This is a genomic window from Rhodovulum sp. FJ3 (genome assembly GCF_032918305.1).
Taxonomy (GTDB): domain Bacteria; phylum Pseudomonadota; class Alphaproteobacteria; order Rhodobacterales; family Rhodobacteraceae; genus SAT37.
In genome coordinates, this window is record NZ_JAWJUU010000001.1 from 226970 (window position 1) to 340563 (window position 113594).

General features: G+C 62.1%; 112 protein-coding genes, 1 tRNA gene, 1 pseudogene and 1 riboswitch (2 of these 115 running past the window's edge). Of the genes and pseudogenes, 54 read left to right on the forward strand and 60 right to left on the reverse strand.

Translation table 11 applies throughout. From position 1 onward, the window contains the following. The 9 genes in view from R1W00_RS01075 to yajC are tightly spaced (at most 56 nt apart) and all read right to left on the reverse strand, a layout consistent with a single transcriptional unit that may run on beyond the window. Positions 1-415, reverse strand: partial view of a DsbE family thiol:disulfide interchange protein gene (locus tag R1W00_RS01075; protein ID WP_317260865.1) — the 5' portion only. 137 nt of this gene lie to the left of the window's left edge; the window shows 415 of its 552 coding nt (coding positions 1-415); its start codon is at positions 413-415; its stop codon lies off the left edge, out of view. Between the two features lie 7 nt (positions 416-422). Then, positions 423-572, reverse strand: a complete 150-nt coding sequence (gene ccmD / locus R1W00_RS01080) for a heme exporter protein CcmD (protein WP_410901507.1) — start codon at positions 570-572, stop codon at positions 423-425. Next, on the reverse strand, positions 572-1303 hold the full coding sequence (locus tag R1W00_RS01085; RefSeq protein WP_410901508.1) for a heme ABC transporter permease: 732 nt from the start codon (positions 1301-1303) through the stop codon (positions 572-574). Before R1W00_RS01085 ends, ccmD begins: the two co-directional genes overlap by 1 nt. 56 nt (positions 1304-1359) lie before the next feature. After that, on the reverse strand, positions 1360-2016 hold the full coding sequence (gene ccmB / locus R1W00_RS01090; RefSeq protein WP_317260867.1) for a heme exporter protein CcmB: 657 nt from the start codon (positions 2014-2016) through the stop codon (positions 1360-1362). Next, positions 2013-2630 carry a heme ABC exporter ATP-binding protein CcmA gene (gene ccmA, locus R1W00_RS01095; protein WP_317261585.1) on the reverse strand — a complete coding sequence of 206 codons (618 nt, stop codon included), beginning with the start codon at positions 2628-2630 and terminating at the stop codon, positions 2013-2015. Before ccmA ends, ccmB begins: the two co-directional genes overlap by 4 nt. Positions 2631-2670: 40 nt before the next feature. Next, entirely contained in the window at positions 2671-3039 is a 369-nt protein-coding gene (locus R1W00_RS01100) for an Mth938-like domain-containing protein (RefSeq protein WP_317260868.1), read from the reverse strand. A 38-nt stretch (positions 3040-3077) separates the two neighbouring features. Beyond that, positions 3078-4049 carry a protein translocase subunit SecF gene (gene secF / locus R1W00_RS01105; protein WP_317260869.1) on the reverse strand — a complete coding sequence of 324 codons (972 nt, stop codon included), beginning with the start codon at positions 4047-4049 and terminating at the stop codon, positions 3078-3080. Between the two features lie 9 nt (positions 4050-4058). After that, entirely contained in the window at positions 4059-5720 is a 1662-nt protein-coding gene (gene secD / locus R1W00_RS01110) for a protein translocase subunit SecD (protein ID WP_317260870.1), read from the reverse strand. 9 nt (positions 5721-5729) lie between these two features. Next, on the reverse strand, positions 5730-6056 hold the full coding sequence (gene yajC / locus R1W00_RS01115; RefSeq protein WP_317260871.1) for a preprotein translocase subunit YajC: 327 nt from the start codon (positions 6054-6056) through the stop codon (positions 5730-5732). A 211-nt stretch (positions 6057-6267) separates the two neighbouring features. On the opposite strand from yajC, the gene R1W00_RS01120 reads away from it, so the two are divergent. Both R1W00_RS01120 and serS read left to right on the forward strand, forming a co-directional pair. Beyond that, the gene (locus R1W00_RS01120) at positions 6268-7521 is read left to right on the forward strand and encodes a hypothetical protein (protein WP_317260872.1); all 1254 of its coding nucleotides are present in this window, start codon (positions 6268-6270) and stop codon (positions 7519-7521) included. Between the two features lie 36 nt (positions 7522-7557). Then, positions 7558-8850: a serine--tRNA ligase gene (gene serS / locus R1W00_RS01125; protein WP_317260873.1), complete on the forward strand. Its 1293-nt coding sequence runs from the start codon at positions 7558-7560 to the stop codon at positions 8848-8850. 197 nt (positions 8851-9047) lie between these two features. Here the strand turns inward: serS and R1W00_RS01130 are convergent, their stop codons facing one another. Next, positions 9048-9233: a hypothetical protein gene (locus R1W00_RS01130; protein WP_317260874.1), complete on the reverse strand. Its 186-nt coding sequence runs from the start codon at positions 9231-9233 to the stop codon at positions 9048-9050. Positions 9234-9361: 128 nt separating this feature from the next. Here R1W00_RS01130 and R1W00_RS01135 point away from each other — a divergent pair, with 128 nt between their 5' ends. Both R1W00_RS01135 and eda read left to right on the forward strand, forming a co-directional pair. Beyond that, positions 9362-10069: a hypothetical protein gene (locus R1W00_RS01135; RefSeq protein ID WP_317260875.1), complete on the forward strand. Its 708-nt coding sequence runs from the start codon at positions 9362-9364 to the stop codon at positions 10067-10069. A gap of 78 nt (positions 10070-10147) precedes the next feature. Next, on the forward strand, positions 10148-10789 hold the full coding sequence (gene eda / locus R1W00_RS01140) for a bifunctional 4-hydroxy-2-oxoglutarate aldolase/2-dehydro-3-deoxy-phosphogluconate aldolase (RefSeq protein ID WP_317260876.1): 642 nt from the start codon (positions 10148-10150) through the stop codon (positions 10787-10789). Positions 10790-10792: 3 nt separating this feature from the next. Here eda and R1W00_RS01145 read toward each other — a convergent pair whose 3' ends face one another. Next, positions 10793-11053, reverse strand: coding sequence for a hypothetical protein (locus R1W00_RS01145; protein WP_317260877.1), 261 nt, complete (start codon positions 11051-11053; stop codon positions 10793-10795). Continuing rightward, positions 11050-13839: a glutamine-synthetase adenylyltransferase gene (locus R1W00_RS01150; RefSeq protein WP_317260878.1), complete on the reverse strand. Its 2790-nt coding sequence runs from the start codon at positions 13837-13839 to the stop codon at positions 11050-11052. The genes R1W00_RS01145 and R1W00_RS01150 overlap by 4 nt, the downstream gene beginning before the upstream one ends. Positions 13840-14057: 218 nt before the next feature. On the opposite strand from R1W00_RS01150, the gene R1W00_RS01155 reads away from it, so the two are divergent. The 3 genes from R1W00_RS01155 to R1W00_RS01165 all read left to right on the forward strand — a co-directional run bounded on the left by R1W00_RS01155 (position 14058) and on the right by R1W00_RS01165 (position 15873). Further along, positions 14058-14456: a DUF2852 domain-containing protein gene (locus tag R1W00_RS01155; RefSeq protein WP_317260879.1), complete on the forward strand. Its 399-nt coding sequence runs from the start codon at positions 14058-14060 to the stop codon at positions 14454-14456. A gap of 73 nt (positions 14457-14529) precedes the next feature. Beyond that, positions 14530-14973 carry an RDD family protein gene (locus R1W00_RS01160; protein WP_317260880.1) on the forward strand — a complete coding sequence of 148 codons (444 nt, stop codon included), beginning with the start codon at positions 14530-14532 and terminating at the stop codon, positions 14971-14973. 69 nt (positions 14974-15042) lie between these two features. Next, a complete protein-coding gene (locus R1W00_RS01165) occupies positions 15043-15873 on the forward strand; it encodes an arginyltransferase (RefSeq protein ID WP_317260881.1) in 831 nt (276 codons plus the stop codon). A gap of 18 nt (positions 15874-15891) precedes the next feature. On the opposite strand, the gene R1W00_RS01170 is transcribed toward R1W00_RS01165, so the two are convergent. From R1W00_RS01170 to R1W00_RS01185, 4 genes and pseudogenes are all read right to left on the reverse strand, one after another. Further along, the gene (locus R1W00_RS01170; RefSeq protein WP_317260882.1) at positions 15892-16350 is read right to left on the reverse strand and encodes a hypothetical protein; all 459 of its coding nucleotides are present in this window, start codon (positions 16348-16350) and stop codon (positions 15892-15894) included. Positions 16351-16505: 155 nt separating this feature from the next. After that, a complete protein-coding gene (locus R1W00_RS01175) occupies positions 16506-18860 on the reverse strand; it encodes a TRAP transporter large permease subunit (protein ID WP_317260883.1) in 2355 nt (784 codons plus the stop codon). An 18-nt stretch (positions 18861-18878) separates the two neighbouring features. Then, positions 18879-19685, reverse strand: a pseudogene (locus R1W00_RS01180) (TRAP transporter small permease subunit); the annotation flags it as partial. Positions 19686-19794: 109 nt separating this feature from the next. Beyond that, complete coding sequence (locus R1W00_RS01185; RefSeq protein ID WP_317260884.1) at positions 19795-20877, reverse strand: TRAP transporter substrate-binding protein; 1083 nt, start codon at positions 20875-20877, stop codon at positions 19795-19797. 295 nt (positions 20878-21172) lie between these two features. On the opposite strand from R1W00_RS01185, the gene R1W00_RS01190 reads away from it, so the two are divergent. The 7 genes from R1W00_RS01190 to R1W00_RS01220 all read left to right on the forward strand — a co-directional run bounded on the left by R1W00_RS01190 (position 21173) and on the right by R1W00_RS01220 (position 27681). Continuing rightward, a complete protein-coding gene (locus tag R1W00_RS01190; protein WP_317260885.1) occupies positions 21173-22537 on the forward strand; it encodes a cache domain-containing protein in 1365 nt (454 codons plus the stop codon). 9 nt (positions 22538-22546) lie between these two features. Continuing rightward, a complete protein-coding gene (locus R1W00_RS01195) occupies positions 22547-23191 on the forward strand; it encodes a response regulator transcription factor (protein WP_317260886.1) in 645 nt (214 codons plus the stop codon). A gap of 19 nt (positions 23192-23210) precedes the next feature. Then, positions 23211-23561, forward strand: a complete 351-nt coding sequence (locus R1W00_RS01200) for an antibiotic biosynthesis monooxygenase (RefSeq protein ID WP_317260887.1) — start codon at positions 23211-23213, stop codon at positions 23559-23561. A gap of 329 nt (positions 23562-23890) precedes the next feature. After that, positions 23891-25645, forward strand: coding sequence for an acetolactate synthase 3 large subunit (locus R1W00_RS01205; protein ID WP_317260888.1), 1755 nt, complete (start codon positions 23891-23893; stop codon positions 25643-25645). Further along, on the forward strand, positions 25645-26187 hold the full coding sequence (locus tag R1W00_RS01210; RefSeq protein WP_317260889.1) for a hypothetical protein: 543 nt from the start codon (positions 25645-25647) through the stop codon (positions 26185-26187). Before R1W00_RS01205 ends, R1W00_RS01210 begins: the two co-directional genes overlap by 1 nt. Before the next feature lie 3 nt (positions 26188-26190). After that, positions 26191-26751, forward strand: a complete 561-nt coding sequence (gene ilvN / locus R1W00_RS01215; RefSeq protein ID WP_317260890.1) for an acetolactate synthase small subunit — start codon at positions 26191-26193, stop codon at positions 26749-26751. A gap of 123 nt (positions 26752-26874) precedes the next feature. Continuing rightward, entirely contained in the window at positions 26875-27681 is an 807-nt protein-coding gene (locus R1W00_RS01220; RefSeq protein WP_317260891.1) for a type II toxin-antitoxin system death-on-curing family toxin, read from the forward strand. Positions 27682-27759: 78 nt separating this feature from the next. Here the strand turns inward: R1W00_RS01220 and R1W00_RS01225 are convergent, their stop codons facing one another. Then, a complete protein-coding gene (locus tag R1W00_RS01225; RefSeq protein WP_317260892.1) occupies positions 27760-28362 on the reverse strand; it encodes a helix-turn-helix transcriptional regulator in 603 nt (200 codons plus the stop codon). Positions 28363-28480: 118 nt separating this feature from the next. Here R1W00_RS01225 and R1W00_RS01230 point away from each other — a divergent pair, with 118 nt between their 5' ends. Next, the gene (locus R1W00_RS01230) at positions 28481-28984 is read left to right on the forward strand and encodes an autoinducer binding domain-containing protein (protein WP_317260893.1); all 504 of its coding nucleotides are present in this window, start codon (positions 28481-28483) and stop codon (positions 28982-28984) included. Here R1W00_RS01230 and R1W00_RS01235 read toward each other — a convergent pair. From R1W00_RS01235 to cobU, 3 genes are read right to left on the reverse strand one after another with little or no spacing between them, the layout of a single operon-like run. Then, positions 28971-29723, reverse strand: a complete 753-nt coding sequence (locus tag R1W00_RS01235) for an adenosylcobinamide-GDP ribazoletransferase (RefSeq protein WP_317260894.1) — start codon at positions 29721-29723, stop codon at positions 28971-28973. The two genes, R1W00_RS01230 and R1W00_RS01235, sit on opposite strands and share 14 nt — an antisense overlap. Then, positions 29720-30736, reverse strand: coding sequence for a nicotinate-nucleotide--dimethylbenzimidazole phosphoribosyltransferase (gene cobT / locus R1W00_RS01240; RefSeq protein ID WP_317260895.1), 1017 nt, complete (start codon positions 30734-30736; stop codon positions 29720-29722). The genes R1W00_RS01235 and cobT overlap by 4 nt, the downstream gene beginning before the upstream one ends. Continuing rightward, complete coding sequence (cobU, locus tag R1W00_RS01245; protein ID WP_317260896.1) at positions 30720-31244, reverse strand: bifunctional adenosylcobinamide kinase/adenosylcobinamide-phosphate guanylyltransferase; 525 nt, start codon at positions 31242-31244, stop codon at positions 30720-30722. The genes cobT and cobU overlap by 17 nt, the downstream gene beginning before the upstream one ends. A gap of 68 nt (positions 31245-31312) precedes the next feature. On the opposite strand from cobU, the gene R1W00_RS01250 reads away from it, so the two are divergent. Genes R1W00_RS01250 through cobD form a run of 4 tightly spaced genes read left to right on the forward strand, consistent with a single transcriptional unit; the run spans position 31313 to position 34603 of the window. Beyond that, on the forward strand, positions 31313-31870 hold the full coding sequence (locus R1W00_RS01250) for a histidine phosphatase family protein (RefSeq protein WP_317260897.1): 558 nt from the start codon (positions 31313-31315) through the stop codon (positions 31868-31870). Then, positions 31867-32685, forward strand: coding sequence for a propanediol utilization protein (locus R1W00_RS01255; RefSeq protein WP_317260898.1), 819 nt, complete (start codon positions 31867-31869; stop codon positions 32683-32685). The genes R1W00_RS01250 and R1W00_RS01255 overlap by 4 nt, the downstream gene beginning before the upstream one ends. Further along, a complete protein-coding gene (gene cbiB, locus R1W00_RS01260; RefSeq protein ID WP_317260899.1) occupies positions 32682-33626 on the forward strand; it encodes an adenosylcobinamide-phosphate synthase CbiB in 945 nt (314 codons plus the stop codon). The genes R1W00_RS01255 and cbiB overlap by 4 nt, the downstream gene beginning before the upstream one ends. An 8-nt stretch (positions 33627-33634) precedes the next feature. Continuing rightward, the gene (cobD, locus tag R1W00_RS01265; RefSeq protein WP_317260900.1) at positions 33635-34603 is read left to right on the forward strand and encodes a threonine-phosphate decarboxylase CobD; all 969 of its coding nucleotides are present in this window, start codon (positions 33635-33637) and stop codon (positions 34601-34603) included. A gap of 1 nt (position 34604) precedes the next feature. Here the strand turns inward: cobD and R1W00_RS01270 are convergent, their stop codons facing one another. Further along, complete coding sequence (locus R1W00_RS01270; RefSeq protein ID WP_317260901.1) at positions 34605-36047, reverse strand: cobyric acid synthase; 1443 nt, start codon at positions 36045-36047, stop codon at positions 34605-34607. 3 nt (positions 36048-36050) lie between these two features. After that, positions 36051-36659, reverse strand: a complete 609-nt coding sequence (gene cobO / locus R1W00_RS01275) for a cob(I)yrinic acid a,c-diamide adenosyltransferase (protein WP_317260902.1) — start codon at positions 36657-36659, stop codon at positions 36051-36053. A gap of 39 nt (positions 36660-36698) precedes the next feature. Continuing rightward, positions 36699-36907, forward strand: a riboswitch (cobalamin riboswitch). A 78-nt stretch (positions 36908-36985) separates the two neighbouring features. Between cobO and R1W00_RS01280 the strand changes: the two genes are divergently transcribed. The 7 genes from R1W00_RS01280 to cobJ are packed head-to-tail and all read left to right on the forward strand — an operon-like array spanning position 36986 to position 45005. Continuing rightward, positions 36986-37372 (forward strand): DUF1636 domain-containing protein, encoded by a 387-nt coding sequence (locus R1W00_RS01280; RefSeq protein ID WP_317260903.1) that lies wholly within the window; start codon positions 36986-36988, stop codon positions 37370-37372. A gap of 3 nt (positions 37373-37375) precedes the next feature. After that, positions 37376-38434, forward strand: coding sequence for a cobalamin biosynthesis protein CobW (gene cobW, locus R1W00_RS01285; protein ID WP_317260904.1), 1059 nt, complete (start codon positions 37376-37378; stop codon positions 38432-38434). A gap of 27 nt (positions 38435-38461) precedes the next feature. Next, on the forward strand, positions 38462-41767 hold the full coding sequence (cobN, locus tag R1W00_RS01290) for a cobaltochelatase subunit CobN (protein WP_317260905.1): 3306 nt from the start codon (positions 38462-38464) through the stop codon (positions 41765-41767). Continuing rightward, positions 41764-42894 (forward strand): precorrin-3B synthase, encoded by a 1131-nt coding sequence (cobG, locus tag R1W00_RS01295; RefSeq protein WP_317260906.1) that lies wholly within the window; start codon positions 41764-41766, stop codon positions 42892-42894. Before cobN ends, cobG begins: the two co-directional genes overlap by 4 nt. Before the next feature lie 3 nt (positions 42895-42897). After that, positions 42898-43527, forward strand: coding sequence for a precorrin-8X methylmutase (locus tag R1W00_RS01300; RefSeq protein ID WP_317260907.1), 630 nt, complete (start codon positions 42898-42900; stop codon positions 43525-43527). Positions 43528-43530: 3 nt separating this feature from the next. Continuing rightward, positions 43531-44253 (forward strand): precorrin-2 C(20)-methyltransferase, encoded by a 723-nt coding sequence (locus tag R1W00_RS01305; RefSeq protein WP_317260908.1) that lies wholly within the window; start codon positions 43531-43533, stop codon positions 44251-44253. Beyond that, on the forward strand, positions 44250-45005 hold the full coding sequence (gene cobJ / locus R1W00_RS01310) for a precorrin-3B C(17)-methyltransferase (protein WP_317260909.1): 756 nt from the start codon (positions 44250-44252) through the stop codon (positions 45003-45005). The genes R1W00_RS01305 and cobJ overlap by 4 nt, the downstream gene beginning before the upstream one ends. Here cobJ and R1W00_RS01315 read toward each other — a convergent pair. Beyond that, positions 44978-45739 carry a cobalt-precorrin-6A reductase gene (locus R1W00_RS01315; protein ID WP_317260910.1) on the reverse strand — a complete coding sequence of 254 codons (762 nt, stop codon included), beginning with the start codon at positions 45737-45739 and terminating at the stop codon, positions 44978-44980. The two genes, cobJ and R1W00_RS01315, sit on opposite strands and share 28 nt — an antisense overlap. On the opposite strand from R1W00_RS01315, the gene cbiE reads away from it, so the two are divergent. From cbiE to cobF, 6 genes are read left to right on the forward strand one after another with little or no spacing between them, the layout of a single operon-like run. Further along, on the forward strand, positions 45738-46934 hold the full coding sequence (gene cbiE, locus R1W00_RS01320; protein ID WP_317260911.1) for a precorrin-6y C5,15-methyltransferase (decarboxylating) subunit CbiE: 1197 nt from the start codon (positions 45738-45740) through the stop codon (positions 46932-46934). The two genes, R1W00_RS01315 and cbiE, sit on opposite strands and share 2 nt — an antisense overlap. Then, a complete protein-coding gene (locus tag R1W00_RS01325; RefSeq protein WP_317260912.1) occupies positions 46931-47314 on the forward strand; it encodes a cobalamin biosynthesis protein in 384 nt (127 codons plus the stop codon). Before cbiE ends, R1W00_RS01325 begins: the two co-directional genes overlap by 4 nt. Beyond that, entirely contained in the window at positions 47311-48105 is a 795-nt protein-coding gene (cobM, locus tag R1W00_RS01330) for a precorrin-4 C(11)-methyltransferase (RefSeq protein WP_317260913.1), read from the forward strand. The genes R1W00_RS01325 and cobM overlap by 4 nt, the downstream gene beginning before the upstream one ends. Then, complete coding sequence (locus R1W00_RS01335) at positions 48098-49423, forward strand: cobyrinate a,c-diamide synthase (protein ID WP_317260914.1); 1326 nt, start codon at positions 48098-48100, stop codon at positions 49421-49423. Before cobM ends, R1W00_RS01335 begins: the two co-directional genes overlap by 8 nt. After that, entirely contained in the window at positions 49420-50148 is a 729-nt protein-coding gene (gene cobA / locus R1W00_RS01340; RefSeq protein WP_317260915.1) for a uroporphyrinogen-III C-methyltransferase, read from the forward strand. The genes R1W00_RS01335 and cobA overlap by 4 nt, the downstream gene beginning before the upstream one ends. Next, the gene (gene cobF, locus R1W00_RS01345; RefSeq protein ID WP_317260916.1) at positions 50141-50893 is read left to right on the forward strand and encodes a precorrin-6A synthase (deacetylating); all 753 of its coding nucleotides are present in this window, start codon (positions 50141-50143) and stop codon (positions 50891-50893) included. The genes cobA and cobF overlap by 8 nt, the downstream gene beginning before the upstream one ends. Here cobF and R1W00_RS01350 read toward each other — a convergent pair whose 3' ends face one another. The 14 genes from R1W00_RS01350 to pdxH all read right to left on the reverse strand — a co-directional run bounded on the left by R1W00_RS01350 (position 50894) and on the right by pdxH (position 66526). Then, entirely contained in the window at positions 50894-52573 is a 1680-nt protein-coding gene (locus tag R1W00_RS01350) for a hypothetical protein (protein WP_317260917.1), read from the reverse strand. Between the two features lie 36 nt (positions 52574-52609). Beyond that, the gene (locus R1W00_RS01355) at positions 52610-53827 is read right to left on the reverse strand and encodes a protein-glutamate methylesterase/protein-glutamine glutaminase (RefSeq protein ID WP_410901509.1); all 1218 of its coding nucleotides are present in this window, start codon (positions 53825-53827) and stop codon (positions 52610-52612) included. Further along, entirely contained in the window at positions 53827-54651 is an 825-nt protein-coding gene (locus R1W00_RS01360) for a CheR family methyltransferase (protein WP_317260918.1), read from the reverse strand. Before R1W00_RS01360 ends, R1W00_RS01355 begins: the two co-directional genes overlap by 1 nt. Further along, positions 54644-55189: a chemotaxis protein CheW gene (locus R1W00_RS01365; protein ID WP_317260919.1), complete on the reverse strand. Its 546-nt coding sequence runs from the start codon at positions 55187-55189 to the stop codon at positions 54644-54646. Before R1W00_RS01365 ends, R1W00_RS01360 begins: the two co-directional genes overlap by 8 nt. Beyond that, a complete protein-coding gene (locus tag R1W00_RS01370; protein ID WP_317260920.1) occupies positions 55189-55674 on the reverse strand; it encodes a chemotaxis protein CheW in 486 nt (161 codons plus the stop codon). Before R1W00_RS01370 ends, R1W00_RS01365 begins: the two co-directional genes overlap by 1 nt. A gap of 8 nt (positions 55675-55682) precedes the next feature. Beyond that, positions 55683-57647, reverse strand: coding sequence for a chemotaxis protein CheA (locus R1W00_RS01375; protein ID WP_317260921.1), 1965 nt, complete (start codon positions 57645-57647; stop codon positions 55683-55685). Then, positions 57644-58012: a response regulator gene (locus R1W00_RS01380; RefSeq protein WP_317260922.1), complete on the reverse strand. Its 369-nt coding sequence runs from the start codon at positions 58010-58012 to the stop codon at positions 57644-57646. Before R1W00_RS01380 ends, R1W00_RS01375 begins: the two co-directional genes overlap by 4 nt. 24 nt (positions 58013-58036) lie before the next feature. Then, the gene (locus R1W00_RS01385) at positions 58037-58315 is read right to left on the reverse strand and encodes a hypothetical protein (protein ID WP_317260923.1); all 279 of its coding nucleotides are present in this window, start codon (positions 58313-58315) and stop codon (positions 58037-58039) included. Next, positions 58302-59984 (reverse strand): methyl-accepting chemotaxis protein, encoded by a 1683-nt coding sequence (locus R1W00_RS01390; RefSeq protein WP_317260924.1) that lies wholly within the window; start codon positions 59982-59984, stop codon positions 58302-58304. The genes R1W00_RS01385 and R1W00_RS01390 overlap by 14 nt, the downstream gene beginning before the upstream one ends. A 384-nt stretch (positions 59985-60368) precedes the next feature. Next, the gene (locus R1W00_RS01395; protein ID WP_317260925.1) at positions 60369-64058 is read right to left on the reverse strand and encodes a vitamin B12-dependent ribonucleotide reductase; all 3690 of its coding nucleotides are present in this window, start codon (positions 64056-64058) and stop codon (positions 60369-60371) included. Positions 64059-64660: 602 nt separating this feature from the next. After that, positions 64661-64737: transfer RNA gene (locus R1W00_RS01400), tRNA-Pro, on the reverse strand. A gap of 55 nt (positions 64738-64792) precedes the next feature. Further along, positions 64793-65236: a DUF192 domain-containing protein gene (locus tag R1W00_RS01405; protein WP_410901510.1), complete on the reverse strand. Its 444-nt coding sequence runs from the start codon at positions 65234-65236 to the stop codon at positions 64793-64795. A gap of 11 nt (positions 65237-65247) precedes the next feature. Continuing rightward, a complete protein-coding gene (locus R1W00_RS01410; RefSeq protein WP_317260926.1) occupies positions 65248-65808 on the reverse strand; it encodes a cold-shock protein in 561 nt (186 codons plus the stop codon). 112 nt (positions 65809-65920) lie between these two features. Next, positions 65921-66526 (reverse strand): pyridoxamine 5'-phosphate oxidase, encoded by a 606-nt coding sequence (pdxH, locus tag R1W00_RS01415; RefSeq protein ID WP_317260927.1) that lies wholly within the window; start codon positions 66524-66526, stop codon positions 65921-65923. 138 nt (positions 66527-66664) lie between these two features. On the opposite strand from pdxH, the gene fabI reads away from it, so the two are divergent. From fabI to trpE, 6 genes are all read left to right on the forward strand, one after another. Beyond that, complete coding sequence (gene fabI, locus R1W00_RS01420; protein WP_317260928.1) at positions 66665-67483, forward strand: enoyl-ACP reductase FabI; 819 nt, start codon at positions 66665-66667, stop codon at positions 67481-67483. 18 nt (positions 67484-67501) lie between these two features. Then, entirely contained in the window at positions 67502-68125 is a 624-nt protein-coding gene (locus R1W00_RS01425; RefSeq protein ID WP_317260929.1) for a LysE family translocator, read from the forward strand. A gap of 25 nt (positions 68126-68150) precedes the next feature. Beyond that, positions 68151-68654 (forward strand): xanthine phosphoribosyltransferase, encoded by a 504-nt coding sequence (gene gpt, locus R1W00_RS01430; protein WP_317260930.1) that lies wholly within the window; start codon positions 68151-68153, stop codon positions 68652-68654. A gap of 27 nt (positions 68655-68681) precedes the next feature. Then, the gene (locus R1W00_RS01435) at positions 68682-69860 is read left to right on the forward strand and encodes an aminotransferase (protein WP_317260931.1); all 1179 of its coding nucleotides are present in this window, start codon (positions 68682-68684) and stop codon (positions 69858-69860) included. A gap of 69 nt (positions 69861-69929) precedes the next feature. Further along, positions 69930-71759: a peptidyl-prolyl cis-trans isomerase gene (locus tag R1W00_RS01440; RefSeq protein ID WP_317260932.1), complete on the forward strand. Its 1830-nt coding sequence runs from the start codon at positions 69930-69932 to the stop codon at positions 71757-71759. Positions 71760-71772: 13 nt separating this feature from the next. Beyond that, a complete protein-coding gene (gene trpE, locus R1W00_RS01445; protein WP_317261588.1) occupies positions 71773-73284 on the forward strand; it encodes an anthranilate synthase component I in 1512 nt (503 codons plus the stop codon). Between the two features lie 3 nt (positions 73285-73287). Here the strand turns inward: trpE and R1W00_RS01450 are convergent, their stop codons facing one another. Genes R1W00_RS01450 through R1W00_RS01460 form a run of 3 tightly spaced genes read right to left on the reverse strand, consistent with a single transcriptional unit; the run spans position 73288 to position 75748 of the window. After that, positions 73288-73827 (reverse strand): RSP_2648 family PIN domain-containing protein, encoded by a 540-nt coding sequence (locus tag R1W00_RS01450; protein WP_317260933.1) that lies wholly within the window; start codon positions 73825-73827, stop codon positions 73288-73290. 4 nt (positions 73828-73831) lie between these two features. Further along, complete coding sequence (locus R1W00_RS01455; protein ID WP_317260934.1) at positions 73832-75031, reverse strand: RSP_2647 family RNA methyltransferase; 1200 nt, start codon at positions 75029-75031, stop codon at positions 73832-73834. Between the two features lie 42 nt (positions 75032-75073). Further along, complete coding sequence (locus R1W00_RS01460) at positions 75074-75748, reverse strand: DUF6778 family protein (protein WP_317260935.1); 675 nt, start codon at positions 75746-75748, stop codon at positions 75074-75076. Between the two features lie 250 nt (positions 75749-75998). Between R1W00_RS01460 and edd the strand changes: the two genes are divergently transcribed. Further along, the gene (edd, locus tag R1W00_RS01465; RefSeq protein WP_317260936.1) at positions 75999-77804 is read left to right on the forward strand and encodes a phosphogluconate dehydratase; all 1806 of its coding nucleotides are present in this window, start codon (positions 75999-76001) and stop codon (positions 77802-77804) included. Positions 77805-77902: 98 nt separating this feature from the next. Here the strand turns inward: edd and der are convergent, their stop codons facing one another. From der to R1W00_RS01480, 3 genes are all read right to left on the reverse strand, one after another. Continuing rightward, positions 77903-79402, reverse strand: coding sequence for a ribosome biogenesis GTPase Der (der, locus tag R1W00_RS01470; RefSeq protein WP_317260937.1), 1500 nt, complete (start codon positions 79400-79402; stop codon positions 77903-77905). Between the two features lie 48 nt (positions 79403-79450). After that, positions 79451-80815, reverse strand: a complete 1365-nt coding sequence (locus R1W00_RS01475) for a PQQ-like beta-propeller repeat protein (RefSeq protein ID WP_317260938.1) — start codon at positions 80813-80815, stop codon at positions 79451-79453. Between the two features lie 77 nt (positions 80816-80892). Continuing rightward, positions 80893-81543, reverse strand: coding sequence for a tetratricopeptide repeat protein (locus tag R1W00_RS01480; RefSeq protein ID WP_317260939.1), 651 nt, complete (start codon positions 81541-81543; stop codon positions 80893-80895). A gap of 215 nt (positions 81544-81758) precedes the next feature. Here R1W00_RS01480 and R1W00_RS01485 point away from each other — a divergent pair, with 215 nt between their 5' ends. Both R1W00_RS01485 and R1W00_RS01490 read left to right on the forward strand, forming a co-directional pair. Continuing rightward, positions 81759-82994: an efflux RND transporter periplasmic adaptor subunit gene (locus R1W00_RS01485; RefSeq protein ID WP_317260940.1), complete on the forward strand. Its 1236-nt coding sequence runs from the start codon at positions 81759-81761 to the stop codon at positions 82992-82994. Then, a complete protein-coding gene (locus R1W00_RS01490; RefSeq protein WP_317260941.1) occupies positions 82991-86587 on the forward strand; it encodes an efflux RND transporter permease subunit in 3597 nt (1198 codons plus the stop codon). Before R1W00_RS01485 ends, R1W00_RS01490 begins: the two co-directional genes overlap by 4 nt. 85 nt (positions 86588-86672) lie before the next feature. Here R1W00_RS01490 and R1W00_RS01495 read toward each other — a convergent pair whose 3' ends face one another. Continuing rightward, complete coding sequence (locus tag R1W00_RS01495; protein WP_317260942.1) at positions 86673-88502, reverse strand: ABC transporter ATP-binding protein/permease; 1830 nt, start codon at positions 88500-88502, stop codon at positions 86673-86675. Positions 88503-88591: 89 nt separating this feature from the next. Further along, positions 88592-90106 (reverse strand): LysM peptidoglycan-binding domain-containing protein, encoded by a 1515-nt coding sequence (locus R1W00_RS01500; protein WP_317260943.1) that lies wholly within the window; start codon positions 90104-90106, stop codon positions 88592-88594. 97 nt (positions 90107-90203) lie between these two features. Between R1W00_RS01500 and R1W00_RS01505 the strand changes: the two genes are divergently transcribed. Beyond that, the gene (locus tag R1W00_RS01505) at positions 90204-90761 is read left to right on the forward strand and encodes a TIGR00730 family Rossman fold protein (RefSeq protein ID WP_317260944.1); all 558 of its coding nucleotides are present in this window, start codon (positions 90204-90206) and stop codon (positions 90759-90761) included. A gap of 3 nt (positions 90762-90764) precedes the next feature. On the opposite strand, the gene R1W00_RS01510 is transcribed toward R1W00_RS01505, so the two are convergent. From R1W00_RS01510 to R1W00_RS01520, 3 genes are all read right to left on the reverse strand, one after another. Then, entirely contained in the window at positions 90765-91955 is a 1191-nt protein-coding gene (locus R1W00_RS01510; RefSeq protein ID WP_317260945.1) for an acetyl-CoA C-acyltransferase, read from the reverse strand. Between the two features lie 247 nt (positions 91956-92202). Next, positions 92203-92805, reverse strand: a complete 603-nt coding sequence (locus tag R1W00_RS01515; RefSeq protein ID WP_317260946.1) for a superoxide dismutase — start codon at positions 92803-92805, stop codon at positions 92203-92205. A gap of 208 nt (positions 92806-93013) precedes the next feature. Further along, entirely contained in the window at positions 93014-93193 is a 180-nt protein-coding gene (locus R1W00_RS01520; protein ID WP_317260947.1) for a hypothetical protein, read from the reverse strand. Positions 93194-93382: 189 nt separating this feature from the next. Here R1W00_RS01520 and ccmI point away from each other — a divergent pair, with 189 nt between their 5' ends. From ccmI to R1W00_RS01535, 3 genes are read left to right on the forward strand one after another with little or no spacing between them, the layout of a single operon-like run. Next, entirely contained in the window at positions 93383-94621 is a 1239-nt protein-coding gene (ccmI, locus tag R1W00_RS01525; RefSeq protein WP_317260948.1) for a c-type cytochrome biogenesis protein CcmI, read from the forward strand. Continuing rightward, entirely contained in the window at positions 94618-95094 is a 477-nt protein-coding gene (gene ruvX / locus R1W00_RS01530; protein ID WP_317260949.1) for a Holliday junction resolvase RuvX, read from the forward strand. The genes ccmI and ruvX overlap by 4 nt, the downstream gene beginning before the upstream one ends. Then, positions 95095-95343 carry a DUF1289 domain-containing protein gene (locus tag R1W00_RS01535; RefSeq protein WP_317260950.1) on the forward strand — a complete coding sequence of 83 codons (249 nt, stop codon included), beginning with the start codon at positions 95095-95097 and terminating at the stop codon, positions 95341-95343. It abuts the gene before it with no gap. On the opposite strand, the gene R1W00_RS01540 is transcribed toward R1W00_RS01535, so the two are convergent. The 4 genes from R1W00_RS01540 to R1W00_RS01555 form a co-directional block, all read right to left on the reverse strand. Continuing rightward, the gene (locus R1W00_RS01540) at positions 95344-95511 is read right to left on the reverse strand and encodes a hypothetical protein (RefSeq protein ID WP_317260951.1); all 168 of its coding nucleotides are present in this window, start codon (positions 95509-95511) and stop codon (positions 95344-95346) included. Between the two features lie 68 nt (positions 95512-95579). Further along, positions 95580-96404 (reverse strand): sulfite exporter TauE/SafE family protein, encoded by an 825-nt coding sequence (locus R1W00_RS01545; protein ID WP_303963611.1) that lies wholly within the window; start codon positions 96402-96404, stop codon positions 95580-95582. A 63-nt stretch (positions 96405-96467) separates the two neighbouring features. Beyond that, the gene (dusA, locus tag R1W00_RS01550) at positions 96468-97421 is read right to left on the reverse strand and encodes a tRNA dihydrouridine(20/20a) synthase DusA (RefSeq protein ID WP_317261589.1); all 954 of its coding nucleotides are present in this window, start codon (positions 97419-97421) and stop codon (positions 96468-96470) included. 34 nt (positions 97422-97455) lie between these two features. Further along, positions 97456-97890, reverse strand: coding sequence for a hypothetical protein (locus R1W00_RS01555; protein WP_317260952.1), 435 nt, complete (start codon positions 97888-97890; stop codon positions 97456-97458). A gap of 217 nt (positions 97891-98107) precedes the next feature. Here R1W00_RS01555 and R1W00_RS01560 point away from each other — a divergent pair, with 217 nt between their 5' ends. From R1W00_RS01560 to R1W00_RS01570, 3 genes are read left to right on the forward strand one after another with little or no spacing between them, the layout of a single operon-like run. Further along, on the forward strand, positions 98108-99415 hold the full coding sequence (locus R1W00_RS01560; protein ID WP_317260953.1) for a lipopolysaccharide biosynthesis protein: 1308 nt from the start codon (positions 98108-98110) through the stop codon (positions 99413-99415). Continuing rightward, complete coding sequence (locus tag R1W00_RS01565; RefSeq protein ID WP_317260954.1) at positions 99416-100336, forward strand: sulfotransferase domain-containing protein; 921 nt, start codon at positions 99416-99418, stop codon at positions 100334-100336. 4 nt (positions 100337-100340) lie between these two features. Beyond that, positions 100341-101459, forward strand: a complete 1119-nt coding sequence (locus R1W00_RS01570; protein WP_317260955.1) for a glycosyltransferase — start codon at positions 100341-100343, stop codon at positions 101457-101459. Between the two features lie 15 nt (positions 101460-101474). Here R1W00_RS01570 and R1W00_RS01575 read toward each other — a convergent pair whose 3' ends face one another. Next, positions 101475-102296, reverse strand: coding sequence for a capsular polysaccharide synthesis protein (locus tag R1W00_RS01575; RefSeq protein ID WP_317260956.1), 822 nt, complete (start codon positions 102294-102296; stop codon positions 101475-101477). A gap of 195 nt (positions 102297-102491) precedes the next feature. Between R1W00_RS01575 and R1W00_RS01580 the strand changes: the two genes are divergently transcribed. Beyond that, on the forward strand, positions 102492-103571 hold the full coding sequence (locus R1W00_RS01580; RefSeq protein ID WP_317260957.1) for a hypothetical protein: 1080 nt from the start codon (positions 102492-102494) through the stop codon (positions 103569-103571). Here R1W00_RS01580 and R1W00_RS01585 read toward each other — a convergent pair. The 4 genes from R1W00_RS01585 to R1W00_RS01600 all read right to left on the reverse strand — a co-directional run bounded on the left by R1W00_RS01585 (position 103568) and on the right by R1W00_RS01600 (position 106921). After that, positions 103568-104572, reverse strand: a complete 1005-nt coding sequence (locus tag R1W00_RS01585) for an acyltransferase (protein WP_317260958.1) — start codon at positions 104570-104572, stop codon at positions 103568-103570. The two genes, R1W00_RS01580 and R1W00_RS01585, sit on opposite strands and share 4 nt — an antisense overlap. A gap of 52 nt (positions 104573-104624) precedes the next feature. Further along, on the reverse strand, positions 104625-105695 hold the full coding sequence (locus R1W00_RS01590) for a glycosyltransferase family 4 protein (protein ID WP_317260959.1): 1071 nt from the start codon (positions 105693-105695) through the stop codon (positions 104625-104627). A 189-nt stretch (positions 105696-105884) separates the two neighbouring features. Then, positions 105885-106655: a hypothetical protein gene (locus tag R1W00_RS01595; RefSeq protein ID WP_317260960.1), complete on the reverse strand. Its 771-nt coding sequence runs from the start codon at positions 106653-106655 to the stop codon at positions 105885-105887. Then, a complete protein-coding gene (locus R1W00_RS01600; RefSeq protein WP_317260961.1) occupies positions 106655-106921 on the reverse strand; it encodes a hypothetical protein in 267 nt (88 codons plus the stop codon). Before R1W00_RS01600 ends, R1W00_RS01595 begins: the two co-directional genes overlap by 1 nt. Before the next feature lie 274 nt (positions 106922-107195). Between R1W00_RS01600 and R1W00_RS01605 the strand changes: the two genes are divergently transcribed. After that, the gene (locus tag R1W00_RS01605; protein WP_317260962.1) at positions 107196-107465 is read left to right on the forward strand and encodes a glutaredoxin family protein; all 270 of its coding nucleotides are present in this window, start codon (positions 107196-107198) and stop codon (positions 107463-107465) included. 112 nt (positions 107466-107577) lie between these two features. Here R1W00_RS01605 and R1W00_RS01610 read toward each other — a convergent pair whose 3' ends face one another. After that, entirely contained in the window at positions 107578-108711 is a 1134-nt protein-coding gene (locus R1W00_RS01610; RefSeq protein WP_317260963.1) for an NAD(P)/FAD-dependent oxidoreductase, read from the reverse strand. A 102-nt stretch (positions 108712-108813) separates the two neighbouring features. Here R1W00_RS01610 and R1W00_RS01615 point away from each other — a divergent pair, with 102 nt between their 5' ends. Beyond that, positions 108814-109668: a LysR family transcriptional regulator gene (locus R1W00_RS01615; RefSeq protein WP_317260964.1), complete on the forward strand. Its 855-nt coding sequence runs from the start codon at positions 108814-108816 to the stop codon at positions 109666-109668. A gap of 44 nt (positions 109669-109712) precedes the next feature. On the opposite strand, the gene maiA is transcribed toward R1W00_RS01615, so the two are convergent. Next, entirely contained in the window at positions 109713-110339 is a 627-nt protein-coding gene (maiA, locus tag R1W00_RS01620; RefSeq protein WP_317260965.1) for a maleylacetoacetate isomerase, read from the reverse strand. After that, positions 110332-110787 carry a MarR family winged helix-turn-helix transcriptional regulator gene (locus R1W00_RS01625; RefSeq protein WP_317260966.1) on the reverse strand — a complete coding sequence of 152 codons (456 nt, stop codon included), beginning with the start codon at positions 110785-110787 and terminating at the stop codon, positions 110332-110334. Before R1W00_RS01625 ends, maiA begins: the two co-directional genes overlap by 8 nt. Positions 110788-110923: 136 nt before the next feature. On the opposite strand from R1W00_RS01625, the gene hmgA reads away from it, so the two are divergent. The 3 genes in view from hmgA to R1W00_RS01640 are tightly spaced (at most 17 nt apart) and all read left to right on the forward strand, a layout consistent with a single transcriptional unit that may run on beyond the window. Further along, positions 110924-112288 carry a homogentisate 1,2-dioxygenase gene (gene hmgA, locus R1W00_RS01630; RefSeq protein ID WP_317261590.1) on the forward strand — a complete coding sequence of 455 codons (1365 nt, stop codon included), beginning with the start codon at positions 110924-110926 and terminating at the stop codon, positions 112286-112288. 5 nt (positions 112289-112293) lie between these two features. Then, positions 112294-113520: a fumarylacetoacetase gene (fahA, locus tag R1W00_RS01635; protein ID WP_410901511.1), complete on the forward strand. Its 1227-nt coding sequence runs from the start codon at positions 112294-112296 to the stop codon at positions 113518-113520. A gap of 17 nt (positions 113521-113537) precedes the next feature. Continuing rightward, on the forward strand, positions 113538-113594 hold the 5' portion of the coding sequence (locus R1W00_RS01640; protein WP_317260968.1) for an MBL fold metallo-hydrolase. Its footprint extends 894 nt past the window's final position; 57 of the gene's 951 nt are visible here — the first part of the coding sequence; its start codon is at positions 113538-113540; its stop codon lies beyond the right edge, outside the window.

Genomic DNA, 113594 nt, shown 5'->3' on the forward strand with positions numbered 1-113594 from the left:
CGCCCCATTCCAACGCCGTGCGCCCCGTGTCATCGGCGGCAATACCGGTGTAGGGATCGCCAAGTTCGGCCAAGAACCCCATCGCGTTCGCGGGCTTGTCCTTATAGTTGATGCCGTAAATCGGGATACCGGCCTCGGCCAGACGTTCCAGATTGGGATGCTCGGCGCGGCAGGGCGCGCACCAACTGGCCCAAAAGTTCACCAGCTTGACCCCCTCACCACGCAGCGTCGCATCGTCAATCCCCGGCCCTGTGCCAAGCTCGGTCAACACCAGCGCAGGCACGGTGCCCCCGACCCGCGTCGACGGCAGCCCGTCTGGATCGTCACGGAACATACCGGAGAGAAACAGCCCCGCCAGCAACGCGAAAATCGCGGGCGGCACAAAGACCAGAGGCGAGATTTTGGAGTTCGACATGGTTCACCTATTTCCCGTTACGCGCCTGAATTTCGGCCAGTTGGCGGCGCACCCGACGCCCCCGCCATACCGAATGACCGATTAGAGCCACAAGCAAAACAATCGTGACTGCATAAGACCCCAAAACCGCGTCGGCGTATTTCCCCAGATCAGGCATCAGGCCATCCTTTCGCGTGCTTCCAGCGCCTTAAGCTGACGCTGACGGATTTCGGTTTGAGTGCGCAAGAGGACCAGAGCGACGAACAACAGAATGAACCCCGCGATGCACACCAACAGCGGCAGATAGAACACGTCGGACACGTTTTCCTCTTTATCAAGGGACAGCGACGCCCCCTGATGCAGACCTTGGTTCCAGAAGTTCACCGCATAGCGGCTGAGGATCGCAAAGACCGACCCGACCATGCACAGAACACTGGTCAGATCGGCGGCGGCATCGGGGCTCTCGATCGCTTGCCACAGGGCGCTATAGCCCAGATAGAACAGAAACAGGATCAGAAACGAGGTCAGGCGCGGGTCCCACGCCCAATAGGTGCCCCACATGGGTTCACCCCAGATCGCACCGGTCACCAGCGCAATCAACGTCATGGTGATCCCGATCGGGGCCGCCGCCTTGGCCGCAAGGGCCGACACATGATGACGGCGCACCAACCAGATCAGCGAGGCCACAAGCATCATCAGCCACGCGTTAATCGCCATCAATGCCGCAGGCACATGCAGATAGATGATCTTGACGGTCGAACCCTGTTTGTAATCGTCCGGCGTGAAAAAGAACCCCCAGACCAGACCGACCACCAAACAGATCGCCGCGCCCCCCGCCACAAACGGCAGAACCGCGCGCGATACGGCCAGAAACTTTTGCGGGTTCGCATATTGCCACAGGCTTGCCATCGTCATTCCTTTGCTGGCGTGTGTTTCTGGGACCGGACCATGACAATCCCGCCCCCCTAGCGCAAGTTGATCCGCAGCGCGGCTGCGGCGGCGAATGGAAGCAGGGCCCAAACCGCCAAAGTAATCGCAGTGAGGATCAGGATTACGCCCTGAACCTCCATCCCGAGGGCACCGCGTTTCACGACCTCCGCCCCGAAAATCAGGGTCGGTACGTAAAGGGGCAGAACCAACAGCGACATCAACAACCCGCCGCGTTTCAACCCCACGGTCAAGCCCGCGCCAAAGGCCCCGATCATCGACAGGGCCGGCGTCCCAATGATCAGACCCAGGATCAGCCACCGAACCGCCCCGCCCTCAAGATGCAACAGCACCCCCAGAACAGGCGCGGCAATCACCAAGGGCAAACCGGTCGTCACCCAATGGGCGGCGGCCTTCATCGCCACAACGCCCTCCAAAGGGATCGGCGCCGTCGCCAAAAGGTCCAGCGACCCGTCCTCGAAATCCAGCGCGAAAATCCGGTCCAGCGACAAGAGACAGGCTAACAAGGCCCCGACCCACAGGATCCCCGGCGCAATCACCGACAGGATCTCGCTCTGCGGCCCAACCCCGAACGGCACCAACACCGTCAGGATCAGGAAAAACGACAGACCAAGGCCAAAGCCACCCCCGGCCCGCATCGCCAACCGCATATCCCGCCAAAACAACGCAATCACAGAAAGGCCTCGTCGAATTCATCCTGCACCGCCGCAGGTTTGGCGCGAAAGGCCGAGACGTCCAACGCGCGCGCCTCAAACCCCAGATCAATATGGGTCGCAATCACGGCCATCCCGCCCTGTTCCAGATGCCGCCGCACCGCATCCGCAAACAATCCAACCGACGCCACATCCAAAGACACCGTCGGCTCATCCAAGACCCAGATCGGGCGCCCTGTGACCAACATCCGCGCAAGGCCAAGACGCCGCTTCTGCCCCGCGCTCAACGCCTGCGCATAACGACGGCGCAAGGGCTGCAATTCAAACGCATCCAGTGCCGCCTCGATCTCGCCCTGCCCGAACACCTTGGCCCAGAACGACAGGTTCTCTTCAACGCTCAACGTCGCCTTCAACCCATCCGAATGCGCGCCATAGGCAATGCTATCGGGCGCCGCATGAACCTCACCGGCCAAGGGCGGTTGCAACCCCGCCAAACACCGCAACAGGGTCGTCTTGCCAATCCCGTTCGGCCCGCGCAGGAACAGGGCCTCGCCCGCCGCGACCTCGAACGACACCCCTCCAAGCACCGCCAAACCGCCGCGTTCCACCGTCAGATTGTCCACCCGCAACCCCATGGTCCGGCTCACGCCCCTGTTTTCATCTTGGCAAAAATACTCACGATCCGACAGCACCCACAGGCAGCATCGCCACCGCAACGCGCCGACCCTCGCCAAGCAACACGTTGAACGTCCGCGCGGCGGTGGGGCTGGCCATTAATTCAACCCCCATCCCCGCCTGTTCCAGACCGCTTTGCAAAGCAGGATCAATCGGGCGCAACGCGTCACCGGTGCCGATGAACAAGACGTCCACATCCCCGATCAGCGCGCGCAGCGGCTCTATATCCTCAAGACCCACCCACGGCTTGCGCCCCGTCGCCGTCAGCAACACAGGCCCCTCGACCACCTCGCCGCCCACACGGAAAAACCCGGGACCATAGCCGTCGACCGGCACCGCACCAGTGTATTCAACCTCGCTTACACGCATCGCGCTCTCCTCGATTGGACCTGCTGCGGCGCGGGGCCTCAGGCTTTGACGTTGCCGAAATTGGTCCCTGCACCGCCGCCGTCCGATTTGCTCCAGTCCCGCTTGACCCCAAGGAACAGCAAGACATTAGACGCCACGAACACCGACGAATAGGTCCCGACCAGAATGCCGAAAATCATCGCGAACACAAACCCGCGGATCACATCCCCGCCCAGAACAAACAACGCAATCAGCGCCACAAGGGTCGTGACCGAGGTCATCAGGGTCCGGCTCAGGGTTTCGTTGATCGACTGGTTCAGAACCTCAACCAGTTGCAGCTTTTTGTACCGGCGCAGGTTTTCACGCACGCGGTCAAACACCACCACCGTATCGTTCAGAGAATAGCCCACAATGGTCAACAGCGCCGCGATAGTCGCAAGATCGAACCGGATTTGCAGAACCGAGAAAATCCCGATGGTCAGCATCACGTCATGCACCAAGGCCGCCACGGCGCCCAGTGCGAACTGCCATTCAAACCGCAGCCAGATGTAAAACAGAACCGCGCCAATCGCCAGAACAACGGCCAGAACGGCGGTCTTGATCAACTCGCCCGACACCTTGGGCCCCACGCTCTCGACGCTGGGGAAGGTGATCGCGGGATCGATGGTTTGCAGCGCGCTCTCGACGGCGGCGATGGTTTCGGGCGTGATGCTCTCGACCTCATCCTGCGCCTGAATGCGGATTTGGGCCACGTTTTTGTCGGGACCAAAGGACGGGTCGAACACCTCGGTGATGGTCACATCCCCAAGCTCCAGCCCCGCCATCGCATCACGATAGGCCGCGATATCGACGGGCTGGCTGCTTTCCGACCGGATGGTCGTGCCGCCACGGAAATCGATGCCAAAGTTCAGACCCATGGTCAGGAACACGACAATCGAGGCCACAAACAGAACCGCCGACAGGCCAAAGGTCATCTTGGCGCGTTTAAAGAACGGCCAGTTCGTTTCGGATGGTACAAGTTTCAGTCGCATATTGGCCTCTTATACCACGATGGTTTTGGGACGGCGGCGTTCCATCCACGTCACAATGATCAAACGCGTCACGAAAATCGCCGTAAAGACCGAGGTCAAAATCCCGATCCCCAGCGTCACCGCAAACCCGCGCACCGGACCCGAGCCCAGCATGAACAGGATCACGGCGGTGATGAAGGTGGTGATGTTGGCGTCGATAATCGCGCTCAGCGCCTTTTCATAGCCAAGCTCGATCGCGCGCGCCGGACCGCGTGCGGTCTTTAGCTCCTCCCGGATACGCTCAAAGATCAGAACGTTCGCATCAACCGCCATACCGATGGTCAACACGATCCCCGCAATCCCCGGCAGGGTCAGGGTCGCGCCAAGGGCGGACAGGAACCCGAAAATCAGGGCGACGTTCATGATCAGGGCGACGTTGGCGATCACGCCAAAGAACCCATAGGACAGAACCATGAACACCAGAACGGCGGCAAAGGCCACGATGCTGGCCAGACGACCGGCCTCAATACTATCTGCGCCCAGTTCCGGCCCGATGGTCCGTTCCTCGAGAAAGCTCAGCTCGGCCGGCAAGGCCCCCGCGCGCAGCAGCACGGCAAGGTTGGTGCTCTCCTCAACCGTAAAGTTCCCCGAAATCTGGCCCGAGCCGGTCTGGATCGCGTCACGGATCACGGGGGCCGAGACGACCTCATCGTCCAGAACGATCGCAAAGGGCGAGCCGACATTGGCCACCGTATAATCGCCAAAGCGGCGCGCGCCACTGGCGTTAAAGCGGAAGGTCACGACCGGTTCGCCGTTCTGGCCAAACGCGGGTTGCGCGTCGGTCAGGTCCTCACCACTGACCACGGGGGTCGGGTCGATGATGTAATAAACACCCTCCTCGTCCAGCGACGGCAGGATCACATTACGTGCGCCCGGGTTCTGGTCGGGGTTGTTGGTGCGCCCCACAACGGGGTTGAACGTCAAGCGCGCCGTGGTCCCGATCAGCGCCTTCAGCTCATCGGCCGAGCCGATACCAGGCACCTGGATCAAAACGCGGTCCGCGCCCTGACGTTGGATGGTGGGTTCGCGCGTGCCGACCTCATCCACACGGCGGCGGATGATTTCCAGCGTCTGCTGCAGGGTCCGGTCATCGGTCGCCTGCTTTTCGGCCTCGGACAGGGTGACGACGATCTCGTTCCCGTCAACGGCGACCTCGATATCGTTCTGCCCCGCACCGGTCAGCGACACAATCGGCTGGGCCAAACCGCGCACGGCGTCATAGGCGGCCTGAATGCCCTCAACCTGCGACACGGCCACCCGCAACTCATCGGGCGCAGAGGGCTGACGGCGGATCGTGCCGATCTGGGCGCGCAGGTCGCGCAGCTCATCGCGCACACTGGGCCACATGCCGTCGATGCGCGTGGCATAGACGTCGCCCAACTGCACCTCGGCCAGCAAATGCGCACCACCGCGCAGGTCCAGCCCGAGGTTCACAAGGGACGACGGCAAAACAGACGGCCAACCGGCCGCCTGCGCGTTCAGCGTCTCGCTGTCCTGCCCCGCCTCGATCGCCGCGACGGCGTCGTTGTGCCTCTCAACCCGCTCATAGAACAGGTTGGGCATAGCCATCAAAATACCCAAGGCACACAGGCCCCAGATGACGATCCGTTTCCAGAGCGGGATAAACAGCATTGGCGTGAATTAGCCTTCGTTTGCGGGTTCGGTCTTGTTCAGGACCTGCGTGATGGTCTGACGCACTACGCGCACTTTGACACCATCGGCGATCTCTGCCTCGACCTCGTTGTCGTCTTTAACCTTGACCACTTTGGCGATCAAACCGCCTTGGGTCACGATCTGGTCACCACGGCGCAGCGCCTCGACCATCGCCTTGTGCTCTTTCATCTTTTTCTGCTGAGGACGGATCATCAGGAAATACATGATCACAAAGATCAGGATCAGCGGAACGAACTGGGCCAAAGAAGAGCCAGCACCACCATCGGCCTGCGCATATGCGGGCGTTACGAACATAGGTTAATCCCCTTGCAATGGGCGGGCCGTGACCCGCACCTGTCAGTTTGGCGCGCACCCTAGCCACGCCCCCAAGGGATGGCAAGGCGGATAAGCCCGATATGGGCCCGCAAACCCAAACGCCAAGGGCCCAAAGCGCCGCAGCCTAGATTGCCCCCTTTCCCCAACACGAAACATCGCGCACCATACGCGCATTGGTTGAGGGGCGCGCATGGCGGACGAAAAACACAATCTGATCACATGGCTGGGGCTCACGACCGAGCCGGACTTTTCTAAAGCGCGTTGGCTGGGCCGCCTCATCTCGGTGGTTTTTATCGCGCTGTACCTCGGCATCGCCCTGACACTGATCCTTGGCCTTTGGTGGACGATCGTTCAGGTTCCAAAGGCCGCATATGATGCGTTCTTTGCCGAGGAACCGCAAACCGCGCGGTGGTTGCTGACGTCAACGGCGGCTCTGACTGCAGTGACGACCGCCGTCGTCGCCCTGCCCTTTACCGTCTTTAAAACCATCTACAACCGCCGCCAAACCGACGTCGCCGAGCAGAACCACGTCACGGACCAGATCAACAAAGCCGTTGAGAACCTTGGTGCGACACGCCAAGTGGGCGACCGCCTTGAACCGAACATCGAAGTCCGCATCGGCGGGCTCCTTGCACTGGCTAGGATCGCAAAAGCAAACCGCAATATCTACTGCGAGCTAATGGAAATAGTCGCTGCATATCTTGTTGAGAACCTTCGCAAAGACAAAGTTTTGGGAAAGGGAAATAGACCGCGGGCGGACATTTCTCGCGCTCTTGGGATTGTGTCCGAACGTGACGATGAGGACATCTCGTTCGAAAAAGCTCTAGGATGGAAGATGAACTTGAACGACATCGACTTTAGAGGGCTTTTCGTTGAACGTGTGAGATTCCGTTATGTTGACATGCACCAAGCTGATTTCAGGTTTTCGCGCTTAGCAGATGTTGAGTTTTCAGAGATTGGTGGCCGCGCTCAAGAGTTCGACCTAGCCCTTCTGGAAAACGTACAATTTAACATGTCTCAAGTGTTCGAGTTTGATAACGCAACCTTTCAGTGCACTCAACTAGTTCAAGTTTCATTTACTTTCTTGAGAAACCAAATTTCGACTGGGCCGCCTGGAGGAGGAAATTTCTTCCACCCTAAGAATTTCGCCGGATCAGTGCTGCAAAACATGATGTTGCCGCCGATTTTTCCCGTCACCCAAGGTACGCTATCCTATCTCATAGGTGATAGTACTGTCGAAATCGAAGGGGCCGAAGGCTTTCCCACCCATTGGCCCACACGTCTTAGAGAACGCGTCGAGCAACTCGAAAAGGGCGCGTTTCGGCCGACCGCTGATTTGTGGCCGCAAGCGACACAATATGATGGACGGCGGCAAGAGCTAAAGGAACTGTATCAACGCCTTTGGAACGAGATCGGTTTTGACGACGACGCCCCTACAGGCTAGGAAACAGCCTGACTGAATCGCCAAGGGACATGACCCATGCACGACATCAAAGCCATCCGCGAAAACCCTGCTGCTCTGGACGCGGCACTTGCCCGTCGGGGGGCTGCGCCGATGTCGTCGGAAATCCTGTCGCTGGACGAGGCGCGCCGCGCCATGATCCTTGCCGCCGAGACCGCGCAGGCCGAGCAGAACAAGGCCTCCAAAGAGGTTGGCAAGGCCAAGGCCTCCGGCGATGAGGCCGAGTTTGAGCGCCTGCGCGCCCTTGTTGCCGACAAAAAGGCCGAGGTCGCCCGCCTGAACGAGGACGCCAAGGCCAAGGACGCGGAACTGGTCAACCTGTTGATGACGTTGCCCAATTCCCCTGCGGATGACGTGCCGGACGGCGCGGACGAGGACGACAATGTCGAAATTCGCCGCTGGGGCACGCCGCGCGAGTTTACCTTTGCGCCCAAGGAACATTACGACCTGCCCGCCGTTCAGGACGGCATGGATTTCGAGGTCGCGGCGAAACTGGCCGGATCGCGCTTTGTGGTTCTGTCGGGTGCCGTGGCGCGGGTTCACCGTGCGCTGGCCCAGTTCATGATCGACACCCATGTGGACGAAAACGGCCTGACCGAGGCAATCACCCCCGTTCTGGTGCGTGAAGACATGATGTATGGCACCGGTCAGTTGCCCAAGTTCGGCGAGGACAGCTATCAGACCAAGGACGGTTGGTGGTTGATCCCGACGGCCGAGGTGACGCTGACCAACATCGTGAACAATGTGATGGTCGAAGAGGGCTATCTGCCCCGCCGTTACGTCGCCCACACCCAGTGCTTCCGGTCTGAGGCGGGCAGCGCGGGGCGCGACACCGCCGGTATGCTGCGCCAGCACCAGTTCGAAAAGGTCGAGATGGTCTCGATCACCAAACCGGACGAGAGCGAGGCGGAACACGCCCGCATGACCCGCTGTGCCGAGGATATTCTGGAACGCCTCGGCCTGCCCTATCGCACGGTTGCCCTGTGCACCGGCGACATGGGTTTTGGCGCGCGCCGCACCCATGACATTGAGGTCTGGTTGCCCGGTCAGAACACCTATCGCGAGATCAGCTCGGTTTCGACCTGTGGCGATTTTCAGGCGCGCCGCATGAACGCACGGTTCAAGCCCGCCGAGGGCGGCAAGCCCGAGTTCCTGCATACGCTGAACGGGTCGGGTCTGGCCGTTGGTCGCTGCCTGATTGCGGTTCTGGAAAACGGTCAGCAAGAGGACGGGTCTGTCACCCTGCCCGAGGTTCTGCACGCCCGTCTGGGCGGCAAGACGCGGATCACGGCGGACGGGCAACTGGCCTGATCCCCGCGACATGAATTGCAAGGGCCGTCCGATCTGGGCGGCCCTTTTCGTTAACGGTCTTGCGGCGCGATCCCCCGCAAACGCGCGGAAATCTCACCGACGGCATCGCGGGTCCAACGGGACGCGTGCACGCCGCGGTGGACAGTGGGGGCATTCCGGTCACCCAACGCGCCGAACACCCCTTTCACCCCATGATATCAGCTACTTGCCTGATCTCTCTCAGCTGCCGCCTGAGCAAGCTGCACCTGCGCCTCAAGGGCGGCTGCAATCCGTTTTAGCGCAGTGACCAAAGAGACGATGACCCAAACCACGTAGATAAAGAATGCGAGGTAAAGGAGAGGGAAAATAAAGGCCAAGGGACCAATCGGGGCAATCGGCATCATGACTGTGCGCCTTTCTTAGGTGAAAACAGAATGCCCTTTGAGGTCGCACCGGTGCCGGATGGTGACAAATCACATCCCTCTTTCTTTTGATCACGTCCGCGCTAGGGTTGTTGGGGAAAGGACATCCCATGCCCCGATTGCCCGCCATTCTGACCGCGCTTGTCACCGCCGCGTTCGTTCTGTCGCCCGCCGTGTTCGGACAATTCGGCGGGTATGAGCCGTCGCAGTTCCCGATCCCACAGGATTCGCCAAAGGCACAGCCCGCCGGATATGCCTTTGCGATCTGGGGTCTGATCTATGCGTGGTTGGCCGTCTCTGCGGGTGTTGGCCTGTGGCGGCACGGGGCGGACGGCGGATGGACGCGGACGCGGTGGGCGTTGATCGCCTCGCTTGGCCCCGGTGCGCTGTGGATCGGGATTGCGATGGGCGATCCGGTCTGGGCGACGGTTCTGATATTCTGGATGCTGGCCTCCGCGATTGCCGCCCTGTTCGCGACACCGCTGCGCGACCGGTGGGTGTTGCAGGTGCCCGTCGCCTTGTACGCGGGATGGTTAACGGCGGCGTCCTTTGTGTCGCTGGCCCTGATCGGGGCGGGATGGGGTGTGCTGACCGGCGAAACGGGGTGGGCGATCCTCACCCTGCTCGGCGTTCTGGCAGTCGGGATCACGGTTCAAACCCGCCTGCGCCGCGCGCCCGCCTATGGGATCGCGATCGTCTGGGCCCTGATCGGGGTGGCGGTCAACAACATCACCGCCGCGCCGGTTCTCGGCGCGCTGGCCCTGATCGGTGCCGTGATTATGGGCGTTACGGCGTGGCGGTGCCGCGAAACGGTCTAGCGCCGTTGCGGGGACTTGTTTTGCGCCCTGCTTTTGGGCTATGAGAGCGCTAACAGAATTCAGATAGGACGCCCCGACATGACCCCCGAACAGGCCTCTGCCCAAAGCGAAGACATCTGCCGTCTGGCCCCCGTGATCCCCGTTCTGGTGGTCAAGGACGCCAGCACCGCCGCAGATTTGGCGCGCGCGCTGGTCAAGGGCGGTCTGCCCGCGCTGGAGGTGACGTTGCGCACCGACGCAGCGCTGGACGTGATCCGCGAGATGTCGACGGTCGAGGGTGGCGTCGTGGGTGCGGGCACCTTGCTGACCCCCGCCGATGTTCAGGCGGCCAAGGATGCGGGCGCGAAATTCGGTGTCTCGCCCGGCGCGACCGACCGCATCATCGACGCCTGCCTAGAGGCCGACCTGCCCCTGCTGCCCGGTGCGGCGACGGCGTCCGAGGCGATGTATCTGCTGGAACGCGGGTTCACCGTGCAAAAGTTCTTTCCGGCCGAGGCAAACGGCGGCGCGCCCGCGCTGAAATCGCTGGCCTCGCCCCTGCCGCAAATCCGGTTCTGTCCGACCGGCGGTGTGTCCCTGAAAAACGCGCCTGATTACCTGTCTCTGCCCAACACCCTGTGCGTGGGCGGCAGTTGGGTCGCGCCCGGAAATCTGGTCGATGCGGGCGATTGGTCCGCCATCACCGCCCTTGCGGCCGAGGCAGCGGCCCTGCCCCGCTAGGCCCTAAACCCGACGTCCCCGCGCACCACCACGGCGGCGCGGGGTGTCGCCCTCGCCCAGACCATCGCGCAAAACCTGCGTCATCGGATGGTCATCGCGGCCCACGGCGTGCCGGTCCAACAGGATGCGGATTTCGCCCCTGGGATCGTCGCCTGCTCCCATCGCCCAGTCGAGGAAAATGGATTTGCATTCCTCAAGTGTGATGCCCTCAATCTTATAGGCCTCACGGATCAGGCCCTTGGGGTCGATGTTGGTATCGCTCATTCCGCGTCCTCTGATACGGCAGGCAACAGGGCGTCGATGATCGCCGCGCTGTCCTGTTCAAGTTGCGCCAAACGCGCGGCCAGATCGTCCAGCGACGTGGCCTCGGTCGTGCGTAGCACAAACGCACCGCCCCCCTGCCCCAAAGCCGACGGATCAAGCGGTTTGTCCGACAAGAGCTTGGCCGCGGTTTCGACCTGACGCAAGCGGCAATAGGCGTGGTTCAACGCGCGCGCCTGTTCGGGGTCGGGCCATGGCGCATCGGGGGTCAGTTGATGGATCACCTCGGTCGCGGGATTGGCCGCGATCAGGGCGGCCGCGCTGGCCACCAGTTCGATGTCCTGTATCCGGCCGGGGCCCAGTTTGACGTCCCACGGCCCCTTGGGCGGTTTGGCGGCGGCCAGACGCGCGCGCATCTCGGCCACCCCTTGCAACGTGGTGTCAGGGTCGGACTTGGCCGCCAGCAAATCGCGGCGGAACGCCTCAACCTCGGCCATCAGATCGGGCGCGCCCGCAATGGGCCGCGCGCGGGTCAGGGCAAGGTGCTCCCACGTCCACGCTTGGGTCTGTTGATAGTCGCGAAACGCCTGAACCGAGGTCGCCACGGGCCCCTGATTGCCCGATGGGCGCAGGCGCATATCGACCTCATAGAGGCGCCCCTCGGCCATCGGCGCGGTCAGGGCCGTCACCAACGCCTGTGTCAGGCGCGCGTAATAGGCGCGCACGTTCAGGGGGCGACGGCCCTCTGACATCTCGGCGCCGTCGGGATCATAGATCACGATCAGGTCCAGATCGCTGCGCGGCCCAAGGCGCTCTGCGCCAAGGCTGCCCATGCCGATCACACAGGCCCCGCGCCCCGGCGGCACCCCGTGTTTGGCGGCGAAATTGTCGACCACGGCGGGCCAGATCCCCGCCACCACCGCGCCGGCCAGATCGGCGTAATGTTCACCTGCCTGTTCTGCACTGATCAGGCCACGCAAGAGGTGCACCCCGATCCGGAAATGCCATTCCTTGGCCCAGCGACGCGCGGCGTCCAATTGGCGTTCGTAATCGCCAGCCTCGGGCAGATGCGCGGACAATTCGGCGACCAAGGCATCCGGTCCCGGCCACGGCGCAAAGAACCCTCCGCCAATCACCGCATCAAACACCGACGCATTGCGCGACAGGTATCGCGCCAGCTCGGGCGCAGTGGTCGCAATATCCACAATCAGATCAATCAGTTGCGGGTTGGCGTCGAACAAGGAAAACACCTGAACCCCCGCAGGCAGCCCCGACAGGAACCCGTCGAATGCGGCAAATGCCTCTTGCGGGCGGGCGGCGTTGGTCAGGCGCTCTAGAATCGCGGGTTTCAACCGGTCGAACAGTTCCACCGCACGGGCCGAGCGCAACGCCGGATAGGTCCGCCACCGCCCCGTGAACTCCGCCGCAAAATCGGGCAGCGGGGTCGCCGCCGCATCGCGCTGTGTCGGGGCGAAAAAGTCCTCGGTCAGACCGTCCACGCGTTTGAACAGGGTCAACATCCGGTCGGCAAACACCGACGTCTCTGCATCGCCACAAAACCGCGCGATCCGGTCGATGCCAGTATCGGATGTCGGCATGCTGTGCGTTTGGGCGTCGTTGACCATTTGCAACCGGTGCTCGACCTCCCGCAGGGTGCGGTAATCCTCGGTCAGGGTCGCGGCGACCTCCTGCGGGATCCAGCCCTTGTCGGCCAGCCGCGCCAGACCCTCAACCGTACCGCGCACCCGCAGATCGGGGTCGCGCCCGCCTGCAATGATCTGGCGGGTCTGGGTGAAAAACTCAATCTCGCGAATGCCCCCTTGGCCCAGCTTCAGGTTATGGCCGCCAAGTGTCAGCGCGCCGTGCAGCCCCTTATGATCGCGAATGGCCAGACGCATGTTATGGGCGTCCTGAATGGCCGCGAAATCCAGATGTTTGCGCCACACAAACGGGCGCAACCGCTCCAGATAGGCCCATCCAGCGTCGATATCGCCGGCGCAGGGACGCGCCTTGATATGCGCGGCGCGCTCCCACGTGCGCCCGACGCTCTCGTAATAGGACTCGGCCGCCGCCATCGCCATACAGACCGGCGTCACCTGCGCATCGGGGCGCAGGCGCAGATCGGTGCGAAACACATAGCCGTCGCCGGTGATGTCGGACAGGATCGTGCTCATCTTACGGGTCACGCGCACGAACGCGGCGCGGGCGTCATGATAATCGTCGGGATCAAACCGGTCCTGATCAAACAGGCAAATCAGGTCGATATCCGAGGAATAGTTCAACTCGCCCGCGCCGTGTTTTCCCATGGCCAGCGCGACCATCCCCGCGCCGGTCTCTACATCGTCCTCAGTCATACCGGGCAGCTTGCCCCGCGCAATTTCAGCGGCGATCAGACGTTTGATCGTCACATCAACACAGAGATCGGCAAAGCGAGTCAGCGCGCCGGTCACCTGCTCCAAATCCCAAGCGCCGGACAGATCGGCCAGAGCGATCCACAAGGCCGCGCGGCGCTTGGCCTGTCGCAGATGGACCGGCAATTGGTCCAATGTCAGCCCCGACACATCGCTCAGAATACTGTCAAACGCGCCCTCAATCGGTTGCCCAAGCGCGGCGCTTAACCAAGCGGCCTCTTTGTGCAGGAGGGACTTCAAATAGGGGCTGCACCCCGCCGTGCCCGCCAACAGATCGGACAAAGGCGGCGTTTTCGTCCGCAAAACATCCGGCACATCGGTCCCGCAATCAGGATCGAACACCAAGGGCACACGGCGGATCATGGTCTCAAGCGTCATGCCACATTGATGACTTGGCACATCACCGCGGTCAATGTGCCCCGTGAAATTCGGATGAATTTCACGCACCCAAAAAAATATTTGCACCGCAAATATTTGAGACGAAACATTTTTTGACAAAAAATGTTAAACCCATTCACATAACCCCTTGCAAGCACGCAATACCGACCCAATCTATGCAATGTGAAAGGCATTCACATCAAACAAGGAGTACAAGAATGAGTTCCGTCGCAACCTGGCCGTCACAAGCCGAAAACTGGTTGGATCAGCGCGGTAAGGGCGCGTGGATTGCGGCCATGGTTTTGTCGTTCATCTTTTTCTGGCCGCTGGGCCTCGCACTGCTGGCCTATATGATTTGGGGTAAAAAGAACATGTTCAACGGATGCAAACGTCGCGCCGAGCGCTCGCATTACGGTTTCAAATCGTCGGGCAACAGCGCCTTTGACGCCTATAAGGCCGATACGCTGCGCCGTCTTGAAGACGAACAACAAGCGTTCGAGGATTTCCTGCGCCGCCTGCGCGAGGCCAAGGACAAATCCGAGTTCGACCAGTTTCTGGATGACCGCGCGGCCAAGGCCCGCGAGACCAAAGACGCCGACACGCACGAAACCGCGTAGATCCGGCCACGACAGCTAAAGGGCGCGCCCTCGCGCCCTTTCTTTTATGCCCAACACCTATTAGGTCATAGGAATGGAACAAACGCTTTGGGGTCTGCCTGATCCCGACACCCAACCGGAATTCTATACGGGCGTGCCCAGCAAACGACTGGTCGCGTTCTTTATCGACTCGGTCATCATTGTTGTGCTCTGCGTTCTGGCCCTGCCGTTCACCGCATTTCTGGGGTTGTTCTTTTTCCCGCTCATGTATGTGGTGATCGGCTTTGCCTATCGCACGGTCATGTTGGCGCGAAATTCGGCAACGCTTGGGATGATGGCCATGTCGATTGAGGTGCGCGATGGCCAAGGCCGGACGCTGGATTTGCCGATGGCGGTGATGCATACGGGGGCCTATTCCGCCCTTGTGATCAGTATCTTCTTTCAAATCGGGTCGATCGTTTTGATGCTAAGCACCCCGCGCGCGCAGGGTCTGCATGACTATGTTCTGGGCACGGCGGTGATCAACCGCGCCGCCTAATCCGCGCAAGACCCTTGGCGCGTGGCGCAGGCTTTGCTAGCGTTTGGCCAAACAACATCCGTCTGAGTCATGCGTCACACCCTACCGCTTGCGCCACAGTTCTATGTTACGGCCCCCCAGCCCTGCCCTTATCTGCAGGGCCGGATGGAGCGTAAGCTGTTCACGGCCCTGCAAGGCGAGCACGCAGAACAGCTTAACGATGCCCTGTCGCATCAGGGGTTCCGCCGCTCGCAGAATGTGCTCTACCGCCCGTCCTGTTCGGATTGCACCGCCTGCCTGTCCGCCCGCATCCGCGTGGCCGATTTCAAGGCGAACAAGTCCCAGAAGCGCACGCGCCGCAAAAACGCGCATCTGCGCCGGTCGACGAATTCGCCTTGGGCGACCGAGGATCAGTATACCCTGTTCCGCCGTTACCTCAGCACACGTCACGCCGATGGCGGCATGGCGGATATGGATATCTTTGAATTCGCCGCGATGATTGAGGAAACCCCGATCCGCAGCCGCGTCATCGAATATTCCGCCCGCGATGAATACGGGGCCAGCGATCTGGTCGCTGTCTGCCTGACCGATATCCTGAAAGACGGTCTAAGCATGGTCTACTCGTTCTATGATCCCGACATGATGGATCATAGCCTTGGGACCCAAGTCATTCTGGATCACATCGACATCGCGCGCGATGCGGGCCTGCCCTATGTCTATCTGGGCTATTGGGTGCCCGGCAGTCCCAAGATGGGATACAAGGCGCGGTTCAGCGCGCTGGAAATCTATAAAAACGGCACATGGCAGGACATCGGCGATCCATGCGATCATGAGGGCGAAACCCATCCCCTGTCCGTTGATCCGATTGCCGAACAGGTCGCCAAAATCTCGCTCCCCGATCTGCGCGCCCCGCGACGGTGATATAGTAGGGCCCGGGACCTATTGCACGCGCAGGCGTGCCCAAAGTGCCGCGATTATGGTTTTAATCCAAACCACTCCGATGGCGAATAGAACCGCAAAGCCCAGATCGAGCGCGATCCTGGACCAGTACATATGGTCCACGCCGAACAGTATCAATGCAGCACCAATCCCAATAGACATTGCCATCAAAGAGATGGCCGTCTGTTTGGCAAAAATCCTATTCGGGATAAGAATGCCCGCCACCACCCCGCATAGAACGAAAACGGAAAAGGTATAAAAGCCCAGTCGCGATAGCGGGACAAGAATTGCGGAAAACGCCGCGTAATATTCCGGAGAGTCGATGCCATACGAAATTGACGCCCGAAAGCCATCCCGCAATTCCGAAATCTCCTCACGAAGAGGCGCGGCGGCCACCTGAAGCGCGGCAAAGCCGATCAGCGGCAGAAGAAAAATGATGGCGTTTCGTAAATACGGCATTGGCAAAGGGACCTCTGTCGACAGTTTTGACCTTTCCCCAGCAGGGTTGGCGCGTCAACACAGTTCCGGATTACATTTCAAAACACCTGTTACCCAAAGGAAAACGGGGACCCGTCGGGCCCCCGTTTGTTGTTTTAGTGGGTTTTGTGTCGCGCTTAGTTCGCCAGCAGGTTCGGGACGATGGTCACGATGCTGGGGATGAACCACAGGATCGCAAGGCCGAGGACCTGAACCAGAACGAACGGGATGATACCGCGGTAGATGTGGCTGGTGGTGACCTCTTTGGGGGCCACACCGCGCAGATAGAACAGCGCAAAGCCGAACGGCGGTGTCAGGAAGCTGGTCTGCAGGTTGACCGCGATCATGATGGTGACCCATTTGGGATCGAAGGACCCGCCATAGATCACCGGACCCACGATCGGGACAACGATGTAGATGATCTCGAGGAAGTCGAGAACAAAGCCCAGCACGAACAGCACCAGCATCACGATCAGGAAGACCTTGAGCTCATTATCAAAGCTCTGGAGGAAGTCCTGAATGTATTCCTCACCCCCGAACGAGACCACGACAAGGTTCAGAACCTGTGAGCCGATCAGGATGGTAAAGACCATCGACGTCACCTTGGCCGTTTCGCGAACGATCGGCGGCAGGACGCCCGTGCGCCACAACACCCAGCATCCGTAGAGGATGCCGAAGATAAAGAAGTGGTACGCGCCCTGCGCGACGACAAAGGCAAACCAGTCTTGCGCGGGGACGACTTCGCGGCTGACGCGCAGGTCGAACTCGGTCCCGGCAAAGATCATGACGATCACGGCCAGCGCCGACCAGATGATCAGCTTGCCGCCTTTGCCCTCTTCTTGCAGCTTGCGGTAGGCCGCCAGCATGATCGCGCCACCGGCCCCAAGCGCCGCGGCGGGGGTCGGGTTGGTGATGCCGCCAAGGATCGAGCCCAGAACCGCCACGATCAGCAGAAGCGGCGGGAAGACCACGCGCAACAGATCGTTGGTCGCCAGCATGCCAAAGGCCGCCCGCACCCCGTAGAACAAAATCGCAAACGGGATGGCAAGGATCAGGAAGGCCCCACCAGACGAGGTGAGCGGGCTGACAAAGGCCGCGTCAAAGACCAGCGCAAGGCCGATCCCCGCCGCCCCGATCAACAGGGGACGCATGTCGCCATTGGGGGCAACACCGCGTGCCACGCTGAGGACAATGCCCAGACCGATCAGCAGAACCAGAACCGACGAGGACAGCGCGGGCGCATTGGCTAGCTTGTCCGCACGGGCCTGTTCCAGCTGTTCAGGCGTCAGGGCCGTTGCCGATTGCGCGCCACCGGCGGCATCGATTTCGGCCTGTTGTGCGACGGCTTCGTCCCATGCCTCTTGGCCGTGCAGTTCGATCATTGAGATCTGGCACTGCTCGGACACATTGGTGCGCAGCGCAGCGCCACCCGTTGCTTCGGAGAAGCTGCTGACCTCAAGCGACTGAGAGCCCGCGACGTTCAGGTTGATCGCCAACATGCCAACGGCAATCGCGCCAACCGGAACGAACAAGAACCACGTCAGTTTCTCGTTACGGGTGGCGGCCGACGGCGTGCCATCCGTGATCTGGACCGCAGGGGCCTTGGACGGGTTCAACACCGCAAAGCCGAACGCATAGGCCGCATAGAGGAAGGCCAACATGATGCCCGGCACGATGGCCGCTTGGAACAGGGTGCCCACCGACACAACAGGTGCCGTGCCCAGATAGGTCAGAGCATCGGTACAGCCTGCCAATTGGGCGCGCTGTTCCTGTGCCGCCGAATAGAGGTCACCGGCCAACGTCCCCAAGAGAACGATCACGATCGAGGGCGGGATGATCTGCCCCAGCGTCCCCGAGGCCGCGATGACACCGGTGGCCAGTTCGGGCGAGTATTTGTTGCGCAGCATAGTGGGCAGCGACAACAGACCCATGGTCACAACGGTTGCACCAACGATACCGGTCGAGGCGGCCAGAAACGCGCCCACAACCACAACCGACACGGCCAGACCACCGGGCAGCGGGCCAAAGACACGCGCCATAGTCGTCAGCAGGTCGTTCGCGATTTTGGAACGTTCCAGCGTGATGCCCATCAGGACGAACATCAGAACCGCCAGCAGGGTTTCGATCGACTGACCGGCGAACACACGTTCGTTCATCCGGTTGACGACAAAGCTGATGTTGCGGTCCATCGCCGTTTGCCAGCCGTTTTCAAAGACCGCGTGGGCCTCGCGTGGCAATTCGGGGTATCGGAAGATTGTGATTGAGTCCGGATGCAACCCCTGTCCGATCAAGGCGCGATAGGCCTCGGAACCGGTGTCGATTGCTTGGTGGATCAACAGGCCCTGGCTGTCCAGTGCCGCGATGATCCCAAAGGAAAGAGCGCCCGCGCCGCCAATCGAAAAGGCGACGGGAAAGCCCGAGAGAATGCCCCCAAAGAGGCACAAAAAGACGATGATCAGGCCGATCTCGACGCCATCAAGTCCAAATAACATTTGCTCAGCCTCGTTGAGTTAGTGGGTGCCTTCGTAGGCTTCTTCGCCTTCACCCAGCGTGTCGCGATCAAGGAATTTACCGGCGCTGTCTTCGCCTTCGACAAATTCCAGATACGAGCGGTAAAAGAACGACATCGCCTGAATAAAGATCATGCCGCAGTAGATGAGGATCAGGACCTTAAACAGGAAATAGGCGCTAAAGCCGTTGGGCGAGAAACCGATGGTTTCCACGTTCCAGCGCACCGCGCGCGCCTTGAGCATCAGCCGTTCAAGCGTGTCCGAGGCCGAGGGTTTCGGCGTGATCAGGTGGCGCCACAGGAAGTACCACGAGTACATCCACATGATGATCGCAACCGGCATCATAAAGACGACCGAGCCGAACATGTCGATGGCCCGCTTGGTGCGGTGCGACACGGCAGAATAGATCAGGTCCACGCGCACATGGCCGCCCTGAACGAACGTATAGGCCGCACACATCGCGACCACCATGGCATTGTAAAGCTTGAGTTCCTCGGACCACCAGCTGAGGTCCTTGGTGAACGAATATCCGGCGGGGCCAAAGGAAATCTCGGCCACACGGAAGATCCGTTGCAGGAATACGATGACGATCTGCTGAAGCACCATCAACAGACCGGCCCATGCGAAAAAGCGGCCAAAGCTGTTGGCGAACCCTTCGAGGACGCGCACGACGCCCCACAAAAAGTCGCGCTTGATGACCCCCAGCACGAACACCAATGCGAAAACACCTAATGCGATCAGCGCGAATTCCGTCGAGCCGCCGTAATAGACGATCCACATAATGCTTTCTTTAGTGGATTGCTCCAAGACAGGTCCCCCATCTCTCTTGAACGGGCGCGGACCGGTGCCGCATGCCCCAAGTGGAACTCCCCGATCCAATCGGACCGGGGAGCCTCATTTCGTACCGTGTGGGCGCTTAGCCCAGAACGCGGTCGCGTTGTGCGGTGTAGGCACCCGACGACTTGTTGATCCAAGCCGACGATGCTTTCATCGAGGTCATCGCGCTGTCGTAGACCTTTTTGTACAGGTCGTCGCCCAGGTTTTCCTCGTGTACGGCCTGCGATGCGGCACCGAAGGCGTCCCAAACGCTGTCGGGGAATTCCATCAGCTTGACGCCCGAGGCCTGCAGACGCTGCAGAGCGGCACCGTTGTTGGCCAGGAACTGCGACAGGTTCCACTGGTGAGCTTCGGCTGCTGCGATCTCGATGACCTTCTGGTGCGCGGGCGAGAGGCTCTCGAACACGTCACGGTTGGTGGCCAGCGACAGACCTGCACCCGGCTCGTGGAAGCCAGCGGTGTAGTACACTTTGGTGATCTCTTGGAAACCGGCTTTTTCGTCGGCCCAGGGACCGATCCACTCGGTGCCGTCGATGGCGCCCGATGCCAGTGCTTGGTACACTTCGCCGCCCGGAAGGTTCTGAACCGATGCGCCCAGTTTACCCAGAGCTTTGCCGCCCAGACCCGGCATACGGAACTTCAGACCGTTGAAGTCCTCGGGGCTGTTGATCTCTTTCGAGAACCAGCCGCCTGCCTGTGCACCGGTGTTACCGGCCAGGAAGGATTTCAGGCCAAAGATCTGACCCAGCTCGTCGTGCAGTTCCATACCGCCATCCTGGTAGTACCAGTTGGCCAGTTCCTGTGCGGTCATGCCGAAGGGAACAGCGGTGAAGAACGCATAGGCGGGGTGCTGACCGGTGAAGTAGTAGTCTGCACCGTGGTACATGTCGGCCTGACCCGAGGACACAGCGTCGAACACTTCGAACGCGCCAACCAGTTCACCGGCGGCTTTCAGGTCAACGGTCAGAGCACCGTCGGTCATTGCGGTGATCGAGTCAGCAGCGCGCTGAGCCGAGTCGTGCACACCGGCCAGACCACGACCCCAGGTCGTTACCAGCGTCAGAGTGCGTTTGCCTTGTGCGTAAGCCGGAGCGGCCAGAGTGCTTGCAGCAGCAGCGGTGCCACCAAGCGCCGAGGCGCGCAGAAAAGAACGGCGATCCATTATGGTATTCCTCCCAAATGTGTTGCCCGCCCAGAGCGGGGGCGGATCGATAGTGCGGGGGAGGTTAGCGAGTACCCGGTTTTGAATAAATACCAAGTACTACGTAGAAACGCGGAAAATGTTAAAAATCTTGACCAATTTTGGTGATTTTTGAAACTGTCCCCCCACGGATTTCACTCTGATTCCCGTCGAATCGCACCCGAATCGGTGCACGCTTAGGCAGAAAGGACACCCCCTGCCCCTTTTCACGTCACTCCGCGAACGGCTGCGCCTGAACTACGGGCAAAAGCTGTTCTTGCTGGCCACGGTCCCCCTGTTGGTGGCGGTGACGGCAATCGCGTTTCTGGTCGCCTATCAGGCGCGCCAGTTGCCCGAGCGCGAGATCGCGATGTTGCAGACCCAGTTGCTGAACGCGAAGAAGGAAGAGCTTAAGAACTATATCTCTCTGGCGCGCACCGCTTTCATGTCGGAATACGGCAATGCCCTGCCCGATGACGAGGCCGCGAAAACCAAGGTTATTCAGACCCTTGCGGCGATGATCTATGGTCAGGACGGGTATTTTTTCGTCTATGATTACAACGGCAATAACCTTGTCAGTCCGCGCCAGACCGAATTCATCAACCGCAACTGGGCGGGCCTGGAGGACGCGCGCGGCACACCCGTTGTGGATGAGTTGATCAAGATCGCGCGCTCGGGCGGGGGCTATCACACCTATCTCTGGACCAAACCGTCCACCGGCGAAGAGGCGCAGATCATTTCCTATGTGATCGGGCTGCAGGACTGGCGCTGGGTCGTGGGGACCGGCGTGTTCGTGGACGATGTTCTGGGCTCAATCGCGGCGGCCCGCGCCCAGACCGAGGCCCGCATCAGCCGCACCTTTATGTCCATCGGGGCGATCACCCTTGCCGCGCTGATGGTGGTGTTCATGTCGGGTCTGGTCATCAACATCCGCGAGCGCCGTCTGGCCGATACCAAGCTCAAGGAACTGACCCAGCGGATTTTCGACACACAAGAAGAGGAACGTGGCCGCGTTGCGCGTGAATTGCACGACAGTATCAGCCAGATCCTGATCGGGGCGCGCTATGCGCTGGACCTTGCGCGTCGTCGCCTGTCCACGGGGGATGCCCGCGCCGAGGACAGCGTCGCCAAGGGCATCACCAGCCTGAACGGCGCCATCCAAGAGGTCCGCCGCATCAGCCGCGATTTGCGCCCCGGCGTGTTGGATGACCTTGGGCTTGGGCCCGCGCTACAAGGTCTGACCGAAGAGTTTGAGCGGCGCACCGGCATTGAGGTCGATTTCCAGACCGTGGTGTTTCGCAACCGGTTGGACAAGGATTCCAAGATTGCCCTCTTCCGCGTTGCCCAAGAGGCCCTGACCAACATCGAACGCCACGCGGGCGCGACCAAGGTCGTCATGGACCTGCGCGGCAACCGGCGCGGCGCGATCATGCGGATTGAGGACAACGGCCACGGCCTGCCGACCGACCGCACGATCAAGGCCTCGACCGGTCTGGGCCTGCGTAATATGCAGGAACGCATGGAACAGATGGCGGGAACCTTACGCATTCTGTCCAGCAAATCGGGAACGGTTATTGAAGCTCAGGTGCCTTTGTCGCATATGCTACAGCCCGAACCCGACACCCGGGCCAGAAATGGATAAGGGCAGGCTATGACAGACCCCGTACGCGTCGCGATTGTGGACGATCACCCGATGGTCGCCGAAGGGATCGAGGCAATCCTCGAAACCTATGACGATCTGCAGGTGGTCGCGACCCTGAGCAACGGGCAGGACATGATTGATCAGGTCGAGGATTTGAACCCCGACGTGATCCTTTTGGACCTGAACATGCCCAAGGTAAATGGGCTAAGCGCCGCCGAGATGATCCTTGAACGCCGCCCCGACACCCGCATCCTGATCCTGACGATGCATGACAGCACCGAATACATCACCAGCGCCATGTCGCACGGGGCCAAGGGCTATATCCTGAAAGACGTGCCCACCGAAGAGATCAAACAGGCGATCGACGCGGTGATGGCGGGCGCGACCTATCTGTGCACGGGGGCCGAGGCCGCCCTGTCGCCGCGCGTGTCCAAACGTCTGGAACAGCTGACCAACCGCGAACAGGCCATCCTGTTGCAACTGGCCCAAGGCAAGTCGAACAAAGAGGTCGCCCTCGCCCTAGATATCTCGGTGCGCACGGTCGAGACCCACCGCAAGAACCTGAAACGCAAGCTGGGCATCAGTTCCACCGCCGGTCTGACGCGGTTCGCGTTGGAACACGGGGTGCTGCAGGGCACCGGCGCCGATCTCTAAACCTCGAAAGGAAAGACCGATGATCGCCATTATATTTGAGGTCTTTCCCGCCGAGGGGCGCACCGACGACTATCTGGCTATCGCGGCCAAACTGCGCGCTGATCTCGAACAGATCGACGGGTTCATCTCTGTCGAACGGTTTGAAAGTCTGACCACCCCCGGCAAATACCTGTCCGTGTCGTTTTTCCGTGACGAGGACGCCGTCGCCAACTGGCGCACCACCGAGGCCCACCGCGCCGCCCAATCGGCGGGGCGCGCAGGCGTGTTTTCCGACTATCGCCTGCGGGTGGCCAGTGTGATCCGCGATTACGGGATGACTCGCCGTGACGAGGCCCCCGGCGACAGCCAGATCGCCCATGATGCCCCATAAGGTGCGCGCACTCTCCCCAAACGGGTGAAAATCCCCCTCTGAAATTGCGCAAATGTCGCGAAATCCGGAAAACGCGCAATATTCGGAAAGATTTTTTTGCCCTTGAGACAGAAAATTTGCGCTTTTCGCGGTTGACGCCCCCTGCCCCCCCTCCTAATGTCCGTGCGAACGCAGCAAAGGGGCCAACAATGGCTAATCTACTAGTCATCGTCGTCGAACGAATGCGCATGGGCCGGTAACGGTAGACCATAACGGTACCCCATGCGCCCCCGCCAGAACGGGGGCTTTTTTGTTGTTACAGAGCACGGAACGGACGCACGGAGAGCAAAATGAGTAAGACCATGACCGGCGCTAAAATGGTGGTTCAGGCCCTTAAGGATCAGGGCGTCGAAGTGATTTTCGGCTACCCCGGTGGTGCTGTGCTTCCGATTTACGACGAGATTTTCCAACAGAACGAAATCCGCCACATTCTGGTGCGCCACGAACAGGCCGCCGTTCATGCGGCTGAGGGCTATGCGCGCTCGACCGGCAAACCCGGTGTGGTTCTGGTGACCTCGGGCCCCGGCGCGACCAACGCGGTGACCGGTCTGACCGACGCGTTGCTGGACAGCATCCCGTTGGTGGTTCTGTCGGGTCAGGTGCCGACGTTCATGATCGGCAACGACGCCTTCCAAGAGGCCGACACCGTGGGCATCACCCGCCCCTGCACGAAACACAACTGGCTGGTCAAGGAAACCGACCGTCTGGCGGCAACGATCCACCAAGGGTTCCACGTCGCGACCAGCGGCCGACCCGGTCCCGTTCTGATCGACATCCCCAAGGATGTTCAGTTCGCCAACGGCCACTACACCGCCCCGCCGCAGGCCGACACCAAGATGTATCAGCCCCGCGTCAAGGGCGACATCGAGATGATCACCCGTCTGGTTGAGGCCATGGAACTGGCCGAACGCCCCGTGTTCTATACCGGCGGTGGCGTCATCAACTCGGGTCCCGCCGCGACGCAGTTGCTGCGCGAACTGGTAGAGGCCACCGGTTTCCCGATCACCTCGACCCTGATGGGTCTGGGCGCCTATCCGGCGTCGGGCGACAACTGGTTGGGCATGCTGGGCATGCACGGTCTTTATGAGGCCAACCTTGCCATGCACGGCTGTGACCTGATGATCAACGTGGGCGCGCGGTTTGACGACCGCATCACAGGTCGCGTTGCGGACTTTAGCCCCAAATCGGCCAAAGCCCATATCGACATCGACCCCAGCTCGATCAACAAAACCATCCGCGTGGAAATGCCGATCATCGGTGACGTGGCCCATGTCCTCGAAGACATGCTGCGCGTCTGGAAATCCCGTGGCCGCAAGGTCAACAAAGAGGGTCTGGCCAAGTGGTGGAAACAGATCAACGAATGGCGCGCGGTGGACTGTCTGTCGTTCAAACCGGCCGAAAAGACGATCAAGCCGCAACACGCCCTTGCCCGTCTTGAAGAACTGACCAAAGGTCACGACCGCTATATCACCACCGAGGTGGGCCAGCACCAGATGTGGGCGGCGCAATACCTCGGGTTTGAGGATCCGAACCGCTGGATGACGTCGGGCGGTCTGGGCACCATGGGCTATGGTTTCCCCGCGTCGATCGGCGTGCAACTGGCCCATCCTGAATCCCTCGTGATCAACGTCGCGGGTGAGGCCTCGTGGCTGATGAACATGCAGGAAATGGGCACCGCGATCCAATACCGCCTGCCCGTGAAACAGTTCATCCTGAACAACGAACGTCTGGGCATGGTGCGCCAGTGGCAGGAACTGCTGCACGGCGAACGCTATAGCCACAGCTGGTCCGAGGCCCTGCCCGATTTCGTCAAGCTCGCCGAGGCATTCGGTGCCAAAGGCATTCAATGCTCCGATCCCGCCGACCTTGATGACGCGATCATGGAAATGATCAACTACGACGGTCCGGTGATCTTTGATTGCTTGGTGGAAAAACACGAAAACTGCTTCCCGATGATCCCGTCGGGCGAACCACATAACAAAATGCTGCTGGGCGAGGCGTCCACCAAAGACGCCATCGGCAATACCGGCGCGGTACTGGTGTAATGGGTTTCGTCGCGACAATCCTGCGTCGAAGCGCGGTGGCCGTTGCCACCGTGCTGGGCCTGTCGGGATGTCTTGGGCCCGACCCGTGGACCCTTCATCCTGATCCCGAAACCGAACACACGGTTGACGCCGCGCGCGCCCTGTTCGCGGATCGAACCCGCATCACCCAAAACAGTTTTCACGGAACCCAGATCGAATATTTCGCCGCCGATGGTCGCGCCTATCTGTGGTACCCCGGAAACTTCGGTGTTGTTCCGTCATTGTGGAAGGTCAGCGGCTATGCGTTCACCGAACACGAAATCTGCTGGCTCTACCCGACTTACAGCAAAAATTCGGTGACGGGACTGAGCGGTGGCAATTGGGAGTGTAGTCCGAGTACGACCTACAACGGCTCTCTTAGCCAATTGATTGAGGGCGATCCGTTCAATCTGGCCTCTGGCAAGGTGCCGTTCCGCCTGCCCAAGGGGAAATTCACCGCCCAAGAGCTTCTGAACCAGTGGGGCAAAGAGCCCTCGAACCTCAAAATCATTTATCCGAGGTAAGTTATGTCTGCACTAAAGATCAAAAAAGGCAGCAGCCGCAAATCGGCCTATGACCTACGCGACCCCAATGGCGAAGTGATCGAGAACCACACGCTGGCCATTCTGGTCGACAACGAGGCGGGCGTTCTGGCCCGCGTCATCGGCCTGTTCTCGGGCCGTGGCTATAACATCGAGAGCCTGACCGTGGCCGAGGTCGACCATGAGGGCCACCTGTCGCGCATCACCATCGTGACCCGTGGCACGCCCGCGGTGATCGAACAGATCAAGGCGCAACTGGGCCGTATCGTCCCCGTGCATGAGGTCCATGACCTGACGGTCGAGGGCCCCAGCGTCGAGCGCGAACTGGCCCTGTTCAAGGTCACCGGCCAAGGCGACAAACGGATTGAGGCCCTGCGCCTTGCCGAGATTTTCCGCGCCAATGTGGTCGACAGCACGCTTGAGAGCTTTGTGTTCGAGATGACCGGCACCAGCGAAAAGATCGACGCCTTTGCCGATCTGATGCGCCCGCTCGGCCTGATCGAAATGGCCCGCACCGGCATCGCCGCCCTATCGCGCGGCGCATAACGCGCCACCCGCTTTGAGACGCAAAAGGGCAGGCCACCGCGCCTGCCCTTTTTTTTGGGGTCTGACAGCCCGCTCGACACGAAACCGAACTTGGATCAGGCTAGACGAAACCAGGATTTAAAAATGCTTGATGAGACCGATCTGACGCCGAAACTGTTCGAAAACTATCGACAGTTCTCTGCGCTGCTTACCGAAATTGAGGACACAGAGGATCGCCCCTATCTCGCCTGCGAGGATGTGCTTGATGCGCATTACCTCATCTGTGAGCATTTCTTTCAGTTGGGCGAAGGCATTGCCGGTTTCGGCCCCAAGGATTTTGGTCTCTTGTCCTCGGCCATCGGTCGTCAATGGGCCTCGGCCGGCGGGATGTTTGTCTACGACGACTTTTGGGACATCGCCGCCTCGGTAATCTTCGGCTTGATCAGCGACCACCCCTTTCACGACGGCAACAAACGCACGGCGTTTCTGAGCACTGTGTTCTTTATGGCCGAGCACGGATACACCCCTGCCGTGGATATGGTCGCACTCGAAGATTTCACCGTCGAAATTGCAGAGCACAAACAAACCACCGGTCGCTACCTTGAGGTTCCCGACATCGCCGCACGTCTCAAAACGATGTTCCGCACGGATAATGCCCCGATGCCCAATCGCGTGACATTCAACGACCTGCAGGCGATCCTAAGCCAACACGGCTGCTCTCTTGAAAACCCCAATGGGAACCGCATTGGCGTGCACCTAGGCGGTCAACCCGTTTCCCAAATCGACTTTGCGGGTTGGACCCAATTGGTTTCGCGGCACGCCATCTCAATGGTCCGAAAATCGGCGGGGCTGACCGGCGTAGACACAGAGGTGTTGTTCAATGGCGCGGATCCGCTCAACATGCTGATCCAGACGTACGAAGAACCACTCAGGCGCCTCGCCTTTCGCTAACCATCCACGCGCCAATCCAGCTATAACAACAAAAGTCAGGCCACGGCCTGCCTTTTTCAATTCGGTCACGACACCGGCTCAGATCAGGCCGTAATCCATCGCCAGCGTCACCGCCTGCGTGCTGTTATTCGCGTTCAGCTTGGATTTGGCGTTCTTCAGGCGTTGCTTGATCGCCCCCTCGGACACGCCCAGCGTCTCGGCCATCTGTTTGACCAGCATCCCGTTCTTGACCATCGACAGCGCCTCTAGCTCGGCCTTGGTCAACCGGCGGGGCGGCGTGGCTTGGGCGTGGACCTGACCCAGCACATATTCGATCTCGGCCAGTTCGATATCGGTGAACTCACGATCCGCCCGCGCGAACATGCCCCACGTCCGCCCCTCGAGACCCGTTTCCCCCTGCACCGCACAGACCGCCCCGTAGGCCAGACCGAACGCGGCCGCCCGCCCCAGCACCCCCTTGGGATCGCTCAGCGCGCTCCACCGTGCGGCCCCGCGCCCGTGATAGGCCCAGTCAAAGCACGGGTCGTCGATCAACAGACCTTCGCGCGTATAGGTTTCAACCCAACGTTTCGGAAACCGGTTACACTCGGACAAGGGGAAGGCAAATCCAACACGGACTGCCAAATAGAAACCTGCGGGCGCGATGCGATCCAACCCATAGGTCGATACCGATCTCATCATACGTATAGTCTTTCCCTAAAAGCTCATCTTTCGTATCTATGGACGGCGCACTTGTCATGTGCTGATTTTATGACCAACCGACTTTCTTACATATTCATCAACCCAAGCACGAAATTGCATGAGACTCGCACCCCAAATTGTTGAAAACCTACAGGAATTAGCGAGTTTCTGCCCCAAGGGGTTCGCCTTGGGGATGCATATGCGTTTCGCGGGGGCCAAGGTGATCCTTCTGACCTACCCCACCGCATGGGTGACGATTTACGATGCCGAAGGCCTGTTGCCCCATGATCCGACGGTGCGGTGGGCCATGGCCAATGACGGGATGATCGACTGGACTGACCTGTCTGGTGATGACCCTAAACAGGTGATGACGCGGGCGCGGGCGTTCGGGCTGTGCTATGGGTTTACCCTGTCGCTGACGCAGAACGGATCGCGCAGTGTGCTGGGCACGGGTCGCCCCGACCGCCCCTACTCCACACCGGAAAAGACGCGGATTAGGGAATTGGTCAGCGCACTACACGATGCGACATTGAATTGCGGCGATGAGATGCAGGACAGTCTGGACCGATTGTCGTTTGAACTGACGCATCCTGTTGAAACAGGATCGCCTAGCCCGCGATAAGGGCGCTCAGGACGACCCAGCCCGCGATTTCACTGACCAGTTGCGTCGCGCCAAGGACATCGCCGGTTTGCCCGCCGACTTTCGCCCTGGCAACCCATGCGACCCATGCGGCGCTTAGGGCCATCACCACGGCCAGAACAACCGCCGCGCCGCCCAGTGCGCCACCCGCGATCACCGCAACCGCCATCCCCGGCAGGGCCACGGCAAAGCGGCCTCCGACCGCGCTGTGACCTAACCCGTCGGCGCGGGCGGGCGGCAGGATCAGAAGGACGGCCAGCATGCACAGGCGGCTGAACACGGCGACGGCGATAAACGCCGCCCCCATCGCAGGCGTCCCTGCCAGCGCCGTAATCCCCGTGACCTGCACCGCAATCGACAGGATCAATGCGATCACGCCATAACTGCCGATGCGGCTGTCGCGCATGATTTCCAATCGGCGGGCGATGTCATGCCCGCCCCAGATGCCATCGGCGAAATCGGCCAACCCGTCATAGTGCAGCCCGCCGGTGATCATCGCCCCCGCCAGAACCGTTAGAACGGCGGCCATGGCTGCCGGCACCCCAAGGGCCAACAGGCCCGCGCAAATGCCCCACAGGATCGCCCCGATCCCCGCCCCAACGAAGGGAAAACTCCACGCGCTGGCGGCGATACTGGGCACAGGATCGCGCAACTGTCCGGCGGGCAGACGGGTCAACATCATGACCCCCACCTGCATCTCGGACAGGCGCGCGCGGATCATGCGTCCGACACCCCTGCCTCGGCAAAGGTGGCCATCCCGTTGTGACATTCAAGCGCCGCGCGCACGATGTTCAACGCCAAGGCCGCTCCGGACCCTTCGCCCAGTGCCATGCGGAAATCCAGAACGGCGGATTTACCCATCGCGGTCAGGATCTTGCTGTGGCCGGGTTCGGCGCTGGTGTGACCGACAAGGCAATGCGCCAAGGTGTCGGGCGACATCGCGAACAGGGGCGCAACGGCGGCGGTACAGATATAGCCGTCGATCAGAACCGGCACCCGCGCCTGACGCGCGGCCAGAACCGCGCCGCAAATCGCGGCCTGCTCACGCCCGCCCACGGCGGCCAGACGGGCCAGACCGGCGGTGTCCTTGTGCAGATCGACCGCGCGCGCCACGACCTCGGCCTTATGCGCGATGCCGTGGGCGTCCGAGCCCGTACCGCGCCCGACCCAATCGGCGGCCTCGCCCCCGAAACAGGCCATGGCCATCGCGGCAGCGATGGTGGAATTCCCGATCCCCATTTCGCCCAGCAACAGGATATCCGCGTTCGGATCAACCGCGCGCGCACCTGCGACCATGGCCGTGACGGTGTCGGCCTCGCTCATCGCGACGGTGGTCGAGATATCACCGGTCGGGCGGTCAAGCTCCAATGCCACCACCGACAGATCCGCGCCCGAGACGCGGCACAGCTGGTTGATGGCGGCGCCGCCTGCCTCGAAATTCGCGACCATCTGCACGGTCACTTCCTGCGGGAAAGGGTTTACTCCTTGGGCACAGACCCCGTGGTTGCCTGCAAACACGACGGCCTGGGCCGTGTCGATCACGGGCCGGGCCGTGCCCCGCCATCCGGCGATGAATGCGGCGATCTCTTCCAACTGACCCAGCGATCCCGGCGGTTTCGTCAGGGTGTTCTGGCGCGCGGTCGCGGCTTCGGCCGCAGCCGTGTCAAACGCGGGCAGCGCGGCGATGATCGCCTCAATCTCGGCAAAGGATGTGGCGTCAGACATAGGGGTCATGCGGTTTCACCTGTATTGGACAGCCCGACACGACCAGAAAGACCTGATCGCACTCGGCTGCGAGTGTTTGGTTCAATTTGCCAGCCGCATCCCGAAACCGGCGGGCCAGCGCATTTTCCGGAACAATACCGCCGCCCACCTCGTTCGTGACCATCAAAACCGGCGCTTTTTGGTCCTTGAGGGACGCGATCAGGGCCTCTGTCTGGGCCACGATATCCATCTCCTGCATCATCAGATTGCTCAGCCAGATGGTGATGCAATCGACCAGTCGGGGCAGATCCCCATCCGTCTCGCGCAGCGCCTGTGGCAGATCAATCGGCGCGGACACATTGTCCCACTCGGGACCACGGCGCGCCTGATGGGTGGCGATACGATCGGCCATTTCGGCGTCAAACGCCTCGGCCGTGGCGATATAGACCGCCCTTTCGGATCGTGACAGGGTCAAAGCCTCGGCAAACTGGCTTTTGCCAGACCGCGCTCCCCCCGTGATAAGTATCGACTTTCCCATGGTTCCGTGACAAACCAAAAACCCGATACAAAGAAAAGACCTTTTGTGATGCAGGCAGGTGTTCCGGGATGCTTTATCTGATCCGTCACGCCCCGACCGTGGCGCAGGGCCGCCTGTGTGGCCGCACGGACGTGGATGCCATCACGATGGCGGATGAGGTCACCGCGCGTGTGCGTGCCCATATCCCCGCCCCGTCCCGCGTGATTACCAGCCCCGCCAAACGCTGTGTCCAGACGCATGCGATGGTGTTTGGCGCGGATGCGCCCCTGCCCCCCAGCGACCCGCGCCTGTGGGAGCAGGATTTCGGCGATCATGAGGATACCCCCTATGCCGAACTGCCCGATATCGGGGTGCTGGCCGGTGATGAGCTGGCCGCCTATTGCCCCCCGAATGGCGAAAGCTTTGCCGCCATGTGCGCCCGTGTCGCGCCCGCGCTGGTCGAGGCCGCATCGGGCGACGGCGATGTGGTGATCGTGGCCCATGCGGGCACGGTGCGCGCGGCCCTTGCGCTTGCCATCGGATCGCCCGGCCCCGCCATGGGGTTTGAGGTGGCGAACCTGTCGGTCTCGACCTTTCGTGGCTATGACGGCGGGTTGTCCGTCGGATCGGTGAACTGGACCCCATGAGCGCACAGGCAAGCATCACCGGTCATTTTGGCGAATGGCTGCAGGGACGGATGGGCCCCGACGGTCGCCTGTCCCTGATCACCGTCAATTGCCCAGCCCTGTCCGTGCGGGTCAAACGGCGTGACGACCCGATCCTGACCTTGGTCCAAGAGGGCCGTCCGGTCCTGTCGCGCAAACGGGCGCGAGCCTTGCTGGACCATATGAACCTGCCGGTCTCGGGCTGTTTCACCATCGACCATGACATGCCTGCGGGCGGCGGCGCGGGGGCCTCGACCGGTGCGTTGCTGGGCGTATTGGCGGCGGCGGGATGCGACGCCCCGCCCGAGGACCTGGCCCGCGCCTGTGTCGCGATTGAGGGCGCCAGCGACCCGATCATGTTCCCCCATCCCGATGAAATGCTCTGGGCCTCGCGCCGCGCCGAGATCGTGCAACAGATCGGCGCGATCCCCGAATGCGAAATCGTGGGCGGCTTTTTGCCCTATACCGAACGGACCGAGCCCGAGGACCTGCAATTCCCCGATATTTCCGACCTTGTCCCGGAATGGGAGCGCGCGATTGCCTGTGGCGACCTGCCCGCGCTGGCCGATCTGGCCAGCACCTCGGCCGAGCGGACAACCACCCTGCGCGGCCCCGAAAAGGACATCACGCCGGTCCTGCGCAAATCGCTGGGTGCGCTGGGGCATATCCGTGCGCATACCGGTTCGGCGCGCGGGTTGGTGTTTGAACGCGGCACCGTGCCCCCCGATGCGGTCGATCTGTTGCGTGCGGGCGGGTTGACCCGCGTCATCCACTTCACCACCGGACGAGCCCCATGAACACGGTTTTGATGATTGTGCTGGCGATGGGGATTGATGCCGCCGTCGGCTGGCCGGATGCGCTCTATCGTCGGATCGGGCACCCCGTGACATGGATGGCGCGCGGAATTACGGCGCTGGACCGCGCGCTGAACCACGCGGGTCTGGGTGCACGGGTGCGTCAGATACGCGGGGGGCTGACCGTTCTGATCCTCTGCGCGCTGACATGGGGTATCGTGGCGGTGTTGCAGGGGATTCTGCCCAATGGGGTCGTCGGCACCGTCATCGGCGCGATACTGGCATGGCCCCTGATCGCGATCCGGTCGATGCATGACCACGTCGCCGCCGTGGCGCGTCCCCTGATCGCGGGGGACCTGCCCGCCGCGCGCCTTGCCGTGTCGATGATCGTCGGACGAGACCCGAACCTGCTCGACACCGCAGGTGTGACCCGCGCAGGGTTGGAGAGCCTTGCCGAGAACACATCCGACGGCATTGTCGCGCCGGTGTTTTGGGGCGCGGTGCTCGGCCTGCCCGGCATCGCGACCTATAAGATGATCAACACGATGGATTCCATGATCGGCCATCGCACTGAAAAGTATGAGGATTTCGGCAAGGTCGCCGCGCGTCTGGACGATGTGGTGAACCTGATCCCTGCGCGCCTGACCGGTGTGATTTTTGCGATCTGCGGCGGAAATTTCACCCGCGCATGGGCCGTGATCCGCGCCGATGCGGCCAAGCATCGATCCCCCAACGCCGGTTGGCCCGAAGGCGCGCTGGCCGGATCGCTGAACATCCGTCTGTCGGGGCCGCGCCAATACGGTACCCACACGGCGGAGGAGCCGTGGTTGAACGGCGCCGCCCCCGATCCGGTGGCCAGCGATCTGGCGCGGGGGCTTGCGCTCTATCGGCGGGGCATGGTTCTACTGGCGGCGATTCTGGGGGCGATGGCCCTGACGCTTTAGGGGGCGAGATGCGCGATCACGGCGGAAATCTGGACTGGGCCGTTGCGGAGTTCGGCGGCGCATTGGCCGATTGGATCGACCTGTCGACCGGCATCAACCCCGCGCCCTATCCGATTGGCGACATCCCGGCCGAGGCTTGGGCGGTCCTGCCGCGCAAATCGACTATGGCGCGCCTCTGTGACATCGCGGCGGACTGTTACGGCACCACCGCCGCCATCGCGCCCCTTTCGGGTGCCACCGGAGCGATTCAGGCCGTGCCTTACCTGCGCACCCGTGGCAGCGCGCGGGTGATCGGCCCGACCTATAACGAACACGCCGCCGCCCTGCGATCCGCCGGTTGGACGGTTGAGATGGTCGCGGACCTAAACGCCCTTGCCGGTGCCGATCTGGCCATCGTGGTGAACCCCAACAACCCCGATGGACGCTGTTACGCGCCGAAGGATTTGTTGGCGCTGGCGGAGCACGTTGGGATGCTGATCGTTGATGAGAGTTTTGGCGATGCGCGGCCCGATCTAACGCTATGTCATCACATTAACGATGATACGCAAGATATTATTATTGAACGGTCTTTTGGGAAATTCTACGGCCTTGCCGGTGTGCGTTTGGGCTTTGCCATCAGTGGTCAGTCGATCATCGACCGCCTGCGCGATATGGCCGGTCCGTGGCCCGTTTCCGGCCCTGCGATTGATGTGGCCTGTCGTGCTTTGGCGGACCGCGATTGGCAGGCGGCAACGATTGCCCGTTTGACCGCCGATTGCGTCCGTCTGGACGCGCTTGCCACCGCGCGTGGATGGGTGCCGGTCGGGGGTGAGGGTTTGTTCCGGACCTATGACACGCCGGATGCGGCGGCGGCGCAAAACCATCTGGCGGGTCACAAAATCTGGACCCGCATCTTTCCCTATTCCGATGGCTGGATCCGCCTTGGCCTGCCCCATGGCGCGGCGCAATGGGATCGCGTCGCGGCGGCGTTTGACTAGATCACTCGGCCAGCGCCAGCATCCCGCCGACGTCCAGATGCGCCTCTAGGTGATCGGCCAGCGCGTCCAGAACACCCTCAACCGTCGCGTCATAGCCCCCGCCCGAGCTTGCCCCCAGTGACGCAAGCCACGCCGCACGGAACCCGTCATCGCGGAACATCCCGTGCAGGTAGCTGCCCACTGCGCGACCATCGGCGGACATGGCGCCCTCGGCGCGGCCCTCCATCATGGCAAAGGGGCGCGCGCAATCGGGGCCGTCCGTGCGCCCGATGTGGATTTCATAACCCGAAATCGGCTGGCCGGTGACCTGATGGATCGCCTCGACCTCGGTCAGGCGTTTGTCGCCGGTCATGACGGTGCTGACGTTCAACAGACCCAGACCCGGCGTATCGCCGCGCGGCCCCTCGATCCCGTCGGGGTCGGACACCATATTGCCCAGCATCTGATAGCCGCCGCAAATCCCCAGCACCCGACCGCCGCGCCGCATATGGGCGTGCAGGTCGATATCCCAGCCCTGTTGACGCAGAAACGCCAGATCGCCGCGCGTGGATTTCGATCCGGGCAGGATCACCACATCCGCGTCCCCCGGAATGGCCTGACCGGGGCCCAGCATCGTCAGGCGCACGTCGGGCTCTTGGGCCAGCGGGTCCAGATCGTCGAAATTCGCGATCCGCGACAGGCGCAGGCACACGATATGAACCGACCCGCCCGCGCCGCCGGAACGGATGTCCAGCGCGTCCTCGGCCGGTAGCTTCCATGCCTCGGGGAACCACGGCGCGACGCCAAACCCTTGCCAGCCGGTGCGCTCGGCAATCAGGGCATAGCCGTCGTCAAACAGGCTGGGGTCGCCACGGAATTTGTTGATCAGGAACCCGCGCACCCGCGCCGCGTCCTGTGCGTCCAGAACCGCCTGTGTGCCGATCACCTGCGCAATCACCCCGCCCCGATCGATGTCGCCGATCAGGACCACGGGCACATCGGCGGCCACGGCAAAGCCCATATTGGCGATGTCGCCCGCGCGTAGGTTCACCTCGGCCGGACTGCCCGCGCCCTCGACAATCACCAGATCATACTGGGATTTCAGTCGGTTAAAGCTATCCAAAACCGCATCCATCAATTGCGGCTTTAACTTCGCGTATTCCCGCGCCTTGGCGGTGGTCAAACGGCGTCCCTGCACCACGACCTGTGCGCCGACGTCGGTTTCGGGTTTCAACAGCACGGGGTTCATATCCGTGTGCGGCACCAACCCACAGGCCAACGCCTGAAGCGCCTGCGCCCGCCCGATTTCGCCCCCATCACCGGTGACGGCGGCGTTGTTGGACATGTTTTGCGGCTTGAACGGCGCAACCGACAGCCCCCGACGGCGCGCCGCGCGGCACAGCCCCGCCACCAGAACCGATTTCCCGACGTTGGACCCCGTCCCTTGCAGCATCAGCGCGGGCATGGATCAGAACTCCACGCCCTTTTGCGCCTTGATCCCGTCGCGGAACGGATGCTTGAGCAGCGTCATTTCCGTGACCATATCGGCGGCCTCGATCAACTCGGGCTTGGCGTTGCGTCCCGTCAGACAGACGTGCGTCATATGGGGTTTTTCGTGCAGCAGGAACTCGACCACCTCGTCGATATCAAGGTAATCATACCGCAGCGCGATGTTGATCTCGTCCAGCAGCACGAACTGGATTTCGGGGTCCAGAATCAGCTCTTTTGCGCGGGCCCAACCGGCCTGTGCGGCGGCGATATCGCGCTCTTTGTCCTGTGTCTCCCACGTGAACCCCTCACCGGACACAACGAATTGACATTTGTCCGCGAAATTGTCGCGCAGGAAATCGCGTTCGCCCGTGGACCAGTTGCCCTTGATGAACTGCACCACGGCACAGGGCATATCATGGGCGATACAGCGGATAATCATGCCAAAACCCGCAGATGACTTGCCCTTGCCGGGCCCCGTGTTGACGATGACCAGACCCTTTTCCTCGGTCTTGGTTTCCATCATGCGGTCGCGGGCGGCCTTGATCTTTTGCATCTTGGCTTTGTGGCGGGCATTACTTTCGTCCAAGGGTCGGGTCCTCTTGCTTGACAAATCGAACGTTCACGGCGCATGTCGCACTATGTTGGTGCCTGTGTAAACAGGTGAAAAGGGAATGCACGCCGGTCCGCCGGTAACGCAGCCGCCCCCGCGACCGTGACCGGAGAGGGAGCTCAACGCCACTGACCATAGGTCGGGAAGGCCGAGCGCCCGCCCAGAGGCAACCGCCACTGGATCATCCGCAAGCCGGGAGACCTGCCAGCGACGACAACGCAACCGGACGGGGTGTTCTGGCGGCGGGCGGTTTTGCCAAACCCTCCGTCCATGACCCTGCCCGAACGACATGGGACGAGGACGTGACAGACCAGACCACCCCACAGGCAGGCCCTGCCGAACTGTTGATCTGTGTGAAATGCCGCGCGGGTCAAGAGATGCCCGACGACGCCCGCCGTCCGGGCGCGCATCTGTATGACCAGTTCACCGAGAAAGGCCCGATTGACGGTCTGACCGTAACGCCGGTCGAATGCCTGTCCAACTGCGATCACGGCTGTTCGGTTGTGCTGCGGGGGCCGGGTCGCTGGACCTTTGTCTACGGTCGTTTTGATACCGACACCGGCGCCGAGACCCTGTATGAAGGGGCGGCGCGCTATGCCGCGCAGCCCGATGGATTGGTGCCGTGGCGCGAACGTCCCGAGCATTTCCGCAAAAACTGTATCGCCCGTATTCCCCCGATGGAGACCTGAGCAATGACCACCGATCTGTCCAAACTGCCCGTTACTGTGATCACCGGATTTCTGGGGTCTGGGAAAACCACGCTGGTGCGTCACCTGATGCAGAACCCGCAGGGCAAGCGCCTTGCCGTGGTCGTCAACGAATTCGGCGATGTCGGAGTGGATGGCGAAATCCTGAAATCCTGCGCGATCCCCGACTGTCCGGCGGAAAACATCATGGAACTGGCGAACGGCTGTATCTGCTGTACCGTGGCCGATGATTTTATCCCGACGATTGAGGCGCTGATGGCGCTGGACCCGCGTCCCGATCACATCCTGATCGAAACCTCGGGCCTTGCCCTGCCGAAACCGCTGCTCAAGGCGTTTGACTGGCCCGATATCCGTTCGCGCATCACCGTGGATGGCGTGATCGCCCTTGCCGATGCCGAGGCCGTGGCGAACGGTCGTTTTGCCCCCGATGTGGCCGCCGTGGATGCCCAGCGCGCCGCGGACGATAGCCTTGATCACGAAACGCCCCTGTCCGAGGTGTTCGAGGATCAGATTTCCTGCGCCGACATCATCCTGTTGACCAAGCCCGATCTGGCCGGTCCCGAGGGCGTGGCCAAAGCCAAAGAGATCATCGCCGCCGAGGCCCCCCGCACCCTGCCCGTGGTTGAGGTCGCCGAGGGTGCCGTCGACCCGCGCGTGATCTTGGGTCTGGGTGCCGCCGCCGAGGACGACATGGACGCCCGCCCCAGCCACCACGACGGCCATGACGATCACGAGCACGACGATTTCGAAAGCATCGTCGTCGATCTGCCCGAACTCAGCGATCCCGCCGAGCTGGTCAGCCGGATTGAGGAACTCGCCAACACCCTGAACATCCTGCGCGTCAAAGGCTATGCCGCCGTGGCCGGTAAACCAATGCGCCTGCTGGTGCAGGCCGTCGGTGCACGCGTGCGTCACCAATACGACCGCCCGTGGCGCGCCGATGAGGGCCGCGCGGGGCGCGTTGTGGTCATCGGTGAACATGACGACATGAAAGAGGCCGAAATCCGCGCCATCCTGACCCGTCAGGACGCACCGGCGGCCTAACCGCCACAGGCCGCCAAGGACCCCACAATGCACGTCGTGTTCCGCGAAAGCCACGGTCTGGACGATACAGACACGCCAACGGATCTGGGCCAGACGCCCGCCGATCTGGTGGTGCTGTCGTTTTCCGACAGTGACCTTGGCGCGTTCGCGGCGGCGTGGCATCGCGGGAACGGGCCCGATGGCGGGATGCCTACCCTGCGTCTGGCGAACCTTGCGGCGCTGAAACATCCGTTGTCGGTCGACACCTATGTCGAACAGACGCTGGAGGGGGCCAAGGGCATCCTGATCCGCCTGATCGGCGGTGTGCCCTATTGGTCCTATGGCCTGCAACAGGTCTATGCCTTGGCGCAGGAACGCGGCATCGCGCTGGCCGTTTTGCCCGCCGACGGGCGCGAGGACACGCGCCTTGACGATATGTCGACCCTGCCCGTGTCGACCCTGCGCCGTCTGTCGCATCTGTGCGATACCGGCGGCACGGTCGCGGCGCAGGCGGCTCTGGCGCAATTGGCGCTGGCGGCGGGTCTTTATGCCGGTCCGGTGATCGGGTCGAAAACCCTGCCACAGGTCGGTGCATGGACGCCCGAGACCGGTGTGACCTGCCCCGCCACGGCGGCGATGGTCACCGATGGCGATACCCGCCCCCTGATCGCGCTGGTGTTTTACCGGTCTTACCTTGTCTCCGCCGATCTGGCCCCGATTGAGGCGCTCTATCGCGCGCTGTCAGATCACGGTATGCGGGTGGTCGCCCTGTTCGCGCCCTCGCTCAAGGCACCGGGCGCGGCAGAGTGGCTGACCCGCCAGATCACCGCCCTGACCCCCGATGCGGTCGTCAACGCCACCGCGTTCAGTGGCAAGGGCGCCTCGGGCCAATCGCCGCTGGACGCCTGTACGGGTCCGGTGTTTCAGGTCGCCCTTTCCACCTCTGATCGCGCCGCATGGGCCGGGGCGGAACGGGGCCTGTCGCCCGCCGATCTGGCCATGCATGTGGTGTTGCCCGAAGTTGACGGGCGTCTTTTCGCGGGCGTCATCAGTTTCAAGGAAAAAGGCACACCCGATCCGCATCTGGAATGCGCGCTGGCCCGACATACCCCCGATGCCGACCGGATTGCCGCCGTTACCGCGCGGGTGAAACGCCAGATCGATCTGCGCCACGCCGACATCGCCACACGGCGCAGCGCGATCATCCTGTCCACCTATCCGGGCAAGTCGTGGAACATGGCCCATGCGGTGGGTCTGGACGCGCTGGCCTCGGGTCAGGCAATCCTAGACGATCTTGCGGCGGCGGGGCATGACATCGCCACCGGCGCGCCGCTGGATCAGGCGCTGACGTCGGATACGGTCGCGTGGTCGCTGGCCAACTATCACGCCGCGCTGGCGCATCTGCCCGCCGATCTGCGCGAGGATCTGATGACCGTCTGGGGCGATCCCGCCGAGGATCCCGCCCTGCGTGATGGCGCGTTCCATTTTTCGGTGACACGACGGGGCAAGGCCCTTGTCGCGCTGCAACCTGAACGGGGCACGCCCAAGCTGCGCGAGGACGAATACCACGATCTGGGCCGCACGCCGCGCCATGGCTATGTGGCGTTCTACCTGTGGCTGCGGGATCAGTGCGATGCGGTGATCCATGTCGGCGCGCATGGCACGCTGGAATGGTTGCCAGGCAAGGCCGTGGCCCTGTCCGCCGCCTGCTGGCCCGAGGCATTGATCGGCGATCTGCCCGTGATCTATCCGTTTATCGTCAACGACCCCGGTGAGGCCGCACAGGCCAAGCGGCGCATCGGTGCCCTGACCATCGGGCACATGCCCCCGCCCCTGCGCAACAGTGGCACGCCCGATCGGTTCGCGCGTCTTGAAACGCTGCTGGACGAGTTTTCTAATGCCGACGGTCTGGACCCCAAACGCCGCGACCGCCTGCAACAGGACATCCGCGACGAGGCACAGGCGATCGGCGTGGAAACCGATCTGGGCCTTGATACCGCGACCTCGACCGCCGAGGCGATCACCCGCATCGACCGGTTCGTCTGTGATGTGAAAGAGAGCCAGTTCGGCGATGGCCTGCATATCTTTGGCCGCGCGCCCGAGGTTGACACCGATTTCGACGCCGACACCTCGGCAAGTGGAGAGCGTACCGCGCTGATCACCGCCCTGCACGGCGGTCGGGTAGAGGCCGGTCCCGCCGGGTCCCCCTATCGCGGGCGGCGCGATGTTCTGCCGACCGGTCGCAACCTCTTCACCACCGATCCGCGCGCCGTGCCCAGCCGCGCCGCCTATGCCCAAGGGGTCAAGCTGGCCGAAGAACTGGTGCGCCGCCATCTACAGGATCAGGGCGATTGGCCGCGTGGGGTGGTTGTGGACCTGTGGGGCTCGGCCACCATGCGCACCGCGGGTGAGGAATTCGCCATGGCGCTGCATCTCTTGGGCGTGCGTCCGATCTGGGACAAAGGGTCCGAACGTGTCTCGGGGATCGAGGTTCTGCCACTGGCCGAAATGGATCGCCCACGGATCGACGTTACCTTGCGCGTGTCGGGCCTGTTTCGCGATGTGTTCCCGACGCTGTCCTCGCTGTTTGCCAAGGCGGTGCGCGTTCTGGCGGCCCGCGATGAGGCACCGGATTGGAACCCCTATGTGGGGCGCGACGATCTGGACCGCGTGTATGGCCCCGCGCCGGGTCAGTTCGGTCTGAACATGGGTCCCGCGATTGAGGATTACAGTGATGAGGGCCGCGCCGCCGCCGGTGCCGCGTGGCTGGCGGCCAGTTCATGGGCCATCGACGGCGGACAGGCGCGCCGCGATGCGGGCGGGATCGCCGCGCGGGTGGCCGGTGCGGATAGTTTTATCCACGTTCAGGACATGCCCGAAACCGATCTCTTGCTGGCCGAGGATTACGCCGCGCATGAGGCCGGTTTTGCCGCCGCGCAGGCCGCCGTGGGCGCCGCCGGTCGCGCGAACCTCTATCACATGGACAGCACCAACCCCGCGACCCCGCGCATGCGCAGCCTGACCGAGGAAATCGCCCGCGTGGTACAGGCGCGCGCGACGCACCCCGGATGGCTGGCCGGTATGGCGCGCCACGGCTATCGCGGGGCGGCGGAAATCGCGGCGACGCTGGATCATATGGCGGCCTTTGCGCATCTGGCCGGTGTGGTGCCCGCGCATCTGTTTGACGCCTATTATGACGCGACGCTTGGCGAACCGGACATCACCGCGTTTATGGAACAGGCCAACCCCGACGCTTTGGCCGCGATGCGCGACCGCTTTGCCGCATTGCACAGCGCGGGGATTTGGCAGACACGTCGAAACTCAATTCTGGCGGAACTGGAGATGGGTCAATGACAATCGCGCCTTCGGTCAAGGGATGGTGCCCCGGTGCCTATCGTCCGATGATGTCGGGCGACGGGTTGGTGGTGCGGGTGCGCCCGCGTCTGGCGCGTCTGGGGCGGGATCAGGTTCTGGGCCTCTGTGCCGTGGCGCAGCAGTTCGGGAACGGCGTTCTGGACCTGACCAATCGCGCGAACCTGCAAATCCGTGGCGTGCGCGAAGAGGACCACGAGGCGGTTCTAGAGGCGCTGAACGCGCTTGGCCTGTTGGATGCCGATCCCGCACTTGAGGGGCGGCGCAATATCCTGATGACGCCGTTCTGGCGCGCGGGCAACGTATCCCAAGACCTCGCGACCGAGTTGATGTCGCGCCTTGGGGAGTTGCCCGAGCTGCCCGCGAAATTCGGCTTTGCCATCGACACGGCACCGGTGCCCCTGCTGCGCAATGATCCCGCCGATATCCGGCTGGAGCGTCTGGCGGATGGGCAGATCATCCTGCTGGCCGATGGGGCCGGAACGGGGCGCATTGTGGATCAGGAGGCCGCGATTGATGCGGTGATCGAACTGGCGCGCTGGTTCGCGGCCTCGACCCGTACGGGCGTGCGCCGGATGCACCGCCTGTTGGACCTGATTGACCTGCCCAGCGCTTATCTTGGCACCGCGCCCGCCCCCGTGGCCGCGCATCCCGATCCGGGGCCTCTGGCAGACGGGTATTTCCTCGGCGCGCCGTTTGGCCAAATGGATGCCGCCGCGCTGACACAGCTGATGACCGATACGGGCGCAACCGCCCTGCGCGTCACCCCGTGGCGGATGTTCTGGCTGGAGGGTGCGACGCCCGTCCCAACCACGGATTTCATCACCACCGCCGGTGATCCGCTGCTGCACGCCAATGCCTGTGCCGGTGCGCCGGGCTGTGCGTCGGCCTCGGTCAGCACCCGCGATCTGGCCCGCCTTTTGGCCCCCAATGTCGCGGGGAGCCTCCATGTTTCGGGATGCAGCAAAGGTTGCGCCCATTCCCGCCCCGCCGCCCTGACCCTTGTCGGGCGCGACGGGCGCTTTGATCTTGTACGCAACGGGCACGCATGGGATGAGCCCGATCAAAAGGGCCTCAGCCCGGAACAGCTCTTGTCAGGGACGCAATAAAATATGCCGTATGAATACGAAACCGATGGGGCCGCCATCTATCTTCAGTCCTTTGCCACGATCCGCGCCGAGGCCGATCTGGACCGGTTTGACGCCGATGAGGAACAGGTGGCCGTGCGCATGATCCACGCCGCCGGCATGGTCGGGTTGGAGCAATACGTGCGGTTCAGCCCCGGTTTCGTCACCGCCGCGCGCGCGGCACTTGAGAACGGCGCGCCGATCCTGTGTGATGCGCGCATGGTGTCCGAGGGCGTCACCCGTCCCCGCCTGCCCGCCGACAATCAGGTGATCTGTACCCTGCATGACGCCGGTGTGCGCGAACTGGCCGCCGAGATGGGCAACACGCGCTCGGCCGCAGCACTTGAACTGTGGCGTCCGCATCTTGAGGGCGCCGTGGTCGCCATCGGCAATGCGCCCACCGCCCTGTTCCATCTGCTGAACATGCTCGAAGACCCGACCTGTCCGCGCCCTGCGGCGATCATCGGCTGTCCCGTCGGCTTTGTCGGCGCGGTCGAGAGCAAGGACGCCCTCTGGGCCGATCAACCGGTGCCCTGCTGTATCGTAGAGGGGCGTCTCGGGGGCAGTGCGATCACCGTCGCCGCCATCAACGCAATCGCCAGCCGCAAGGAATAAACCATGGGAACCATTCACGGGGTGGGTCTGGGCCCGGGTGCGGCCGATCTGATGAGCGTGCGCGCCGACCGTCTGGTGCGCAACGCCCGCCATGTCGCCTATTTCCGCAAGGCAGGCCGGTCCGGTCAGGCCCGCAAGATCGTTGAGGGCATGTTGCACGCGGATGCGGTGGAATTCCCGATGGAATACCCCGTGACCACGGAAATCCCGTTCAGCGATCCGCGCTATAACGAGATCCTGTCGCAATTCTATGCCGAGTGCTGCGCGCATCTGCGCGCGCTGGCCGAGGCGGGCGAGGACGTGGTGGTCCTGTGTGAGGGCGATCCGTTCTTCTATGGCTCATTCATGCATCTCTATACCCGTCTGCGCGACGATGTGGATGTGCGCGTCGTGCCCGCGATCACCGGCATGTCGGCGGCTTGGACCGCGACGGGCACCCCGATCACATGGGGCGACGATGTCCTCAGCGTGCTGATGGGTACCCTGCCCGAGGCGGAACTGGTGCGCGGGATGCTGAACGCCGATGCGATTGTGGTGATGAAGATCGGGCGCAACATCGACAAGGTGCGCGAGGCCCTGAAACAGGCCGGCAAATACGACCGCGCCTATCTGGTCGAATTCGCCAGCATGGACAATCAGACCATGACGCGCCTGTCCGAGGCCGAGGATAAGGTCACGCCCTATTTCTCGATCATCGTGGTCCACGGTCAGGGGCGTCGGCCATGAGCGCGGGTTCGCTGATCATCGCGGGTCTGGGACCGGGCAATCCGGATATGGTCACGCCCGAGGTTCAGGCGGCACTGGACGTTGCGACCGACATTGTCGGCTATATCCCCTATGTCGAGCGCGTCGCCGCGCGCCCCGGTCTGACCCTGCACCCGACCGACAACCGTGTGGAACTGGAACGCGCCCAGCACGCGATTGAGATGGCCCTGTCAGGCAAGCATGTCGTCGTGGTGTCCTCGGGCGATCCGGGGGTGTTTGCCATGGCCGCCGCCGTGTTTGAGGCCGTCGATGAAGGTCCCGCCGATTGGCGCAATCTGGACATCCGCGTATTGCCGGGGATCACGGCGATGCTGGCGGCATCCGCCGCCGCTGGTGCGCCGCTGGGCCATGATTTCTGTGCGATCAACCTCAGTGACAACCTGAAACCGTGGGATTTGATCGAGCGTCGCCTGCGGCTGGCCGCCGAGGGCGATTTCGCGATGGCGTTTTATAACCCGCGCTCCAAATCGCGCCCCGAGGGGTTCGAAAAGACCGTCGCGATCCTGCAAGAGGCCTGTGGCGATGCGCGCCCCGTGATCTTTGCCCGCGCGGTCTCGACACCGGATCAAACGATCCGCGTTGTGCCGCTGGATCAGGTGACGCCCGATATGGCCGACATGCGCACGATGGTCATTGTCGGCTCATCGCGTACACGTATCATTACGCGCGATGGCGATCCTTATATCTATACCCCGCGGTCCGTGCCCAAATGACCTGTCCTGATCCAGTCCAGAACCTGGCCTGGTGTGCTGACCTCGGGCCGTGCCGGAATATCCGGCCGTCCGATCATAATGACCGGCAGGCCAAGGGCGCGCGCGGCCTCGATTTTCGCGTAGGCCCCTTTGCCGCCCGCGTTTTTGGACACGACCAGATCGATGTTATGATCCCGCATCAGGTCGGTGTCATCGGCGGTCGTGAACGGCCCGCGCGACACCAGAACATGGTGATCGGGAAAGGGCGGCGTCTCCTTGGGCGGATCGACCAGACGCAACAGATAGAAATGCTGGGGGTTCGGGGCGAACTCGGCCAGATGCATGCGCCCCACGGCCAGCATCACCCGACGGGGCGATCCGTTCAGGATGCCCACCGCGCCCTCAATGTCGGGCACGTGGGTCCAGTTGTCGCCCTCTTGGGCCACCCACGGCGCGCGGGTCAGCGCGATCAGGGGCACGCCCGTCATCTTGGCCGCCTCGACGGCGTTCGTGCTCATCTGCGCGGCAAAGGGATGGGTCGCGTCGATCACATGGGTGATGGCGTTGTCGCGGACATAGTCGGCCAGCCCCGCCGCCCCGCCAAAGCCCCCCACCCGTTGGGGCAGCGGTTGACGCACAGGCCGATCCACGCGCCCCGCAAAGGACACGGTCCCGTCCAATCCCGCCTCGGCCGCAGCGTTGCAAAAGGCGGTCGATTCCATCGTCCCCCCCAGAATAAGGAGCTTGGGCGTCATGTCTGATCTTCCTTGGCTAACGATCATCGGGCTGGGTGAAAATGGACCAGAGGGGTTGACGGACGCAACCCGTAAGGCCCTGTCAGAGGCAGAAATCATCATGGGTCCGCCCCGCCACCTGTCGCTACTGCCCGACACTGGGGCAGCGCGTGTGGACTGGCCCGTGCCCTTTGCCGATGGGGTGCAGCATCTGTTGACCCTGCGCGGGCGACGGGTGGTTGTGTTGGCGTCGGGCGATCCGTTCTGGTTCGGGGCGGGCACGGTTCTGGCGCGTTCTCTTGCGCCGACGGAATGGAGAGCCCATCCGGGGCCGAGCGTGTTTTCACTGGCCGCCGCGAAACTGGGTTGGGGGATTGAGGGCGTGACCTGTTTGGGTCTGCACGCCGCGCCTCTGTCGCGCCTGCGCCCGCATCTGGCGCGCGGTCTGCGCCTCATTGTGACCCTGCGCGACGGCGCGGCGGTGGGCGATCTGGCGGCCTATCTGGATGCGACGGGGTTCGGCTCCACACAGATGGACGTGTTGTCGGCCCTTGGCGGTCCGCGCGAACGCCATGTGACCCTGCGCGCCGATGAACCGGTGCCCGAGGGCATCGCGCATCCGGTCTGTGTCGCCCTGACCTGTGGCGATGGGCCTGCCCTGCCCCGCACCTCGGGCAAGCCGGATGAGATCTTTGAAACCGACGGGCAACTGACCAAGCGCCCCGTGCGCGCCCTGACCCTGTCGGCCCTTGCGCCCCGCCCGTTTGAGCGGCTGTGGGACATCGGCGGGGGCACGGGGACGATCGCGATCGAATGGCTCTTGTCCGATCCCACCGTCACCGCCACGGCCATCGAACAATCGCCCGAGCGCGCCGCGCGCATCACGCGCAATGCCGCCGATCTGGGGGTTGAGCGGTTGCAGGTCGTGACCGGCACCGCGCCCGAGGCGCTGGACGGTCTGCCCGATCCCGATGTGGTCTTTGTCGGCGGGGGCCTCAGCGACGCGTTGCTAGAGGTCCTGCAAACCCGCCTGCGCGCGGGCACGCGTCTGGTCTGTAACGCCGTGACGCTAGAGAGCGAGGCCACCCTGACCCGGTGGCACGGCAAACTGGGCGGCGATCTGATGCGCATCGAACTGGCCCATGCGCGCGCGCTGGGGTCGCTGACGGGGTGGAAATCGGCCTATCCCGTGGTGCAGTGGAGCGTCACCCTATGATCGTCGCGGGCTTTGGGTTCCGGCGCGGCACCAGCGTCGACAGCATGCTGAACGCCCTGCAGATCGCGGGCGGCGATGTGATGCCCGACGCGATTGCCACCGCCGCCGCCAAGGTGGATGAGGTGGGGTTCCAAACCCTTGCCACCCGCCTGAACCGCCCCGTGATTGCGGTGGAGGCCACCGCCCTGTCCGCCGCGCCGACCCTGACGCAATCGCCCGCATCTGAGGCCGCCCATAACACCGGCAGCGTGGCCGAGGCCGCCGCCCTGTCCGCCCTGAACACCCTGATCTCTGCGCCCGCCCGCCTGATGGGTCCGCGCGTGACATCCACAGACGCCATGGCGACCTGCGCCTTGGCCATCGGAGACGACACAGAATGACCGTTCATTTCATCGGCGCCGGTCCCGGCGCGCCCGACCTGTTGACCCTGCGGGGGCGTGACCTGATCGCGTCCTGCCCTGTGTGCCTCTATGCCGGATCGCTGGTGCCTGAGGCCATTCTGGACCATTGCCCCGAGGGCGCGCGCATCATCAACACCGCCGCGATGGATCTGGACGCGATCATCGCTGAAATCCGCACCGCCCATGACGCGGGCCATGATGTGGCGCGTTTGCATTCGGGCGATCTGTCGGTCTGGTCGGCGATGGGCGAACAGCTGCGCCGCCTGCGCGCCGAAAACATCCCGTTCGATGTGACGCCGGGCGTGCCCGCCTTTGCCGCCGCGGCGGCCGCGCTTGGCAATGAACTGACCCTGCCCGGTCTGGCGCAATCGGTGGTTCTGACCCGCACACCGGGGCGCGCGTCGTCCATGCCTGCGGGCGAGACGCTGACGAATTTCGCGGCGACCGGCGCGACGTTGGCCATTCACCTGTCGATCCAGAACCTGTCGCGGGTCGTCGCAGATCTGTCGCCTGCCTATGGTGATGACTGTCCCGTTGCGGTGGTCTATCGCGCAAGCTGGCCCGATCAGCAGATCATCCGCGCGACCCTGTCCACCATCGCGGATGCGGTGGGCGAAGGCATCAGCCGCACCGCCCTGATCCTTGTGGGGCCCGCATTGGCCAACGAAGGTTTCGACGAGAGCTGTCTCTACTCCACCGATTACGACCGCCGCTATCGCCCCCAAACCGCCGACAGCCCATGGGCCAGCTGGAGCCACGGGGATGACTGATCCGCGCGGGCATATTCCGGGCGTCCTGATCTCGGCGCCCGCGTCGGGGACGGGGAAAACCACGGTGATGCTGGGCCTGTTGCGGGCGCTGGCGGATGAGGGTCTGACGGTTCAACCCTATAAATCCGGTCCCGATTACATCGACCCCGCCTTTCACCGCGCCGCCGCCGGACGCGCTTCGTTCAACATCGACACATGGGCGATGGACGGTGATCTGATCGCCGCCGTGTCGGGCCAATCGACGGGCGCGGATATCATCGTGGCCGAGGGATCGATGGGTCTTTATGACGGGGTTGCCACGCGCGGCCAGTCGGGGTTCGGATCCTCGGCAGAAACCGCGCGCTCCATGGGTTGGCCCGTGGTTTTGGTCATCGACGTCGGCGGTCAGGCCCAGTCGGCAGCGGCGACCGCGCTGGGGTTCAAGACCTATGCGCCCGATCTGCCCTTTGCCGGTGTGATCCTGAACCGTGTGGCCAGCCCGCGCCACGAACGCCTTGCCCGTCTGGGAATGGAGCAGGCGGGGATCAACGTCCTTGGCGTGCTGCCCCGTCGCGGCGATCTGGCCCTGCCTGAACGCCATCTGGGCCTGATCCAAGCGGTCGAGCATCCCGATCTGAACGCCGCAATCGCGGGATACGCGGATTTTCTGCGCGAGCACGTCGATCTGGCCGCGATCCGCGCCGCCGCCGCCGCCGGTGCGCCCCCCGCGCCCGCGTCTTTGCCCAAACCTCCGGCACAGCGGATTGCGCTGGCCCAAGACGCGGCGTTTTCGTTCACCTATCCGCATCTGTTGCAGGGGTGGCGCGATGGCGGGGCGGAAATCCTGCCGTTTTCACCCTTGGCCGATGAGGCACCGGATCAGGACGCCGATCTGGTCTGGTTGCCGGGCGGTTACCCCGAGTTGCACGCGGGCACGCTTGCCGCCGCCACCACATTCCGCGCGGGCCTGCAAAAGCACGCCGAAACACGTCCCGTGCATGGCGAATGCGGGGGCTATATGGCGCTTGGCGAGGCGTTGATCGACAAGGACGGCACGCGCCATCAAATGGCGGGCCTGTTGGGTCTTGTGACCAGCTATGAGAAACGCAAATTCCATCTGGGATACCGGCGCGCGGTGTTGCAATCGCCCCTGCCCGGATTTGACACCGGCGCGGCCCTGCGCGGTCACGAATTCCACTATTCCACCATTCTGGAACAGCCCGACGCGCCGCTGGCCGCCGTGTTCGATGCGGATGGCAACCCCGTCCCCGAAACCGGTTCGCGCCGTGGTCACGTCAGTGGCACGTTCTTTCACCTGATCACCGGAGAAAACGCATGACCGGTTTCGTCAGCTTTGTGGGCTCGGGCCCCGGCGACCCTGACCTCTTGACGCTCAAGGCCGTGGATCGCTTGAAACGCGCCGATGCGGTGTTGTTCGACGATCTGTCCTCGGGGCCGATCTTGGGCCATGCGCGCCCTGACGCCGATCTGGTGGGTGTGGGCAAACGCGCCGGTCGCCCCTCCCCGAAACAGGACCACGTCAGCCGCCTGTTGGTGGATTACGCCAAGACGGGGCAGCGCGTTGTGCGCCTGAAATCGGGCGATGGCGGCATGTTCGGACGTCTCGAGGAAGAGCTGGACGCGCTGCGCGCCGCAGGGATCGAATATGAGATCATTCCCGGCATCCCGTCCGCCGTGGCCGCCGCCGCCGCCGCCGGTATCCCCCTAACCCGCCGCCTAACCGCGCGGCGGGTACAGTTCGTGACGGGCCACGATGTGAACGGCGAACTGCCCGCCGACCTGAACCTCAGCGCGCTGGCCGATCCGCAGGCCACAACCGTGGTGTTCATGGGCAAGCGCACCCTGCCGAAACTGGTTGCGGCCCTTGGCGCGCACGGACTGCCCGCAGATACGCCCGCGATCCTTGCCGAAAACGTCTCCAAGCCCGATCAGACCCTGACGCGGTCGACCCTGTCCGGTCTGGCCGAGCGTCTGGCCGCCGATGTGGGGAAATCGCCCGCGCTGATCCTCTATGGTCCCTTGGCGGATAGCGATTATGTTTAACCTGACCCTGATCGGCATCGGGACCGGCAACCCCGATCACGTCACCATGCAGGCGCGCCGCGCGATTGCGGCGGCCGATCTGATCCTGATCCCGCATAAAGGGGATGAGAAATCCGATCTGGCCGATCTGCGCACCTCTATCGTGGCCGAGGTCTGTCCCGACGGCGCGCCGCGCATCGCCCTGTTCGATCTGCCGGTGCGCGATCCTAGCATCCCCTATATCGACCGCGTGAACCGCTGGCATGACAAAATCGCCGCGATCTGGGCCGACACGATTGCCGCCCACACGAACGGGGACGGCGCGAATGTGGCGTTGCTGGTCTGGGGCGATCCGTCCCTTTATGACAGTACGCTGCGCATTGCCGCGCGTCTGACCCCCGCCCCGACGATCAAGGTCATTCCCGGCATCACCGCCATTCAGGCACTGACGGCCTCGCATGCGATCACCCTGAACGGGCTGGCCAATGCGGTGACGGTCACCACGGGGCGGCGCATCCGCGATCACGGCTGGCCCGAGGGGGCGGAAACGGTTGTGGTGATGCTGGATGGGGAATGTTCGTTCACCACCTTGGACGACGCGGATCAGATCGACATCTGGTGGGGCGCGTTTCTGGGGATGGAGAATGAATTGATCGCCGCCGGTCGTCTGGACCAAGTGGCCGATCAGATCATCGCGACCCGCGCACAGGGGCGCGCGGATCACGGCTGGATTATGGATATCTACCTGATGCGGCGACGCGCCTGATCAGAACAGGATATCGTCGAAATCATCCTCGGCGGCATCGGGCGGCGGGGCCTTGGCCGGTTCGGGTGCCTCAAACGTCATGCCGATCAGATTGGCAAAGAACGTGTCATGCACCGCGCGTTCGCTGTCCATGGAATAGATATCGCGGATCTCTTGAACCGTGTCCAAGAACGCTTGATCCACCCCGTCGGCGAAATGATAGGCCGACACGGGTTTCTGGTCCGGCAGGTGGTGACGTTTCAGCTTTTCTTCGATCTGGATCAGCCCGCCCATCGCCCGATCCAACAGGGACTGCGTTTGCACCGGATTGTCGCCCAACCCGCGCAACAGCTCGGTCAGGGTCTGGTGCGAGCGGTTCAGGACGCTGGCCATATTGGAACCTTGTTCCCGTTCGCCCGTGTCACCGGCGGCGTCGGCCTCGATCCAGTCATTGACCCGACCGTTGATCGCACCCGCCGAGTTCACGAACACATCGAACGTCTCGGGCACCGAGGAAATCACCGCGTTGATCTGTTGCGAGATCACGATCATATCGCGCGCCTTGGAGAAGCCGCGCGCACAGGCGATGATCGTGTTGAGCGAGGCCAGACGCATCTTGAACGCCGCCATGTTCAGACGGTCGGAATGGCTGCGCAACTGTTGGTCATAGGTCTGCAACTGGGTCAGGGCGGCGCGGCTGCTTTCTTGCAACGCGTCTGTGCGGCCTTGGATCATGTCCATCGGCGGCGCGTGGTCGGCCAGTTGATCGGTCGGAAAGGCATCGGTGATCTCGGCGCATTTGACCAAGAACGCAGGCAGGCGCGTTTTGATCCCGTCAAGCGCATGTCTTGCATCGGCCACACACAGGGCAAGGTCACGCGCCATGTCGTTTTGATGTTCGTGGATCAACATGCGGATCGCGTCGCCCTCAACCCCGCCACGGGGAAAGCGGGCGGCGATTTCGCTGATGCTGAGGACATGACCGGCGCGTTGGTTGGTGCGGTCCACGACCTGAAGCGCGCCGATGATCTGGGCCAGTTCCTGTTCGGCAAAGGCGATGAAATCACCAAACACCCGCGCGCCGCTGTGCACGGTTTCCATGCCGCCCTGTAGCAGTCCCAGCAAGCCCCGCGTTTCGCGCAGCGCAGGCAGCATCTGGTTTCCCATGCTTTTGACATGGGTCGACACGGTGGTGCCGATCTCAGAAATCGTGCCGGAAATCTTTTCGGTCAGTTCGACCATGTTGTCGGATTCTTGGGTCGCCTCGCGGGCGATTTCCGAAATCCCTTCGGCCAAATCGACCAGATAATTGCCATTGGGTTCATGGGCGTGGGTCTGGGCCACGATGCGGGCGTTCAGGGCCACGATGTTGGAGGATTGCATGATCTTGGACAGCTCACGCAGGGCACCGGCCATAGACCGGCTCTGGCGGTCCAGATCACTGACAAAATCGCGCGCACCCTTGGTTTGGGCGTTCAGATCCTCAAGCTGTTGATCGACCATCTCGCCCTGTTCGCTGACCTCGCCCATGACATCGGGCGACAACAACCGGTCCAGCGATCCGGCCTGCCCGCCAAGACGGCGCACGGTTTCCATCGCCATGTACAACTGGTCCAACGCCGCATTCGCGTCGTTCTCCATCCCGGCAATCAGGGCCAGGTTGTTTTGCAGCAAGGGGCGGTCCTCAAAGCTATCTTTCATGCGGCACGGTCCTGTCTAGTCATGTGATCAAGGCGATCAGGTCTTGCGGTGGCGGGCGTCGAACTCAAGCAAATGTCGGGCCACCTCGTCCAAGGGCACGGATTTCTGCGCCCCCCCCTGTTCAACGGCAGCTTTCGGCATTCCGTAAACAACACTTGTGGCTTCGTCCTGTGCGACGGTGGTGGAACCGGCATCATGCATCTCTTTCATGCAGGCCGCGCCGTCGTCCCCCATGCCCGTCAGAATGGCCCCAAAGGCATTCGGACCCGCCGACACGGCAAGCGAGCGGAACAGCACATCCACAGACGGGCGGTGACGGCGCACGGCCGGTCCATCGACGGTTTGCACCACATAACGGTTGCCGAGGCGTTCCACCACGATGTGGCGATGCCCCGGCGCGATCAGGGCAACACCGCGCTCCAGACGGTCGCCGTCCTCGGCCTCTTTGACGGTGATGTTGCAAATCGAGTTCAAACGCGCGGCAAAGGCGGCGGTGAACTTCTCGGGCATGTGCTGCACGATGGCGATGGGCGGGCAATCGGCGGGCAGTGTCGTCAGAACCTTGGACAGGGCCTCGGTCCCGCCGGTGGACGACCCGATGCCGATGATCGGGTCGGTGCGCGGGTGCAGGCGCGCGTTGGGCGCACGTGCGGGTAGGATCACATCGGCGGTTTTGACCTGTTCGCGCACCAAGGGGGAACTGGTCCGTGATCCCGGCGCAGGCGTGGCGGGACGGGCGGGCGCACGGGTCTCGGCGGCGGCGCTGGCGCGGGCCACGGCGGCCTCCCGCGCGGCGGCGTGTGCGGCGGAGGGGCGGGCACGTGCGCCGCGCATGCGGGCCTGAGCGGCGGCACGGATCGCGTCGCACACCTGCATCGTGCCTTCGGCGCCCGATTTGGTGCCAATGGTGGATTTCGACAGAACCTCAACCGCACCGATTTCCAAGGCCTCCATCGACGCCTTGGACCCTGCGGGGGTGTGGTTGGAACAGATCACCACCGGCAGCGGGTTTTGCGCCATGATCCGGCGCAGAAAGGTCAGCCCGTCCATGCGCGGCATCTCAAGGTCCAGCGTGATGACATCAGGCGCATTCGCGCGCATTTTGTCCACGGCCTCAAACGGATCCGAGGCGGTATCGACCACCAAGAGATCCGGCGCGGTTTCGATCATGCGGCGCAGCATCATCCGCGCCGAGGCGGAATCCTCAACGATCATGACCCGAACGGGGGAATTCAAACGGCCTGACATGCTCATCAGCCCTGTTCCTTTCTATAAATGGCACTGGCACACTGGATGAGGCGCGGGTCACGGACCTGCATGGTTTCGGAATGCCCCACGAACAGGTATCCGCCCGGACGGATGTGGTTCACGATCCGCCCGATCACCTGACGCTGTACAGCTTCGTCAAAATAAATCAGGACATTACGCAGAAAGACCGCGTGAAACCCGCGATAGACCGGATAGCTGTCCAGCATCAGGTTCATCGGCGAAAAACGTACGTGCTCGCGCAGATCGGCCGTGATGCGAAAGACCTCATGCCCTTTGGCGTTCTTGCCGGGCACCGTGTATTTGGCCGCCAGATGGGCGGGAATATCGCGCAACTGATTGGCGTAATAGACGCCCTTGCGCGCGCGGCTGAGGACATTTTGCGAGATGTCGCTGCCAAGGATCGTATAGGCGGGCGCGCCGTGGAAATGCTCGGCCATCAGCATCGCCGCGCTATAGGCCTCTTCGCCGGTCGCGCTGGCCGCGCTCCAGAAGGTAAAGGTCTCGCCCCCCAGATGCGCGGGCAAAACCCGCGTGCGCAGATACTCGTAATGCGCCGGTTCGCGAAAGAAATCGGTCTTGTTCGTGGTCAACAGGTTGATGATCACCGGCATTTCGGCGGCCAGATTGTCGCGCTGAAACACCCAGCCCATATAGGCCGTCGTGTCCGCCAATCCCAGTTCCTGCACCCGTTTGCGCAGGCGTGTCTCGACAAGCGTGCGCTTATTCTCGCCAAGGCGGATGCCGCTGGCACGGGTCAACGCGGCGCAAAACCGTTGATGCAGATCGGGCGTCAGGTCGATGTCATGCATCGTCACCCTCCTCCATCGCCTCGGCCAGAACGGCCGTGCTAAGCAACCCGTCGACGTCCAAAACCGTCACCGCGCGCTCTTGATAATGGCCCACGCCTTCAACCATGCGACTGTCCCAATTCAACATGCCTCGTGCGGCAAGCGGCGTCATTTCATCACCGTCCAGACGCCCCACCCCCGTCACCGCATCAACCCGCAGCCCCACATGGATCACGCCATCGTCGCCTTGCACCTCTAGGCACAGGGCGCGCGCATCGGGATCGTGAACGTCGTTCGGAGCGCGCGCTGTGCCGATCAGTTGCCCCAGATCAATAAGGGCGACCAAGGCCCCGCCGATCTGGGTCCGGCCCAGAATATGGGGCGGCGCATCGGGAAAGGGCGCGATGTCGCCCACCGGCGCGATGTGGCGCATCCGCTCAACCGGAATCATCAGCATCTGGTCCGCCGAATGGCAGGCCAGATAGGTGCGCGCGGCCGCTGCGCCCTGAGCATCCGTGGCGTGATCCGCCGCGCGGCGCATTTCCCATGCCTTTAGCATCAGCCGCCCCTCGCTTCGCTGCTCAGACCAAGGTGGCCGGTGAACAGCCCCGTCAGATCCAGCAGATAGACAAACCCATCCCCCCAGCCCACGACGCCGGACACCGTCCCCGACGGCCAGTCCAGCCCCATGTTCGGCGCGGGGCGGATATCCGTCCCCAGAACCGGCAAAACCGTACGCACCAAATCGACGCGGATGCCTGCAACGATCACCTCGCCCGCACGGCGAGGCACGTCGATGATCAGGATGCGGGTGTCGTCCGTGTCCGGTGTGTTCTCAGCCCCCCAAAGGGAGCGCGGATCGACCAAGGGCACCACCGTGCCGCGCACATTGATCAGACCCGCCGTACAGGCGTTCGCCATCGGCACGCGCGTCACCGGCATGGGGCGCAGCACCTCACGAACACTGTTCAGGCGCAGCGCAAACAGCGATCCGACCATGGAGAACACCATATGATCCTGCGGTGCGGCACCGAATTGGGACATCATCGTTCTCATACGCTCACCTCAACGGATGGCCGGATGGCACGCCTGCCATGCATGTGCCCAAGCGCAGCGACATCCAAAATCAGGGCAATCTGCCCATCCGGTTGAACCGAGGCCCCACCAAAGGCTTGGACATCGCGGTGCAGCGGCGACAGCTGTTTCACCACCGTCTGTTCCACGCGGATAATGCGATCAACGCTGATGCCGACATGGCCCTCACCCGATTGGACAAGGATCATTTTGGGATGTTTGGCGGGCGGTACATCAATGCCAAAGGTCCGGCGCAGCGACAGCACCGACACCAATTCCCCCCGCACCGGCAGGACCTTGGCCACGCTGTCCCCGAAATCCAGACCCAGCGGCATGTCCTGAATGGCACTGACCGCCGCCAAGGGGATGACATAGCGTTCCGGCCCGACCTGCACCAACAACCCGTCCACAATCGCCAAGGTCAGCGGCAAGCGCAGGATAAACCGCGTGCCCTGTCCCTCTTCGGTGTCGATCATCACCTGCCCGCGCATAGAGCGCACCATCGTGTTCACAACATCCGTTCCAATGCCGCGCCCCGACAGTTCGGTGACCTGTGTCGCGGTGGAAAATCCGGGCTCAAGGATCAGCGACAGTAGGTGGTCGCGGCTGAGTTGGTCCGTGGCTGAAATCAACCCGTTCTCGATCGCGCGCTCGCGGATCATATCGGGGTTCAGACCACGGCCATCGTCACTGATCCCGATCAGGATGTCCGCGCCGCTGTGGCGGGCCTCGATCACCACCAGACCGCGCTCGGGTTTACCGGCGGCGGCGCGCCCCTCGGGCGTTTCCAGACCGTGATCCACCGCATTGCGCAGGATGTGCATCAACGGCTCGGCCAGTTTTTCGATCAGGGATTTGTCCAACTCGGTCTCTTCGCCGACGATTTGTAGGTCAAACGGCTTGCCCGTGCTTTCGGCCAGATCATGCGCCAGACGGTGAAACCGCCCCGTGATCGTCGACAGGGGCGTCATGCGCAGGGCCATCGCCTGATCCCGCAAACCGGCGGTCAGGCGGGTGATCGTCTCAGCCACATCGGCCAAGGCCTCATCCCCCGTCTCGGCGGCCAGCGCGGACAGGCGCGCCTCGGCAATGACCATCTCGCCGACCTGATCCATGATCCCGTCCAGACGCGTGGCAGGGACGCGGATGTGATCCTCAACCCGCGTTTGCGGGGTCTTTTGCGTGCCGCGCGCGGCGGTTTTGTGAACGGTGTTCGGGGCTGGCGTGGCGGGCGCGGCTTTGGGTGTGCCCAGCGGCTCGATCCGCAAATCCATCCGGTCCGAATGGAACAGGAACACGTCCTCGACATCCTGCGCACTGACGTCCCCCGTCAACGTCACCTGCCACCGCAGATAAAGGCGCGCGGGGTCCATCTCGGCCAAGGGCGGGAGGTCCTCAAAACAGACCGACAGGGCCGGATCGCCCTCGCCCAGCGCGGTCAGTTCGGCAATCAGGGCGGCGGGGTTGCCGCCGATGTCGAGCAGATCCTCGGGCAGGGTAAAGGACACGCGCAGGCCCTCGCCCCCCGCATCGGGCGCAGGGGTCGCCGCCATCAGGGCCGGTGCACCCGTCGGGTCCTGAACACGGTGCAGCGCGGCCAGAACGTCGGCCTCAACCGCGGGGTCAGGATCATCGCCTGCCAGCATGTCGATGATGATGTCATGGGCGCGCAGTGACACGCGGATCAAATCAGCATCCACCGTCGCGCGGCCATCGCGCACGGCCTCGAACGCGGTTTCGAAATCATGGATGAACTCGGCCATCCGCCCGAATCCGAACATCGCGCCAGTGCCTTTGAGGGTGTGCAGGTCGCGAAACACCTGCGCCACCACGGCGGCATCCTCCGGCGCGGCCTTTAACGTCAAAAGGCCCGACTGCAGACTCTCGGTCAGCGCGTCGGCCTCTTGGCGAAAAATGGCTTCGGCTTCGGGGTCGCTGATCATCCGCCAAGCACCTTGGAGGTCACGGCCAACAGACGCGGCGGTTCAAACGGTTTCGCCAACCAGCCCAGCGCGCCCGCATCCCGCGCGGCGTTCTTGAGGGTGCCGTCGGTGTCGGTCGACAGGAACAGGATCGGCACGCCGCGATTGGACGGGTCCGAGCGGAACGCCTTGATAAACTCAAGCCCCGTCATGCCGGGCATATTCTGGTCGGTGATGATCATGTCGAACCGGCTGTCGCTGGCGCGCATCAGACCGGTTTTGCCATCGTCGGCCTCGGTCACGGAATAGCCTGCCGCGCCTAGCGTCATCGCCACCATGCGCCGGATCGACGGGGAATCGTCGATCACCAAGACGGATTTGCTCATATCATAGGTCCCTTTCGTCAGTGCTCAGGTCTGCACAAGCGTGTCGAGGCCGCTCTCGTGCAGGATGTTTCTCAGATGCTCGGAGGCCTGCAAAAGGCTGGCCAATTCGTCGCGCGACAGGTGATCTTGGGCCTGTGCCGCCAGCAAAAGTTGCGCCAGCGCGAACAGAACCTGCGGCGGGGCGTCGCCGATATCTACGTTCGGCACGCCCTGCCCTGCGTCGCGGTCGGCCAAAAGATCGCGCAGCCCCTCCAGATCGTTCAGCGTGCTGGACAGGCCAAATCGCAGGTCAGGCGCGTCCATCCGTCTGGTCCTTGGCTGGGGTTGCGTCGTCGGGGGTAAAGTCCAGATCGTCCTCGCCATTGTCCGCATCGGGATCGTCACCATAGAACAGCGGCGATTGCAGGCCCGTCACATCCGCCGCCGCCACATCCGGTGATGCCAGCGTGATCGCGTCCATGGCGGCCGTGTCGTCGTCATCCAGCCTGAAGATCGAGATCGACTCGGCAAGATACGAGGCTTGGCTGGACAGTTCGCTGGCCGAGGTCGACAGTTCCTCGGACGCGGTGGTGTTTTCCTGTGTCACGCGATCCAGCGCCTGAATGGAGGTGCTGATCTGGTGCGAACCGGAGGCCAATTCGCGCGAGGCCGCCGAAATCTGGCTGACCAGACGCGCGGTGTCCTCAATGCTGGGCACCAGTTGGTTCAACATCTCGCCCGCCCGCGTGGCAGAGGTCATCGTATCGCCCGCAAGGTTGGAAATCTCGGCGGCGGCGGTCTGGCTGTTCTCGGCCAGCTTGCGCACCTCGGCGGCCACAACGGCAAAGCCGCGTCCGTGCTCACCGGCGCGCGCGGCCTCAACCGCTGCGTTCAGCGCAAGCAGATCGGTCTGGCGCGCAATGTCTTGCAGGATCGTGATACGTTCCCCAATGACTTTCATCGCCTCAACCGCCTGCAAAACCGCCTCGCCCGAGATGCGGGCGTCCTCGGCAGCCTTGTTCGCGATGGCCTCGGTTTCGGCGGCATTGTCACTGGAAGCGGCGATATTGGCCGACATTTCGTCCGTGGCGCTGGACACTTCTTCGGTGGAACTCGCTTGGGTCGACGCCCCATCGGACAGGACCTGAGACGTCGCCGCCATCTGGTTCGCGCCCGACGACACGTTCTGGGCCGCGGTCGAGACGTTGTCGACGATCCCACGCAGCTTGACCACCATCGCGTTCAGGGCGTTTTGAAGATCCGTGACTTCATTGTTGCCTTTGACATCGACGGTATAGCGCAGATCGCCCCCTGCCACGCGTTCGGCCAAACGGGTCGAACGTTTGAACCCGATCACGATCGTTCGAATAACGAGATAGGCCGACAGGATACCGGCCAGCGTCGCGGCCACGACCAGAACCGCCAGACGTTTCTCGGTCTCGATCATCGTGTCATGGGCATCCTCGACCGCATCCGCCATCTTTTCTTTGATTTGCCGCTCTAGCTTTTCCGCCAGACGATTCACCTGCGACAGACGTGTGGCGGCGTCCCCATAGAATAGGGCCGCCGCGCGATCATGCTGACCATAGAGTTCGAACTTGGTGACCTCTTCGTAGACGCCATTCAGGTTGCGCTGAGCTTCGGCAAGGCGGTCGAGGCTTGAGGCGATGTCAGGTTCGGACTCTTTCATTTCTTCGACCAGTGCAAAGAACTCTTTGGTGAGATCCGCGCGGTTGTCGGTCAGTTCATCCAGACGGTCCGATCCGAACGTGTTGATATTGATCAGCAATTCCGCCTGCAGCGTGCGAATTTGAACCGCAAGATTGATCACCTCGTGAATGCGGGCGACGTTGGCTGCGTTCACAGACACGACGCGTTCGAAGGCGGTGTTGGCACTGATCAACTCACGCACGGTCAAGGCCATCGCCGCCCCGTAAAGCGCGATGATAAACACAAATGTCGAAATCAAACGCGCCTTGATCGAAATACGCATCCCTCGGGTTCCTTGCACAGGTTCGACGCTCAGGCAGGGTCCCGAAGTTTCGCGCAATGGCGGTTGGTCAGATGCGCTGTGGATGCCCCGACCAAGGGATGCTCGACGTCTTATAGATTACAGGTTCACTGCTAAAAACGTCTGCACGGTTGGGTTGTTTAACGCGGTCTACGAATGACATGGTGGCCTATCCGTTTGACAGCCCAAGGCGCGGCGATGTCCCAAAGAAAAAGGGGAGCCGAAGCTCCCCATAGTCTCGCTGATAAGGCTCACTCATTTGTACCGCCCGATTGCTTTTTGCCTGCGGCCTTATCCGCGTCAGGGGCGAGCGCACCCGCCCCGGAACACGGCCCACGCGCGGACAGGCGCGCGGGCTGATCTCTGTTAGCTACAGCCGCTTGTGCCGCCGCAGGTGTTGCACTTCATGCAGGTGCCGTTGCGCACCAAGGTGTAGTTGCCGCAGTCGCCACAGGGGTCGCCCTCATAGCCTTGCATCTTGGCCTTGGTGCGGGCGTCCATGCCGGTCACGGTGCCGGTGGACATGGCCGTGCTGCTGGCGACGGCCGCGCTGGCCTTGGTTTCGGGCACGAGGGTCTGGAGCGCGGCTTCGGGATCACCCGCGCCGTGCAGGGCCGTTGCCCCCATGCCGCCGTTCAGCACCACCAGTTCTTGGGGCACGCGTTTGCGCAGATAGCCGGTCGAGCTGATCTGTTTCAGGACCTCAAGGCTGCGCGATGCGGCAGTTTCGCTAAGTTCCTGAACGTTCTCGACGCCCTCGTCCTGACCGCCGCCCAGATCATCGAATGTCGCGCCTTCGGGTTTGACATGGGCCAGATCGGTGCGGTCCAGATAGGACACGGCCAGTTCGCGGAAGATGTAATCAAGGATCGACGTGGCGTTCTTGATGCTGTCGTTGCCCTGAACCATGCCTGCCGGTTCGAATTTGGTGAACGTGAACGCGTCGACGAATTCCTCAAGCGGCACGCCGTATTGCAGACCGACCGACACGGCGATGGCAAAGTTGTTCATCATCGCGCGGAAGCCTGCACCCTCTTTGTGCATGTCGATGAAGATCTCGCCCAAGGCGCCGTCCTGATATTCGCCGGTGCGCAGGTAGACCTTGTGACCGCCGACGATGGCCTTTTGCGTATAGCCCTTGCGACGCTCGGGCATTTTGCTGCGGCCGCGGGCGACCTCTTTGATCACGATCTTTTCGACGATCTTCTCGGCCAGCACCGCCGCTTTTTCCTGCTGGGTGCCGGTGGCCATGATTTCTTCGGCCTCTTCGTCATCCTCGATCAGGGCCGCCGCCAGGGGCTGGCTGAGCTTGGAGCCATCGCGGTAGAGCGCGTTCGCCTTGATGCCCAAAGACCACGACAGTTCATAGGCCTTTTGGCAGTCCTCGATCGTCGCATCGTTGGGCATGTTGATCGTTTTCGAGATCGCGCCCGAGATGAACGACTGAGCCGCGGCCATCATGTGGATGTGGCTGTCAACGCTCAGATAACGCTTGCCTTTTTTACCACAGGGGTTGGCGCAGTCGAAGATGCTGTAGTGTTTTGCATCCAGATGCGGCGCGCCCTCAAGGGTCATGGTGCCACAGACGTGGTCGTTCGCGGCCTCGATCTCGGCGCGGGTATAGCCCAGATGACGCAGCAGATCGAAGGTCGGATCGTTCAGCTTTTCGGTCGGGATGCCCAAGGTCTTGGTGCAGAAATCCTCGCCCAGCGTCCACTGGTTGAACACGAACCGGATGTCAAAGGCCGACGGCAGCGCCGCCTCGATCTTGTCCAACTCGCGCTGACCAAAGCCGTGGCCGATCAGCGAGGTGTGGTTGATGCCCGCACAGTTGCCCAGCGTCCCGTGACCCACGGCATAGCCGACGATTTCCTCGATCTGTGCGCTGCCATAGCCCAGCGTTTCCAAGGCCGCCGGAACCGAGCGGTTGATGATCTTGAAATAGCCACCACCGGCCAGTTTCTTGAATTTCACCAGAGCAAAGTCCGGTTCAATCCCCGTGGTGTCGCAATCCATCACAAGACCGATGGTGCCTGTCGGCGCGATCACGGTCGATTGGGCGTTGCGATAGCCGTGTTCCTGACCAAGGCGCAGGGCCTCGTCCCACGATGCCTTGGCCAGATCGATCAGGCGCGCATCGGGGCAGTTCTTGTGATCCAGCGGCACGGGCTTGATCGCCAGTTGCTCATAGCCGTCTGCCTTGCCATAGGCAGCGGTGCGGTGGTTGCGCATGACGCGCAGCATGTGATCGGCGTTGCGGGCGTAACCCGGGAACGGACCCAGTTCACCGGCGATTTCCGCCGAGGTCGCATAGGCCACACCGGTCATGATCGCGGTCAGCGCACCGGCCATCGCACGGCCCTGATCGCTATCGTATCCCAGACCCATGTTCATCAGCAGACCACCGATGTTGGCATAGCCCAGACCCAGCGTGCGGAAGTCATAGGACAGCTGGGCGATCTCTTTGGACGGGAATTGCGCCATCATCACCGAGATTTCCAGCGTCAGCGTCCACAGACGGGCCGCGTGCATGTAATCTTCGGCTTGGAACTCACCGTTCTTGTAGAAGGTCAGCAGGTTCATCGACGCAAGGTTACAGGCCGTGTCGTCAAGGAACATGTATTCCGAGCACGGGTTCGAGCCACGGATCGGGCCGTCTTCGGGGCAGGTGTGCCATGCGTTGACGGTGTCGTGGTATTGGATGCCCGGATCGGCGCAGGCCCATGCGGCATGGCCGATTTGTTCCCACAGGTCGCGCGCCTTGATCGTTTTGGCGACCTTGCCGTCGGTGCGGCGGACCAGTTCCCAGTCGGCGTCGTTCTCAACGGCTTTGAGGAAGGCGTCGGTCACACGCACCGAGTTGTTCGAGTTCTGACCGGCGACGGTCGAATAGGCCTCAGAGTCCCAATCGGTGTCGTAGGTGGGGAATTCGATGCTGGCGTAGCCCTGTTTCGCGTAATCCAGAACGCGTTTCACATAGGCCTCGGGGATCGCCATTTTCTTGGCGGCGCGGATCGCGGTTTTCAGACCGTCGTTGACCTTGGGGTCATAGGCGTCGGCCTCGGCCCCGTCCCATGCGCGGATAGCGGCAAAGATCTCGTTCAGACGCTCTTCGTGCATCTTGGAGCCGGCGACGAGGCTGGCGACCTTTTGCTCTTCTTTCACCTTCCAGGTGATGAATTCCTCGATATCGGGGTGGTCGGCGTCACAGATCACCATCTTGGCCGCGCGGCGCGTGGTGCCGCCCGATTTGATCGCGCCCGCCGCACGGTCACCGATGCGCAGGAAACCCATCAGGCCCGACGATTTACCACCGCCCGACAGCGATTCACCCGCCGCCCGCAGCGAGCTAAAGTTCGTGCCCGTGCCCGAGCCGTATTTGAACAGACGTGCCTCACGCACCCACAGGTCCATGATGCCGCCCTCTTGGACCAGATCATCCGCGACGGATTGGATGAAACAGGCGTGGGGCTGGGGATGTTCGTAGGCGGATTTCGATTTGGTCAGCTTGCCGGTTTTGTAATCGACGTAGAAATGGCCTTGGCTGGGGCCGTCGATGCCATAGGCCCAATGCAGACCGGTGTTGAACCACTGGGGGCTGTTGGGCGCGGCGCGCTGGGTCGCCAGCATATAACGCATCTCGTCGAAATAGGCGCGTGCGTCGGCCTCGGTGGTGAAATAGCCACCCTTCCAGCCCCAATAGGTCCACGCCCCTGCCAGACGGTCAAAAACCTGCTTGGACGAGGTCTCGCCGACAATACGTTCGTCTTCGGGCAGCTCGGCCAATGCGGCCTCATCGGGAACCGAGCGCCACAGGAACTCGGGAACGTCTTTTTCACGGACCTTTTTCAGACGGGCAGGAACGCCAGCCTTGCGGAAATATTTCTGGGCGATCACGTCGCTGGCCACTTGGCTCCAGCTGACAGGCACCTCTACCTCGTCCAGACGGAACACAATCGTCCCGTCGGGGTTCCGAATTTCCGAAGCGGTGGTGGTGAACTCAATCGCGCCATATGCACCATGGTCCGCGGTCGTGAATTTACGTTCAATTTTCATCGGCTGCCCCGTCGCAACATTCTGTTATCCCTGCGGGTCCCGATATGTGGCACCCGAACTCTTCACCGTCCTAGGCAGAGGGCACACCATCTCTGGGCACGGCCCCGCGTGGTGCCGTGAATCCGGTTCATTTTACCGGAAATTGTGGATTGTCCCTCTGACCCGCGCGCCGCAGCCACTAGATATAGTGGAACACCGCCCGGCCCGCACAAACTGACGTAGGCAGACCGGTTCGGTCAACGAAAAAATTCGACTTTTGGACAGCAAAATACAGTTGACCGGCTGCCCCAATCCGGTGGGGGGCGGGGTCGGGACGATTCATCCACAGGCTTATCCACCAACTAGATGTGGATTACCTCCAAAAGTTAACACCCAAATCTAGCCGAAATATGGCAAAGCCCCCCAAGGGCTTAGCGCACGACCTGTTACGATTGCGTGAACAGTGCTCAGGGCATCGGGTGATTCCCCGTTCTGCAGGTGCGAAACACTATATCTAGGGTTTGTTAACCTTTTGAGTCGCCGCAACTGGCCCCGAAGGCCCTGCACAAAAAACAGGCGCATCTGGCGGTTGAGCCGCGTCATTCACACTAAATCTGGGAAATTGGTCGGGGCGATAGGATTCGAACCTACGACCTACGGTACCCAAAACCGCCGCGCTACCAGGCTGCGCCACGCCCCGAACCGTCGCCTGCATAAACGTGCCGCGCCGGATTGAAAAGCCTAAACCGCGTGAATTACGGACAGGGCCACGCGGCATCCGCACCAAAGGCCGGATGTTGCACCAACGTGCCCGGTCCAATGCCCATGGTTTCGGCCAAACCGCCGTTGATTTCGAGAACCGCCAAAATGCCGTCGCCGCCAAAAATCGGTGTTTCGTCCAGAGGAATGGCGTTGCTATGCACCTTGGCCACGCGGCCCGTCGGATCAATGAACACCATATCCAGAGGGATCAGCGTATTGCGCATCCAGAAGGCAACCGAGGTCGGCGCCTCATAGATGAACAGCATGCCGTGGCTGGTCGCCATGAATTCGCGGTGCATCAGGCCCGTGGCGCGTTCGGTGGCGTCGTCGGCGACCTCAATGGAAAACCGCGCCTGCCCCCAATCGCCCCGCAAAGACGCCTGCCCCGGCACGCAAGCGGCCAAGGCAAGCCCCGCCGACCCCAAAAGGGCCAGCACCGAGGTCAGGATTATTCGGCGGCTTTTTGAGATTGCGACAGGTCCTCGGCGATCGCGGTTTCCCACGAACTGACGGTCATGGCCATGCGGCCCCGCTTGCCATCGACGGCGCGGATGCACACCGCCTCACCCGGCAGGAGATCGGCCAGACCCGAGCGGCGCAACACCTCAATGTGAATGAAGACGTCATCGGCGCTGCCAAAAATATTGGCAAAGCCGAAACCCTTGCCCTTATCGAACCATTTGACACGGGCCGGTTCCATCGGCGTGGCGGCGATGGTCGCCTCATCCGCGCCTTCCAGATCCTGAAGCGTGCCTTGGGTGTCGATCTTCGGCGGGTCGATTCGCAGCACCTGAACGGCCTGCATCCCGCGTTGCGTTTGTTGAACGACGATATCGATCTCTGCCGCATCGGCGACCGAGCTCTGCCCGAAGTTCCGCAGCACATTCGCATGCAGCAAAATATCCGGACCGCCCTCCGAGGCGACGACAAAGCCGAACCCTTTACCAGGATCGAACCATTTCACATGCCCTGTTAAAACTTCCGTTTCAGGGTTCAGTTCTTCGTTCATATCAACACATCACTTCCGACGTTAACATTCGATCTTTTGCAAGACCGACCCCAGACTGCAAGCTTCTTTTACATATACAAAACAGCAGCTTGCATTTCACGTTACGTGGAAATTATGGGTTCAAGCGGTTAATCACCCATTTTTCACACATGTTTTCCCGGGTCCAACGGAACCGGTCATGCAACCGGAACGCCCCATCGGCCCAGAATTCAATTTCCGTTGGCCGGATCCGAAAACCACCCCAGAAAGGCGGCCGCTTCGGGTTCGGCCCTTGTTCAGCGGTGACCTTGGCCACCTTGGCCATCAAGGCCGTCCGCGACGACAGTGGCGCGGATTGTTCAGAGGCCCAAGCGCCCAGTCTGCTTTTCAGCGAACGACTGCGGTAATAGGCGTCGGCCTGCTCTCCTTCTTCGCGCTCCACCAGACCCCGTACACGGATCTGACGTCGCAGGGACTTTGAGTGTAACACGAAAGCGGCCTTGCCACTCCACTCAATTTCGCGCGACTTGGCACTTCCATAGTTCGTATAGAACACGAAAGCATCATCTTCGATATCTTTCAGCAAGACCATGCGCACATTGGGCATTCCGTCCTGATCAACGGTCGAAAGCGCGATTGCGTTAGGATCATTGATCTCGGTCTTTTCCGCCTCGGCCAGCCATTGGCGGGCAATCTGGAACGGGTCGTCCCCTTCAAAAATACCGGTTCGATCACTCATTCTGCTCTCCTGCGAGGTGGTTTGGCTATCATTAATGGACCTAAGGTCAAGGGTGACGCTAGGTCCGCTTTGCCTTGAAGCAAGGGGCGGATTGGCCTAAACCACGGACATATAACAAAGGTCGTCGAGGGGCACCGAATGTCAACACAACTCATGGCTGGAAAACGCGGGCTGATTATGGGCCTTGCGAATGACAAGTCTATCGCGTGGGGAATTGCCAAAGCCTGTGCCGAGCACGGTGCGGAACTTGCGTTCTCCTATCAAGGTGAACAACTGAAAAAACGGGTTGAGCCGCTGGCGCAATCCGTGGGGTCCGATGTGGTCCTCGAATGCGACGTGGCCGATGAGGCCTCGATCGACGGTCTGTTCGCGGAACTGGAGAAAATCTGGGGCAAGCTGGACTTTATCGTTCACGCCATCGGGTTCTCGGACAAGGGCGAGTTGCGCGGTCGCTATGTCGACACCACGCGCGGCAACTTTGCGATGACGATGGACATTTCGGTCTATTCGTTCACCGCCGTTGTGAACCGTGCCGAAAAGATGATGACCGAGGGCGGGTCCTGCCTGACGCTGACCTATTACGGCGCGGAACAGGTCATGCCGCATTATAACGTCATGGGTGTGGCCAAGGCCGCGCTGGAGGCGTCGGTCAAATATCTGGCCGAGGATCTGGGCAAGCAGAACATCCGCGTCAACGCGATTTCCGCCGGTCCGATCAAGACGCTGGCCGCCTCGGGCATCGGCGATTTCCGTTACATCATGAAATGGAACGAGCTGAACTCGCCCCTGCGCCGCAACGTCACGCAGGAAGAGGTCGGCAAATCCGCCGTTTACCTGTTGTCCGACCTTGGCTCGGGTGTCACAGGGGAAAACGTCCACGTGGACGCGGGCTATCACGTTGTCGGCATGAAAGCCGTGGACGCCCCCGACATCGACGCGGTCACGGGTCGCAAATAACGAACGAACGGAAACGATATGACGCTGGCCGCTTTGATCGCGATTTACTTTGTGCATCTGGCGGCCGCCATATCCCCCGGGCCGGCGGTGTTGCTGGCGGCCCGTACCAGCCTGAACGAGGGCATGACGCGCGGCGTCTACCTGTCGGTCGGGATCGGCCTTGGGGCCTGTGTCTGGGCGGTGGCGGCGATGTTCGGTCTGGCCATCGTGTTTCAGGTGGCCCCTGCCCTGTTGATCGCGCTCAAGGTCATTGGCGCGGGATACCTGCTCTACCTTGCCTATAAGCTGTGGAAACACGCGCCTGACCCGATGGCGACGGACCTGCCTGATGCGCCCGGCACGCGCAAACGTGGACCTCTGGGCCTTGTGTGGCTGGGGATTGCGACGCAATTGGCCAACCCGAAACCGGCGGTGTTCTTTGGCACCATCTTCCTGACCTTTATTCCCCCGAATGCCCCGATCTGGGCCTATGCGGCGATCCTTGGCATCGTGATGTTCAACGATACCGGCTGGAATATTCTGGTCAGCCGTATCTTTTCGCTGGACCGCACCCGCCGCGGGTATCTAAGCCTTAAGACCACCATCGACCGCATCTTTGGCGGGCTGTTGGCGGCACTGGGCCTGAAACTGGCCCTGACCTGAATTCGACAACCGAGGACATGTGAACATGAGCGATCGTCTGCCCCACGAAAAAGGCTTTCACGTCAGCTGGGACCAACTGCACCGCGATGCGCGCGCGCTGGCGTGGCGTCTGGATGGTCAGGGGCCCGAGGACACCGGATGGCGCGCCATTGTCGCGATCACCCGTGGCGGCATGGCCCCCGCGATGATCGTCGCACGCGAATTGGACATCCGCGTCATCGATACGATCTCGGTCAAATCCTACAACAAACAGGACCGGTCCGAGGCCAAGGTCATCAAATCGCCCGATGCCGAATTGATGGGCGATGGTGAGGGCATTCTGATCATCGACGATCTGGTCGACAGCGGGAAGACGCTGGAACTGGTCCGGACCTTGTACCCCAAGGCGCATTTCGGCACGGTCTACGCGAAACCCAAGGGCCGGCCGATGGTGGATACGTTCATCACCGAGGTCAGTCAGGACACGTGGATTTTCTTTCCGTGGGACATGGCCCTGCAATATGTAGAACCCTATCGCGGTCAGGACTGATCGCGACCCACGAACCAAAGGCGCGCCATGTCATTCACCGTTTCCAAGACCATGGCGCGCACCCAGCGTCCGCCGATCATGCAGGCACAGGCGTGGCTGCGTGAAACCACCCTACCCGCCGATCTACCCCTGTTGAACGTATCGCAGGCCGCACCGGTCGCCCCGCCGCCTGAACCATTACGCGCCGCGATGGCGCGGTTCGTGATGGAGGATCCGGACACGCATCTATACGGCCCCGACCTTGGCCTGCCCGCCCTGCGCGCGGAAATCGCGGCGCAATGGTCGCGCGATTACGGCGGGGATATCGATGCCGATCACGTCGCCATCACCGCCGGATGTAACCAAGCCTTTGCCGCCGCCATCGCCACCTTGGCCGAGGCCGGAGATCAGATCATCCTGCCGACGCCGTGGTACTTTAACCATAAAATGTGGTGTGATCTCAGCGGGGTAACCGCCGTTCCTCTGCCGTGCGGGGACGGGTTGATCCCCGATCCGGCACAGGCCGCGCGCTTGATCACCCACAAGACCCGCGCGATTGTTCTGGTGACGCCCAACAACCCCTGCGGCACGGAATATCCCGCCGGTGTTCTGGACGCGTTTTACGATCTGGCACAGGCCCATGGCATCGCCCTGATCGTGGATGAGACCTATCGCGATTTCGATGCGCGTGAGGGCCGTCCGCATGATCTGTTCACCCGTCCCGATTGGGCGGACACCCTGATCCATCTCTATTCCTTTTCGAAAACCTATCGCCTGACCGGTCACCGCGTTGGTGCGATGGTCTGTTCGCCCGACCGGTTGATCGAGGTGGAAAAGTTCATCGACAGCGTGACCATCTGCCCCCCGCAACTGGGCCAGCGCGCCGCGCTCTGGGGGTTGCAAAACCTGTCAGACTGGTGCGCGGGGGAACGGGCCGAAATTCTGACCCGCCGCGCGCAGGTCGCGACCTCAGCCGCTGCGCAGGGCGACTGGACCCTCCTCGGGCTTGGGGCCTATTTCGCCTATATGCAGCACCCGTTCGATGCCCCCTCGGATGAGGTCGCGCGCGCCATTCTGGAACAGACCGGTGTCCTGATGTTGCCGGGCACGATGTTCACCCCCGCCTCGGACCCGCAAGGCAAACGCCAGATGCGCATTGCATTTGCCAATATCGATGCCCCCACAATCACGCAAATGTTCGACCGATTGGCCACATTCGCGCCGTGACGCTTGCGGGTCCTGCCTGCAACGCTTACACAGCCGGAACAGGATTTCTTGCATAAGGGACACGGGGCTATGAGCGCGGCAAAGAAAACCGGAAACGCAGTCGTTTGGGTGATCATCGCAATGTTGATCATCGGCCTTGGCGGGTTCGGCGTGACGAACTTTGGCGGCACGGTCGATAGCATCGGCACCGTCGGCAAAACGCCGATCCCTGTGAACGCCTACGCGCGCGAACTGACGGCCGAGCTGCGCACCATTCAGGCCCGCACGGGTCAGCAAATTCCGCTGCAACAGGCGCAACTGTTGGGTCTGACGGATCAGGCCCGTGGCCGCGTGATCACCAACACTGCGCTCGACAACGAAACCGCGCGCCTTGGCCTGTCGGTCGGGGACCAAGAGGTCGCTGATCAGATCCTGCTGTCGGGGCAGTTCGACGGCATCGACGGCACGTTCGACCGTGAGGCGTACCGCTATAGCCTGCGCCAAAACGGGCTGAGCGAGGCCGAGTTTGAGGACCAGATCCGTCGCGAAACCGCCCGTGCGATGTTGCAGGGCGCGATTGTGTCGTCCGTCGCCGCACCCGACACCGCCGTGGACACGCTGTTCAACTTTATCGGCGAGCGTCGCGGCTATTCCTATGTGACCCTGTCCGCCGCCGATCTGGCCGCGACCGTCGCCGAGCCGGATGAGGCCGCGATCACCGCCTATTATGAGGCAAATCCAGCCGATTTCACCGCGCCCGAGGCGAAACAGATCACCTATGCATGGCTGACGCCGGACATGTTGCTGGATCAGGTCGAGGTCGATGAGGCCGCCCTGCAAACGCTCTATGACGACCGCGCCGATCAATACATCCGCCCCGAGCGTCGCTTGGTCGAACGTCTGATCTACCCCAGCACGGTTGAGGCCGAAACCGCCGCCGCCCGTCTGGAATCGGGCGAGGCCGATTTCGAAACGCTGGTCGCGGATCGTGGCCTGTCGCTGGCCGATATCGACATGGGTGACGTGACCGAGGCCGAGCTTGGCGCCGCCGGTGCCGAAGTATTCGCGATGAACGAACCCGGTGTCGTTGGTCCGCTGGACACCGATTTCGGCCCTGCCCTGTTCCGCATGAACGCCGTTCTAGAGGCCAACACGATCACCTTTGACGACGTGCGTGACGAGTTGCGCGCCGAACTGGGCGTGGACCGCGCCGCGCGTCTGATTTCCGATCTGCTGTCGGACATCGACGACCGTCTGGCCGCCGGTGCCACGATTGAGGATCTGGCGAACGAGACCGATATGGTGCAGGGCAACATCGCCTATTTCACCGGTCAGGACGCCGATATCGCCGCCTATCCGGCGTTTCGCGCCGCCGCCTCGGCCGTCCAAGAGGGTGATTTTCCCGAGATTCAGGAACTGGAAAACGGTGGCATCTTTGCCCTGCGTCTGGATGAGATCACCGCGCCGCGCCTACGTCCGCTGGATGAGGTGCGCGCGGAGGTAATCGCCGCGTGGCAGGCCGCCGAAACCACCGCCGCCCTGACGGCCAAGGCAGACGACATCGCCGCCGCCGCCAACAGCGGCGCGCCCCTGTCCGATTTCGGCACGGTTGAAACCGCTGAACCCGCCGAGCGTGGCGCGGTTGCGCCCCTGATCCTGTCGGAAACCGTGTTCGCCCTGAACGCAGGCGAAACCGGTGTCTATGCCGATGGCGATCTGGTCTATGTGGTGACGCTCGACGAAATCCTGCCCCCCGCCGATGATGCGGACACGCAGGACATGCTGGCCACGCTGCGCACCGCGACGGCGGATTCGATTGGCCGCGATGTGTTCGTCTATTTCTCGCAAGACCTGCTGAATTCGGCGGGTCTGACCCTTGATCAGGCGGCGATCAACGCCGTCCACGCCCAATTCCCCTGAGGTCGATACGATGGTGGCCCTGACCCCGAATTTTGAGACGTTTGAAACCGCCCACAAGGCGGGCAAGAACCAAGTGGTCTATGCCCGTCTGGCGGCGGATCTGGATACCCCTGTCAGCCTGATGCTGAAGCTGACCGAGGCGCGCAAGGACAGCTTTATGCTGGAATCCGTCACGGGTGGTGAGGTGCGCGGGCGCTATTCGGTGATCGGGATGAAACCCGATGTGATCTGGCGGTGCAGTGGGGAAACGTCCGAAATCAACCGCAATGCGCGCTTTGACGGGGACAGTTTCACGCCGCTGGACGGGCACCCGTTGCAGACCTTGCGCGATCTGATCGCCGAGAGCCGCATCGACATGCCCGAAGACCTGCCCGCGATTTCGGCAGGCCTGTTTGGCTTCTTGGGCTATGACATGATCCGTCTGGTGGAACACCTGCCCGACGTGAACCCCGATCCCATCGGCCTGCCCGATGCGGTGATGCTGCGCCCGACCGTGATTGCGGTTCTGGACGGTGCAAAAGGGGAGGTCACCGTGATCTCGCCTGTCTGGGCCGATCAGGACCAATCGGCCCGCGCCGCATACGCCCAAGCGGGCGAGCGCGTCATGGACGCCGTGCGCGAACTGGAACGCAGCATCCCCGACGCCACCCGCGATCTGGGCAACACGGTTGCCTTTGGCGAGGGCGTGTCGAACTTTAGCAAACAGGGCTATTTCGACGCCGTTGAAAAGGCCAAGGAATACATCCGCGCCGGTGACATCTTTCAGGTCGTGCCGTCCCAACGCTGGACCCATGATTTCAAGCTGCCGCCGTTCTCGCTCTATCGCTCGCTGCGCCGGACCAACCCGTCGCCGTTCATGTTCTATTTCAACTTTGGCGGCTATCAGTTGATCGGGGCCAGCCCTGAAATCCTGGTCCGTGCCTTTGATGGCGAGGTCACAATCCGCCCGATCGCGGGCACCCGCCCGCGTGGCGCGACGCCTGAACAGGACCGCGCGCTGGAGGCCGATCTGCTGGCCGATCAAAAGGAACTGGCCGAGCATCTGATGCTGCTCGATCTGGGGCGCAACGACGTGGCGCGCGTGGCCAAAACCGGCACCGTGCGTCCGACGGAAAAGTTTATCATCGAACGCTATAGCCACGTGATGCACATCGTGTCGAACGTGGTTGGGGAGCTGTCCGACGATCACGATGCTCTGTCGGCGCTGCTGGCCGGTCTGCCTGCGGGCACCGTGTCGGGCGCGCCCAAGGTCCGCGCGATGGAAATCATCGACGAGCTGGAACCGGAAAAGCGCGGCGTCTATGGCGGCGGTGTCGGCTATTTCGCGGCCAACGGCGATATGGACATGTGTATCGCCCTGCGCACGGCGGTGTTGAAGGACGAAAAGCTGTATATCCAAGCGGGTGGCGGTGTCGTCTATGACAGCGACCTTGAGGCCGAGTACCAAGAGACCGTCAACAAATCCCAAGCGATCCGCCGCGCCGCCCAAGACGCGGGTCGGTTCGCCCGTGACGGCAATTCCTGAGGGTTAAGCCAGCGCCTTGCCCAACCGTGGCAGGCGCGCCCTTTTCAACAGGGCTCGGCGCGCGATGTCCTCGCCCGCCATGGATTGGGCCGTGGCGTGCACCTGCGCGACCGCCTGTTCCACCGCCTCACTGTGCGACAACCACAGGTCCATCAGAACCTCATCGGGCGAGAGACGTTTCAGCCCCTCTTCGGCCAGCGTGTGTTTCGGAAAATCAGAGGCGTTGAAGGTCACAATCGCGTCCGATGATCCGGCAATCGCCGTCGCCAGAACATGGATATCCGCCGGATCGGGCAGGTAAAGACGCGCCTCGATCCCCGGCTGGGCGGGGACGGACGCACTCGGCCACGCGGCGCGGATCAGGGCGATTTCGGCGCGCGCCTGTGGCTCACCCGTCGGGCCAAGCTTGCGCGCGGCGCGGGCCCATTCCTCTAGGATGCGGTCAGACCACTGTGGAATGAACAGCCCCTGCCCCGCCACCGCCAACAGGATTTCCCGCAACACGGTCGGAAACAGAACACAGGCGTCCAGCGTCAGCTTCATCGCGTCACGGCATCAGGCGGAAGAACAGGGATTTCAGATATCCGCTCTCGGCCAGTTGCGGCATCAGGGGGTGATCGGGGCCGGCATAGCCGGTGTGGATCAATTGCCCCACACGGCCCGACCGGCCAATCCCGCGCACACAGGCGCCACGGAATTTGGTCATCTCGGCGGCATGCGAACAGGAGCACAGGCCAAGGAACCCACCCGGCGCGACCAACGGGGCCGCCATGCGCGCCACACGTTCATAGGCGCGCAAACCGGCTTCAAGCGCCTGTTTGCTGGGCGCAAAGGCGGGCGGATCACAGATCACCACGTCAAACTGCGCGCCCTCGGCCAAGAGGTCGGCCATGGTGTCAAACGCATCGCCGCGGCGGGTGGTAAACCGGTCGGAAACGCCCATGGCCTCGGCCCCGGCCTCGGCCAGATCCAGTGCGCCGCGCGATCCATCCACGGCCAGCGCGGACGCCGCCCCACCGGCCAGCGCGGCCAAAGAAAACCCGCCCACATGCGAAAACACATCCAGCACCCGCGCGCCGCGCGACAGACCGGCGGCAAAGGCGTGGTTGGGGCGTTGGTCATAGAACAGGCCGGTTTTCTGCCCGCCCATCAGATCGGCCATATAGGTCGCACCATTCATCGGCACGGGGATCGGACCATCAACGGCACCACTGAGGATCGCCATGTCCTCATCCAGACCTTCCAGCGTGCGTGCGCGCCCCGAGCCGTTTTTGACAACGGTGGTCACGCCCGTGACGGACTGGACCGCCGCCGACAGGGCGTCGATCCCCGCCTCGGCCCATGCGGCGTTGGGTTGAACCACCACCGTGTCGCCAAAGCGGTCGATCACCACACCGGGCAGGCCGTCGGCCTCGGCATGGATCAGACGGTAGAACGGCGCATCAAACAGGGTTTCGCGCAACGACAGCGCGGCCTGCAGACGGGTTTCGAACCACGCCTGATCGACGGTCGCGGTCACATCGCGGTCCAGCATCCGGCAGATGATCTTGGAATTCGGGTTCACCGTAACCAGACCCATCTGGCGACGTTCGTCATCTTCGAGGATGGCAATCGTACCGGGGGTCAACGCCTTGGTGCGGCGGTCGGTGACCAGTTCATTGGCGTAAACCCAAGGAAACCCGTGGCGGATGGCGCGGGCGTTGGCTTTGGGTTTCAGGCGGACAATAGGATAAGAGGAGGGCGTCATGCCCCCCTCATATTGGGTTCGTAAGGAAAGTAAAGTCCTAGATCAGATCCCGCGCGAGCTGAGCGAGGAGAGGGTCAGCGGCTGAACCAGCGGGGTCGAGCGCAGCGTCAGCTCTTCGGCGACGCGGGCCTTGACGTGATCGGTGATGCGGACCTTTTGGGTCTGGCCACGGCTCATCGCCTCAAGGGCGGCGGCCCCGCCAAGGGCGCGGAATTCCATCTCGATCAGGCGCGGCTCATCCAGACGTTCGCCGGTCTTGGCGTCACGCACCGTCAGGAAAAAGTGGATGTCATGGGTGCCGCCAATCGTATAGCGGGTCTTTTCGGTCAGGGCGTGGAACTTGGTCAGTTGGATATCAACGACAACATCACGGCCCGCATCAAACCCGGCTGCACCCAGTTCAACGGCGTTTTGCATGACCACGCGGACCTGCTCATAGCGGTTGCCCAGCGGATCCTCACGCCACACGATATCGGCGCGCGGTTTGAACGAGTTCGCCTCGGACACGGTCAGGGTCTCGGGGACCGTCGTGTTGATCTGAACAACGTTATAGGGCTCAGCCGGATAAAGTGTACCGTCCGCCTCAACCAATTCAGTGCCCAGCGGCGGCTCAACCGTAAAGGCGTTCCGCGACGCGGTAGACCCGCCATCAACGGTCATACAGCCCGATACCAGTGCGGCAGCACACAATGCAGAGAACACGCGAAACAGTTTCATTTTCAGCCTCCGATGACCGTTCTGGTCAAATTCGATTCGAATTATTTGCTCGATTTATTGGTTGTTTGCTTAATTGACGGTGAATTTGGGCGGAAATGTGGAGCAAACGCACCAAGATCAGGGCGATTGCACCTTTAGACGCGAGAGGCCCCTGCGATAATTCGGCACGGGGACCAAATGGCGGGTTTGCATAGTTAGCGCTAACGATTATAACGAACCCGAACTTATTAGCCCCCCAGAGGAAGCCAGGATGTCCCTGAATTCGATCATCGCCCAAGTCACCGAAGAGATCATCAAACGCTCAGAAGGTCCGCGCCGCGATTATCTCGACACGATGGAGCGTCAAGCCGAGGCCGGTGTGCGCCGCGCCCACCTGACCTGCGGGAACCAAGCGCACGCCTACGCCGCCATGGGTGAGGACAAGGGCGCATTGGTCGACGAACGCGCCCCCAATATCGGGATCGTCACGGCCTATAACGACATGCTGTCCGCGCATCAGCCCTTTGCGACCTACCCCGAGCTGATCAAGGCGACCGCGCGCACCGCGGGCGCAACCGCACAGGTCGCAGGCGGGGTTCCGGCGATGTGCGATGGCGTGACCCAAGGCCAGACCGGCATGGAACTGTCCCTGTTCTCGCGCGATGTGATCGCCCTCTCGGCAAGCGTCGCCCTCAGCCACAACACCTTTGACGCCGCGCTGTTTCTCGGGGTCTGCGATAAAATCGTGCCCGGTCTGGTGATGGCGGCCGCGGCTTTCGGCCATATCCCGTCGATCTTTTTGCCCGCAGGTCCCATGCCCTCGGGCCTGCCCAACGACGAAAAGGCCAAGGTGCGCCAGCAATTCGCCAAGGGTGAGATCGGGCGCAAGGAACTGATGGCCGCCGAAATGGCCTCCTACCACGGGCCGGGCACCTGTACCTTCTATGGCACGGCGAACTCGAACCAGATGCTGATGGAATTCATGGGCCTGCACCTGCCCGGCAGTTCCTTTGTCCCCCCCAACACGCCCCTGCGCGACGCGCTGACGGCGGCGGGTACCAAACGCGCGCTGGAGATCACCGCCTCTGGAAACGATTTCCGCCCTGCGGCGCGGGTGCTGGACGCCAAGGCCTTTGTGAACGGCATCGTCGGCCTGATGGCGACGGGCGGCTCGACCAACCTCGTGCTGCACCTGCCCGCCATGGCGCGCGCCGCCGGTATCATTCTGGACATCAGCGATTTCGCCAAAATCTCCGCCGCCGTCCCCCTGATGGCCAAGGTCTATCCCAACGGTCTGGCCGACGTGAACCACTTCCACGCCGCCGGCGGCCTGTCCTATATGATTGGCCAATTGCTGGACGCGGGCCTGTTGCACGACGACAGCGAAACGGTGATGGGCACGGGCCTCTCGGCCTATGCCGCCGACCCGCATCTGGGTGAGGACGGCCTGACATGGCACCCCGCCCCCGCCACATCGCAAAACGACAAGATCCTGCGCCCCGCCTCTGACCCGTTCCAACCGACCGGCGGCCTTGCGGCACTGGACGGCAACCTTGGCCGCGGCATGATCAAGGTCTCGGCGGTCGCCCCCGAACGTCAGACGATCACCGCCCCCGTACGCGTCTTCCATGACCAAGAGTCGGTCAAAACCGCGTTCAAAAACGGCGAATTCACCAGCGACACAATCGTCGTCGTCCGGTTCCAAGGCCCCAAGGCCAACGGCATGCCCGAACTCCACGGCCTGACCCCGACCCTCTCGGTGCTACAGGACCGCGGGCTCAAGGTCGCGCTGGTCACCGACGGGCGCATGTCCGGTGCCTCGGGCAAGGTTCCGGCGGCCATCCACCTCGCCCCCGAAGCGGCCCAAGGCGGCCCCATCGCCAAACTTCAGGACGGCGACATCGTCACCCTCGACGCCACCACCGGCACCCTCACCGTGCTGACCGAGGGCTTTGACGCCCGCACGCCCGTGACCGCCGACCTCTCGGCCAATACCACCGGCATGGGGCGCAACCTGTTTGAAACCTTCCGCCAATCGGTCACCCCCGCGACCGAAGGCGCGGTTTCGATCTTCTGAACACAAACGGGGCGGCCACTTGGACCGCCCCTTTTCATCTTGGCAAAAATACTCGCGCCGCAGGCGGTTTTGGCACAAAACCAATCCCCGCCCACCGCTCACTCGCCGTGCGGCTTTTTCCCCAAATGCTTGCGCAGACGCGACGGCGTCGATTTTTTCTTGTCTTTGTACGGGTTCTTATCCGACTGCGAGCGCAGCGTCAGACGGATCGGCGTCCCCGGCATGTCAAACGTCTCGCGCAACCCGTTGATCAGGTACCGGCGATAGCTCTCGGGCAGCTTTTCAGGGTGCGAACACATGACCACGAACCCCGGTGGACGGGTTTTCACTTGGGTCATATAGCGCAGCTTGATCCGTTTCCCGCCCGGTGCGGGCGGCGGGTGCACCTCTAGCATTCCGGTCAGCCAGCGGTTCAACCGCGCGGTGCTAACGCGGCGGTTCCAGATGTCATGCGCACGCATCACCGCGCCGTGCAGACGGTCCATACCGCGGCCCGTTTTGGCCGACACGGTGACCAAAGGCGCGCCCTTGAGCTGGGGCAAGAGACGCGCGAATTCCTCTTTCAGCTCTTTCAGCTTGTCCTGCTTTTCGTCCTCAAGGTCCCACTTGTTGACCGCGATGACGACGGCGCGCCCTTCGCGCTCTGCCAGATCAGCGATGCGCAGATCCTGCTGTTCAAACGGGATTTCCACGTCCAGCAAAACCACCACGACCTCGGCGAATTTGACCGCGCGCAGACCGTCGGACACCGACAGTTTTTCCAGCTTTTCCTGAACCTTGGCCTTTTTGCGCATCCCCGCGGTGTCCCAGATACGGGTCGGCGTGCCCTCCCAATCGAGGCTCAGGGAAATCGCGTCGCGGGTGATCCCGGCCTCGGGGCCGGTCAACAGACGGTCCTCACCGATAAGGCGGTTGATCAGGGTCGATTTACCCGCGTTCGGACGTCCGACTACGGCCACCTGCAACGGTTTCGCGGCGGTCGGCACGCGGGCGGCGCTGGCCTCTTTGCCGTCCTCGCCAAGGGTGATCTCCTCATCGCTGAGTTCATCATCCTCAAGGTCCAGATCGGTGTCGGGCGCGATTGCGGCGGCGCGCTTTTCGAACTCATCCGAAATCGGCAGCAACTGCGAATAGAGATCGTTCAGACCCTCGCCATGCTCGGCGGACAGGCGGATCGGTTCCCCAAGGCCAAGGGCATAGGCCTCAATCACACCGGCATCGGCCTTGGTGCCTTCGGCCTTGTTCGCGGCCAGAATGACCTTATCCGAACGACGGCGCAGGATGTCGGCGAAAATTTCATCCGTCGGCAGAACACCGGAACGGGCGTCGATCATGAACAGGCACACATCGGCCATATCGACGGCGCGCTCGGTCAGGCGGCGCATCCGCCCCTGCAACGAGTCATCCGTCGCGTCCTCAAGACCCGCCGTGTCGATCACCGTGAATCGCAGATCGCCCAGACGCGCCTCACCCTCGCGCAAATCGCGCGTCACGCCGGGCTGGTCGTCCACCAACGCCAAACGCTTGCCCACAAGGCGGTTGAACAATGTCGACTTGCCCACATTGGGACGGCCAACAATGGCTAGGGTAAAGGTCATTTCGAGCTCCGAAACACTTGCAAGGCGCCCGCTTACACCATTCGCGCCTTAACGGAAAGCGTGCAATTGCCCGTTTTGCGACACGATGTACAGGGTCTGATCGACGATCACGGGGTTGGTGCTGGCCCCGCCGGGGATTTCGGCGGTTGCGGTCAGGCTGCCATCCACGGGATCGAAATAGCGCAACAGCCCGTCGTTCGAGGCGACCAACACCTGACCACCGGCAATGACGGGACCGTAATGCGCGTAGATCTCTTTGAACTTCTTGGGCTTTTCTTTCAGGAAATAGGGCAGATCCACCGACCAGACCGTTTCCCCCGTGGCGCGATCCAGACGCACCAGACGCGCGTCGTCGGACACAAGGAAAATCGCATCCGCAATCGGGATGACGGGGCTATAGGCGCCCTCTTCGGCGGTCCAGATGCGTTCGCCGTTCGTGGCGTTCACGGCGGCCACGCGGCCCGATTGGGTCGCGGCATAGATCGTGCCGCCATCCACCACCGGATCGCCCGAGATATCGGTGATCGCCGCATAAACGCGGCCACGACGTTCACCCGACACGGCCGAGGCCCAGACGCGAATGCCGCTCTTGCGCAGGGTCGCGACCAGTTCGGACGAGCCGAACGGGAACACCGCCACGCGGTCGGTCAGCGCGGGCGCCGCGCCCCCGACCAGACCGGCGGGCGACGGGGTGCCGGGCAGTTGCCACAGGATGCGGCCCTCGGATGCCTCGATCGCCCATGCGCGGTTGTCGCGGCTGACCAGATAGATGATGCCATCGCGCACGGTCGGTGCGCCGGTGACGGCGGCGTCGGTGTCCTGGACCCACAGGGTTGCGCCCGTCGCCGCGTCCAGCGCGACCAGCGAGCCAAAGCCCGAGGTGGCATAGACCACGCCATCCACCACGGCCAGACCGCCACCCGTCGCGTCCTGCTGGCGTTCGCCAGCGGGCGTCAGGTTGGCCGACCACAGGGGCGCGCCGTTCATATCATGGGCCATCACGCCGCTCTGGGCGTCCAGCGTAAAGATACGCCCGTCCGCCACCACGGGATCGGCGGTGATGCGGTGCTTGCGCCCGTCACCTTCGCCGATATCGGCGGACCACAGACGGGTCGGCGCGGTAGAGAAAGTCAGGTGCGGCACAAGGTTCTGCGCGTTCAGCGACACTTGGGGCCAGGACGACACGTTTTGCGCGGCGGGCAGGTCGATGGCACGGGCGACGGGTTCAACGACCAGTTCGCCCTCATCGGTTTCGGTCACTTCGCCGCCGGTGGTATCTTCGGCGTCAACGGGGGCATCCAACAGGATGTCGCGCACGCCTTCGCGCGGGCCTTCAAGGATCAACTCGTCCTCGCCACAGGCCGCCAACAGCGCCAGCACTGCCAGTGCACTTACGGTTTGCGATAGTTTCACGACCCTCTGCCCCTTTATCACGGCGGGATCCCCACCCCGCCAATTTTTTGTCCCCGCACAAACGGATACGGGTGGTGTTACAGGGCGTCCTCTGCGCCCAGTGCCACAATCAACTGCGAGACGCGCTGACGCAAGCCCGCAGTCGCCTCAGCAGAGGCCACAATCGCGTTCAGGCGGTCAATGGCCGCTTGGGTGTTGCCCTCTTCGAGGTCAATCAGGGCCAGTTGTTCGGACGCCAGCATCGCAAAGACCTGACCGGCGGCGGACATCGGTTCGAGAATCGCGCGGCGTTCGGATGCGGGCATATCGGCCCCGCGCAGAATCACCAGCTTCAGGCGCGCCATCTGGCGATAGTTGTCAGGCGTGGCCGCATCGGTCGCCAGCGCCTCAAGCGCAGCTGCCGCCCCGTCAATATCGCCCGCCTCATAGAGTTCGTTCGAGCGCAGCATCGCCGCAACCGCTGAGGCCTCGCCGGTGACATCGGCCTCGGCCAGTGCGGCGGCGCGCGCCTCGGCGCTGTCCAGTGTCATTGCGGTCTGGATGGCGTTGCCTGCCTTTTCGGCGGCATCGCGTTCCTTGGCCTTTTGCCATTCGGAAAACGCCGCGCCACCAACCAGCAGAATCACAACCGAAATCCCGATCCAGCCATACCGCCGGAACACCGCAAACAGTTTGTCGCGGCGGACTTCTTCGTTCACTTCATCGATAAAACTGTCGGGATTGCTCATGTGCCTCTCTCCGCCCTGCACGGGCCAATCGGCCACGTCTTAACGCAGGCCCCGCCCCCTTGCCAAGCCCCGCAAGCCCAGACAGGCGGAAACAGGACAAGCAACACCTTGAAATGCAGATGCAGAATGCCTATTCTGAACTAGTCAGTTTAGGAAATTACTCTAGTATCAACTGAACGACCAATTTTCTTCTGCCGGCAGAATTTGAGGACCGGATGCGCATCACACCCTTTATCACCGCCGGCGTCGTTGGCACGGCTCTGTTTCTTGTTGTCATTAAACGCGACGCCGTCATGGAATTCGTGGGGGCATCCCCCGACACCGCGACCGAGGAAACCGTCGCGTCCGGTGATGGCGCGCCTGCCGCTGATGACGTTGTGCGCGTCCCCGTGATCGCGATCAAATCGACCGCGACGATGGTACCCGAAATCGTCCGCGTCCGTGGCCGGACCGAGGCCGCCCGTCAGGTAACCGTCCTTGCCGAAACCACCGGCACCGTTGCATCGGACCCGCTGCGCAAGGGGACGTTCGTTGAGGCCGGTCAGGTCATGTGCGAACTGAACCTCGGCACGCGCGGCGCCGCCCTTGCACAGGCCGAGGCGACCTTGATTGAGGCACAGGCCCGCCTGCCCGAGGCGCGTGCCCGTGTGATCGAGGCGCAATCGGCCCTGAGTGAGGCCCAGATCAACGACCGCGCCGCCGTGTCGTTGCAGGCAGACGGATACGCCTCGCAAACCCGCGTGGCCGCGACCGCCGCCGCCGTGTCCTCTGCCGAGGCCGCCGTCGAAACCGCCCGCGCCGGTCTTGAGGCCGCCCAAAGCGGCATTCGCGCCGCCGAGGCCGCCGTCGCCGTGGCGGAAAAAGAAATTGAACACCTTTCAATCAAGGCCCCCTTTGCGGGTGTCCTTGAAACCGACAGCGCCGAGTTGGGCGCGCTGTTGCAGGCCGGATCGCCCTGCGCCACCGTGATCCAGCTGGACCCGATCAAACTGGTCGGGTTCGTGCCGGAAACCGAGATGGACAAGCTGACCCTGAACGCCATGGCCGACGCGCATCTGGCCACCGGCAAACAGGTCGCGGGCGAAGTCACCTTCCTGTCGCGCAGCGCCGATGAGGCGACCCGCACCTTCCGTGTCGAGGTCGAAATCCCCAACCCCGACCTAAGCGTGCGCGATGGTCAGACGGTTGAAATGGTGCTGTCCTCGGGCGGGACCCAAGGGCACCTGCTGCCGCAATCGGCCCTGACGCTGGATGACAGTGGTCGGATCGGTGTGCGCTATATCGACGATCAGAACATGGCGATGTTCACACCGGTGAACCTGCTGCGGGACACGGTTGAGGGCGTCTGGCTGACCGGATTGCCGGAACAGGCCGATGTAATCATCGTCGGTCAGGAATACGTCACCGACGGCATCCCCGTCGCCCCCAGCTATGAGGGTCTTGGTCAATGACGGGCATCATCGACTGGGCGGCCAAACACGCCCGAATGGTTCTGGCCTTTGTGGTGCTCTCGCTATTGGCGGGGGCATTGTCCTATGCGGGCCTGCCCAAAGAGGGCGAGCCTGACATCGAAATCCCCGCGATTTTCGTCTCGGTCCCCTTCCCCGGTATTTCCGCCGAGGACGCGGAAAAGCTGTTGGTTAAGCCGATGGAGACCGAACTGGCCGATCTCGACGGGCTGAAATCCATGTCCGGCACCGCCGAAGAGGGCTATGCCGGTGTCGCGCTGGAGTTCGAATTCGGCTGGGACAAGACCAAAATCCTGGCTGATGTGCGCGATTCCATGAACACCGCCGAGGGTCTTTTCCCCGAGGGGGCCGAGGATTACACCGTCAACGAGGTGAACTTTAGCGAATTTCCCATCGTCATCGTCAACATGACCGGTGCCGTGCCGGAACGCACGCTGCTGCGCTATGCCAAGGACCTGCAGGACCGCCTTGAGGGGCTGGAGCCGGTGCTTGAGGCGGGTCTCGCCGGTCACCGCGACGAGATGCTTGAGGTGCTGATCGACCCCTTGCGCCTTGAGGCCTATAACGTCACCGCCGCCGAACTGATCGGGGCCGTAACGCAAAACAACCAGTTGATCGCGGCAGGTGAGGTCGAGACGCAGGGCGGTGCCTTTGCGGTCAAAATCCCCTCGTCCTTTGATGACCCGCAGGACGTTTATAACCTGCCCGTCAAAACCAACGGCGACCGCGTGGTCACCATGGGCGATCTGGCCGAAATCCGTCTGACGTTCGAGGACCGCACCGGCACCGCCCGTTTCAACGGCGAATCCACCGTGGCCCTACAGGTCGTCAAACGCAAAGGGTTCAACATCATCGACACCGTCGCCCTTGTCCGCGAAGAGGTCGAGGCGGCGCGCCAGACATGGCCCGAAGAGATGAAGAACGCCGTCACCCTTGGCACCTCTCTGGACCAGTCCAAGACCATCAAATCCATGGTGCAACAGCTGGAGGGCTCGGTCCTGACGGCGATTGCACTGGTGATGATCGTGGTGCTGGCGTTTCTCGGGACGCGCTCGGCGCTGTTGGTGGGGTTTGCGATCCCGACCTCGTTCCTGCTGTGCTTTGTTCTGCTCGGGATCATGGGCGTGTCGATTTCCAACATCGTGATGTTCGGCCTGATCTTGGCCGTGGGGATGTTGGTCGATGGCGCGATTGTGGTCGTGGAATACGCCGACCGCCGCATTGATGAGGGCGCAGGCCCCATGGCCGCCTTTACCGAGGCCGCCAAGCGCATGTTCTGGCCGGTGGTCAGTTCGACCGCGACGACGCTGTGCGCCTTCCTGCCGATGCTGTTCTGGCCCGGTGTGCCGGGGGAATTCATGGGCATGCTGCCCGTCACCATCATCTTTGTTCTGGGCGCGTCCCTGATCGTCGCGCTGATCTATCTGCCGGTTCTGGGCGGTGTATCCGGTCGTTTCTCACGCTTGATCGACCATGGCGCGGCGCATCTGATGGGCCTGCCGTTGTGGGCGCGCGTGGCGATGGTGCCGGTGACCCTGTACATCGCGTTCCTTGGCGCGCTGATGACGCTGAACCCCGCCTATCTGTCGGGCGGCCCTGCCCCCGTGGGCGCGGGCCCCTTGGCCGCATTGCCCGGTGTCATCCTGTTCTGTGTGGGCGCCGCCCTATCGTCGCTGACCCTGACCGCCGCCACCCCGCCGCGTCGGGAAAAGCGTATCCGCGCGGGCTATCGCCGGACCTTGTTCGGGCGGTTTATCCACATGATCGCGGGCAACCCTGTGATGCCGGTTGTGACGATTGCAGTGGTGATCGGCTTTGTGATCAGCGTGTTCATCGCCTTTGGCAAAAGCCAGACACCCGTCGAATTCTTTGTCGAAAGCGAACCGGAACAGGCCATCGTCTATGTCCGTGCGCGCGGGAACCTGTCGCTGGACCAGCAAGACGCCCTTGTCATGCGGGTCGAAGAACGGGTGCTGCAACATCCGGGCATCGAGAGCGCCTTTGCCTTTGCGGGCAATGGCGGGCTGAACAACAACACCGGTGGGGCGCAACCGCCCTTGGACACCATCGGCCAGATCCAGATGGAACTGACCCCGTGGGAGGACCGCAAGGACGACCCCGCGTTGGATGGCAACGTCGTGCTGGATGAAATTGAGGCCAGCCTACAGGACCTGCCGGGGATCAAGACCGAGATCTTGGAACTGTCGCGCGGGCCTGCGTCCGCGAAACCGGTGCACCTGCGCCTGAAGGGCGACAATTGGGACGACCTATTGCAGGCGACTGCGATGGTGCGCACCAAGTTTGAAGGCACGACCGCCCTTGCCGATATCGAGGACACCCTGCCCCTGCCGGGGATCGATTGGCAATTGGACGTGGATGTGGAACAGGCGGGCCGGTACGGCGCGGACGTGACCGCCGTGGGCGGCATGGTTCAGCTTGTGACGCGCGGGTTGCTGCTTGATACGATGCGGGTGCCCAGCTCGGACGAGGAAATCGAAATCCGCGTGCGCCTGCCCGAAGATGACCGCGTCCTGTCGACGCTGGACACGCTCAAGGTCCGAACCGGCGATGGTCTGGTGCCGCTGTCGAACTTTGTCACGCGCGAACCGGTCGCGAAACTGGGCCGGATCAGCCGGATCGACCAGAAACGCTATTTTGACGTCAAGGCCGCCGTGGACCCCGGTCTGACGACCGAGGACGGCACGCCCATCAACCCGAACGAACGGATCGCGACGCTGACACAATGGCTGAACACCGAGGCGGAGTTGCCTGCGGGGATCACATGGGAATGGACCGGCGATCAGGAAGATCAGGAAGAAAGCGGCGCGTTTCTGGGTCAGGCCTTCCTTGGCGCGCTGGGGTTGATGTTCATCATCCTGCTGGCACAGTTCAACAGCATCTATAACTCAATTCTGGTGCTGATCGCGGTGGTTCTGTCGACCACGGGCGTGTTGATCGGGATGATGGTCATGGGTCAGTCGTTCTCGATCATCATGACCGGCACGGGGATTGTCGCGCTGGCAGGGATCGTGGTGAACAACAACATCGTTCTGATCGACACCTATCAGGAATTCAGCGCCTATATGCCCCGCATCGAGGCGATTGTACGCACCGCAGAACAGCGTATCCGCCCCGTTCTGTTGACCACGGTCACGACGATGGCCGGTCTGGCGTCAATGATGTACGGGCTGAGCTTTGACTTTATCAACGGCGGCTATAGCATCGACAGCCCGACCGCCCTGTGGTGGAAACAGCTGGCCACGGCGGTGGTGTTCGGCCTTGGGATCGCGACGATTCTGACGCTGGTGTTTACGCCGTCTCTGTTGGCGCTGCGGGTCTGGTGGGGGATCATCTGGCGCGCCGTGTGGCGTCGTGTGTCGGCCACGCTGGGCGGCACGGCAAGTGCGGCGGCGGGCGACATGGCCCTGTCGCGTGCGGCGCGCAAGACCAACGTACCCGATGTCCTGTGGACCGAGCTCAGGGATTTCGAAACCCCGTCGAACCGCCCTGCCCCCGAGGTCGCCGAGGCCCCGCGCAAGGCAGGCCCGAGCGGCGATCTGCAGGCGGCGGAATAGACCCGCGCGTTTCGCCCATAACCCAATTGAAAAGGGCCCGGATTTCCGGGCCCTTTGTTGTTTCAGTGGGTTTGGCGCGCCGGTGTCAGGCCGCGTCCTGATCCGACTGCTGGCGCTGCCACAGGGCGGCATAGCGCCCGCCACGGCGCAAGAGGTCGGCATGCGTGCCGTGTTCGGCCACCTGACCGTCTTGCAGGACGATGATTTCATCTGCGTCCACAATCGTTGACAGGCGGTGCGCGATCGAGACCACCGTGCGGCCCTGTCCCATTGCCTGTAGCTCGGTCTGGATGGACGCCTCGGTCTCGCTGTCCAGCGCACTGGTCGCCTCATCCAGCAAGAGGATCGGCGGGTTCTTGAGCAGGGTGCGGGCGATGCCGACGCGCTGTTTCTCGCCACCGGACAGTTTCAGGCCGCGTTCGCCCACGGTTGTCTCATAACCATCGGGCAGCGAGGCGATAAAGTCGTGGATTTTCGCCGCACGCGCCGCCGCCTCGACCTGAGCGCGGGTGGCCTCGGGATTGCCGTAGGCGATGTTGTAATAGATCGTGTCGTTGAACAGGACCGTGTCCTGCGGCACCACCCCGATGGCGGAATGCAGGCTGTCCTGTGTGACATCGCGCACGTCCTGCCCGTCGATCAGAACCTGCCCCGCGTTCACGTCATAGAACCGGAACAGCAGCCGCCCGATGGTCGATTTCCCCGACCCCGACGGCCCGACCAGCGCGACGGTTTTACCCGCAGGCACCGTAAGCGACACGCCCTGCAGGATCGGGCGCACGTCGTCATAGCCAAACACCACATCGCGCAGTTCGACCGTCCCGCCCGTGACGTTCAACGCGGGGGCGTTCGGTTTATCATTCACTTCGGCCGGTTGTTCGAGCAGTTCGAACATCTCGCCCATATCGACAAGCGACTGGCGGATTTCGCGGTAGACCGTCCCGAGAAAGTTCAGCGGCATGGTGATCTGGATCATGTAGGCGTTGACCATGACGAAATCCCCGACCGTCAGGGCCCCGTCGCGCACGCCCATCGCCGCCATCACCATCACCGCGACTAGGCCTGCCGTGATCAAAAACGTCTGGCCAAAGTTCAGCATGGCCAGCGAATAAGAGGTCTTGATCGCGGCCTCTTCATAGCCTTCCATCGCGGCGTCATAGCGCCGTGCCTCACGCGCTTCGGCCCCGAAATATTTGACCGTTTCAAAGTTCAGCAGGCTGTCGATGGCCTTTTGGTTGGCGTCGGTGTCCTGATCGTTCATCTGGCGGCGGATGCGGACGCGCCATTCGGTGACCTTGAACGTGAACTGCACATAGGCCCAGATCGTCAGAACCACCACGGCCAGATAGCGCGCGTCAAACACCGTGTAAAAGATCACCGCGACCAACAGCAGTTCCAGTGCCAGCGGGCCAATCGAAAACAGCATAAACCGCAACAGGAACGCGACGCCCTTGACCCCGCGTTCAATGATGCGGGACAGGCCACCGGTTTTGCGCGTGATGTGAAACCGCATCGACAGGCGGTGGATGTGCTGAAACGTCTCCAGCGCTAGCATCCGCAGCGCCCGTTGCGCCACGCGCGCAAAGACCACGTCGCGCAGCTCCTGAAAGCCGACGTTCATGATCCGCGCCATGCCATAGGCCACCGTCAGACCGACCGCGCCCACGCCCATGGTCCATGCGGCATCCGCCGAGCCCTCGCCCGACAAGGTGTCGACGGCGGCCTTATAGAGAAACGGCATGCCGACCGAAATCACCTTGGCCACGACCAACAGAGCCAGGGCCGCCACGACCCGCACCTTGACCCCGCGATTGTCACGCGGCCACAGGTACGGCCCAACCCGCAGGATGGTGCGCCAGGCCTGAGCCCGTTCGATTTTCGCGATTTCGGCTGCGCTGCGGTGGTTCGGCGACATGGGCTATCCGTCCAAAAACAAAGTGGCGCGACCCTAAGGCGCGCCACGGGGAAAGGCCACCCCCGGCGGGGATGGCCGATGTGTGTGGGTTACTGGTCCAGCGCGGGAACCTCGAACACCTGACCGGGATAGATCAGGTCGGGATCGCGGATCAGGGACTTGTTCGCCTCATAGACTTTGACGAACAGCATACCGTCGCCATAGCTCTCGCGCGCGATCCCCCACAGGGTAAAGCCCGGTTGAACCGTGACGGCGCTGACCTGTGTGGCGGCGGGGGCATCGGCGGCATCCTCGGCCGGTGCCGGTGCGGCAGCGATCAGATCGGCGGCGGCCTCACGCTTGAACGGGGTTTCGAACCGCGACACGACGGTGCCGTTCGCGTCGACCTCATCTGCGCGCAGGGTGTAGGTGCCCGCCGCGATCGCATCGCTGCTGAGCTCCCACGTGCCGTTTTCCGAAACGGGGACCGTCGCGATCAAGCCGTTGTCCAGATAGAGGCGCACGAAATTGCCCGGCACGCCCGTGCCCGACAGGTTCACCGCGCCATCGGCCCCATAGGTGATTGCGCCGACGCTGACCTCGGTCGGGGTGTCGCCACCGGTTTGCAGAACCTTGACCCCGTCCTCATCCGCCAACAACACGGTCGGTGCGGCCGGTTCAGCCACGGCAGCCTCGGTCGTGTCGGTGGCCGGTTGGGCCTCATCGCTCGGCGTGTTCAGTGCGGCAACGACGTCTCCGGCGGCTTCGGCGGTCTCTGTCAGGGCGGCCACAACATCACCGGCGGCCTCGGCCACAGCGTCCGCACCTTCCGCGGCCTCAGAGGCGATGCCTTCAACCGTGCTTGCGACCACATCCGTAGCGGCCTCGGCGGTCTCTTCGACCGTTTCAGCAGCATCGGCCACGGCTGTTTCCACCGTGGTTTCAACGGCATCGGCGGTGTCGGTCGCGGTCTCGGCCAAGGTCGGCGCGACAACAGGCTGCGACGGGGCAAGGATCACATTGGCCGCGCTCTGGATCGGCTCATCGCCATCGACGCTGAGGGTCACAACACGCGCAGCGTCCGAGGTCGGCACGTCGAACAGCGCGGCAAATTTGCCCTGCGCGTCGGATTTGGTTGAAGCAAAAACCTCACCATCCAGCAAGACCTCAACCGTGCTATCGGGCGCGGCGGTGCCTGCGACAATCGCCTGCCCCTCGGCGTCTACACGCACCACATCAAATGCGGGCACGATCACCTCGGCAACGGCCTCGGCTGCGGTTTCGGCAACCTCTTCGGCAGCGGTTTCAGCCGCCTCTGCGACCTCTTCAACGGCGGTCTCAACCGCTTCTTCAACCTCGGCGATGGCCTCGGCAACCGGCTCTTCCACAACCGGTTCTTGGACCTCTGCCACCTCGGCCTCTGCGGGCGCGGGTGTCGCTTCGGCCTCAGCCACAGCCGTTGTTTCGGTCGGTGTCTCGACGGGCGCCTTGACGACCTCTTCTTGGTCCCCTGCCTCGTTCAGCGGCCCGCGCAGTGCGAACAGCCCGCCAAACAGCAGCACAATAATTGCAACCGCGTAGCCAATCACGCGGGATTTCGGTGCGTTTTTGTCACCAGTTTCCATTCTTTCGTCCCCCTGCGCAGACCGCCTTCCGGCCGCGCTTGCGGGACAATATCAACACGGCTATCACGGGTCCAGAACCACAGGACCAAGGTGCACCATGGCTGATTATTCCCGTTCAATCTGTGTCTTTTGTGGCTCGCGCGACGGTGTACGCCCCGAATATGGGCAAATGGCCGAAGAAACCGGCCGCCTGATAGCGCAAAATGGCTGGCGTCTGGTCTATGGCGCGGGCGATGTCGGCCTGATGGGGCGCGTGGCGCGCACGGCCCAAGATGCGGGCGGCAATACCTTCGGGGTCATCCCCGTCCACCTGTTTCAGCGCGAGGTCGGCAAGCGCGACCTGTCCACCTTTGTCATCACCGAAAACATGCATGAGCGTAAAAAGGTCATGTATATGAATTCGGACGCGATCGTGGTCCTGCCCGGTGGCGCGGGGACGCTGGACGAGTTTTTCGAGGTCCTGACATGGCGTCAGCTGGACCTGCATGACAAGCCGATCATCCTGCTGAACACCGCTGGCTACTGGACCCCGCTGATCGAGCTGATCGATCACTACATCGCCCAAGGCTTTGCCGAGGCCAGCATGCGCGATTTCATCACCACCGCCGACACGCCGGACGATCTGATCGCCCAGCTGTCAACGGCGCTGTCCTAAGCCTCAGGTCATCCGCTCCAGCGCGATCGCGGTGGCCTCGCCCCCGCCGATGCAGAGCGACGCCATGCCCCGACGCAGGTCGTTCTGCGCCATGGCGGCCAGCAGGGTCACCATGATCCGCGCGCCCGACGCCCCGATGGGATGACCAAGCGCACAGGCCCCGCCGTGGATGTTCACCTTATCCGCAGGCAGGTCCAGATCATGCATCGCGGCCATGGGGACAACGGCAAAGGCCTCGTTGATCTCGAACAGATCGACGTCCTTCAGGTGCCAGCCGGTTTTATCCGCCAGTTTCTGCATCGCGCCCACCGGCGCGGTGGTGAACAGTGCAGGCGCCTGCGCATGGGTCGCATGACCGGTGATCTTGGCCAGCGGGGTCAGGCCGCGCGCCTCAGCCTCGGACAGGCGCATCATGACCAAGGCCGCCGCCCCGTCCGAAATCGACGATGAGTTCGCCGCCGTCACTGTGCCGTCCGCGCGAAACGCCGGCTTCAACTGCGGGATCTTGTCGGGCCGCGCGGCACCGGGTTGTTCATCCGTATCCACCACCTGATCGCCCTTGCGGGATTTTACGGTGACCGGAGTGATCTCACCGGCGAAAGACCCGTTCGCAATGGCCTCCTGCGCGCGGGCCAAGGATCGCAACGCATAGTCATCCTGCGCCTCGCGGCTAAAGTTATAAGTACCCGCGCAATCCTCGGCAAAGGTGCCCATCAGGCGGCCCTTGTCATAGGCGTCCTCAAGCCCGTCCAAGAACATATGATCAATCACCTGCCCATGACCCAACCGCGCACCGCCGCGCATCTTGGGCAACAGATAGGGCGCATTGGTCATGCTCTCCATCCCACCTGCAACGGCGACACGCGCACTGCCCGCTAACAACAGATCGTGTGCAAACATCGCGGCCTTCATGCCCGAGCCGCACATCTTGTTTACGGTGCTCGCCCCCGAGGACAAAGGCAACCCCGCGCCCAAGGTCGCCTGCCGCGCCGGTGCCTGCCCCTGCCCTGCCGGCAGGACACAGCCGAACACGACCTCTTCGACATCATCGCCTGACACACCCGCCCGCGATAACGCCGCCGAAATCGACGCCGCCCCAAGGTCGGAGGCATTCACCCCGGACAGCGCCCCCTGAAACCCGCCCATAGGCGTGCGTGCCATGCCGACAATTACGATTGGATCCTCTGCGCTCATCCTGTCCTCCCCTGCAGTGTCGCGAGGTCAGCTTACGCCGCCCCGCCGCAATCACAACAGAGATGGGAAAGGCGGAACGCTACGTCACGCCCCCAAACGCCGCGCAGAACCAAGCGTCGGATTTTGAGTATTTAAACAAGGTGAAGCTTCATCTTGGTCCAAATACTCAAACTTGCCCGCAGGGCAAAAGAAAACCGCCCCGTGCAAACGGGGCGGTCCTGTTCAATTCCGTCGATGCGGCGGGGGTTTAGCCCAGACGCGATGCAACGTTTTCCCAGTTGACCAGTTTCTCAAGGAAGTTGGTCAGGTAGGCGGGACGCTTGTTGCGGAAATCGATGTAGTAGGAGTGTTCCCACACGTCACAGCCCAGCAGCGCGGTTTGACCAAAGCACAGCGGGTTCACGCCGTTTTCGGTTTTGGTGACTTTCAGGCCGCCATCGGTGTCTTTGACAAGCCAGCACCAGCCCGAGCCGAACTGACCTGCGCCAGCGGCGGCGAATTCTTCTTTGAAGGCGTCGACCGAGCCAAAGCTTTCGGTGATGGCTTTTTCCAGCTCACCGGGCATGGCGTCGCCGCCCGGGCCCATCATTTCCCAGAACTGCATGTGGTTCCAGTGCTGGGACGCGTTGTTGAAGATGCCGTTCTGGGCGACTGCGCCGGCTTGGTAGGTGCCTTTGACGATGTCTTCCAGCGACTTGCCTTCCCACTCGGTGCCAGCGATCAGTTTGTTGCCGTTGTCCACATAGGCCTTGTGGTGCAGGTCGTGGTGGTATTCCAGCGTCTCTTGCGACATGCCGAGATCGGCCAGAGCGTCGTGGGCGTAGGGAAGGTCGGGAAGTTCAAAAGCCATTGGGGCCCCCTGTTCATTTCAAATTCGTTTCTGGTGAATAACTGGTCTGCGCAGCCCTTGGCGTCAAGGGATTTTGCGCCGGAAACCGTTGATGCGCGGCGAGTGTGCTGTGATGCGCAGGTCGGGCAGTCGCCCCGCCCCTGTGCGGGGGCGGAGACGTGGGATTGAGTATTTGGGCCAAGATGAAGAGGCGTGGCCCAAGAGCGCATTACCCGTTGTCGCGGGGCAGATCGGGCAGTTCGATTGTGATATCCGGTTCGTCCTGCGCCGGCACGTCACCGCCGAAATAGAGATAGGCAAAAATGCCAAGTGCAAGCACGACCGCGCCGAGGATAAAGGCGAGGAAGGTGGTGGACGAGGTCGAAGCGGTGTTGGTGGAATCGGCCATTGGGGCCTCCTGTCATTCGTTAAACTGTGTTCGCTGGATCAACGCCTGTCTGGGAAAAGAGTTCCCCATTGTGTCATTCGGGATCAAAATCGCGTCACAGGCGCGACACGATGCAGCCCCCTTGCAGTTCGGTCTTTTTAATGGGGGCGAGAGCGATTACACCCTGTTGGACAAACAGAGGAAGCGCGCATGATTTTCTGGCTGATTGCCTGTGCCTTGGCGGTTTTGGTGACCTTGGTTTTTGTTCTGGCCCTGCGAAAGGGACAGGCCATTGCCGAGGACAACGCCCAATATGACATCCGTGTCTACAAGGATCAGTTGTCCGAGGTCGAAAAGGATCTGGCGCGCGGTATTCTGAGCGAGGAGGACGCTGAACGCACGCGTCTGGAAATCTCGCGCCGTATTCTGGAGGCCGACCGCGCCGCGTCCGAACGCGTTGAGACTGGGCGCGGATCGCGCACCGGCACGATTGTGGGCGTTGTGATCTGTGCCGCGATTGTGGTCGGCGGCAGTGTGGCCATTTACGCGCGCTATGGCGCGCCGGGTTATCCCGACATGCCCCTGTCGGCGCGGATTGCCGCCGCAGATGAGGTGCGCGCGACCCGCCCCACACAGGCCGAGGCCGAAGAGCAATTGCCGGTTGGCACCCCCGCCCCCGAGGCGTCCGAGGAATTCCTGACCTTGCTGGAGCAGCTGCGCCGCGTTGTGGCCGAGCGCCCGAATGATCCCCAAGGTCTGGCCCTGTTGGCGCGCAACGAGGCGGCGATGGGCAATTTCAAAGACGCCTATGCGGCCCAGTCGCGTCTGATCGCCATCAAGGGCGACGAGGCCACGCCCAGCGATTTTGCCGATCTGGCCGATATGATGATTTTGGCCGCTGGTGGCTATATCTCGCCCGAGGCCGAGGCCGCGTTGAACGCCGCGCTCGAGCGCCAGCCGCGCAATGGCGTGGCGCGCTATTACATGGGTCTGTTGCAGGCGCAGGTCGGGCGGTTTGATCTGGCGTTTCAGACGTGGCGCGGATTGCTTGAAGAATCCACGCCCAACGCCCCGTGGATCCCCGCGATCCGTCAGGGTCTGCCGGAATTGGCGTTCCGCGCCGGTGTGAACTATGAACTGCCCGCCTTGGTGGCGCAGACACCCGCCCTGCGTGGTCCCGACGCCGCCGCGATTGAGGCCGCCGGAGACATGAGCGCCGAGGACCGTCAGGCGTTCATCCGCAACATGGTCGAGCAGTTGAACGACCGTCTGGCGTCCGAGGGCGGTAGCGCGCAGGAATGGGCGCAATTGATCGGTGCCCTGTCGACTTTGGGCGAGAGTGAGCGCGCGCAGGCGATCTATGCTGAGGCGTTGAATGTCTTTGCCGAGGACGCGGCCAGCCTGTCGCTGATCCGGTCGGCGGGGACAAGCGCGGGGTTGTCTGAATGAGCGTCTTCGAAGATCTGGCCGAGTTTGCGCCGGAAACACCAGCGTTCAGCGCGCTGATGGGGCTGGACCTTGGGACCGTGACCATTGGCGTTGCCGTGTCCGACCGGATGCGCGGCGTGGCAAGCCCGCTTGAGACCGTCAAGCGTAAGAAATTCGGCGTCGATGCGGCGCGTCTGTTGGAACTGGTGGCCGAGCGTGAGGTCGGGGGAATTATCCTTGGCCTGCCGCGCAACATGGATGGGTCTGAGGGGCCGCGCGCCCAATCGACCCGTGCCTTTGCGCGAAACCTGTCGCGCCTGACCGAGGTGCCCATTACGTTTTGGGACGAACGCCTGTCGACCGTGGCCGCCGAACGCGCGCTGCTCGAGGCCGACACGTCCCGCCGTCGCCGGTCCGAGGTGATCGACCATGTGGCGGCCGGTTTTATCCTACAGGGCGCGCTGGACCGGCTGCGCCATCTGGGAGGGGTCTGAATGTCCGATACACCCGTGTGGCGGCGCGATGAAATCCAATCGCCCTGCATCAATATCTGTGTGATCCATCCCGAAAGCCGCCTGTGCACCGGATGTTTGCGCAGCATCGACGAAATCACCGCGTGGTCCAAGATGACCAATGGCGAACGCGCCGATATCATGGCCGCCCTGCCCGCCCGCGAAGACCAGCACAAGGTTCGTCGTGGCGGTCGTGAGGCACGGTTGAAACGCCGCAAACCCGCCGCGTAATTACGCCTGTCCCTGCCACGGCACACAGGCGTCGCCGTCCGGCGTGCTGATGCAGACCTGATCGGCCTTTGCGGTTTGCTCTGCCGTGTCACAGCACAGGGCGTGCGGCCCCGGCTCATAAACGTGAAATCCGATCCCGATCAAAACGGCCAAGATGATCTGTTTCATTGTCCCTGTTCCCTTTGGTTACAGGGTCAAACGCAGGGGCCCGCGTTTTCCGTCGAAAAAAGATTGGCTTAGGTCAGGAAAACTTTGCGCAGCATGTTCAGCGCGACCACGATGATGAAGAACGCAAAGAACCGTTTCAACGGTTTGGGGTCCATCGCATGGGCCAAACGCGCGCCCAAGGGGGCAGTCATCAAGGTCATGCAGATCACGATCAAAAATGCGGGCAGGTTCACCGCGCCTACGGTAAAGGGCGGGCGGAATTCCGACGGGATCGGCACGAACAGGAACGCGATGACAGAGGGCAGCGCGATCAACACGCCAAAGCCCGCCGCAGTCGCCACCGCCTTGTGGATCGGACGGCCATAGAGGGTCATGGTCGGCACCGCGAACGAGCCGCCCCCGATCCCCATCAGCACCGACAAAAACCCGATCATCCCCGACAGAACAGCGCGCACGGGGCCAACGGGCATATCGTCGGCCAAACGCCAGCTTGCCTTACCAAAGGCCAGATAGAGACCGATGAACACGCCAAGGAACCCGAAAATCCCTTGCAAAACAACGGACCGCAGGTTCGAGGCGACCAGAACACCGACCACCGCGCCAATCACGATACCCGGTGCCCAGCCGCGTAAAACGTCCCAATCCACCGCGCCCTTGCGGTTGTGGCTGAGAACCGAGCGCATCGAGGTCACGATGATCGTCGCCAGCGAGGTCGCCAGACAGATCTGCATCACGAAAGGCCCACCAAAGCCCAGCGCCGTGAACGTATAGAAAAACGCAGGCACAAGGACGATACCGCCCCCCACACCCAAGAGGCCCGCCAGAACACCGGCGACCGCCCCGATCACCAACAAGAGCGGTACAAGCGTCAGCAACAGTGCGGGATCATCCATGGTCTTTCCTCCTCTGGCCCCCGTTGCGGGGCGCGTCCTTTGGCGCACATAGCGCCAAGCGGATCAGAAATCCAGCACCTCTGGCGCAATATGCGCCATGGCCGCGTCCAGAACCTCTAGGCCCGCGCCTTTGGCATGGGCGCCCTCGGACAGGGTGCGCCGCCATCCCCGCGCGCCTGGCTGTCCCGCGAACAGGCCGAGCATATGGCGCGTGATTGAATGCAACCGCCCGCCGTTTTGCAGGTGATCCGCGATATAGGGGCGCATGCCGTCCAGCACCTGCCGCCGTGTGACGCGGTGATCATGGCCATAGACGCGCCGATCAGCGTCCAAAAGGATATCGGCCGGCTGATGATAGGCCGCGCGCCCGTACATGACGCCGTCCAGACCGTTTTCCAGATGCGGCAGACCTGCGTCCAACGTGTCGATCCCGCCGTTGATCGAGATATGCAGATCGGAAAACTCACGCTTCATCGCGTGCACCAGATCATAGTCCAGCGGCGGAATATCGCGGTTTTCCTTGGGGCTGAGCCCCTGAAGCCACGCCTTGCGCGCATGGATCGTCACGCGGCGCACTCCGGCGGCGCGAATGGTGCTCAGGAACGCGGGCAAAACGTCTTCGGGCACCTGATCATCGACGCCGATCCGGCATTTTACCGTGACCTCGACGGGTGATTTCGCCTGCATCTCGGCACAGCACTCTGCGACCAATTCGGGCGTCTTCATCAACACGGCCCCAAAGCTGCCCGATTGCACACGGTCCGACGGGCAGCCGACGTTCAGGTTCACCTCATCATAGCCGTGATCGACACAGATCGCCGTCGCCGCCGCCAGTTCCGCAGGATCGGACCCGCCAAGCTGTACCGCCACCGGATGTTCGGCGGCGTCATAGTCCAACAAATGCACCGCCCCACCCCGCACCAGCGCAGGCGCAGTCACCATTTCGGTGAACAACAAGGCCTGCGTCGACATCAGGCGATGGAAGTACCGGCAATGACGGTCGGTCCAATCCATCATCGGCGCCACGCTCAGGCGGGCGTTGAATTGAAGTTTAGTGTTGGTCGTCTGCGTCACTGCTTTTCTCCGCTTCCGGCATCGCGACACAGTAGGGATACAACTGTGCGTACCTTCCTATGTAATCGTCTGTGCCCAAGTGGTTTGACGTCCGATATGAGAAGAATAGCTCGGTGCGCAAGTCCACTAAGGTTTTTCGCGACTTTGCCTTGGCAGCTTCGGCGCACGCTGCAGCGGACCCCCAGTAGCTGTACCCGTGGAAACTGCTTGCGAACGCGAGAATCGCTTTGCGATCACCGATTTCCGGCAAAACACTCAATTGGAGGTCATTCATTCGCGCTCTCCCGACGCTGTAGGCGTACATTTCTGTATGTCTTGGTGTGAAGTCCGTGTGATGCACGGCACAGCGCGCAGTCAAGCCGCCTTTTTGCCTGTAAAGCATCACGTTTTCAAGGAAGGACACCATGATCATGGTTCCTCTTGCAACACTTCGCACACCTTTCAGTGCATGTGTTTTCCGTCCGTCGCTCTGGCATCCGAAACAGGGGGGCGGTTCGGCTTGACACGCAGCATCCGTCTGCGAGAACGTGCGTTCGGACAATAGGTTGGCGTTTGCGGCAGGGGCGCAGCCTTGTGAGTTGTGTTTGAGTTAATTAGCCCGATGCCGACCAACTTCTGAATTAAGAGCCATGTCAACGAACCTGATACGTAGCGGAATTGCCGCCATGGCCGTAAAATTGTCCGCGGCCGGGCTCTCTTATTTGATGTTCGTGGTTCTGGCGCGCTGGCTTGGGGCCGATGACTATGGGCAATATGCCTCGGCTTTTTCGGCGGGAACGTTTCTGAGCTATGTGATGCTCGCCGGATTGAATTCGGAAATTTTGCGACGTTTGCCCGCCCTTGAGGGCGACAGCGGTTCCAGCGGCGCGCGGCGGGTATTTCTGGCCACCGCGCTGCGAGGACAGGCGCTTGCCCTTTTGGTTGTTGGGGCCATCGGCATGCTTGTCGCGCTTGCGGCTTATGTGCTGGGCAGCGCGGGTTGGGGCAAAATGATCCTGCTCGCGATCGGTTTTGGCGCGGCTCTGGCGCTTGCCGAGTTTCTTGCATCCGTCTTCCGCGCGCTTGGCGCCGTGAATATCGCCCTTGTTCCGCGTGACATGCTCTGGCGAATATTGTTGATCGGCACTGTTGCAGGGCTTGCGGCACTGGGCACCTCGCCAAGTCTGGCGTTGGCAGCGACGCTGTCGATTGTCCTTCTGTTACTGTCGCTGGCCGTCCAGATCCTTGCCGGACGCCGTTTGTTGCCGCCAAAGGGCGACACAAGTTCGAAAACCCAAATCACGGAGCAAACCACACCGCGCGGCCTGATCTGGGATGCGCGTTGGTTGGCCGTGGCGGCGCTTGCCTCGAACCTGCTGCAACCTCTTGGGGTCGTGGTGGTGGGGGCGGTGCTGTCCTATAGCGACAGCGGGCTGTTCTTTGCCGCACAGCGCACCGCCGCCCTGCTCAGCCTGCCGCTGCTGGCGATGAACATGATCGGCGCGCCACAGATCGCCCGCGCATGGAGCAAGAGCGGCACGCAAGAGGTACAGCGCATCTGCACCCACATCGCCCTTGTGGCCTCGGCAGGAACCGCGGTGGGTTTCCTGATCGTTCTTGGCCTCTCGGGGCAGCTTTTGGGGATCTTCAACCCCGCCTACAGCGATGGTGGACTGGTTCTGATCATCCTCGCTTTTGGCAATATGCTCAATAGCCTAGCGGGCGCCTCGGGCAACGTGATGATGATGACCGGCCATGCCAGACAATTGGTCTTTCTTTCGGCAATTGGCCAAGGCAGCGGCCTCGTGCTCGTGTTGCTCGGTGGATATTTCTGGAGTATTGAGGGGGCTGCTATCGGCGAGGCACTCGGGATCCTAATAGTGAATGCCGCCATCATTGTCTGGGCGCGCTCAAAGTTGAAAATTGACCCGTCCGTCTTGTCCATCGTGAGAAAGTAAATGCAAGTAAACAGACCAGATTTTGTTATTCCTGGTGCCATGAAGGCCGGTACGACGGCCGTTGCAGATATCCTTGCTGAAATTCCCGGAATTGGGTTTTCTGTCCCGAAAGAGCCGGGCTTTCTCATGCGGCACGACTACGAGCAGGAAAACCCCGGCAGCGTCCCATTCACCCCCGACCGCCTTGACGATCTTTATTCCGCCTGCTTTCGCGCGGCCCCTGTCGGCGCTCTGACGGGCGAGGCCACCGTTGCCTATTTCACCGACGAGACCAGCCCTGAAATTCTGGTCGCCCGAAACCCCGAGGTAAAGGCGATCATCCTGTTGCGCGACCCAGCCAAGCGGGCGTTTTCCGGCTATTCCTATTGCCGCAGCATCTATTTCGAACCCGCCGAAACATTGGATGCCGCGCTGGCGCAGGAACTCGAGGGGGCACGGGACCGGTTCTGGCCGACGTTGCGCCACATGCATTATTCCGATTACCCCCAACATTTGCGGCGCTGGAAGACCCAGCTCAAGGCGGGGCATCTGTTGATCCTCGAATTCGAAGACTTCATCGCCAACCCCAAAGATGGCATTGACCGGATTTGCGCGTTTCTCGGCATCGAGGCGCCGGAGGTGCTTCCGACCAAGGAGCGCTCTAATGTCACTGTGGTGCTCGACAGCCCCCTCAAACGGGCGGTGATGAAAATTCTACACAGCCGTAATGGGCTGAAATCCATTGTGAAACCGCTGCTTCCGGGTCGTTTCCGCGAAAAGCTGAAGGTGCGCATCCAAGACCGCCTTGCCGCCGGACAGGAAAAACCGGAGCCCATGAGCGCGTGGTGCAAGGAAACCCTGAATGCCCGCTTTGCAGGGATGCAGACCGTGCTGGCCGAGGAATTCGACTTTCACCCGCAGCACTGGACCTCGGGAAAATAGGCGCATGGCAGATATTCTTCACATCATTCCGCGCATGGTTCAGGGCGGGGCAGAGCAGCTTTTGCTCGACTACCTGAACTCGGCCGAGACCATGCACCGGCACAAGGCGCTGGTCCTGTTTGCCGACAGCGACCCGCGCATGATCGACCCGATTGCCGCCCAGTCCGAAGTCCGCCCCTCCACCTCTTACGGGCAGATCGCCCGCGACATCCTGCCGATCCGCCGCCACATTGCGTCCCAAAAGCCCGCCGCCGTGGTGGCCTGGATGTATCATGCCGCCGTTTTGGCGCCGTTTCTGGTGCCGCGCGGCATTCCGGTGCTGGCCTATCTGCATAACACCGACCTGTCAGCCGAAGCCAAACGGGCCGAGCGCATGGCGCAGAAGGCGCTGGCGCGGATCGCCCGTTCGCAGCGCGTCTCGCTGCTCTACAGCGGCGAGGCGTCACGGCGCTTTCACGAAGACACGCTTGGCTATCCGGGCACGCGCGCGCATGAGCTGGCGAACGGCATTTCGTTGGAAACCTTTGCCGCCGATCCGACCCGGCGCGCCGACATGCGGCAGGACCTCGGCATAGGTCCCGAGACGCAGGTCTTTGGTTGTTTCGGTCGGTTCAACCCGCAGAAGAACTGGCCCTTGGTGCTGGATGCCTTTGCAGCGGCCCGCCGCGCCAACCCCAGCGCGCGCCTCGTCGCAGCGGGGCGTGGGGTCAGCCTGCAAAACCCGGAATTTGCCGCGCTCGTCTCGGCCCGAGGTCTAGAAGACGCGGTGATCGCGCTTGATGCCCAGCGTGATATGGCGCGGCTCTACGACACGATCGATGTGCTCCTGATGGGGTCCGCCTATGGCGAGGCCTTTCCACTGGTTCTGCTCGAAGCGCTCGCCATGGGCAAACCGGCCATCGTCACCGCGCTTGGGTCCGTTCCCGATGTGGTCGAGGGGCTGTGGGATCCGATCCCGGTCGAGGCCCCAGAGCGTTTCGTCGCCACGGTCGAGGCGGCGGCGCGCGGCGACTGGCCGGCGCTGGCAATCCCTGCCGAAGTCCTGCGTGCGCACGCGGTCGAACGCTACGGGCTGGGCGCCTATGCGCGCGGCTTTGACACGGTGTTGAACACAATGCTCTGAATTCAATCAGCGGCTTCAGTCGAGCAGCTTTGCCGTTGATTGCGTATCAAGTGTGGCAAGTAGCGCCCGCAGATCTTCCACCGTCAAACCGATCTTGTAGGACAGCTTCTGCACGTGGCTTTGACGTATCTGGGCCAGCGGCGCCGGATCGCGTGCCCCCTGTGTATGCCAATCCTGCAGAAGGTGCTGTGGTTCGGCGCTGATCCTCGGCACGGCCTGCCATTGACGGCGCAGCGAGGGACTGATCCGCACCAAATATTCGAAAAGATAATGGAAACAGAAATAGGGTTTTCTGCCGATCACCGGACGTTTCCAGAAATACAGGTAAAAGTCGCGCATGGAGGTGGCAAGCGGCGCCCCCTGCGTCGCTGCCATGAACCAATTGGACATAATCCGGTCGCGCCCCGGCCGGTAGAAGGCGAAGAAATCCGCCTGCACGAAAACCGGGGCAAGCCAGTCATCGAGCGGGCGCAGACACAACGCAGTCGCATCGGCCCAGACGCCGCCCCGCTCGGCCAGCAGCGTGATCCGCAACAGGTCGGAATAGGCCTGAATCGACATCGAGGCGGGCAAATCGGCACGATCGACGATGGCGCGCGCGGCTTCTCCATCCAGCACGGTGACCGTCCAACCGGGGTTGAGCCGTTGCCAGCTTTCAACACAGAAACGCACCAGGTCTGGCGCGGTTTCCAACCCCGTGTCCCAGAACATGTAGATCACCCGTGGCAGTGCCTCGGGATCGCGCGGTGCAATCGGGTCGACCTCAAACAGGCGGCGCAAGACCGGCACGCGTTTGAGATAGGGGAAAAGGTTCGCGAGGATATTCGGCTGTGGCATATCGGTGTGCAGTGGCGAATTAAAAAATTGGGCTCGGATCACCGCGGTGCGACGGTCCCTCCACAAGTGTCACATCCACCTCGCACCTTCCACATTTTTCTCATTCCGCACGACGGGCAGGCAGGGGTGACATCCCATAGGCGGCACCTTATAATTCGACGCAGTTCAGTTATGATCGCGCGAGGAGACCAAAACATGATGCGTCAGGCGACGTTGTTGCGTTTTCTTGCGGTTTTCAATTTCATCGTGATCGCTATGGGGCTGCAATCTGCCTTTACGGCGACCGGCGGCAATGATGCGAACGCCGTCGCACGCCTAGCCGAAGCGGGCGAATTCGGTGCGGGCGGCTATGGCGCGACCGCTTTGGTCTATGCGATCATTCCAGATGCGCTGCGGCAGGTCTTTATCCTTGGTCTGGGAGCGTGGTTTATCTTTTTCAGCCTTCGGCGACTTCAGACGAATGTGCATGGCTTGGTCATGGTGTTCCTCGCTTTGGCGCCCTCGATCCTGACCATCTCCAACTTTCACAAAGACCTGCTTCTTGCCCCCTTCGTCATTGCGGCGGCATGGGCCCTCACACGTTTTCCCAAGGGCGTTTTTCTGATCGCGTCGATCGGGCTAATTTATCTCAGCTATGGCAGCTTGTTCCGATCCTATTATTTCCTGATCCTCTTCTTCTTTCTGTTCGTTCTCGCCATCCGGAAATTACGCCTTCACCTGCGCGTTCTGTTGTTTCTTGTCCTTCTCCTGGTCCTCATGAACACGCCCCTTTCGGTTCTGCAAACGCTTCAGGAACCGCGAGATATCGTCAACTACTACCGCCTGAATACCGCCGGGGCGATCGGGGCCCGTACGGCCTTCGCGAACCTGCTGCCGATCGATGGCGCGTGGTCGTTCACGGTCAATTACGTCTATGCGCTTGTGCGTCTCAATCTGGCCTTTGTCGTTGACCCCGGCATCCGAGAGGCGTTCCTACAGCTGAACGTCGCACTCTATTTCTTTGCGATCTTCTACGGGCTGCGCCATGGCAGTCGGGTGGGCAAGAATGCCGCCTCTTTGCTGCTTGCTCATGTGATCGTTCTGACGTTCTTTGAACCTGACCTCGGGTCTTATATCCGCCATTTGTCGAGCACCCTGCCCTTCGCGGCGATCCCGTTGGTCGAATATTTCGCGCGCCATCGGTGGAGAGTGACGTGGAATTCCAAATCCACGGACATTCGCCCGACGTTGGCGTCTCAGGGCGCGGTGCAGTTCCCGACGAAGGCTGAGAGCTAGCCAAGCAGACGGCGGCGCAACCAATGCGTCATGGGGGCCTCCACCACGCGGTAGACCGCCCAAGCGATAGCCGGAATTGCCAAGAGGCACACAATCCATAGGGTGACACCTTCAAGATGCAGAACCCGCGCAAAAGCGGCGAGGAAATAGATATGCGTGAGATAGAGCGCGTAGGAGATTTCCCCGCCAAACACACTGGCGCGGCGCAACAGGCCAGTTTTGGAAAACAGCGGCTCTGACCATAGGAACAGCATAAAGATAAGCGCCGCGGGAATGCCATTGTCGACAACCCGCACCCCCGTTGGCCGCCAGATCGTGATGGCAAGAAATGCCGCAATCCCAAGCCCGAGCATCACCAACGTATTCGGCACCGAGGCGCGTTTTCCTACGGGCCAGAAACGCGCGATAGCCATGCCGAAGATGAATTCAAACATGATCGGGCTGCGATAGAACGCAAGGCCATCTTGCGGCGTCAGCGGCAAGAGGTTGGTTACCGCCCATAGTATGATCAACAGGACCGACGTGATTTCGAAACGTCGTTTGTGGTTGATGACCATGCCAAGACCGAAAAGCAGATAGAACATTATCTCAAAGTTCAACGTCCAGCCCAACGCAAGCAACGGGCGTAGCTCCTGTGCTTGGGTGAAATGGGGCACAAAGAAAAGCGACTGTATCAAGTGGCTGATACTGAAACTGGCATTGTTCAACAGGCTGGGCTTGGCGACGGCCACAGCAGCAATGGCGAAGGTCGCAAGCCAGTAGAGCGGAACAATACGGATGATCCGTTTGAGATAGAAATTGCTTCGGTCTTCGCGCGTGACAAAGAAAATGATAAACCCCGAGATCGCAAAGAAGATATCGACCCCGACCGCCCCATAGGGAGCGAGGCCCGTTTCGATCCGCAGGTGCTCAACCAACACCAGAGCCGCCGCGACCCCACGTAGAAACTGGATAGAGAACAAGGTCTGGCGTTCGACCATCGGTCGCTCTTCAGTGATCACGGGCTTGTCCTTTTGTCAGCTCAGATTGCCACTTGGCAGGAGCGGGAGGAATTTACAGGTCTTCTAGTGCCGTCAGCGTTTCTTGGCGAAACCGTTCCGCTCCATAGCGGGTTTCGTAGAGCGTACGGGCCGGAGCGCGCATAGCGGCAAGTTTCTGGGGGGTAAGAGATGCGAGGGCCTGTGCAAAGCTCTCGACATCTGGTGCCACCGCAATCCCCGCGTTGCCCGGCGAGATCAATTCGCCAAGCCCGCTGGTATCGGAGGCCATCACCGGCGTCCCTGCCCGCAGCGCCTCGATCAGGACCATCGGCAGACCTTCCCAACGCGACGGCATCACCAGCATGTCGGCGCCGGCGTGATAGTCGGAAATACGGTTCGGGGGCACCCAGTCATGAAAGGTTATGGACGGATGGTTGCTCGCCGCGCCCTTCCCCTCTCCGAGGACGCTTGCCCCGACCACATGGAGATGGAGCGCTGGGTTTGTCTCGGCGGCGCGCGGGAAGGCCTCGAGCAGAATGTCGAGACCTTTCTGTCTGTCGAACCGGCCGACAAACAGCAGGTTGATGCGTCCGGGCACGTGCTCGAACGGGGAATCCTCTGGTAGGGTCTTGAGGTCCTGCAAAGCATTCTCGACCACGATATGACGACCGCGATAGGAAAGGGCTTTGGCAAGCGCCTGATCGTTTTTCGATATGTTCAACACGAGATCGGCGGAACCGGCCAGCCGACCCTCCACCGCCGAAACGATGCGCGCCTTTTTGGGGGCTTCGGTATAGCGCAACCTCGCCCAGCCGTGGGGAATATAGACAAAGGCTCCGGGAACGCGGCGCGCCCGAAGCGCAAGCAGCGCGCCGAGCGAAAATGTCGAGTGAAAGAACAGGATATCCGGCTCAAAGTCACGCACCGCACGTTGCGCGGTTTTCGCAAGGTTCAACACCGCCCGAGGCCCGCGTTTGCTGCGCGCATAGGGTATCACAGCGGCATCATCTACCGGCAATTGATCGACGTGCTCTTGCGGGACGATGAAACGGCTTTCGACCTGATCATGACAAAGAGCATCAAAGGTCGTGAGGTACGTTGCGACGCCACCCTTGATGGTTTCGCAAATGTGCAATGCCCGCATCGTTACTTTTGCCTCAGCTGTCACTCGGTAACGATCTTAGGTGTAATCATGTGCCCCTGGAACGGCAAGCACTCAGGCCTTCAATTTCAGATGCATGAAAAACAAGGGCAGGCTTTTCGCACTGCCCTTATTGCCTAGACGTGCATGGCGCGGGCCACCGACAATCAGGCCTTGTTTTCGCGGACGCCGTTAAGACACGCCCCCAGCCTTTTGCGTCAGGTAGCTCTCGACCTGAGCGATTTCGGGGTCCGTCAAGCTCCGGTCGAAAAGGGCAAAGCCATAGAGACGGCCAGAAAAGTAATTGTTGCCGGACGCAGACATGAGGGAAAAGAACGCCTCGGTGTTGGTCGGCGTGCCGTTCGAATTCGCGGTACTCTGCGCCGTCATCCCAAAGCCGTTCTTGCGCAACTCCCCTTCCCCATAGGTACTCAGGGCCTCCCGGCGCCACGACAGCACAGCGGTCGTATCGACACCCAAGGCGGAATAGAGCTTGTTGCCGCCCCCATAGCGCCACGAAAGGCCACTTGTCCCCCCCGCGCCTTCGAGGATCCCACTGCTACCGCCGATGTGCCAGACCGTGTCAATGCTGCTCTCGGCGCTCGCCCGAAGGGCTACGCAAGCCGTGAGGGCAGGATTAGCCGCAAGACCAAAGCGCGAGGCGAGCGTGAACATGTCGTCCGCGCCGTCGAATTCAAGCCAGCTTGAAACGCCGTCCGTCCGATAGATCGGGCGCGCCGCAGCCGTGTCCTGCAACAGGTGATTGCCGCTACCGCTCTTGTCCAGCATGGCGGCAACCTGTTGGCCATCGGCCGTCACCGCAACGCTCATCGCCGTGTCGGAAAAGAGCGTTGTGGCATCCGAGGGATCGAACCAGGCTTGCGGAGCGAGTGCACCAAGGGACATCTTCGGGATCCCCTGTCGCACCGCACGTGTTGTCGTGTTGATCGCAAATCCCAGCATCAGTTCACCATAAGTGCGTGGATCCCGCTCGCAGTCGTCCCCGTTGCCAGAACGCGGCGTGCGCCGACGGGCAAAATATAAAAATCGCCGACCGTGACGGTACGGGTGTCCCCAGACGCCGCGACAAAGCTCACCGTGCCGCCGGTTTCCACATAAAGAGCAACTGCGACAGCAGACAGGTCGGTCGTGTCGCTCGGGGTGACAGGCAGAATGTCGCGGGCCGGTCCCGAAAGTGATGTGGCGCGATTGTTAAAAGGATCGATCATTGGAAACTCCATCATGGCTTGGTTTGCCGCGCAAAATTACTTTTTGAATTTCAATAGAATGTTAGAGCTGCGAACGGTGCTCCGTGACCCCGTCAAAAATGGTGCAGAGCAAACCACAAAAAGACGCGGCGCGGCTTCCGACGCACACCGGCCTGAAACAGCGAGAAATGTAAGAGGCGTCACTCCGGTGGGGTTAACGCCAACGTGACCAGCACCGCCTTGCGCATCGCAGATCAAGCGCCAACATCCGTCTGACACAAACGGAGTTGATCACATGCCAAAGGCCGTTCTCTATCGGATGGAGCTACCGAATTACACTTGTGGCTACGGAACAGCCGCACGCGATTTGCTGCGTCAAAAGAACTTTGAAATCGAAGAACACGTCCTGCGCACACGACGCGAAACCGATGCGTTCAAAGACAAACACCGCATCGCGACAACGCCTCTGATCTTTGTCGATGGGGAAAAAATCGGCGGCTTTACCGACCTCAAAAAGCACCTCAAGGCCACCAAGCCGAAATCCAAACGTCTCTGGAACCGATAAGCCGCAGGACCACGCCCCCTAACCCCGGTCGGAACGTCGCAACGCGAGACGACATTTGCCGTGTGGCGTTCACTCGGCAGTCGATCGCGTTGCGCATATCGTTCACAGGGCTCTAGCCGCCCATGATCGCGTTATAGATCCCCTCGCGGCCCAGTTCGGCCTTGGGCGGGTAAATCCATTCCATGTTGATCTGGTTTTTGACCTCGGCCCCGTCCGCGCCGGTGCTGACGATCTGACGATCCCATCCGTTGGTAAACACGGCGCCAGACGGTCCCAGATCGACGCAGGTGGCATAGAACGGCTGGGCATAGGGTTCGCTGGGATGATCGATCAGATCCAGAACCGCGTTCCGGCCTGCGGCCACACCCATCGGCATCGCGTGCTGACACGACATCAAGGTCTGGTGCGCTTCATCAGCCTGACCCACGGCCACATCACCGGCGGCATAGACACGCGGCACACCCTGCACCCGCAGATCGGCGTCGGTCATCAAACGCCCGTCGGCCATCCGGTCCGCGTCGATCATGTCGGTCAGGGGAGATGCGCGAAACCCGGTCGCGAAAATGACAGTCCGCGTGTCGATCCGTTCGCCCGTATCCAGAATAACGTGGTCGGCGGCCACTTGGTCGATCTGGGTCTGTCCCATGTAGTCAACGCCGCTCTGGCCAAGGGCGGCGGTGATTTCCCCCTCAATCCCGTGGCCCAATGATTGGCCCGGCGTGTCATTGCGGTCGATCAGAATGACCCGTGTCGCATCGCCCGTACGTGCCTTGAGGGACACCGCGACCTCAACCCCTGTTAGACCCGCGCCAACCACAACGATGGTCTCGCCCTCACCCAAACCGGCGACATGGCCGTCGACGGTCTGCGTGCTTTGATAGGTGTCTACAACGAACCCGTATTCCGCCGCACCCGCGATGGGCGGAATGCGAACCTGACTGCCCGTCGCAAGGATCAAGCGATCAAACCCGATGTTCACACCACCCGCCGTTTGCACATATGCCGCGCCAACAGCGTCAATCGTTTCGACCGTCAGTTTGACCCCGATCTGGTCGCACAACGGTGCAAGCGGCACCAGCATGTCCTCTGACGCCCCTTGATACAAACGCGGACGAATACACAAATCGCCCGAGTTGGAAACGAGTTGAATATCCACATCCGCGCCATGGCGATCCCGTGTCGCCGCCGCCGCAATCGCCGCCCAAACACCGGCGAACCCGCCACCTGCAATCAATACCGTGCTCATCGCATCCTCATCTGTTGATTGATTTCGGGCACAGCATATGACTTGCAGATTTGCGACCACAGGATTTAGATTGCGAAGGGGATTCCTATATTTGCGAATGATATGATCGGTTGGGACGACTACAGATTTATTCTAGGGATTGCGCGGCGGGGGCGGATTGTTCCGGCGGCGGATGATCTGGGCGTGACACAATCGACCGTGTTCCGACGCCTTGCGGATATCGAGACGCAGGTGGGATGCCCCCTGTTTCATCGTGACAAAGGAATTTACACGCCCACCGAGGACGGCGCCCACATCGTCGCGGCCGCCGAGCGGATGGAGCAGGAAACCGCCTCGGCCCTGCGCCACGTCACCGGCCATGATCAACAATTACGCGGGACCGTCACCATCACGGCAAGTGAATCCCTGTCTGTCTTTTTCGTGGCGCGCCATGTGGGGCAAATCCGGCAAGACCACCCAGAACTGGCGATCACCTTGCTCAGCAGGAACCAAACCCTGAGCCTTGCCAACCTTGAGGCGGACATTGCGATCCGCCCGCAACGGCCCACGGACGCGACCCTGTTCGGACGGAAAATGGGTGACATCCGTTGGGCCATTTACGCGCCGGATCAGGGAAAGGGCGACGTGATTGGCCTGAGCACCGCCGCCCGCGCAAGCCGCACCATGATCGCGGCACAGCGCCACCTGCCCGAGCGCGACGCGCTGGTTCAATCAAATAGCCTGCTTTTGAACGCCAACCTTGCGGTGCATACGGGATCGGCGGTCGCCTTGCCCATGGTGGTGGGAGAGCAATGGCCAGGCCTGACCCGCATTTCCGATCCGTTTTCCGACGATTTCGGAGAGCTCTGGATCGTCTGTCACAACGACATGCGCCGCAATGCCAAGGTCCGCGTGGTGTTCGACACCCTCATCGCCGCCGCCCAGACCGAAAAGCACCTGTTTCAGGGGGCGGCGTAGCCGAACGCGGGTACAAGGCCGGGACCACAAGCGCTCTCGCTCTTCTACGCCTCACCCCACCGGTCTGGATGGGCGCGGTCAAAGGCGGGGATCTTGGCCAACTCGTCCTCAATGGCGCGGATTTTGGGCATGGGTCCAAGGTCGATGCCCCACCGCCGCGCGTTATAGACCTGCGGCATGAGACAGAGATCGGCCAGCGTGACCCGATCCCCAAAGCAATAGCGCCCCTGCCCCAGCATCGCCTCAAACGCAGTCAAACCGTGGGTCACGAATTCCTGCATCCAGCCCTGCATCGACAGGGTGCCGCCCGAATGGCCCACGGCGAACCCAGCAACCCGCAAATTACAGACGGGATGGATTTCCATCGCAATCGCATAGGACAAGGCCCGCACCTGCGCACGTTCCACCGCAGATGTGGGCATAAGGCCAAGCGCGCGGGTCTCATCCAGATATTCCACGATGGCCAGAGATTGGGTCAGGCTGACCTCATCAATCGCAAGAACCGGCACCAGACCTTGGGGGTTGCGCCTTAGATGCGCGTCGGCGCGGTTCGCCCCGTTGACCAGATCAACCGGCAGACTGTCCCAGTCCAGGGCGGCAAGGCCCAGCGCGATGCGGACGCGATAGCTGGCACTGGATCGCCAGTAATCATAGAGGCGGACGTCACTCATCCTCGTTCAGCAGCCTGTCGAGACCGGCCTCAAACCCGGCCATCGTTTCATCCAGTTGCGCCGCGATCTCTTGCTGAAAGGCGATTGCCAGAGGCAAAAGTTCGGCCATCAGCGCGCGCCCTTTGTCCGTCAGGGACAGATGGACAAGGCGGCGATCGGTGTCGTTGACCGTCTTCTTGATATAGCCGTTTTCCTCAAGGCGAGAGGCCGCGCGACTGACCTTGGATTTCTCCATGGCGACACGTGCCTCAATGTCGCGCACCGACACCGCGACATTGCCCGCCGCGCGCGACAGATGCACCAGAACCCGCCATTCGGGGATCGAAATGCCGAATTTGACCCGATACTGTTTGGCCAGTTGCTCGGACAGTTTTTGCGCCGCGACCGCCAGCCGATAGGGCGTAAACCCATCCAAATCAAAGTCGGGAACGTGCGGCGTTTCGGTCATCAACGGGAAATCCTTTTCGACGTTGTGCCTTGGGGATGCGCGACTGGCAAGGCGGCGATTTCGTTGCATATACAATAATTGCCTTGACCTCATTGCAAATGCAACGAAAATAGATCGGGACTTGGAGGAGGACGAAATCATGCAACACGCTCTGCCCAACGGCATGGTGCGCGCCACCAATGCCAACGGGATTACCGACGGCTATCTGCCTGGTTTTGGCAACGACTTTGAAACCGAGGCCCTGCCCGGTGCCCTGCCACAGGGTCAGAACAGCCCGCAGAAATGCGAATACGGCCTCTATGCCGAGCAACTGTCGGGCACGGCCTTTACCGCGCCGCGTGGCCAGAATGAGCGCACGTGGTGCTATCGCATCCGCCCGTCGGTCAAACACACGGGCCGGTTCACCAAGATCGACGTGCCCTACTGGAAATCCGCGCCGAACGTGGATCCCGACGTGATCTCTCTGGGTCAATACCGCTGGAACCCCGTTGAACACTCGGCCGCCCCGATGACGTGGATCACGGGCATGCGCACCATGACCACGGCGGGCGATGTGAACACACAGGTCGGCATGGCGTCGCATGTCTATCTGGTGAACGCCTCTATGGAGGATGAATATTTCTATTCCGCGGACAGCGAATTGTTGGTCGTCCCGCAAGAGGGGCGTTTGCGCTTTTGCACCGAATTGGGCGTGATCGATGTTGAGCCCAAAGAGATCGCGATCATTCCACGCGGCATGGTGTATCGCGTCGAGGTGCTTGAAGGTCCCTGTCGCGGCTTTGTCTGCGAGAACTACGGCCAAAAGTTCGACCTGCCCAGCCGTGGCCCCATCGGCGCGAACTGTCTGGCCAACCCGCGCGATTTCAAAACGCCCGTGGCCGCGTTTGAGGACCGCGATGCGAAATCCCGCGTTGTCATCAAATGGTGCGGCCAGTTCCATGAGACGTGGATCGACCACAGCCCGCTGGACGTCGTCGCATGGCACGGCAACTACTGCGCCTATAAATACGACCTGCGCACCTATAGCCCCGTGGGCGCAGTGTTGTTCGATCACCCCGATCCGTCGATCTTTACGGTTCTGACCGCGCCTTCGGGCCAAGAGGGCACCGCCAATATCGACTTTGTCCTGTTCCGCGAACGCTGGATGGTGGCCGAGCACACCTTCCGCCCGCCGTGGTATCACAAGAACATCATGTCCGAACTGATGGGCAATATTTACGGGGTCTATGACGCCAAGCCCGAAGGGTTCGTTCCGGGGGGCGTGTCGCTGCACAACATGATGCTCCCGCACGGGCCGGACCGCGATGCGTTCGAAAAGGGCTCAACCGAGCCGATGACGCCGCACCTACAGGACAACACCATGTCCTTTATGTTCGAGACGCGCTTTCCCCAGCATCTGACGGAATTCGCCGCGAAAGAGGCCCCGCTGCAGGACAATTACATCGACTGCTGGGACAGTATCGAAAAGAAATTCGACGGAACGCCGGGAATTAAAGACTGATGACAATGACAAGCTGGGTGTCCTCCGCGACGGGCGACACCGATTTTCCGATCCAGAACCTGCCCTATGGCGTGTTTGACGACGGCACGGGCGCGCGTATGGGGGTTGCGATCGGGGATATGATCCTTGACGTGGCCAAGGTCGCGCATGGTCTGGACCCCGCGCTGTTTGCCGCCCCGTCGTGGAATGCAGTGATGGCGGCGGGACCGGATGTCTGGTCCGCCCTACGCGCGCGCCTGACCGATCTCTTGTCCGATGAGGCGCAAAGGGACGCGGTCACACCGCATCTGATCCCGCAGGCCGGTGTGACAATGCTGATGCCGTTCACGGTTGCCGAGTACACGGATTTCTACGCGGCCAAGAACCACGCGACGAATGTCGGCACCATGTTCCGTGGACCGGAAAACGCCCTGCCCGCGAACTGGCTGTCGATCCCGATCGGCTATAACGGGCGGGCCTCGTCCGTTGTGGTGTCGGGCACGCCGGTGCATCGCCCGTGGGGACAGATCAAAGGCCCCGACGACGACCTTCCGCGATTTGACACCTCGAAACGGTTTGACCTTGAGTTGGAGTTCGGCGCGATTGTCGGCACGCCATCAAACGGGATGGTTTCGGTTGCCGAGGCGGACGAGATGATCTTTGGCTATGTTCTGCTGAACGACTGGTCCGCGCGCGACATTCAGGCGTGGGAATACCAACCCCTTGGCCCGTTCCAATCCAAGGCCACCGCAACCACGATCAGCCCGTGGATCGTCACCAAGGCCGCGCTTGAACCGTTCCGCACCACGACGCCCGAACGCGAACGGCCCCTCTTGCCCTATCTGCACGAACCGGCGCCGATGCTTTATGACATCACGTTTGAGGTCGCTCTGGCCCCCGAGGGCGGGACAGAGACCGTGATCACGCGCACCAACTATAACCAGATGTATTATTCCGCCGCGCAACAGCTCTGCCATCACACGACGTCGGGCTGTGCCATGCGGGTGGGCGATTTGTTGGGCTCGGGCACGATTTCCGGCCCGACCAAGGACAGCCGCGGCTCGCTGTTGGAGATCAGTTGGGGCGGCAAAGAGCCTCTGACGCTGGCCACCGGTGAGACACGCACCTTTCTTGAGGACGGGGATACCCTGACCTTGCGCGGGGCCGCCCAAGGGGACGGCTACCGCATCGGATTTGGCGATTGCGCAGGGCAAGTCATGCCCGCGCCCGCCCTGCCCGACTGGGCACAGTAATTAAAAGGAACACAGAAATGGCAAAAGCATTCGCGTCCCAAGGGGACATGGCAGAAAAGAAAATCAGCTTCACC

What these genes read in the sequence shown, in the direction of transcription:
- ccmD (WP_410901507.1), bottom strand. Translation starts at nt 572, where the DNA reads ATGCCTGATCTGGGGAAATACGCCGACGCGGTTTTGGGGTCTTATGCA.
- R1W00_RS01085 (WP_410901508.1), bottom strand. Translation starts at nt 1,303, where the DNA reads ATGGCAAGCCTGTGGCAATATGCGAACCCGCAAAAGTTTCTGGCCGTA.
- ccmA (WP_317261585.1), bottom strand. Translation starts at nt 2,630, where the DNA reads ATGGGGTTGCGGGTGGACAATCTGACGGTGGAACGCGGCGGTTTGGCG.
- R1W00_RS01100 (WP_317260868.1), bottom strand. Translation starts at nt 3,039, where the DNA reads ATGCGTGTAAGCGAGGTTGAATACACTGGTGCGGTGCCGGTCGACGGC.
- secF (WP_317260869.1), bottom strand. Translation starts at nt 4,049, where the DNA reads ATGCGACTGAAACTTGTACCATCCGAAACGAACTGGCCGTTCTTTAAA.
- secD (WP_317260870.1), bottom strand. Translation starts at nt 5,720, where the DNA reads ATGCTGTTTATCCCGCTCTGGAAACGGATCGTCATCTGGGGCCTGTGT.
- yajC (WP_317260871.1), bottom strand. Translation starts at nt 6,056, where the DNA reads ATGTTCGTAACGCCCGCATATGCGCAGGCCGATGGTGGTGCTGGCTCT.
- R1W00_RS01120 (WP_317260872.1), top strand. Translation starts at nt 6,268, where the DNA reads ATGGCGGACGAAAAACACAATCTGATCACATGGCTGGGGCTCACGACC.
- serS (WP_317260873.1), top strand. Translation starts at nt 7,558, where the DNA reads ATGCACGACATCAAAGCCATCCGCGAAAACCCTGCTGCTCTGGACGCG.
- R1W00_RS01130 (WP_317260874.1), bottom strand. Translation starts at nt 9,233, where the DNA reads ATGATGCCGATTGCCCCGATTGGTCCCTTGGCCTTTATTTTCCCTCTC.
- R1W00_RS01135 (WP_317260875.1), top strand. Translation starts at nt 9,362, where the DNA reads ATGCCCCGATTGCCCGCCATTCTGACCGCGCTTGTCACCGCCGCGTTC.
- eda (WP_317260876.1), top strand. Translation starts at nt 10,148, where the DNA reads ATGACCCCCGAACAGGCCTCTGCCCAAAGCGAAGACATCTGCCGTCTG.
- R1W00_RS01145 (WP_317260877.1), bottom strand. Translation starts at nt 11,053, where the DNA reads ATGAGCGATACCAACATCGACCCCAAGGGCCTGATCCGTGAGGCCTAT.
- R1W00_RS01150 (WP_317260878.1), bottom strand. Translation starts at nt 13,839, where the DNA reads ATGACGCTTGAGACCATGATCCGCCGTGTGCCCTTGGTGTTCGATCCT.
- R1W00_RS01155 (WP_317260879.1), top strand. Translation starts at nt 14,058, where the DNA reads ATGAGTTCCGTCGCAACCTGGCCGTCACAAGCCGAAAACTGGTTGGAT.
- R1W00_RS01160 (WP_317260880.1), top strand. Translation starts at nt 14,530, where the DNA reads ATGGAACAAACGCTTTGGGGTCTGCCTGATCCCGACACCCAACCGGAA.
- R1W00_RS01165 (WP_317260881.1), top strand. Translation starts at nt 15,043, where the DNA reads ATGCGTCACACCCTACCGCTTGCGCCACAGTTCTATGTTACGGCCCCC.
- R1W00_RS01170 (WP_317260882.1), bottom strand. Translation starts at nt 16,350, where the DNA reads ATGCCGTATTTACGAAACGCCATCATTTTTCTTCTGCCGCTGATCGGC.
- R1W00_RS01175 (WP_317260883.1), bottom strand. Translation starts at nt 18,860, where the DNA reads ATGTTATTTGGACTTGATGGCGTCGAGATCGGCCTGATCATCGTCTTT.
- R1W00_RS01185 (WP_317260884.1), bottom strand. Translation starts at nt 20,877, where the DNA reads ATGGATCGCCGTTCTTTTCTGCGCGCCTCGGCGCTTGGTGGCACCGCT.
- R1W00_RS01195 (WP_317260886.1), top strand. Translation starts at nt 22,547, where the DNA reads ATGACAGACCCCGTACGCGTCGCGATTGTGGACGATCACCCGATGGTC.
- R1W00_RS01200 (WP_317260887.1), top strand. Translation starts at nt 23,211, where the DNA reads ATGATCGCCATTATATTTGAGGTCTTTCCCGCCGAGGGGCGCACCGAC.
- R1W00_RS01205 (WP_317260888.1), top strand. Translation starts at nt 23,891, where the DNA reads ATGAGTAAGACCATGACCGGCGCTAAAATGGTGGTTCAGGCCCTTAAG.
- R1W00_RS01210 (WP_317260889.1), top strand. Translation starts at nt 25,645, where the DNA reads ATGGGTTTCGTCGCGACAATCCTGCGTCGAAGCGCGGTGGCCGTTGCC.
- ilvN (WP_317260890.1), top strand. Translation starts at nt 26,191, where the DNA reads ATGTCTGCACTAAAGATCAAAAAAGGCAGCAGCCGCAAATCGGCCTAT.
- R1W00_RS01220 (WP_317260891.1), top strand. Translation starts at nt 26,875, where the DNA reads ATGCTTGATGAGACCGATCTGACGCCGAAACTGTTCGAAAACTATCGA.
- R1W00_RS01225 (WP_317260892.1), bottom strand. Translation starts at nt 28,362, where the DNA reads ATGATGAGATCGGTATCGACCTATGGGTTGGATCGCATCGCGCCCGCA.
- R1W00_RS01230 (WP_317260893.1), top strand. Translation starts at nt 28,481, where the DNA reads ATGAGACTCGCACCCCAAATTGTTGAAAACCTACAGGAATTAGCGAGT.
- R1W00_RS01235 (WP_317260894.1), bottom strand. Translation starts at nt 29,723, where the DNA reads ATGATCCGCGCGCGCCTGTCCGAGATGCAGGTGGGGGTCATGATGTTG.
- cobT (WP_317260895.1), bottom strand. Translation starts at nt 30,736, where the DNA reads ATGACCCCTATGTCTGACGCCACATCCTTTGCCGAGATTGAGGCGATC.
- cobU (WP_317260896.1), bottom strand. Translation starts at nt 31,244, where the DNA reads ATGGGAAAGTCGATACTTATCACGGGGGGAGCGCGGTCTGGCAAAAGC.
- R1W00_RS01250 (WP_317260897.1), top strand. Translation starts at nt 31,313, where the DNA reads ATGCTTTATCTGATCCGTCACGCCCCGACCGTGGCGCAGGGCCGCCTG.
- R1W00_RS01255 (WP_317260898.1), top strand. Translation starts at nt 31,867, where the DNA reads ATGAGCGCACAGGCAAGCATCACCGGTCATTTTGGCGAATGGCTGCAG.
- cbiB (WP_317260899.1), top strand. Translation starts at nt 32,682, where the DNA reads ATGAACACGGTTTTGATGATTGTGCTGGCGATGGGGATTGATGCCGCC.
- cobD (WP_317260900.1), top strand. Translation starts at nt 33,635, where the DNA reads ATGCGCGATCACGGCGGAAATCTGGACTGGGCCGTTGCGGAGTTCGGC.
- R1W00_RS01270 (WP_317260901.1), bottom strand. Translation starts at nt 36,047, where the DNA reads ATGCCCGCGCTGATGCTGCAAGGGACGGGGTCCAACGTCGGGAAATCG.
- cobW (WP_317260904.1), top strand. Translation starts at nt 37,376, where the DNA reads ATGACCACCGATCTGTCCAAACTGCCCGTTACTGTGATCACCGGATTT.
- cobN (WP_317260905.1), top strand. Translation starts at nt 38,462, where the DNA reads ATGCACGTCGTGTTCCGCGAAAGCCACGGTCTGGACGATACAGACACG.
- cobG (WP_317260906.1), top strand. Translation starts at nt 41,764, where the DNA reads ATGACAATCGCGCCTTCGGTCAAGGGATGGTGCCCCGGTGCCTATCGT.
- R1W00_RS01300 (WP_317260907.1), top strand. Translation starts at nt 42,898, where the DNA reads ATGCCGTATGAATACGAAACCGATGGGGCCGCCATCTATCTTCAGTCC.
- R1W00_RS01305 (WP_317260908.1), top strand. Translation starts at nt 43,531, where the DNA reads ATGGGAACCATTCACGGGGTGGGTCTGGGCCCGGGTGCGGCCGATCTG.
- cobJ (WP_317260909.1), top strand. Translation starts at nt 44,250, where the DNA reads ATGAGCGCGGGTTCGCTGATCATCGCGGGTCTGGGACCGGGCAATCCG.
- cbiE (WP_317260911.1), top strand. Translation starts at nt 45,738, where the DNA reads ATGTCTGATCTTCCTTGGCTAACGATCATCGGGCTGGGTGAAAATGGA.
- R1W00_RS01315 (WP_317260910.1), bottom strand. Translation starts at nt 45,739, where the DNA reads ATGACGCCCAAGCTCCTTATTCTGGGGGGGACGATGGAATCGACCGCC.
- R1W00_RS01325 (WP_317260912.1), top strand. Translation starts at nt 46,931, where the DNA reads ATGATCGTCGCGGGCTTTGGGTTCCGGCGCGGCACCAGCGTCGACAGC.
- cobM (WP_317260913.1), top strand. Translation starts at nt 47,311, where the DNA reads ATGACCGTTCATTTCATCGGCGCCGGTCCCGGCGCGCCCGACCTGTTG.
- R1W00_RS01335 (WP_317260914.1), top strand. Translation starts at nt 48,098, where the DNA reads ATGACTGATCCGCGCGGGCATATTCCGGGCGTCCTGATCTCGGCGCCC.
- cobA (WP_317260915.1), top strand. Translation starts at nt 49,420, where the DNA reads ATGACCGGTTTCGTCAGCTTTGTGGGCTCGGGCCCCGGCGACCCTGAC.
- cobF (WP_317260916.1), top strand. Translation starts at nt 50,141, where the DNA reads ATGTTTAACCTGACCCTGATCGGCATCGGGACCGGCAACCCCGATCAC.
- R1W00_RS01350 (WP_317260917.1), bottom strand. Translation starts at nt 52,573, where the DNA reads ATGAAAGATAGCTTTGAGGACCGCCCCTTGCTGCAAAACAACCTGGCC.
- R1W00_RS01355 (WP_410901509.1), bottom strand. Translation starts at nt 53,827, where the DNA reads ATGAGCATGTCAGGCCGTTTGAATTCCCCCGTTCGGGTCATGATCGTT.
- R1W00_RS01360 (WP_317260918.1), bottom strand. Translation starts at nt 54,651, where the DNA reads ATGCATGACATCGACCTGACGCCCGATCTGCATCAACGGTTTTGCGCC.
- R1W00_RS01365 (WP_317260919.1), bottom strand. Translation starts at nt 55,189, where the DNA reads ATGCTAAAGGCATGGGAAATGCGCCGCGCGGCGGATCACGCCACGGAT.
- R1W00_RS01370 (WP_317260920.1), bottom strand. Translation starts at nt 55,674, where the DNA reads ATGTCCCAATTCGGTGCCGCACCGCAGGATCATATGGTGTTCTCCATG.
- R1W00_RS01375 (WP_317260921.1), bottom strand. Translation starts at nt 57,647, where the DNA reads ATGATCAGCGACCCCGAAGCCGAAGCCATTTTTCGCCAAGAGGCCGAC.
- R1W00_RS01380 (WP_317260922.1), bottom strand. Translation starts at nt 58,012, where the DNA reads ATGAGCAAATCCGTCTTGGTGATCGACGATTCCCCGTCGATCCGGCGC.
- R1W00_RS01385 (WP_317260923.1), bottom strand. Translation starts at nt 58,315, where the DNA reads ATGGACGCGCCTGACCTGCGATTTGGCCTGTCCAGCACGCTGAACGAT.
- R1W00_RS01390 (WP_317260924.1), bottom strand. Translation starts at nt 59,984, where the DNA reads ATGCGTATTTCGATCAAGGCGCGTTTGATTTCGACATTTGTGTTTATC.
- R1W00_RS01395 (WP_317260925.1), bottom strand. Translation starts at nt 64,058, where the DNA reads ATGAAAATTGAACGTAAATTCACGACCGCGGACCATGGTGCATATGGC.
- R1W00_RS01410 (WP_317260926.1), bottom strand. Translation starts at nt 65,808, where the DNA reads ATGAACGAAGAACTGAACCCTGAAACGGAAGTTTTAACAGGGCATGTG.
- pdxH (WP_317260927.1), bottom strand. Translation starts at nt 66,526, where the DNA reads ATGAGTGATCGAACCGGTATTTTTGAAGGGGACGACCCGTTCCAGATT.
- fabI (WP_317260928.1), top strand. Translation starts at nt 66,665, where the DNA reads ATGTCAACACAACTCATGGCTGGAAAACGCGGGCTGATTATGGGCCTT.
- R1W00_RS01425 (WP_317260929.1), top strand. Translation starts at nt 67,502, where the DNA reads ATGACGCTGGCCGCTTTGATCGCGATTTACTTTGTGCATCTGGCGGCC.
- gpt (WP_317260930.1), top strand. Translation starts at nt 68,151, where the DNA reads ATGAGCGATCGTCTGCCCCACGAAAAAGGCTTTCACGTCAGCTGGGAC.
- R1W00_RS01435 (WP_317260931.1), top strand. Translation starts at nt 68,682, where the DNA reads ATGTCATTCACCGTTTCCAAGACCATGGCGCGCACCCAGCGTCCGCCG.
- R1W00_RS01440 (WP_317260932.1), top strand. Translation starts at nt 69,930, where the DNA reads ATGAGCGCGGCAAAGAAAACCGGAAACGCAGTCGTTTGGGTGATCATC.
- R1W00_RS01450 (WP_317260933.1), bottom strand. Translation starts at nt 73,827, where the DNA reads ATGAAGCTGACGCTGGACGCCTGTGTTCTGTTTCCGACCGTGTTGCGG.
- R1W00_RS01455 (WP_317260934.1), bottom strand. Translation starts at nt 75,031, where the DNA reads ATGACGCCCTCCTCTTATCCTATTGTCCGCCTGAAACCCAAAGCCAAC.
- R1W00_RS01460 (WP_317260935.1), bottom strand. Translation starts at nt 75,748, where the DNA reads ATGAAACTGTTTCGCGTGTTCTCTGCATTGTGTGCTGCCGCACTGGTA.
- edd (WP_317260936.1), top strand. Translation starts at nt 75,999, where the DNA reads ATGTCCCTGAATTCGATCATCGCCCAAGTCACCGAAGAGATCATCAAA.
- der (WP_317260937.1), bottom strand. Translation starts at nt 79,402, where the DNA reads ATGACCTTTACCCTAGCCATTGTTGGCCGTCCCAATGTGGGCAAGTCG.
- R1W00_RS01480 (WP_317260939.1), bottom strand. Translation starts at nt 81,543, where the DNA reads ATGAGCAATCCCGACAGTTTTATCGATGAAGTGAACGAAGAAGTCCGC.
- R1W00_RS01485 (WP_317260940.1), top strand. Translation starts at nt 81,759, where the DNA reads ATGCGCATCACACCCTTTATCACCGCCGGCGTCGTTGGCACGGCTCTG.
- R1W00_RS01490 (WP_317260941.1), top strand. Translation starts at nt 82,991, where the DNA reads ATGACGGGCATCATCGACTGGGCGGCCAAACACGCCCGAATGGTTCTG.
- R1W00_RS01495 (WP_317260942.1), bottom strand. Translation starts at nt 88,502, where the DNA reads ATGTCGCCGAACCACCGCAGCGCAGCCGAAATCGCGAAAATCGAACGG.
- R1W00_RS01500 (WP_317260943.1), bottom strand. Translation starts at nt 90,106, where the DNA reads ATGGAAACTGGTGACAAAAACGCACCGAAATCCCGCGTGATTGGCTAC.
- R1W00_RS01505 (WP_317260944.1), top strand. Translation starts at nt 90,204, where the DNA reads ATGGCTGATTATTCCCGTTCAATCTGTGTCTTTTGTGGCTCGCGCGAC.
- R1W00_RS01510 (WP_317260945.1), bottom strand. Translation starts at nt 91,955, where the DNA reads ATGAGCGCAGAGGATCCAATCGTAATTGTCGGCATGGCACGCACGCCT.
- R1W00_RS01515 (WP_317260946.1), bottom strand. Translation starts at nt 92,805, where the DNA reads ATGGCTTTTGAACTTCCCGACCTTCCCTACGCCCACGACGCTCTGGCC.
- R1W00_RS01520 (WP_317260947.1), bottom strand. Translation starts at nt 93,193, where the DNA reads ATGGCCGATTCCACCAACACCGCTTCGACCTCGTCCACCACCTTCCTC.
- ccmI (WP_317260948.1), top strand. Translation starts at nt 93,383, where the DNA reads ATGATTTTCTGGCTGATTGCCTGTGCCTTGGCGGTTTTGGTGACCTTG.
- ruvX (WP_317260949.1), top strand. Translation starts at nt 94,618, where the DNA reads ATGAGCGTCTTCGAAGATCTGGCCGAGTTTGCGCCGGAAACACCAGCG.
- R1W00_RS01535 (WP_317260950.1), top strand. Translation starts at nt 95,095, where the DNA reads ATGTCCGATACACCCGTGTGGCGGCGCGATGAAATCCAATCGCCCTGC.
- R1W00_RS01540 (WP_317260951.1), bottom strand. Translation starts at nt 95,511, where the DNA reads ATGAAACAGATCATCTTGGCCGTTTTGATCGGGATCGGATTTCACGTT.
- R1W00_RS01545 (WP_303963611.1), bottom strand. Translation starts at nt 96,404, where the DNA reads ATGGATGATCCCGCACTGTTGCTGACGCTTGTACCGCTCTTGTTGGTG.
- dusA (WP_317261589.1), bottom strand. Translation starts at nt 97,421, where the DNA reads ATGATGGATTGGACCGACCGTCATTGCCGGTACTTCCATCGCCTGATG.
- R1W00_RS01555 (WP_317260952.1), bottom strand. Translation starts at nt 97,890, where the DNA reads ATGATCATGGTGTCCTTCCTTGAAAACGTGATGCTTTACAGGCAAAAA.
- R1W00_RS01560 (WP_317260953.1), top strand. Translation starts at nt 98,108, where the DNA reads ATGTCAACGAACCTGATACGTAGCGGAATTGCCGCCATGGCCGTAAAA.
- R1W00_RS01565 (WP_317260954.1), top strand. Translation starts at nt 99,416, where the DNA reads ATGCAAGTAAACAGACCAGATTTTGTTATTCCTGGTGCCATGAAGGCC.
- R1W00_RS01570 (WP_317260955.1), top strand. Translation starts at nt 100,341, where the DNA reads ATGGCAGATATTCTTCACATCATTCCGCGCATGGTTCAGGGCGGGGCA.
- R1W00_RS01575 (WP_317260956.1), bottom strand. Translation starts at nt 102,296, where the DNA reads ATGCCACAGCCGAATATCCTCGCGAACCTTTTCCCCTATCTCAAACGC.
- R1W00_RS01580 (WP_317260957.1), top strand. Translation starts at nt 102,492, where the DNA reads ATGATGCGTCAGGCGACGTTGTTGCGTTTTCTTGCGGTTTTCAATTTC.
- R1W00_RS01590 (WP_317260959.1), bottom strand. Translation starts at nt 105,695, where the DNA reads ATGCGGGCATTGCACATTTGCGAAACCATCAAGGGTGGCGTCGCAACG.
- R1W00_RS01595 (WP_317260960.1), bottom strand. Translation starts at nt 106,655, where the DNA reads ATGCTGGGATTTGCGATCAACACGACAACACGTGCGGTGCGACAGGGG.
- R1W00_RS01600 (WP_317260961.1), bottom strand. Translation starts at nt 106,921, where the DNA reads ATGATCGATCCTTTTAACAATCGCGCCACATCACTTTCGGGACCGGCC.
- R1W00_RS01605 (WP_317260962.1), top strand. Translation starts at nt 107,196, where the DNA reads ATGCCAAAGGCCGTTCTCTATCGGATGGAGCTACCGAATTACACTTGT.
- R1W00_RS01610 (WP_317260963.1), bottom strand. Translation starts at nt 108,711, where the DNA reads ATGAGCACGGTATTGATTGCAGGTGGCGGGTTCGCCGGTGTTTGGGCG.
- R1W00_RS01615 (WP_317260964.1), top strand. Translation starts at nt 108,814, where the DNA reads ATGATCGGTTGGGACGACTACAGATTTATTCTAGGGATTGCGCGGCGG.
- maiA (WP_317260965.1), bottom strand. Translation starts at nt 110,339, where the DNA reads ATGAGTGACGTCCGCCTCTATGATTACTGGCGATCCAGTGCCAGCTAT.
- R1W00_RS01625 (WP_317260966.1), bottom strand. Translation starts at nt 110,787, where the DNA reads ATGACCGAAACGCCGCACGTTCCCGACTTTGATTTGGATGGGTTTACG.
- fahA (WP_410901511.1), top strand. Translation starts at nt 112,294, where the DNA reads ATGACAAGCTGGGTGTCCTCCGCGACGGGCGACACCGATTTTCCGATC.